The following is a 103,377-nucleotide window of genomic DNA, read 5'->3' as shown; positions in this document are numbered from 1 at the left end:
GAGCGAGCCTGCTAGCGAAAGCGGTAGGTCAGACACATGGATGCTGGATGTGCCGACGTCTTCGCGAGCAGGCTCGCTCCCACAGTGAGGCAGTGGGCGGGCTCGAAATCTGTGAACGCCTCAATTCCCTGTAGGAGCAAGGCTTGCCCGCGATGGCGTCCATGAGATCGCTATCGCGGGCGCCATGCTCCTAAGGGTCCTCCAGCGCCTTGAGGTATTCCGGGCTGTCGCTGATGGAATTGTGCCCCGTGCCCGCAATCACCCGCAGCGTCGCCACCCCCTCAGGAAAATGGCTGAACAACCGCCGGGTACTGGCAGCGGGAATCACTTCATCCTGCTCGGCAGCGATCAACCGTGTCGGGATGGCGATGTGTTCGGCATAGCGCCAGGATTCAAACTTGTCCTGCAACAACCACTGCACCGGAAACCAGCGGAACTGGCGGGCGGCAAGCTCTTCAAGGCTGTTGTAAGGGGTGATCAGCAACAGCTTCTGCGCCGGGCGCACGCTGGCCAGGCGCACGGCGACGCCGGATCCCAGGCTGCGACCCACCAGGGTAATCTGCGGATGGTCGGTGTAGGCCTTGTCGAACAGGGCCATGGCGTCGCGGGCAATGGCTTCTTCGGAGGGCGAGCCGCCGCTGCCGCCGTAACCCCGGTAATGCATGAAATACAGGGCATGTTCAGGGAAGGCCCGGGCAAAGTCCGGCAGGCTGCGCGACACGTCCTCGGCATTGCCGCCGAAATAAATCAGCGCTTTGGGCCCAACGTGCGGTCGGATCGAGACCAGCACCTGCACATCGTCGACGGGCAGTGTCAGCAGTGTTTCGGGAGAGCCGGCGGCGCGGGGTTGCGGGTAGTAGATGAGCGCGCGCTGAAACACGAACAGCGCGGCACAGAGCGCCAGGTACAGCGCAGCGAGAATGACGACGACTAACACCAGGGTTCGGGACATTCGGCTAACGTTAGTGGGCATTGACGGCTCCGGGGTGCTGTCCAAGTGTAGCTGGCGGTAAAGGAGGGCATCGATGCCCCAAATTCCTCAATGGCTCGATGTGCGGCCCACAGAAAGGGCGGCACTGGTGCTGGGCTTCGCCTTCCATTTCTGCGTGCTGGCCAGCTATTACCTGGTGCGGCCGTTGCGCGATGCCCTGGGCCTTGAGGGCGGTGCCGACAAATTGCAGTGGCTGTTCACCGCCACCTTTGTGGTCATGCTGCTGATGGTGCCCGTGTTCGGTGCGCTGGCGTCGCGGCTGCCGGCCACGCGTTTCGTGCCGCTGATCTACCGGGTGATCTCCGTGTCGATGCTGGTGTTTGGCCTGTTGATCGCCAACCGCGTCGCACCGGTGACGGTCGGGCGGGTGTTCTTTGTCTGGATCAGCATTTACAACCTGTTCATCGTCTCGATTTTCTGGAGTGTGCTGGTCGACCGCTTTTCCAGCGAGCAGGGCCGACGGCTGTTCGGTTGCGTTGCCGCGGGCGGCACCCTGGGCACCTTTATCGGTCCGTTGCTGGCGGCGACCATGGCCACCCGGCTGGGGCCGATGGCATTGACTGTCGCGGCGGCGTTGCTGCTGGAAATCGCCGTGCGCTGCTATCGGGGGCTGCTGTCGCGCACCCGGTCGCAGTCTGGCAATCCATTACTCGACGAACGGCGCATGGGCGGCAGCATGCTCGGCGGCATCACCCTGATCCTGCGCTCCCCGTACCTGTTGGGGCTGGTGCTGTTCATGCTGTTGCACACCAGTGCCGCGACCTTGTTGTATTTCGAGCAGGGACGGATTGTCGCTGGCAGCTACGCTGATACTGGCAGCCGGACGCAATTTTTCGCCATCGTCGATTTGCTCGTGTCGACCCTCACTTTGACGTTCCAGTTGTTGCTGACGGCGCCGTTGATTCGACGAGTGGGCATTGGCGGGGCGTTGGTCGCCTTGCCGCTGGCGACGATCGTGGCCTTTGCCGCCATGGCGCTGGCACCGATGCCGAGCACCGTAGCCCTGGCCCAGGGGCTGCGCCGCGCGGTGGAGTTCGCCATTGTGCGACCGGCACGGGAAGTGTTGTGGACGGTGGTGAGCCGCGAGGAGAAGTACAAGGCCAAGAATGTGGTCGAAACCCTGGTCTATCGTGGTGGAGACGCGGCCAGTGGCTGGTTGTCCGCCGGTTTGACGGCGCTGGGCGCGGGGTTCGGGCTGGTGGCGGTGGTGATCGTGCCATTTGCCGGGTTGTGGGGCGGGTTGTGCCTGTGGCTGGCCAGGCAGCAGGCGCAACGCGCCGCCCCTGAACGACGGGTGAGGGACAGTTGATGAGTCATCCGGACGGTTTCACCCGCAGGAAATTACTCACGCTGGCTGCCGGTGTTTCGGCGGTCTTCACGTTCGGTCCGACTGCCGCGCAGTCCACGCCGCCGACCGAAACAGGAGGCAAGACCATGCAGACCCGCGCCATTCCTTCCAGCAACGAGCCACTGCCCATCGTCGGCCTGGGCACCTATCGCGGTTTCGATGTCGCGCCCGAGGAGCCCGCCTACAAGCAACTGCCTGGCGTGCTGCGTGCGTTGTTCGAGAAGGGCGGGACGGTGATCGACAGCTCGCCGATGTACGGTCGCGCCGAAGAGAACACCGGCGAATTGCTGTCGATCCACGAACCGCGTTCGCCAGCGTTTCTGGCGACCAAGGTCTGGACCCGGGGCCGCGAAGAAGGCATCGCGCAGATGGAACAGTCGTTCAAATTGCTGCAGACCGACCGCATCGACCTGATGCAGATCCACAACCTGCTGGACTGGCAGATTCATTTGCCGACCTTGCGCCACTGGAAGGAACAGGGGCGCATCCGCTACATCGGCATCACCCATTACACCGCGTCGGCCTATGAGGAAGTGGAAGCGGTGCTCAGGGCCGAGCCGCTGGATTTCCTGCAGATCAACTATGCCCTGGACGACCGCGGGGTCGAGAAACGTATCCTGCCGCTGTGTCGTGAGCGGGGCGTGGCGGTGATCTGCAACCGGCCGTTCGGCGGTGGCGGCCTGCTCGCCCGGCTCAAAGGCAAGCCGCTGCCCGGTTGGGCCGCGCAAGTCGGGGTCAAGAGCTGGCCGCAACTGGCCCTCAAGTTCCTGTTGTCGCATTCGGCGGTGACCTGCGTCATCCCCGGCACCGGCAACCCGCGCTACATGGCGGAAAACGCCGGGGCGGGCTTTGGCCCGATGCTGACCGATGCCCAGCGTCATCAGTTGATTGCGTTGGTGGAGTAGGCCATGCGTACAAGGCTTTCATGTCGACTTCGCCGCTCACCGGCATGTCATGGAAGCTCTCCTATACTGTTCGCGTTGACCGGCTCAACGTAGCCAGCGAATGCCGTCGAGCACGCTGACGGCGCCCCACGACCATTACTGCAAGGAGATCGAACATGGCAATCCGTATTGGCGACGAAGCACCGGATTTCACCGCCGACACCACTGAAGGCAAGCTCAACTTTCACGAATGGATTGGCGACAAGTGGGCCATCCTGTTTTCCCACCCCAAGGATTTCACACCGGTCTGCACCACAGAGCTGGGCTACCTGGCGAAACTGAAACCGGAGTTCGACAAGCGCAACACGAAAATCCTCGGCCTGAGCATCGACCCGGTCAGCGACCACGAGAAGTGGGTGGGGGACATCGCGGAGACCCAGGGCAATGCGGTTAACTATCCCCTGATCGGCGATGAAAACCTGGTGGTGGCCAAGCTCTACGACATGATCCACCCCAATGCCAGCGGCGGTTCGCGCACCGCCGTGGACAACGCCACGGTGCGCTCGGTGTTCATTGTCGGCCCGGACAAGAAGATCAAGGCGATGCTCATCTACCCAATGAGCGCCGGGCGCAATTTCGATGAAGTGCTGCGGTTGCTCGATTCGCTCCAGCTCAATGCCAAACACACGGTCGCAACACCGGTGAACTGGCGTCCGGGGGAAGATGTGATCATCCCCACTTCGGTGTCCGATGAAGATGCGAAGAAGAAATACCCGGATGGGTTCAAGACCTTGAAACCTTATCTGCGGACCGTGGCGCAACCGAAGTAATCATCAGCCGTGATATCGCCTTCGCGGGCAAGCCCGCTTCCACAGGGTTATGAGACGTTCCCAAATGTAGGTTTCAACTCAGCACCTGTGGGAGCGGGCTTGCCCGCGAAGAGGCCGGTACTGCTGGCCAATTCCCTCCAGATCACACCAGATACTTGCGAAACCACCCCAACGTCCGGTCCCAGGCCAGCTTCGCCGCCGCCTCGTCATAACGCGGGGTGGAGTCATTGTGAAAGCCATGATTGGCGCCGGGATAGATATGGGCTTCATACGTCTTGCCCCCGGCCTTCAACGCCTGCTCATAGGCGGGCCAGCCCTCGTTGATCCGCGTGTCCAGCTCACCGTAGTGCAACATCACCGGCGCCTTGATCCGGGGGACATCCTTGGCGTCCGCCTGGCGGCCGTAAAACGACACGGCGGCACCCAGTTCCGGATAGGCCACTGCTGCCGCATTGGTGACCCCGCCGCCGTAGCAGAAACCGGTGATCCCGACCTTGCCGCTGCTGGCGTCGTGTTTCATAAGCCATTCGATGGCGGCGAAAAAGTCGTTCATGAGTTTTTCCGGATCGATTTTTGCCTGCAACTCCTTGCCCTTTTCGTCGTTGCCGGGATAACCGCCGACCGAGCTTAATCCGTCGGGGGCCAGGGCGATGAATCCGGCCTTGGCCACACGCCGGGCGACGTCCTCGATGTAGGGGTTGAGCCCACGGTTTTCATGCACGACCACCACCGACGCGACCTTGCCGCTGGCTTTGGCCGGGCGCACCAGATAGCCGCGAACCTGACCGTGACCCTTGGGGGAGGGGTAGGTGATGTATTCGGCGAGGATATCCGGATCGGTGAACTCGACCTGCTCGGCGAGGGCGTAATTGGGGCTCAGGGAAGCCAGCAGAGCACTGGCCGTCAAGCCGCCAAACGTAAACAACGCCGCCCGGTCGAGAAACTCGCGCCGGTTGATCAGGCCATGGGCGTAGTAGTCGTAGAGTTCCAGCAATTCGGGGGCAAAGTCTTTCGCAGTGAGACGGGTCATCTGTGCGGTTCCTCTTTGACGGATGGGTGGTCTGAATGTGAAATACGACCCTTGTGGGAGCGAGCCTGCTCGCGAAGGCAGTGTGTCAGAAGCACAATTGCCGGATGTGCCGGCGTCTTCGCGAGCAGGCTCGCTCCCACAGTGGACATGCGCTTACTTCAAACACTGCGCCCCGGCCTTGGCCACCTGCGCATCCTGCTCCGCCTTGACACCGGACACCCCGACCGCGCCGATCACCTGGCCGTCGACGATGATCGGCACGCCACCTTCGAGCGACGTCAGCAACGGTGCCGACAGGAAAGCGGTGCGGCCGCCATTGACCATCTCTTCATAACCCTTGGATTCACGGCGGCCCAAGGCAGCGGTGCGCGCCTTTTCCGTGGCGATGTAGGCGGTGATGGGCGCGGCGCCGTCGAGGCGTTCGAGGGCCAGCGGGTGGCCGCCGTCATCGACGACCACGATGGTCACCGGCCATTGGTGGGTTTGCGCTTCGCTGCGCGCCGCCGCGAGGATTTGGCCGACTTCGGTCTGGCCCAGCATGGCTTTGCTTTTCATGGGGCATCTCCAGGGTTCGGTTACGGCAAGGCGGCCTCGACCACTTCGATCCAGTGCCTCACCGGCGTGCGGCCCGCGCCGTCCAGGTGCGACTGGCAGCCAATGTTGGCCGTGACAATGACTTCAGGGTAGCCGCTTTCCAGTGCATTCATTTTGTTGTCACGCAGCTGCCGTGACAGTTCGGGCTGGGTGAGTGAGTAGGTGCCCGCCGAACCGCAGCACAAATGGCCATCAGGTACGAAGGTCAGGTTGAAGCCCAGGCGTTCCAGCAGTGCTTCGACCGCGCCACCGAGCTTTTGCGCGTGCTGCAGGGTGCAGGGGCAATGGAAGGCCAGGCGTTGGGCGCTGTGTAGGCCGAGTGTCTCCAGCGGCTCATCACGCAAGACCTCGACCAGGTCCCTGGCCAGTGCACTGACCTGCTTGGCTTTGTCGGCATAGGCCGGGTCATGGGCGAGCAAATGGCCATAGTCCTTGATGAAGGCGCCGCAACCGCTGGCCGTTTGCACAATGGCCTCGGCACCGTTTTCAATGCTCGGCCACCAGGCGTCGATGTTGTGGCGGGCGCGGTCAAGGCCCGCCGCCTGGGCGTCCAGGTGGTAATCCACGGCACCGCAGCACCCGGCCTCGCGGCTGGGAGTAACGCTGATCCCGAGTCGATCCAGCACCCTGGCGGCGGCCACGTTGGTATTGGGCGACAGGCCCGGTTGCACGCAGCCTTCCAGCATCAGCACCTGCCGCGCATGGCGGGTGGTGGGGCGCTGCTTGCCTGGCGTTGCGCTGCGCGGCAGCTTGCTTTGTAGCGCGTCGGGCAGCAGTGCCCGGAACACCTGGCCGCTGTTGACCAGGCCTCTGAACAGGTCCGGGTGGGGCACGAGCGTGCGCAAGCCTTCGCGCAGCAGGCGCTGGCCAATGGGGCGCGGCACGGCGGCATCGACCACCGCGCGGCCGATGTCCAGCAGGTTGTGGTAGTCGACACCCGACGGGCAGGTGGTTTCGCAGTTACGGCACGACAGGCAGCGATCCAGGTGTTGCTGGGTCTTTTGCGTGACCTCGTTGCCTTCCAGCACCTGCTTGATCAGGTAGATGCGCCCGCGCGGGCCATCCAGTTCATCGCCGAGCAGTTGATAGGTCGGGCAGGTGGCATTGCAGAAACCGCAGTGCACACAGGTGCGCAGGATACTGTCGGCCTCTTCGGCGCGGGGCAGGCGGCGGGCTTTTTCGCTCAAGGTGGTTTGCATGGTTCAAAGCTCCGCGTACAGGCGACCGGGGTTGAAAATGCCCTGGGGATCCAACTGGCGTTTCAGGCTCTGGTGCAGGCGCAGCAGGGCGCTTGGCAGCGGCTGGAACGGGCTGTCGATCAGGCCGTGGCTGTAGCAGGTCACGTGCCCGCCGACTTCATCGACCACTTTACGAATGAACCGGCCTTCGGCGTCGGACTTGAGCCAGCGCTGGGCACCGCCCCAGTCGATCAGTTGCCGGCCGGGCAGGGACAGTTTGGGCGTGTTGTTCGGCAATGACAGGCGCCAAAGTGGCTGGTCCTCATCGAAGAACGGCAAGCGCTGTTCGTTGAGGTCGGCCCAGTAAGTGCCGTCCAGCAACTCGCCGCCCAAACGTTCATGGGCCGCCGCTACCGAACCTTCGCCGCCCTCGAGCCGCAGGTGCAGGCGCTCGCCGTCATGGCACGCGGCACTGATCGGCAGGGGTTGCTGACCCCATTTCGCCAACTGCTGCAAGGCGCGCTCGCTGTTCATTTCCAGGCTGATGCTCAAGGCTTGCCGGGGTTTGGGCAGGACCTTGAGCGAGACTTCCGTGATCAGGCCCAGGGTGCCGTAGCTGCCGGCCATGAGGCGCGACAGATCGTATCCGGCGACGTTCTTCATCACTTCGCCGCCAAAGCGCAGATGCTTGCCCAGACCGGTGATCACCCGAGTGCCGAGGACAAAGTCCCGGACCGAACCCGACCAGGGCCGCCGTGGCCCCGACAGCCCGCAAGCAATCATGCCGCCAACGGTGGCGCCGTCGCCGAAGGCGGGCGGCTCGCAGGGCAGCATTTGTTGCGCGGCATCCAGTACCCCGGTCAGTTCAGCCAGCGGCGTACCGCACCTCACGGTGATCACCAGTTCGGTCGGGTCATAGCTGACGATGCCTCGATGGGCGCGGGTGTCGAGTATTTCACCGGCCACGATGCGCCCGAGGAACGCCTTGCTGTTGGAGCCCTGGATGCGCAATGGCGTGGCGCTCTCCAGCGCCCGATTGACCTGCTCCAGCAGCAGGTTGCTGTCGTCCATATCGCCTGTACCGTGCATCAGAAACGCTCCAGGTCAGGGAAGGGCAATTGTCCGCCATGCACGTGCATCGCTCCGAATTCGGCGCAGCGGTGCAGGGTCGGGATGTTTTTGCCGGGGTTGAGCAGGCCGCTCGGATCGAACGCTGCCTTGACCGCATGGAACAGAGTCAGCTCGTCGCTGTTGAACTGCGCGCACATCTGATTGATCTTTTCGCGGCCCACGCCGTGTTCGCCGGTGATGCTGCCGCCGACCTTCACGCACAGCTCCAGAATCTTGCCGCCCAGGGTTTCGGCGCGCTCCAGTTCACCCGGCGTATTGGCATCGAACAGAATCAGTGGATGCATGTTGCCGTCGCCAGCGTGGAACACGTTGGCCACCCGCAGGCCGTATTCGGCCGACAGTTCGGCGATGGCCGTCAGCACGCCGGGCAGCTCGCGCCGGGGGATGGTGCCGTCCATGCAGTAATAGTCCGGCGACAAGCGGCCCACCGCCGGAAAGGCGTTCTTGCGCCCGGCCCAGAACCGCACGCGCTCGGCTTCGTCCCTGGCCAGGCGCACCTCGGTGGCACCGGCCTGTTCCAGCACCTGGCGCACACGCTCGCAATCGTCGTGAACGTCGGCTTCGACGCCATCGAGTTCGCACAACAGAATGGCCTCGGCCTCCACCGGGTAACCGGCGTGGATAAAGTCTTCGGCGGCGCGGATGGCCAGGTTGTCCATCATCTCGAGGCCTCCCGGGATGATACCGGCGGCAATGATCTCGCCGACGGCCCGGCCGGCCTTTTCCACGGAGTCGAACGCCGCCAGCAGCACCTTGGCGGACTGGGGTTTGGGCAGCAGTTTGACCGTGACTTCGGTGATCACCCCGAGCATGCCTTCGGAGCCGTTGAACAAGGCCAGCAGGTCGAGACCCGGTGAATCCAGGGCGTTGGAGCCCAGGCTAAGGTATTCGCCATCGACCGTGAGGATGTCGACCTTGAGCACGTTGTGCACGGTCAATCCATATTTCAGGCAATGCACGCCCCCGGCATTTTCGGCGACGTTACCGCCGATGGAGCAGGCGATTTGCGACGACGGGTCGGGCGCGTAGTACAGGCCGTACGGCGCGGCGGCCTGGGAAATCGCCAGGTTGCGCACCCCGGGCTGGACCCGGGCGGTGCGGGCTTCGGGGTCGATGTGCAGAATCTGATTGAAGCGCGCCATCACCAGCAGCACGCCTTTTTCCAGGGGTAGGGCGCCACCGGACAGTCCGGTGCCGGCCCCTCGGGCGACCACCGGCACCTGCCGCTCATGGCACAGGCGCAGCACGCCCTGGACCTGCGCGACAGTGCGGGGCAACACCACCAGCATCGGCGTGGTGCGGTACGCCGAGAGGCCGTCGCATTCGTACGGCTTGAGTTCTTCCTGCTGATGCAGGATTTCCAGCTCTGGCAATCGGGATTGCAGGGCGTGCAGCAGCGCGTTCTTGTCGACGTCCGGCAGGGCGCCGTCAACGCGTTCATCGTAAAGAATGTTCATCGGCGTACGACACTCGATTTGTTGTTATATGAGGTCTGTTTCCGTAAACCAATGCCCATCATTGGCCTTTGTTTGTCAGCGCGAAGAGGCTACTTATTCAATAAGTCTTGCTTGGAAACGCGGATGTGCAAGGTCGCAGCGAAATCACTGTGAGAGCGAGCCTGCTCGCGAACGCGGCAGTCCGGCAGACATCTCAGTGCCTGACACACCGCCTTCGCGAGCAGGCTCGCTCCCACAGTTGAACAGTGTGGCGTACCTATCGTTTCAATGGCCCCCCACCACCATATGGCTGAACGGCGCGACGTAAGCCTGCAACGTCACCAGGCCGCCGACCAGGATCGCCAGGATGATCGAGTGGAAGAACACGTAGCGCAGGATTTCCCCTTCATGGCCGTACCAGCGGGTGGCGGTGGAGGCGACCACGATGGATTGGGCATCGACCATCTTGCCCATGACCCCGCCGGAACTGTTGGCGGCGGCCATCAACACCGGGCTGAGCCCCAGTTGCTCGGCGGTGACTTTTTGCAGCCCGCCGAACAGCACGTTGGAGGCGGTGTCGGAACCCGTCAGGGCCACCCCGAGCCAGCCGAGCAGGGTGCCGAACATCGGGTAGAAAATCCCCGTCGCGGCGAACGCCAGGCCCATGGTCGCGTCCAGTCCGGAGTAGCGCGTGAGAAACCCCAGGGCGAGCATGGCGACAATGGTGATCAACGAATAGCGCACGATCCAGAGTGTTCGCAGGTATTGATGGATCAATTGCGGGATGGAGTAACCCATCAGCAAGCCGCCGACAATCGCCGCCAACAGGATGCCGCTGCCGGTGGCGGTGAACCAGGTGAATTTGTACATCGCTTCTTCGACTTTCGGCGCAGGCACCACCGGCGGCACTTTCTCGATCTGCTGGTGAATGGTGGTGAACGTCAGGACCGGGGCGAAAACCGGATTGGCTTCACGCAGCGGTTTGCCCTGGGGATCGAGCTTGGCCGAACTGGTGGCCGGATCGATCGCCGGGCGCGTGTCGAACATGTTCTTGAAGCTCTGGGTGCCCCAGGCGAACACGAAGACGGTGAGGATGATCCACGGCATCCACGCGCGCATGACCGCTGGCTTGGCTTCGTTGGCAAAAGCCGCGCTGGCGACGGGTTTTTCGTCGTGTTCTTCGGCGATCTTCGAGTCGTCGACCCGCCCGGACAGCGCCGCGGAGGTGTGCACGGTGGCCGGTTTCCAGACCTTGAGGAAACCGGTCAGGCAGGCCATGGAAATCAGCGCGGCGATCACGTCCACCAGCATCGGTCCGTGATAGTTGGAAACGATGAACTGCGGGATGGCGAAACTGACCCCGGTGACGATGATTGCCGGCCAGATTTCCAGCATCTTGCGCCAACCGGCAAACGCCCAGATCAGCCAGAACGGCACGATCACCGAGAAGAACGGCAGTTGCCGGCCGACCATCATCGACAGCTCCATTTCATCCAGCCCGGTTACTTTGGCCAGGGTGATGATGGGCGTGCCCAGCGCGCCGAATGCCACCGGCGCGGTATTGGCGATCAGCGCCAGGCCGGAAGCCGCCAGCGGTGAAAAGCCCAGGCCGATCAGAATCGCCCCGGTCACCGCCACCGGCGTACCGAAGCCGGCGGCCCCTTCGAAAAAGGCGCCGAAGCAGAAGGCAATCAGCAGCAGTTGCAGGCGGCGGTCGTCGGTGATCCGCGCCAGGGAGTCTTGCAGCACCTTGAACGAGCCGTTTTCGGTGGTCAGCCGGTGCAGGAAAATGATGTTCAACACGATCCAGCCGATCGGCAACAGACCGTTGGCCGCACCGTACAACGCCGCCGAACCTGCCATGCTGGCGGGCATGCCAAAGGCGAAGATCGCGATCACCAGCGCCGAGGCCAGGGCGAGCAAGGCCGCCAGGTGTGCCTTGACATGAAAGAACGCCAGCGCCGCCAGCATCACCACCACGGGCACCGCGGCTAACAGCGTTGAAACCACCGGGTTATTGAACGGATCGTAGACTTGCTGCCAGACCATGTTCCACCTCTGCTTCTTATTGTTGGAAATGCAGACCCCTTGGGGGCAGGTGGCTTGTAGTATAGGTGGCATTACGCCGCTGTCAGGGCGTGCCTTTTGTCTCATGGTTCAGGGCTATTTCCATGGCCTGAGCTAGCATGGCCAATAGGGTCGACAACCAGCTATGGGAGGAATGCCGCGATGACAGAGCGTCATGAGGAACACAAGGAGACGCTGTCGAACGGATGCAGTATCAGAGTCAAGGCCGAGATTTTGAAAGACGGTTCATTGGGGATGTTCATCGGGGTCTACCGGCCGGATGGCTCGGTGATCGATGAAAACCACGACCCCAAGCCCCACATGCTGGACATGGAGGCGGCGATGGATTGGGGGATCGATATTGCCAAGGGGATCGGCAATAGCCAGCGGACGTTGTAAGCCAGATTTCAATGTGGGAGCGAGCCTGCTCGCGAAAGCGGTGTGTCAGCCAACATCAATGTTGAATGTTAAACCGTATTCGCGAGCAAGCCCGCTCCCACAATGGGTCTCTGTTGTCAGCTAGTTGATCTGCTGGCCGACACACCGGAAAGCTCAACCGGCCTGGCCACAGGCTTCGAAAACTTCCACGCATCCCCCGCCGGTGCCGTGCCCTTGTCGTAAGGCTTGCCCAGCAGCATGTAGACCAGGCCTGCGCCCATCACCACCAGGGTAGTCAGGATCATCGAATAGTTGATGTACCACGGCGCATCCGGCGAACGCGGCCAGACCATGTTGACGATGGCGCACACGCCATAGATCAGCGCGGCCAGGTTGACCCACAGGCCCCAGGCACCGAGGGTGAACTGGCCGTTCGGGCGCCAGCCCTTGGCCCGGGCGATCAGCGCGGCGACCACGATCAACTGGAACGCCACATAGATACCGATCGCCGCGAAGCCGACGATGGTGGCCACGGCGTCAGCCATGAACATGCCCAGGCAGACAATCGCCGCCGGCACCAGGCCACTCACCAGCAGCGCGAACGACGGCACATGGTTGGCCGACAGGCGCTTGAACAGCGAGCTGCCGACGATCATTTCGTCACGGGCATAGGCGAACAGCAGGCGGCTGGCCGCTGCCTGCAGGCTCAACACGCAGGAAATGAACGAGACCATCACCACGGCCATCACCAGGCGCGAACCCACCGGACCGAACGCGTTGGCCAGAATGGTGGCGACCGGGTCGGTGTCTTCGCCGGCCAGGACTTTGGCCATGTCCGGCACCGAGAGGATCAACGCCAGGCACGCGAACATGGCCGCCGCGCCGCCGATGTAAATGGTCATGCGCATGGCCTTGGGAATGCGCTTGCCCGGGTTCGGGGTTTCTTCGGCGACATCGCCGCAGGCCTCGAAACCGTAGTACTGGAACAGGCCGGCCAGGGACGCGGCGAGGAACGCTGGCAGGTACGAGCCGTTGACCTCTAGGTTGAAGGTGTCGAACAGCACGCTGATCGGCTGATGACGCTCAAAGATCAGCAGGTAGCCGCCGACCAGAATCGCCCCGACCAGTTCGCAGAGAAAGCCGAACATCGCCACCCGCGCCAGCAGTTTGGTGCCCACCAGGTTCAACGCGGTGGACAGCAGGATGATCGCCAGGGCGATGTAGATATTGGCTTCGGGACCGGGTTTGAAGCCCATCATGATGGCCAGGTACGGCCCGGCACCCACCGCGACGCCGGCGATGGTGGCGCACAGGGCCCAGGCATACACCCAGCCGACCATCCACGCCCAGCGCTTGCCCACCAGTCGGCGGGCCCAGGGGTAGACCCCTCCGGAAATCGGGAACTGCGATACCACTTCACCGAAAATCAGGCACACCAGCATCTGCCCGGCGCCGATCAGCAGGTAAGACCAGAACATCGGCGGGCCGCCGGCGGCCAGGCACAGACCGAACAGGGTGTAGACGCCGACGACCGGCGACAGGTAAGTGAAGCCCAGGGAGAAGTTCTCCCACAGGCTCATGCTGCGATTGAAATCCGAGCTGTAGCCCAGGGCGCGGAGTTGTTCCGCATCCTGATCGGCGCTGGCGCTTGCACGCGGGTTGGATGAGCCACTCATGTTATTTCCTCATTATCAATGGCAGTGGTTTGGTGCTGGCGGGTTGGCCCGCCGATTGTTCGTTTTGAACTTGTTGTTTTGTTTAGGCACTTTCAGGAACGATATTTTGTGGGAGCGAGCCTGCTCGCGAAGACGTCGGCCCATTCAGCAAAAATGTCTGCTGATCCACCGCTTTCGCGAGCAGGCTCGCTCCCACAGGTGGAGCAGGTTCAAGCCTGTTTCTTGCTGTCGCTTTCGCCCCCATCGTCGTACTGCGACAGCCATTCCACCGCCGCATCGCGATAGCGGCTGAACCCCTTGTAATCCACCAGTTGCTGGTTCAGGTCGCGCAGCACGCGGTGCATGCGTCGCGCCCAGGCCGGGTTGGTGGCGATGTCTTCGAGGCTCAGCAGGTAGGTGCGGATCGGAAAGACAATGGCGTTGCTGCGCGGCAAACGGTGCAGCGGCTGCAACTCGATGCGCAGGTACACCCGCTTGCCGGCGTTTTCGGCGGTGACGATGGTGCGGTCCGGCGCCCATTCCGGCAGGCTCTCGGCGGAGACTTCGAGTCGTGGGTTGACCGTCAGCGACCAGTTCAGGCGACGCACCGGGTGCCCGGTGCGCAGGCGCAGCAGGAACTTCAGTGCGCGGTCGAGCATGCCGATTTCCTTCACCAGCGGCACCGGGCCGTGGAACTCTTCCCAGCTCATGCCCAGGTTGAAACGCAGCGAGTAATCAGCGCGTTGGGTGGCAATGCCGGCACCCCAGTACAACGTGCCGTCGCGTTCTTCCTGCAACACCCAATCGCCCTGGGCCTGACGCGTGATGTATTCCATCGGCTCATAGGGCAGGGTGGCCGGGTCGCCGAAGGTGAACCGGTCATTGATGTCCAGCAGGTGGTTGGTCCAGTGCCACTGGCGACCGTCACGTTCCAGGCTGAAGTACTGCGGATAGTCCCGGGCATAGGACTCCATGATCAACTCCAGCAGGTCCCACTGTGCCTCCATCATGTGCGGCGCCGAGACGTAGTGCATGCCCGGGTCCTTCTCCAGGGTGATGGCGCGGTCGCGGCACTCGCTGATGTAGTGCTCGTCGATGTCGAACGCCGCGCGGAAAGCACCGTCACCCACCGGGACATGGGGCTCGAGGTTCATCGAGTACATGTACTCGTCATCGGGAAACGGGAAGGGCGCGCGGGCGATGGTTTCCGGGCTGTTGGCGAAGGTGTAGTCGTCGCGGTAGGTTTCGTCGGGGTTGAATTTGATATTCATGGTTTTTGTTTTCCGTCGATCAGAGGTCGATGACCAGGCGATTGCACTTGGCGCGGGATACGCAGGGCATGATTTTCTTGCGGGCGGCTTTGTCTTCGTCGGACAGCCAGTCATCGCTGTGCAGCAGTTCGCCGTCGAGTTCCAGCACTTCGGTTTCGCAGTGACCACAGGCGCCGCCGCGACACAGGTAAGGCATGCTGTAACCGGCCGCTTCCACCGCTTCGAGCATGGTCTGGTCGGGCGAAACCTCGATCGTCGCGCCGCTGCGGCCGAGGGTGAAACTGAAGGCTTCGCCGCCGCTGCTTTGCTCAAGGAAGCGCTCGAAGTGCACGTGGCTGTCGGTCCAGCCCAGGTCGCGGGCGCAGGCGAGAGTGGCGTCGATCATGCTGTCCGGGCCGCAGGCGTAGACGTGGCTGCCCAGTGGGCGATCAGCGAGGATCCGGCCGATGTCCATCCGCGCTTCGACACCCTTGCGGTACAGGTGAACCTGCTCGCCATAGGTGGCCTGCAATTCTTTGCCCAGCTGCGCATGTTCTTCGCCGCGCACCGCGTAATGCAGCTCGAACGGCACTTTGCTCAGGCGCAATTCTTCCAGTTGCGAAATCACCGGGGTGATGCCGACACCGCCAGCGATAAACAGGTGCAGGCGCGCCTGTTTGATCAGGGGGAACAGGTTGACCGGTGGGGTGACTTCGATCAGGTCGCCTTCGTTGACGCTGTCGTGCAAGGCCACCGAACCGCCGCGACCGCTTTCCACACGACGCACGGCGATCTGATAACGGCTGGTGTCGTAGGGCGAACTCAGCAGCGAGTAAGGGTTGCGCAAGGTGTTGCTGCCGTTGGCGATCAGCACCACGACGTGGCTGCCACCGGAGAAGGCCGGCAGGTGCGCCCCGGTCGGCGAGACGAGGGTGAAGCGCTTGATTTCCGGGGTGACCGATTCGATGCGGGCCACCCGCAGATTCAACGTCCCATTGTTCTGGCTCATGTGTCGAGCTCCTCGGCAGGGGGCAATTCGCCCGGTACTTCGGCGTCGGCCTTGACCGCCTGAAACGCCGCCAGGCGCCGGGAATAGTGGTCGCGCACCACCAGCGTCAGGCCGCAGCCCGGGCAGTCATAGACGCGTTGGGTAACGTTTTCGGTGTAGGTGTCGCAGTGCACGCACCACACGCGGCGCACCAGGGTGCCGGAGTGTTCGCGCAGCACTTCGTCGCGATTGAGATCGAACTGCGTGGCCACTTGCATGGCGGTGCCGAGGAAGCTTTCCGAGCCTGCGAGGTAGAGGCGGGTTCCCATGCGGGCATCGACCAGCAGCGTCTTGAGTGCATCGATCAATGCCTGATGGGACTGGAATACCTGCAATGGCAGGCCCGGGTGTTCCTGTCGCAGTTGCGCGAGGAAGTCCTGGCCGGAAAAGGATTCCTGGGAGTACAGCAAGGTGATGGGCCGATCCAGTCCCGCCAGTTCACTCAACAGGCGCAACATGGCGCGACCGCCGCTGCCTTGCCCGGCAACGATGTGTCGCCTGCCGCCCGGCAGCGGTTGCAATCGGTCATAGACCGGCCGGCTTTTGATCCCGGTGATCAACATTTTTATTATTTCTCCTGGCTAGCGAGTCCCACGGTGGTGGGTTGCCGATAGCAGGAGCACAGGGCGTGCCAAGTTGTTAAGATGTTGAATATAAAGGATTTATTTATATTTATGACGTGAAGGACAGGCGAAAGTAACTAGATGTGTATGCGTTTTCGCAGCGGTTCAAGCCACAGTTACCCCCTGTGGGAGCGAGCCTGCTCGCGAAAGCGGTGGGTCAATCAGCATGGATGTTGTATGTGATGGACGCTTCGCGAGCAGGCTCGCTCCCACAGGAAACATGCCAGGTGAAAGGGAGGAGTCAGTCCCTCTGCAGCTTTCGAATCAACGTCCCGATATCAATGCCCAGGTGCTGCGCCGCCTTGCGCTTGCTGCCGCACAGCGCCACGGCCTGGAGGATGACCTGGCGTTCGAACTGTTGAACTTGAAGCTTGAGGTTCTGTTGCGGATCGTCTTCATCCGCAACCACCCCATTCACTGATTCCCGGGGACGCGTCGGTGCCAGCAGTTCGGCCGGTAAATGGTGTTCCTGCGCCTCATCGTCGGCGAGAACCGCCAGGCGTTCGAAGATGTTTACCAGTTCGCGAATGTTGCCCGGGAAGTCGTAGCTCATCAGGCGCTTGCGGCAACCGGCGGACAGGCTCAGCGAAGGCTCGCGGTCGCTGTTGATACGGCTCAGCAGGATGTCGATGAGAAACGGCAAGTCATCCCGGTGCTGGCGCAGCGGTGGGATTTCGACCGGCAGCACGGCGAGGCGATAGTAAAGATCGGCACGAAACCCGCCGGTGTCCACCAGTTGGCGCAGGTCTTTGTTGGTGGCGGCAATCACCTGCACCTGCACGGTTTTGCTCAAGGGCGAGCCGACCGACTGAATGGTGCTGTCCTCGAGAAACTTCAAAAGCTTGGCCTGGACATGCAGGGGGATCTCGCCGATCTCGTCAAGGAACAGGGTCCCGCCCGAGGCTGCCTCGATATAGCCTTGCTTGCCGCCCTGCAAGGCACCGGTAAACGCGCCGCGCTCGTAGCCAAACATCTCGGATTCGAACAGGCTCTCCGGAATGCTCCCGCAGTTGACATGAATGAAGGGTCTGTCGCCCCAGCCGGCCGCCCGGTGAATGTGCCGGGCGATGGCGGTCTTGCCGACGCCGGGCTCACCCAGCAATAACAGGCGTGCCCGGCGGCGAAAGGCGCGCACGCCGGTGTCGGCGATGCTCGACAGTTGCGGTGACAGGTGCAGGGCATTGTCCTGGGGATCGCGCAGGCCTTGTGGCTCCACCGGTCGATTGCCGAGGGACGTTCGACGCTGAGGCTGGCTGCCGTCGAAATCCTTCTGGGTCAACATGCGAAACGGCTTTTCGTAGGCGCCCGTGGGGATGGCGTGGGTGCTGCTGAGCAAGACCCGGCCTTCCCGCGAGCGGGTCAGCGCGCTGTTGCCGCCACGGTTCAAGGCGACCTGCAAGTCGTCATAGTTCAAGGCCGAGCGCTGGAAAAAATCACTCTCGGACAAGCCCACGGCTTGCTGCTTCGACATCCGGTTGACGCGCTCGGCGGCCAGATTGAGAAAGCGCACCCGGCCTTCGCCGTCAGTGACGATCAACGCTTCACTGAAACTGTCGAGCAGCGCATGCAAGGCGGGCGTTTCCAGCAAGGCGCCCAGCCCTTCGCTGCTGACATTGACCGACGAGCGCATGCCCATCTGCAGCGTGGGTGGCAGGTTACTGTCCTTCATGGGTGCAGCTCTTCGACGCGGCGCACGCCCTGGCTTTGTCGGAACACCGCCACCCGCCAGGCCACGCCTTCACGAATCAGAATCCGCGAGCAGTGCACATTGAAGTGCCGTTCGCGTCCTCCGAGGTCCGGCAGCGGCAGGCTGTGCCAGGTGCGTTCGGGCAGGGCATTGTCCAGCAGCAGGCGGGCAATGCCGGCACCGCGGGTGATGCCGAAGGTCTCTTCGAACGCGGCGTTGCGCCACTGCGGTTGCAGTTGTTCATCGATCACCAGCACGGCGTCCGGTACCGCGTCGAACACCCGGCGCAGGGCATCGATGCGCTGCTCGGCGTCGTGCTGCATGCGCAACTCCTGGCTGACGTCGCGAATGCTGCCCCACATCCGCAGCAACTGGCCGTTGACGATGGTCGCCCGTACATCGTTTTCCACGTAGGCCGGTGAACCGTCATGACGGCGATCCACCGAGAGGGCGCAATCGACGCTGAACCCGGCCTCGATCAGACGCCGCACGAACTCTTCGTTGGCCGGGCTGCGCGGCCAGTACAGGCGCACCGGTTGCTGGTTGAAGTCGACATCCGAGGGCATCTCGTAGACCTCGGCCATGGCGCGGTTGCACAGGCGCCAGTGGGAGTCGTTTTCGAACACCTGGCGCACGATTTCATCGGGGGAATTGTTTATGTCCACCGCCTCGGCGAACTCGATGCACCAGTAGGCGACCTTGGCGCTCTGCAACATCTGGCTCATGACTTCATTGGCGTTGTGCATTTCCCGCAGTCGGTGGCCGAGCGCGCCGAGGGGGATCTTCAGCAGATGCAGACGAGCGGGTTGCACCGTGCGCCATTCCAGCAATCCGCTGGCGATCACCTGTAACAGCCCTCCGTTGTGGCGAAGCAGGGTCAACTCCAGGCTGTGGACCTGTTCGTCGGCAGGCGGGTTGGCGAACAGCGCCCGCAGGGTACGTACCGAGTCGACGCTGAAGAACCGTTCAACCGGCTGATTCAACAGTTCCTCGGGCGCATAGCCCAATTGATCGCTCAAAGTGGCGGAGAGATCGAGCAAGTGCCCGTCAGCGCTCAGGGTACTGGCCAGTGGTTGGGCTTTCCTGGCCAGCAGATTCAGGATATCCATCGATGTGTCGGCTCGATTTTATGTGTGGGTCTCTGGACAGGGCATATCGCATGCCAACTCAAACCCCTGTAAACAGAGGCAATGCCTAAGGATGAATATCGACGGGTGCTGCGATATTTCAGCGAAATGTGCATTTATGCAGCACTTTGGCCGAGCTTAGTTCGATTGTGAGGGGCAGGGGGATCTATCCGATGAGCGACTTGATACGCATAGCATTTTTCCGTCCTGTGGCGTTTGTCACAAAATCAAAACGGTCTAAAAATGCCGTTGCTCACTGCGGGGGCTTTGCTAATCTTGAACTTGTAGGTGAAAACGCAGACTGATGCGCAAGCGGATAGCGAGGACGCGTGGGGCGCGCTCCGAAGGGTACACGGTTAGAAAGATCTCCGCGCTGAGATCCAGCCCTTATGCCGTGTGAAGCAGGACAGCGCATATTGCTGTTTCTGTGGGAGTCCTGAGAAACCTCGTAAGCCAGAGACCAGCACTGGCCACCTACTAAACCCACTAGAGCCCGCCTTGTGCGGGCTTTCTAATGCCTGTCAAAAAGTGGCTGCGGTTTTTTTGTGGGAGCGAGCCTGCTCGCGAAAGCGGTGCATCAGTCAACATGCATGTCGACTGACAGACCCTCTTCGCGAGCAGGCTCGCTCCCACAGAATGCGGGGTGGGTTACACCAGGTTGATCGTGACGTCGATGTTGCCACGGGTCGCCTTGGAGTAAGGGCAAGTCTGGTGGGCGGCATCCACGAGGGTACGGGCCAACACCGGGTCAACGCCTGGCAGGCTGACGTTCAGGCGCGCCTGGAGGAAAAACGCGTTGTCGGTCTTGCCCAGGTCGATTTCGGTGGCGACGCTGACGTCAGCCGGCAAGCTCACTTTCAACGCCGTTGCGGCCTTGCCCATGGCGCCGATGAAACAGGCCGACCAGCCGGCGCCGAGCAGTTGTTCGGGGTTGGTGCCGCTGCCGGAAGAACCTATAGGGGAAAGCTTGACGTCCAGGCGTCCATCGTCGCTACGCGACTCGCCTTGGCGGCCGCCGGTGGTGACGGTCTTGCCGGTGTACAGTACGGTTTCGATTTGATTGATCATGGGGGCTCCTGAAGGTTTTCGGTGCTTGGGCCTTGATGTCGTTCGATTGATCGAAGACCACCGAAAGGCGACCGGTGCACTTTTTCACCTTCATGTACGCCGTGTGTGTCTTGAAGCGGCGGTTGTGTATCGACGTGTACCTGCGCGGGGTCAACATACACAGTGATACAAACCGCCTGCCGCCGTAACGTCACACAACAGGCGCGTGGCTTTTGCTAGCCTGCACGCTCCGTCATCCAGCAGGCGCCACCCAATGTTCAATATCCGTGTCATGACCCTGGACGATTACGATGCAGTCATGGACCTCATGCGCAAGACGCCGGGCATCTCCCTTCGCGATGCCGACTCCCGCGAGTCGACGTCGCGTTACCTGCAACGCAATCCTGACATGAGCTTCGTGGTTGAAATCGACGGCACACTGGGCGGCTGCGTGATGTGCGGGCATGACGGCCGACGGGGCTATCTGCAGCATCTGCTGGTGTTGCCCGACTATCGTGGTCAAGGCATTGCCCACGCGTTGGTGGATCGGTGCCTTTCAAGTCTTGAAGGGCAGGGCATCGTCAAATGTCACCTTGATGTGTTCAAGACCAACGAGGCCGCCGCCCGCTTTTGGCAGCGTCAGGGATGGCAGCTGCGGGAGGATATCGACCGGTATTCGTTTATCCGGTCGGGCAATGGCAATGCATGAAAATCCCTTTGTGGGAGCGAGCCGGTTCCGGGCGGCGTCCGACGAATGCGGTGAGTCAAACAACATCAATGTTGAATGTGATGGCCTCTTCGCGAGCAGGCTCGCTCCCACAGGTTCATCGCTGCTGTTTCAAAGGGGGATCTGCGGCGTCGACAGCACCTGGCGCAGCCCCATGAACGAGCGGATCTGCCGCACACCCGGCAAATACAGCAATTGTTCGGCATGCAGCCGGTTGAAGCTCTGGCTGTCCCGGGTCCGTATCAACATGAAGTAGTCGAATTCCCCGGTCACGACATGGCATTCCATGCAACCGGAGACTTTTTGCGCGGCGGCCTCGAACGCGGCAAACGATTCCGGCGTGGAGCGGTCCAGCACCACGCCGATCAACACCACCATGCCCGCATCCAGTGCTTCGCAGTTGAGCAAGGCCACAATGCCTTTGATCAGGCCAGCCTGCTTGAGCCGCTCGACACGCCGCAGGCAGGCTGGCGGACTGAGTTTCACTTTCTCTGCCAGCGCCACATTGGAGATGGATGCGTCGCGTTGCAGGGCCTTGAGGATGGCGCGGTCGGTGCGGTCAAGCGGCGCAGGCTCTACGGCTTTGTCACGGGATTTACTGTGGTTGTTTATTGTGTTCATTGTAATTTGCACGCAACAAAGAGTTTTTTCGAATTTAAATAACAGAATAATAGTTCGCATTGATGGCGATGTTTGCAACACATATTTTCAGGTTTTTTCCTAAGATTGATTCATCGAAGCCCTCGTCACAGAGCTTGGATATCCCCATCTTCAAGGAATAGCGCCATGAACCTGAATCGTTTCAAACGTTATCCGTTGACCTTCGGTCCATCTCCCATCACACCCTTGAAGCGCCTCAGCGAACACCTGGGCGGCAAGGTGCATCTGTATGCCAAGCGTGAAGATTGCAACAGTGGCCTGGCCTTTGGCGGCAATAAAACGCGCAAGCTCGAATACCTGATTCCCGAGGCCATCGAGCAAGGCTGCGACACCCTGGTGTCCATCGGTGGCATTCAGTCGAACCAGACCCGCCAGGTCGCCGCCGTCGCGGCCCACCTGGGCATGAAGTGCGTGCTGGTGCAGGAAAACTGGGTGAACTACTCCGATGCCGTGTACGACCGCGTCGGCAACATCGAGATGTCACGGATCATGGGCGCGGAGGTGCGGTTGGATGCAGCAGGCTTCGACATCGGCATTCGGCCCAGTTGGGAGCAGGCCATGAGCGATGTGCGGGAGCGGGGCGGCAAACCGTTTCCGATTCCGGCGGGCTGTTCCGAACACCCCTATGGTGGCCTCGGGTTCGTCGGCTTCGCCGAGGAAGTGCGGCAACAGGAGGAGGAACTGGGCTTCAAGTTTGACTACATCGTGGTCTGCTCGGTGACCGGCAGTACCCAGGCCGGGATGATCGTCGGTTTTGCGGCGGACGGTCGCTCCCGGAACGTGATCGGCATCGATGCTTCGGCCAAGCCCGAGAAAACCAAGGCACAAATTTTGCGCATCGCCCGGCATACCGCCGAACTGGTGGAACTGGGGCGTGAGATCACCGAAGAGGACGTGGTGCTCGATACACGATTTGCCTATCCGGAATATGGCTTGCCCAATGAGGGCACGCTTGAGGCGATCCGTCTGTGCGGTCGCCTTGAAGGGGTGCTGACGGATCCGGTGTACGAGGGCAAATCGATGCACGGGATGATTGAACGAGTACGTCGTGGCGAATTCCCGGAAGGGTCCAGGGTGCTTTACGCGCACCTGGGGGGCGTGCCGGCGTTGAACGCCTACAGCTTTCTGTTTCGTAATGGTTGAGCGTAAGGGCGGTTAGAGGGTGAAAAGCAGTGGGAGCGAGCCTGCTCGCAAAAGCGGTGGGTCAGACAATATCAATGTTCAAAGTGATGGCCTCTTCGCGAGCAGGCTCGCTCCCACAGGGATTGCGCCATTACCAGGAGCACCACCATGCACGCTATTTCGCAGTCCGCAGTCTGGCTCAAGGAACCTTCGGTGAACGCCGGCGTGGTCATCGTGACCAGCGCCGCGTTGCCTCAATACATGATCGACAAGTTGCACCAGTCGATCGACGACTGGGACGAGGTGGCGTATCTGGTGGTCAAGCAATCGAGAGCCTTCATGCGCGACTGGTTGCGAGCCGGGTCCGACCCTGATGACTCGAAGCTGGCCGCCACTTGCCATGCTCGCCAGCTGCTGCGTTGCGTGGCCAAAGGTTGCTTTCTACTGGATGTCGAAGCCAGCCCGATACCCAGCCTGACCTGGCTGGGCTCGGTCTGCGGCCATCCGCTGCGGGTCGTTAGAATGGGTAAAGCCGCTGCCTCCGACGCCGCAATGGATCAGCAGGTTGAAGAGATCCTGTCGGTAACCCGCACGCTGGCCAAAAGTGTGCTGCAAGAGCGCTGTGTCATTTAGAAAAAGTCGACCATATTGAGTGTGCATCATGGTTTCCGAGCGTCACCCGACACTGGCAGGAGTTGCCCATGAACCCGTTCGATACGCAGGCCCGTTTGCCGGGGCAGACAGCAGAAGATCTTGAGGAAATCGCTGAGTGGCGTGATGCACTGTTATCCATCATCGCCCATGGCGGTACGGCACGGGCCAAACAGATCCTCGACATGCTGGTGACGGTCGCCAGCGCCTCGGACATCGGTTGGCGACCCAGCCTCGGTACGCCCTACATCAACACCATCAGCGTCGAGCATCAGCCGATATTTCCCGGGGATCTGGCCATCGAAGAACGCCTGGCCTCGATCATGCGCTGGAACGCGTTGGCCATGGTTGCCCGGGCGAATTTCGCCTATGGCGAGTTGGGCGGGCACATCGCCAGTTACGCCAGCGCCGCGGATCTGTTCGAAGTGGGCTTCAATCATTTCTTCAAGGCCCGCACCACCAGCAGCGGTGGTGACCTGGTGTTCTACCAGCCGCACTCGGCGCCCGGCGTCTATGCCCGGGCCTTTCTCGAAGGGCGCCTCGACGAGCAGGACCTGCAGCACTATCGGCAGGAAATCGGCGCCCGCAGTCATGGCGCGCGAGGTCTGTCGAGTTATCCGCATCCGTGGCTGATGCCGGACTTCTGGCAGTTTCCGACCGGGTCGATGGGCATCGGTCCGATCAGCTCGATCTACCAGGCGCGATTCATGCGTTACCTGCACCATCGAGGCCTGCAAGACACCACGGGCAGGACCGTATGGGGCGTGTTCGGCGATGGGGAAATGGATGAACCGGAAAGCATGTCAGCCCTGACCCTGGCGGCGCGGGAAGGACTCGATAATCTGGTCTGGGTGGTCAACTGCAACCTGCAACGGCTGGACGGGCCGGTGCGAGGCAACGGCCGGATCATCGATGAGCTGGAGGCGCTGTTCGGCGGGGCTGGCTGGAACGTGATCAAACTGGTCTGGGGTTCCGATTGGGACGGCCTGTTCGCGCAGGATACGGAGGGCGCGCTGGTCCGGGCGTTGTCCAGTACGGTCGATGGTCAGTTCCAGACCTTCGCAACCAAGGACGGGCGCTTCAACCGCGAGCAATTCTTCGGGCAGAACGAAGCCTTGGCGCGCCTGGCCCAGGGCCTGACCGACGAGCAGATCGACCGCCTCAAGCGCGGCGGGCACGACATGGTGAAGATCTTCGCCGCCTATCGGAGCGCGTTGCTCGAAGGCCGCAAACCCACGGTCATTCTGGCGCAGACCAAGAAAGGCTTCGGCATGGGGGACGCGGGGCAGGGCAAGATGACCGTGCACCAGCAGAAGAAGCTCGACAAGGACGCCTTGATTGCGTTCCGCAACCGTTTCAACCTGCCGTTGACCGATGAACAGGCTGCCGGGTTGAGCTTCTTCAAGCCCGATGAAGACAGTGCCGAAATGCGCTACCTGCATGAGCGCCGCCAGGCATTGGGCGGGTACATGCCTGGGCGATCATCGGTTTGCGAGCCGCTGGCGGTTCCGGGTGTGAACAGTTACGGCACCTTTGCCATCGCCGCCGATGGCAAGGAAATGTCCACCACCATGGCCTTCGTGCGGATGCTCGGCGGCTTGCTGCGGGACAAACAACTTGGGCCGCGCATCGTGCCGATCGTGGCGGATGAAGCCCGCACCTTCGGCATGGCCAGCCTGTTCAAGCAGATCGGTATCTATTCCAGCGTCGGCCAGCGCTATGAGCCGGAAGACATCGGCTCGATCCTCAGCTATCGGGAAGCCCTGGACGGGCAGATTCTGGAGGAGGGCATCAGCGAGGCCGGGGCGATCAGTTCCTGGGTGGCCGCCGCGACCAGTTACTCGGTGCATGGTTTGCCCATGCTGCCGTTCTACATCTACTACTCGATGTTCGGCTTCCAGCGTATCGGCGACCTGATCTGGGCGGCGGCGGATCAACGGGCTCGCGGCTTCCTGCTCGGCGCTACCGCAGGGCGTACCACACTGGGTGGCGAAGGCCTGCAGCACCAGGACGGCAACAGCCATTTGATGGCGGCGATGGTCCCCAACTGCCGCGCCTACGACCCCGCATTTGCCGGCGAATTCGCGTTGATTCTGGATCACGGCATGCGCCAGATGCTGGAGCGTCAGGTCGACGAGTTTTACTACGTCACCCTGATGAACGAGAGCTACCCGCAGCCCAACCTGCCTGACGGTGTCGAAGCAGCAATCATCAAGGGCATGTACCAGTTTGCCCGACATGAGGTAAACGATGCCCGTGGCCGCGTGCAGTTGCTGGGTTCTGGCGCCATCCTGCGCGAAGTCATCGCCGCTGCCGAGTTGCTGGCCAGCGACTGGAACGTGGACAGCCAGGTGTGGAGCGTCACCAGTTTCACTGAACTGGCCCGCGACGCCCGGGAGGTCGAGCGCTGGAATCGCCTTCACCCAGGACAACCGGCGCGCCGCAGTCACCTTCAGGAATCGCTTGAGGACCCAGCGCCGATCATTGCTTGCACCGATTACGTTCGCGCCGTGCCCCAGTTGATCGCCAGCTATCTGGATGCCCGTTACACGGTGCTCGGCACGGACGGTTTCGGTCGCAGCGATACCCGCAGCAGGCTGCGCGCGTTCTTCGAAGTGGATCGGTATCAGATCGTCCTGAGTGCGTTGACGGCACTCGTTCAAGAGCGACAGCTCGATGCGGGTGTTTGTGTCGAGGCGATTGCCAGGTACGCCATCGACGCTGACAACATGGCGCCCTGGAGCGCGTGAGACGTGCGAAGGTGCTTAAAAAAATCATTGATAAGGATCAAAAGTACCTTCGTTCCATCTTCATAAGATGGTTGTTGCACATCTAACGAAGAGCAAACTTATGATCCAGGAATCCGAGATCACCTCCCTTTCTGAAAATGCCAATGCAACTTCAACCGTCACCCGGAAAAAAGCGCCGCCGAAACCGCCTACGGTGCGTCGATCACGCAGCACCAGTAAAGTCGCTCCGGTAAAAGCTGCCGAAGCCGAGATCAGGGCGGTTAGCCAACAGCCGTTCGCACTGCAAGTGGCCACCGCGCCCCATGGCACCAGCGAAGACAGTTCCACCGCCAAACTGCCTTCCAACTATCCCTATCGGAGCCGAATGCGGCGGGCAGAGTACGAAAAGGCCAAGCATGAGTTGCAGATCGAGTTGCTCAAAGTACAGAACTGGGTCAAGGAGACGGGGCAGCGGGTGGTTGTCCTGTTCGAAGGGCGTGACGCCGCCGGCAAAGGCGGTACGATCAAGCGATTCATGGAGCACTTGAACCCGCGGGGTGCAAGGATCGTCGCGCTGGAAAAGCCCAGCGATCAGGAAAGGGGACAGTGGTACTTCCAACGCTACATTCAGCATTTGCCCACGACCGGTGAAATGGTGTTCTTTGACCGCTCCTGGTACAACCGCGCCGGTGTCGAGCGAGTCATGGATTTTTGCTCGCCGTCGCAATACCTTGAATTCATGCGCCAGACGCCCGAGTTGGAGCGCATGCTTTGCAACAGTGGCATTCTGTTGTTCAAGTACTGGTTTTCGGTCAACCGTGACGAGCAGCTGCGCCGCTTTATCTCGCGCCGCGACGACCCGCTCAAGCACTGGAAGCTCTCTCCGATCGACATCAAATCGTTGGACAAGTGGGACGAGTACACGGCTGCCAAACAAGCGATGTTTTTCCATACCGATACCGCCGATGCGCCTTGGACGGTGATCAAGTCGGATGATAAAAAACGCGCACGGATCAACTGTATCCGCCATTTTCTCCACGCCTTGGACTACCCGGGCAAGGACACCAAAGTGGCCTTCCAGGGCGATCCATTGCTAGTGGGTCGGGCGGCACGGCTCGTCGAGGAAGATGAGCAGTTGTACAACCAGGTTGCCGCTGACCCCGTCAGCAAGGCCAAGACGACGCAACTGGTTTAACGCTAAATGGCGAGCATGCCCTGCAGGAACATGCTGCCGGGCTGAGTCAGCCAGCGGCTCTTTCGCAGGCTGCGCCCGCCGCTTCGTATTCAATGAAACCATTCTCGAACTGCAGGGCGTCATTGAACATCAGGCCTTGCCAGGATGAAGCCGCACTCACCGCGGCTTCATTGCACTTATGGAACGGGGTGAACAGAACACCGAACTTTTTGCCTTCGGCCTCAAGCGAGGACAGATCGATCGCCAGTTCGCGTATTTGGACCGGATCCGCCTGTTTGTTGTCGAGCTGAGTCAATCCGCGCTTGACCGTGGCGTCCAGGCGCTTGATGAACTCCCGAGCTTCGGAGGCTGGAATTCTTGAAGCAGCGTTCTGGGCATCTATCAAGGCCTGGCCTGCTTTGAGGTCTTCCATTGTCGTATGCCGATTGCTCAAGTCAACATCCTTCAGCGTTTCCTGGGCGCCTGCCGAGAAGGCAGTGATGCAAAGCAGCGTGGCTAACAAAGTCTGTTTCATACCGGTTTCTTCGGGGGGTGATAATGACCGCGCACTCTACGATGCGCTAACGGCCAGTCCAATCAGGCAATTCTGATCGCTCGGGTCAGTGGTCGGGTTACCCGTCATTCAAGCTTTGCCCGCACAATTCGTTCGGTCTTCACTTCGTCCGCATACGCCGTCAGCCGATCTTCGGTCTCCTGAAAGCCCAGCGCGATCTTCATCAACTCGTTGGCGCCATCCTCATCTCCAAACGCCAGAAGGCGTTGGGCAATCGTGAACAAATCCACTCCCGACCACTTAAGCAGGGCAGCAGCCTGCTTGAGGTCACGTCGTAATTGTTGATTGGGCTTGTTCAGGTTCATGGAACTCCTACAGGTGTATCGCCGTTCAATCGGATACGTGTAGAAATCACGATTCAGGGCCATAGGCCATCAGGCATTACTGAACTTCGGGTTTTGCAGCGTTGAACAAACGCTTCGCTGCGAGCTTTAGGGTTTGGCTGATGTTCCTTTCTATCCCGGCTGATTAAGGTATATGCGCTGGTTACTTTGCCCGGCTCGACTGCTGGCGTCAGGGGACTAAAAAATTGATGCATTGAGAGTGGGACTGTAAGAAATGATGATGAGACGCATCAGACTAAACGCGCGCGCAACTCTTTGCTTCGGCATCATTAGCCTTTTACTGATGTGTATGGGTGGGTTGTCTGTCTGGAAAATGTCGCAAATTGGCGCTCAGGCGAAAAGGCTGGAAGTCGATTGGCTGCCGAGCATACAGGGCTCTGCCGCAATAAAATCGACCGCTTATACTCTGCGCCTTTCGCTGCTTTACTACATTATGCAAGAGCCGGCGGAAAGGGGCACGGCGCGCGCCAAAGCAGTCGACCTGGACAGTAAACTCGACGAGGTCTCCCGCAACTATGCGCCCAACGTTTCCTCTGAGGCTGAACGGATCAAGTATGAGAAAGTTCTGGAGTTGGTAAAGAATTACCATAATAAAATACAAGTTGTTCTGGAACAGACTGACAAACTGTCCCAAGCCGAGTCCTTTTCCTATATCCGCACGGTAACCGCACCCGCAGCCGAAGAGCTGATGACCAGTATTGATCAGTTGGCCGCCGTGAATACCGACGGTGCTGCAAAGTCGGGAGTGGGCGCGCGTGAAGCGTTTGATAGCGGTCTTGAATGGGTTATCGCGATCATTGTTCTGGGCTTGATGTTGACGGTAACCATCGCGATTTTCTTTACACGAAGCATCGTATTGCCGATGCAATCGTTGTTGCATGTCAACCAGAGGATTGCCGAGGGCGATTTGAGGAGCAGCGTCGATGTGTCGGGCGCCGATGAGTTGACCGAGCTGCAAAAGTCCGCCGCGACGATGCTGACGAACCTCAAGGGCACGATCAATCATATTTCCGAGTCTTCTTCCTTGCTGGCATCGGCGGCTGAAGAAATGAGCGCGATTACCCATGAGTCGAAAGCGGGTATACAACGGCAGAATCTCGAAACCGAGCAGGCCGCGACGGCCGTTAACGAGATGACGGCGGCGGTCGAAGATGTCGCCCGCAATGCGATCTCCGCTTCTCAGTCAACCCAGCAGTCCAGTACAGCCGCCCATACAGGCCTGGATCGGGTCACCCGGACCATTTCGTCGATCGAGAACCTGGCGGGCTCCGTTGGAGAGACGAGCAACGACCTTGAACTGTTGGCGCAGCAGACCCAAGGGATCAGAAAAGTCCTTGACGTTATTCGGGCCATTGCCGAGCAGACCAATCTGCTTGCCTTGAACGCCGCCATTGAAGCCGCTCGCGCGGGTGAGCAGGGGCGTGGCTTTGCAGTGGTGGCCGATGAGGTCCGCGCCCTGGCTCATCGGACCCAGGAATCGACCCAGGAAATCGAGCAAATGATGGGCGGCATCATGTCGGGATCAGACAAGTCCGTTCTTTCGATGCAGCAAAGCAGTGCTGAAGCCATTAAAACGCTTGAGATCGCGCGCGAAGCAGGGGAAGCGATCAGGGAAATATCCAGGGCGGTGACTGATATCAACGAAAGGAACCTGCTGATCGCTACGGCTTCCGAGCAACAAGCAGAGGTTGCCCGGTCCGTGGACCAGAACCTGATGAGTATCAAGGATTTGTCCATTCAAAGTACGTCGGCAGTCGATCAGACGTCCGTTGCCAGCAATGAGTTGTCGAAGCTGGCCATTAATTTGAGCAGGATAGTGGCTCAGTTTACGGTTTAACCGAGCCGCGAATGAATGACCGGCGTTTCTGAGGAATAGTTAAAAAATAGCCGACTGCTTCAATTCCCACATCAAGGCCACTTGATGTGGGTCAGGTCGTTTTGACCGTTTGTTTCTTGGGTTACCCGCTTCACTGAACTGGCCCGCGACGCCCGGGAAGATCAGCGCCGGAATCACAGGGCCGGATCCAGAGCCCTGACATGCACTTAGGCGTAAACTGAAGACGGTGCGGCATGCATTGAAAAGCGCTGCACCTGGAGCTGATGCCATGCGTCCAATAACCACTTGTGCCTCGGTCGCAGTGCTGGCGCTTTTTATGGTGCCGCTTGCCACCGCAGCGTCTTCGGTCGAAGTCGTCTTCAAGAACCCTGAAAAATTCAGCGATGCCAGCCTGGACAGTCCGGGCTACGAACGGGGTGCCGATCCTTATGTCATGAAGGAGCTGAGCAGCTACATCCAGAAGCTTGGCGACCGGTACCTGCCCCCCGACCAGCAACTGCAGATTGAAATCCGCAACATCGATCTGGCCGGTCGCTACGAACCCTGGAGGCCAAATGCCTATGAGGTGCGCTTCATGCGCGATATCACCTGGCCGAGCATTGATCTGCACTATGTGCTCAAACAAAACGATCAGATCGTGAGCGAAGCCGACGCCAGGGTGCTGGATCAGCTTTACCTCCAACGTCCGGGGCGCGCCAGCAGAAGTGACAGACTCTACTCCGAGAAGGCCATGCTCTCGGACTGGTTCCGCAGGCAATTCGCCGGAAAACATCAGATCGGGTCGAATTGAACGATCCTGCAGTCTGAATCATTTGTCCGGTAGGGGGAGCATGGGCCAGAACGAAGCCTCTCGAGGGGGCGCGCACCGCGAAACGCCTAAGCGAGGCGGCCTGACAGCCGAACTGGCTTTTGCAGATGCCCCCCAATCCTTTGTGGGAGCGAGCCTGCTCGCGAAGGCGGTGTGTCATTCAGCACAAATGTTGACTGACCTGGCCTCTTCGCGAGCAGGCTCGCTCCCACTGATATGTAGTGTCCCGAACAATGCATCCACACCGCATAACGCGGATTCGGATCTTCAATGAAGAACCTTGCGACTCTCTCCAATCCTGATCCGGTCAAGTGCCCGGTTCAATGCATCCAGGGCATCGAGGAGGGCTTTAGCCTCGGCTTCCCGGCCATCTCCCCATAATCGTTCAGCCATTTTGTTCAGGGCCTGGATGGATCTCTCAATGTCTGCAGCGGTTGCTGTTTCCGGCTTTATTCTACTTTCCAATGCAGGCCTCAATGGAGGGTGAGTGCTGGCAGGATCCTACAAAGCGAAAACTGCCGGAGCAAATCAATTCTGCCTTTCACATTTTATTCCTGAAGTTCATCTCTATCGCCCCATAAGCCCAGGCTGGATGAGTGGCGGCCTTTACCAGTGGCGTCGAGGTGCCTCGACGATAGGCCGGTAGCACGGCGGCGACAGTGTTCAGGCTGCCTGCAATAGGCTGCGCAATTGGAGAGTCGCCTGCGCAATCGGGGAGGTTGGCAGGCCGTGCAGTCGCTAGTTTAGGGTCCATCCAACAACAAGACCTTGCTACAGGAAGGCTTGGGCAACACGGGCTTGCCATCGGCGAGTTTGAGTCAACTAAGGGAAATCTTTAGCCGGCTTGAAGTTTTCCCCCCCTACGGATGCGGTTCCTCTCGATACCGGTGCGGCGTCTTCTGACTTACCTTGGGCAGGCAAGAGGCGTGTCGTCTGTTCCGAGCCCGCCCGACGTTTTACCCCATAACAAAAATAGGCCTGACAATGCTCGAATCCACCGTCCTTTATGTCCCTCATGCAATCCGCTTTCCTTCGCAAGAGGGCTCGGTGTTCGGCTGCCGGCATTTTTAGTTTTTAGTTTGAACCTGCTCCTATAAATACAGTGCCCAGGCACATACAGATGTGGAGAAGTTAGATGCATGAGGTAAAACAATCTTGCCGCGGGCTCGGTATTGCCGGTGTATTGGGAATTGTCTGTTCGCCATTGGCCGCACAGGCCGATGTTATTGATGACAGTCACTTCAAAATAGATACACGCAACTTCTACTTGCACCGTAACTACACCAATACCAATGCAGTGGACTCTGAAGTGCACAGTTGGTCTCAGGGGTTCGATGCGCAGTTTACTTCCGGCTACACCGACACGGCCCTGGCCATCGGCCTTGATGTGGATGCGCAGTACGCCGTGCGCCTGGATTCGTCGGGCAACGACGGCTCGCTGCCATATAGCGTCCGCGACCAGCAGACGGCCGATGACTACAGTCGCGCCGGTGCAACCTTCAAGATGCGCTACAGCAAGACCGAGTTGAAGGTGGGTGACCTTCGCCCGCAACTGCCGGTGGCGTTCGATGACACCAGTCGGCAACTGGATACGATCTATCAAGGCGCCGTGGTCGAATCCAGGGAAGTCGATGGGTTGACGATGACCGGTGGCCGGTTCTGGTCGGCCGTGACGCGAGAGTCTTCCAACCACGAGAAACTGTATAAGTTTGGCTCCACCGACAATCTCGACAGTGACGGCCTGGACTTTGGCGGCGCCACTTACGACATCACCAAAAACCTGCAAGCCAGTTATTTCTATGGGGTGCTGCACGATATTTATCAGCAGCACTATTTCGGCCTGATGCATATGGCTGACTTGGGTAATGGCTACAAGCTGAAAACCGACTTGCGCTACTTCAATAACAATGAAGATGGCAACGCTTTAAACGGTGAGATCGACAACCGTTCCTACGGCGCCTTGTTCTCCTTGCTCAAAGGCGCCCACATGTTTGGCCTCAGTTACCAGCGCATGCTCGGTGACAGCGTGTTCCCGACGATGAACGGTTACATACCGCAACCTTACCTGGTGCACTGGTCGTCACTCGGTTTTGTCCGTCCGGATGAAAAGTCCTGGGGCGCGCGCTACAGCTACGACTTTGCCGGGATGGGCGTGCCGGGGCTGAAGCTCTACACCCGCTACATCAAGGGTACCAACTGGGACCGTGGCGCCAACCTGAGCGACAACCAGGAAAGCGAACGCTTTCTGGGGCTCAGCTACGTGGTGCAGAGCGGGGCGCTGCAAGGCCTTGGGCTGGACCTGCGCAACATCGACGTGAAACAGAAGTACGGCTACGACTACAACGAATTCCGCTTCGCCACCACCTACACCTGGAAGTTCTGGTAAGCCCAGTGCACCCGGCGTTTGACCCCATAACAATAAGAGGCCTGACCATGCGTGAACCCTTTGTCCTTTGCATCTGCCCCACAACTTTCCATTCGTTGTTCTGCGCACCGCTACGCGCATGAGCGGATTCCAAGAGGAGCAAACCCTAGTGAATATCCAGGTCGATAACGCGGTCCTGCAGCAGCAGAAAAAAACCTACATTTACGAGTGGTACGTGGTCGGCCTGTGCATGATCGCCTACATCTTTTCATTCGTGGATCGGCAGATCCTGGCGCTGATGATCGAGCCGATCAAAGCCGACCTGCAGATCAGTGACACCCAGTTCAGCCTGCTGCACGGATTGGCCTTTTCGTTGTTCTACGCCTTCATGGGCATGCCCATCGCCTATCTGGCCGATCGCTTCTCCCGACCGAAGATCATCGCCGTCGGCGTCGTGTTCTGGAGCCTGGCGACGGCTGCCTGCGGCCTGAGCAAGAACTTCCTGCACATGTTCCTCGCCCGCATTGGTGTCGGCGTCGGTGAAGCGGCCCTGTCGCCCTCGGCCTACTCGATGTTCAGCGACATGTTCCCCAAGGAAAAACTCGGCCGCGCCGTGGGCATCTACTCGATCGGCTCGTTCGTCGGGGGTGGCCTGGCTTTCCTGGTCGGCGGTTATGTGATCGCGATGCTCAAGGACATGAACACCATTGAGGTCGCCTTCCTCGGCGCGATGAAGGCCTGGCAACTGGCGTTCTTCATTGTCGGCCTGCCCGGTATCGTGGTCGGCCTGTTGATCTGGCTCACCGTGCGCGACCCGGCGCGCAAAGGCCTGCAGGTCGATGCCCAGGGTCGGGCGAAGAAGGTTGCGATGAGCGATGGCTTGCGCTTCCTGGGTCGCCACCGTGCCACCTTCACCTGCCATTACCTGGGCTTTTCGTTCTACGCCATGGTCCTGTTCTGCATGATGAGCTGGAGCCCGGCGCTGTACATCCGCAAGTTCGGTCTGTCGCCGATGGAGGCGGGCTACATGCTGGGCACCGTGCTGTTGCTGGCCAACACCGCCGGGGTGCTGTTCGGTGGATGGCTCACCGACTACCTGGCCAAGAAAGGTCATCAGGACGCCGCCATGCGCACCGGTGTCATCGGTGCCCTGGGCATGGTGGTGCCCGCCGTGCTGTTCCCGCAAGTGGATCAACTGTGGCTGTCGGTGACGCTGTTGGTGCCGGCGATGTTCTTCGCCTCGTTCCCGATGCCGGCGTCCACGGCGGCGATGCAGATCCTCGCGCCGAACCAGGTGCGCGCACAGGTCTCGGCGGTTTTCCTGCTGATCAGCAATCTGCTGGGCCTGGGTCTGGGGACCACACTGGTAGCGCTGTTGACCGACCGCTACTTCGGATCGCCCGCGGCGGTAGGTTCGTCGATGTCGCTGGTGATCGCCGGCGCGTCGGCATTGACCGTGCTGCTGCTCTGGCGCGGTTGCCGTCGTTTCCGCGAAAGCTATGCCCGGGAGTACCCGACCCGGGCCTGATTGGTCATAGTCCACGATCGGCACCTGGGCCTCGCTCCTTTTGAAGGGAGCGGGGCCTGTGTGCTCCCGATCAGGAGAACCTCTGATGTTGAATGACGTACACCTGCTCGAGCGGCACAGTCTGCTCAGCTCGGCCGATTACCGCGAGATCAAGGACAAGGTCAGCCAGTACCTGTGCGAGCACAGTTTCAATGTGCTGCGTGACGAGCCGATCCATACCCGGCTCAACGGCGTGTTCTTCGGCGATTCGGCGCTGCTCGACCTGCGCTATGGCGCGCCGGTGGAGATCACCATCGGCGACATTGCCGATCAGTATCTGTTTCGCATTACCTTGCAGGGTCATTGCGAGGTGGCCCACGGCCGACGCAGCGCGGCCATGCAGTCGGGCTACCTGAGCGTTTCCTCGCCGTTCGCGCAAAGCCGCATCGTCACCGACGGGCAGTGCCGCAACCTGATCCTGCGCGTCGACCGTGATGCCCTGGAGACGCAACTGCAACACCTGCTGGGCCGTAGCCTGCGGCAGTCGGTGATCTTTGATGTCAGCGTCGACCACCTGGGCGCCGGCGTCGTCAGCCTTTATCACACCCTGGACTACATCTGTCGGCTTTACGGCAGCGGGGTGGACGGTTCGCGCCTGGCCAGCGGCCTGTCCGAATACCTGATGCAACTGCTGCTCACTCAATTGCCGCACAACTACTCGGCGGATCTTTTGATCGATTCGCGCGCGCCGCTGCCGCACCACGTGAAAAAGGCCCGCGACTACATCGAGGAACACCTCGACGAACCCATCAGCCTGACGACCTTGAGCGAGCTGTGCGGTGTCTCGGTGCGCACCTTGCAGAATGGCTTCAACCAGTTCCTCCAGCAGGCACCGGTCGAATACATCCGTGACCGCCGTCTGGCGGTGATTCATGAGTCACTGAAGCAGGGCAGGGCCGGTGAAACCGTCACCGATATCCTGTTGCGCCACGGCATCAACAGTTTCGGGCATTTCTCCAGTGCGTATCGGCAACGCTATGGCTGTCTGCCGTCAGACACCCTGCGACGACGCAAGCATTGAGACGGCTGCGCAATCCGTCAGTCGGCTGCGCAATCGGAAGAGTTCGTGGCGGTGCGGCTCGATAGCATCGAGTCTCTTACAAGAGGAGCATCTCCATGAAGATTACCGTGCTGGGTGGTGGACACGGCTGTTACGCCGCTGCTGTCGAAATGGCTGAAAAGGGGCATCAGACCCGCCTGTGGCGTCGCGACTCGGCAGCGCTCAAGGAACTGCTGGCCATCGGCAGCCTGACCATCAGGGACTATCGGGGCACACGCCAATTGTCCGTCGGCCAGCAGGGCGACAATCTGTCGTTCACCGACGATCTCGCCGAAGCCCTGGGCGACGCGCAACTGGTGATCATCCCGTTGCCGTCGACCTCCCACGAAGACCTGGCCAGGCACGTGGCGCCACTCCTTCGCGACGGTCAGGTGGTGTTCCTGCCGCCGGGCACCTTCGGCAGCTACGTATTCGCCAAGGCCATGGCCGATGCGGGCAACCAGAGCAAGGTCGCCTTCGCTGAAACCGGTACGCTGCCGTACCTGGTGCGCAAGCATGGCGCCAGCGAGCTGGTGATCAGTTGCTACGCGACCCGCCTGCCGACCGGCGTATTCCCCAGCAACCTGTCCGAGCATGCCTTTGCGGTGCTGCGTGAAGCCTACCCGAGCGTCGAACCGATTGAAGACGCCCTGAGCGGTGCGTTGATGAACGCAGGCCCCATCATCCACCCGCCGTTGATCATGATGAACGCAGGTCCCCTGGAGCATTTCGAGGCCTGGGACATTCACAACGAAGGCACTCAACCGTCGATTCGTCGCGTGACCAACCAACTGGACGCCGAACGCATGGCGGTGCGCGAAGCACTGACCTACGGTGCGCCGCACTTTCCCCTGGCCGACCACTACAACACCACCGAAGGCGATGAGTGGATGTACGGTCGCGGTGCCCATGGCAAGCTGACCGACAGCGGTGACTGGCGCGAAGACATCGACCTGCAAAAACATCGCTACATGCTCGAAGACACCCGCCTGGGCCTGTCCTTCCTGGTGTCCGTCGGTCGCTGGGCCGGTGTGCCGACCCCGGTGGCGCAGGGCCTGCTGAGCATCGCCTCGGTTGTCGCGGATCGTGATCTCTACGCCGAAGGCCGCACGCTGGAGAACCTGGGGCTGGCCAAGCTGAGTCGGGCGCAGATGACCGAACTGCTGACAAAGGGCTTCAACTGATGAACGCCGCGCTGCCCAATGTCAGCGTGGTCGGTGCCGGCCGGATGGGCGAGGGCATTGCCCTGGCGTTCATCCATGCGGGCCTGCCAGTCACCCTCATCGACATCAAGGATCGCGCCGAGGATGAGCGGCACGGCTATTTCGAGCGTGTGCGAAACAACATCCGCAGCGAACTTCAGATGCTGGTACGCCTTGGTGTGCTCCAGCCGGAACAGGCGGACATCGCGATAGCCCGGCTGACGCTGCAAACCAAGTCCCAGGCCGCAGAGGCATTGCGCCTGTGCGACCTGGTGTTCGAAGCGGTGCCGGAGATCATCGCGGTCAAGCAGCAGACCTTCGCCTGGGTCAGCGAGCATGTCCCGGCATCGACCATCATCGCGTCGACCACCTCGACGTTTCTGGTCACCGAGTTGAGCGAAATGGTCAGCACGCCTGCGCGCTTCGTCAATGCGCACTGGCTCAATCCCGCGTACCTGATGCCGCTGGTGGAAGTCAGCCGCAGCGAAGCCACCTGCCCGCAGGTGGTCGAGCGACTGCTGCAACTGCTCAAGCGGATCGGCAAGGTGCCAGTGGTGTGCAACCCGGTGGCGGGCTACATCGTGCCGCGCATCCAGGCATTGGTCATGAACGAAGCCGCGCGGATGGTGGAAGAGGGCGTGGCCAGCGCCGAAGATATCGATACCGCGGTGCGTGTCGGCTTCGGGTTGCGCTTCTCGGTGCTGGGCCTGCTTGAGTTCATCGACTGGGGCGGCGGCGACATTTTGTACTACGCCTCGCGCTACCTCAGTGGCGCGCTGTCACCGCGCTTCGAATCGCCACAGGTGATCGCCGACAACATGCAAAACGGCCGCAATGGTTTGCGAGACGGCCAGGGTTTCTACGACTACCGCGACCTGGACGTGGACGCCTACAAGCAGCGGCGTCTTGGCGACTTTGTTCGCAAACTGGAGTTGTCGGGATTGACGCCGGCCTTCGATGGCGCGTTGAGGCAGGTGTAAGCGGGTACCGGCAGGACCTACGCAAACCTGTGGGAGCGTGGCTTGCCCGCGATGGACGTGAACGATGACACGGGCTGTCTGAATGAACGCGTTGTCTGGGCGTTCTTTTCGCGGGCAAGCCACGCTCCCACAGGTTTTGCGTTGGTCCCTGTGGGAGCGAGCCTGCTCGCGAAAAGCGCTCAGACAGTACGATCATTCAGACAACCCACCTCATCACGGCGCACTGGCATCGCTTTCATGCTCGTCCGCAAAGGCCATGAACACGTCGAGATCGAGCACATCCAGATTGATGTGGGCGATAAAGGCGGAGAAGGCCAGGTTGGCGGCGAGCAGGCGCAAGTCAGAAGCCCAAGGGGGAACATAGGCGGGCCCCTTTAGCCAGCCGCACTCAAACAGCGGCGCCAGGCGCACGGTATCCCCTAAGCTGAGTCGACCGGCGAACAAATGGCCCACCAGGTCCGGCCGGTTATCACGAATCGCAATGCGCAGCAGGGTGTGGACGCCGAGCATTCCGGTCAGGTAGGCGGCGTCTTTGGTAAACGCGGAACCGCCACGCAAGTCGGCACCACGGAAAACCCGTTGAGTCGAGCGGAAGGACTCCTCCTGTGACTGCCCGCCTGCCAAAAAGCCTTCAAATACCTGAATGAAGTCGGCGCCATCCAGCGCCTGTTGCACCGCGAGCACGCGCAGCGCCAGGCGCCGCAGACGGTTGATGTCCATGCTGCCCGTGAATAGCTCGGCCAGTGTGGCGATTCCCTCCTGAGTCTGGGTAGTGCGCGGCGCCCCCAGGCCCAGGCTTTTGAGGTTGGGTTGCAATGCGCCGTTTTGTGCCGTGGCCACATGCACGAACGCCTCGTGCTGCAACAACTGATTCTTGTCCAGTTCCGAAAACAGCGCGCTGGCCCGCAGGCGAATACGACTCGCACCGGCGATGGCCTTGGCGGCGAGGGTGGCATCGAGGATGACCTTGATCCGCCCCTCACCGAAGAAACGGTCCAGCTCCGGTTGAATCCAGGCGGCGAAGGCCTCGGCCGGTATGTCGGCCTGGGTCGGCGGAATCCGCGCACCGCCCAGCAGGGCGTCGGTGGTCTTGAGAAAGAAACGGGCCGCGTCCAGCATGCTCAGCTTCTGGTTCGTGTAGTAGAAGTCCGGGCGGCGGTAGAGCGCTGACGAGTATCGAGTAAAGTCCGGCGTACCCAAGGCACCGAGCATGCGTGCGGCGGTGGCATAGCTGCGGGCGGTCATGGCGAGTAAGTTGCCGGCCGGATGGCCTGTGTCGCAACGACCCATAAAGTCTTCCAGTGCGGCGATCTCGGCAGTGTGATCGCGGGGGTGGAGTTCGACTTTGGGTAACTGCGCGCGTCCGGAGCGCCAATTTTTCAGGAAGGCTTCCTCGATACCGTCGGGCCAGCTCAAGGCATCCAATACGCGGATTTTTCGAGTCAGGTCGGGTAGGGTGGCGTCGAGGTCGGACAGGGAGGTGGGCATGGAAGGGGTCCTTGGTTGACAAGGGTTGATCGTGGAAGCTTAGACGCCAGCAGGAGCGTGCGTTAACCGGCGCAATTCGTGGTTTTTGACCGGCAGAGAAGGTCCGAAGCTGTCTGACCGTACAGGCAGAAACCGGCCTGGCGCGTCGATTCAGTGACTTCGAAGAAAGTGAGGGGCAGGATAATTACCTGCCCCCCAATTTTCCTAACCTCGCAGGAAAGCGAGCAAGTCGGCGTTGATGGTATCGGCGTTCGTTGTGGGCATTCCGTGTGGGTAGCCCGAGTAGGTTTTCAGCGTGCTGTTCTGCAAGAGTTTGGCTGACAAGAGTCCGGAATTTTCATAAGGCACGATCTGATCATCATCCCCATGCATCACCAGCACGGGGATCTTGATGCTCTTTAGATCGTCGGTAAAGTCGGTCTGGGAAAAGGCTACGATCCCGTCGTAATGTGCCTTGGCGCAGCCCATCATGCCTTGGCGCCACCAGTTCAGAATGATGCCTTCGGACGGTTTTGCACCAGGGCGGTTATAACCGTAGAAAGGCCCTGCCGGAACGTCATGGTAGAACTGTGCACGGTTAGCCTTCAGCTGCGCCTGCAAGTCATCGAAAACCGACTTCGGCAGACCGCCTGGATTGCCCGGGGTCTGGACCATCAGGGGCGGCACGGCACTGATGATCGCCGCCTTCGACACTCGGTCTTCGCCGTGGCGAGCAATGTAATGGATGACTTCACCCCCACCGGTGGAGTGACCCACATGGACGGCACCCTGCACGCCAAGATGGTCGACCACGGCCGCGACGTCATCCGCATAGTGATCCATGTCGTGCCCGTCCCAAACCTGACTGGATCGCCCGTGGCCGCGTCGATCGTGGGCAACCACCCGGTAGCCGTTCGCCAGGAAAAACAGCATTTGCGCATCCCAGTCGTCCGCGCTGAGCGGCCAACCATGATGAAAGAAAATCACGGGGGCATCGCGTGGACCCCAGTCTTTGTAAAAAATCTCAACACCGTCCTGCGTCGTGACATAACCCATGTTCGCATCTCCCGAATGAAATGGAGGGTATGACCAATCGTGTTCTGATCGTGACCCTTGTTGAGCCTTGCCCTTGTTGAATAACACGCTGCCCATCCAATAGGCGGTTCAGAGGGACTGGTCCTGGTTTGGTTCTCGCCCACGCTTGGCCGCCAAATCACTTTAGGTTTAAAGTCAACTTTAAGGTCAATGGTTTTGCGGAGCGGAATATGAGAATAGGCGAACTGGCGAAAATCACTGGACTGGCGCCTTCGCGCATCCGTTTCTACGAAGCGAGCGGCCTGATCAAGTCTGTCGCCCGAAAAGCCAATGGGTATCGGGACTATGCGCCTGATACGGAGTGGGTTCTGGAGATCATCACGGGTGCCCAGGCGGCGGGTTTTTCATTGGAAGAAATCCGACAATTACTGCCGATGAATGCGAACGGTTGGAAACATGAAGAGCTGCTCAGCGGGCTCAAGCGCAAGGTTGAGGAAATCGAAATCCTCCAGCAACGGCTGGCCCAGAACAAAGCGCAACTGCTGCTGGTGATCGAAGGTGTTGAAAGCAAGCCTGAGGGCATGAGTTGCGTGGACAACACGCAGTTGCTGTTGCATCGTCTGCGCGAGGAAGGTGTGGCGGCAGCACCACGCGGCCGCGATATCGCGTCGTCCAAGTAGCTTCACCTGTCAGGCTTGTGAGACCTGACAGGCTTTTACCGGATCGTCGAATCAGTGCCCGTCAGCCAGCGCCGCTAACGGCTTCGGCGCGTAGAGCGCACTTTGGAACGCTGGCACGTATTCGTACTTCATCATTTTCCCCAGCTTCAAGGAGCGGATGTAGTTCGACAGGCTACCGTCGCCCAGCGTAAGGGTTGCCGAGTCCGCGCTCCGGCTGGAACCATGGCTGAGTTGGCGGGAAACCGCATATCCATAGGCCAGTTGGCCTTGGTGATCGAGATTGGTGAAGCTGCTGGTGTTGGGCATTTCAGGCGCCTGCGCCAACGCATGGTTGGCCAAAGTGTTGAACAGCAATCCTGTTAAAACGGCGCTTGCGAGTTTCAATCTGTCTCTCCAGGTGGATGCATCTGCTTGATGGCGTCGGCCGGGCAGGCTTCAGAGGACTGCCTGAAATCACCTTAACGTTAAACTGAACTTTAAGGTCAAGCACCGGAAAGACAGATTTTCAGTTTGTTTGCAGGAGCGTTTTTCAGGGGGCCATCGACCAGGACTCAGCGATCTGTCTTGTCGGTGGAGAGCAAGGCCATGACGACTTCAACTACAGCCGGGGAGATTTCGGGGTCTGACTGGGGATTGGCGATCACGGGTAAGGAGCGGAAAGGGTGATCGGGGGGCGGAATTCATAGATGCCAGAAACGACAAAGCCCTGAATAATCAGGGCTTTGTCGTATAAAGATGGCGGAGGCGATGGGATTCGAACTCATGGACCTGTTACAGTCGACGGTTTTCAAGACCGTTGCCTTAAACCACTCGGCCACACCTCCGTTTGCGTTGCGGGCGCCATAATACCTGAATGAAACACACTGTCAAACTCTCTGCATAGCTTGTTACAGAGCGTCTGTTATGATCTTTGCGACTGAACGTTACAAACCAACAGGAGTGTCGCCATGCGCGAACAGGATTACGCAGTTAATAACAGCTTGCAGGCTGAGCAGCTAGAGGTTAGCCGCGTCCTGCGAAACACATACGGCTTGCTCGCTCTAACCCTCGCATTCAGCGGTTTGACCGCCTATGTTGCCCAGCAGATGCGCGTCGGCTACCCGAACATCTTCGTAGTGCTGATCGGGTTCTATGGCCTGTTTTTCCTCACCAACAAACTCCGCGATTCCGCCTGGGGCCTGGTGTCGGCATTTGCCCTGACCGGTTTCATGGGTTTCCTGCTCGGCCCGATCCTCAACCGTTACCTGGGCATGCAGGGTGGCGCTGAAGTGGTCAGCTCGGCCTTTGCGATGACGGCATTGGTGTTCGGTGGTCTGTCGGCCTATGTACTGATCACCCGCAAGGACATGAGCTTCCTCGGTGGTTTCATTACAGCGGGCTTCTTTGTCCTGCTCGGCGCGACGCTGGCCAGCTTCTTCTTCCAGATCAGCGGCCTGCAACTGGCGATCAGCGCAGGTTTTGTGCTGTTTTCCTCAGTCTGCATTCTGTTCCAGACCAGCGCCATCATTCACGGTGGCGAGCGCAACTACATCATGGCGACCATCAGCCTGTATGTATCGATCTACAACCTGTTCGTCAGCCTGTTGCAGCTGTTCGGTATCATGAGCCGCGATGACTGATCGTCAGCCTTGAATGAAAAAACCCGCTTCGGCGGGTTTTTTCATGTCTGGAATACGGGGTTACTCGGTAATGATGATGCTTCCGTCGGCTTGCTGCCGGTAGACGGTGTAGGGCAGCAGCAAGGTGTCGAGCGTGCCGGAAAGGACCACGTCGACCAGCACAATGGCCGGTGCGGGGCCATGGATCTGTGCGTCCCGTCCTTTTTCCAAAGGCGCATTCAGATAGCAGAAGTCGTACATCACGCCACTGTAGATTCGGGGAACTGCACCGCAGTAACTGTTTTGCTCCTTGAGGCTTTTGGCGGCCACTTCATCTGCGCGCATCACCGTCTGGACCGTGCCGCATCCCCCTAGCATCAGCATCGCCAACAATACAAATCGGGTTTTCATACCGCCAATCCTTAGCTGGAAAAAAAGGCCAGTTTACAGCTTTCGAGGGACCCATTCACGCCATTGGCGGCAACCGACGCTTGACCGGGGTTTTCTTGACGATCGCAGTGTTGGTTTCGGCGTGGGTGTTGAGTCGGTCGAGCAAGGTATCCAGTTGTTCCATCGAACGTACGTGCAGACGTGCGATGAAGCAGTCGTCGCCGGTCACCTTGTCGCATTCGGTGAACTCGGGAATGGCCATGATTTGCCGTTCCACTTCCTGCAACTGGCCTGGCAGCGGGCGAACGCGCACGATGGCCTGGAGCTGATAACCGAAGCATTTCGGGTCGATTTCAACGGTGTAGCCCTTGAGGACCCCACGCTCCTCAAGGCGACGCAGGCGCTCGGCAACGCTGGGCGAAGATAGACCGCTGAGGTGCGCCAGCGCCTTGAGTGAACGTCGCGAATCTTCCATCAATGCGGTGATCAGCACTTGGTCGATGTCATCGGTCATGACGAAAACCTCTATTAGGCAATTATTCAAAAGTACCTTGATAAAAAAGGCAGATCTCGAGTTTAGCCTGATTTTTGCGCTGGAGAATCCATTGGGTCGATTGGCATACTTTGCCCACTCACAGAGGAGTCTGAAGATGGACAACACAATACGCCGCGGCTCGTTCGAAATGACCGCCGCCATGCTGATCTCCGGGACCATTGGCTGGTTTGTGCTGGTGTCCGGGCAACCGGTGCTGGACGTGGTGTTCTGGCGCTGCCTGTTCGGTGCCGGTACGTTGTTGCTGATTTGTGCAGCCTTCGGTTTCCTGCGTCCCGGTATTCTGACCCGTACCACGTTCCTGTTGGCCGTACTCAGCGGCGTAGCGATTGTTGGCAACTGGGTGCTGCTGTTCGCGTCTTACTCCCGCGCCTCGATTGCCATCGGTACGGCGGTGTACAACGTGCAACCTTTCATGCTGGTGGGGCTGGCCGCGATGTTTCTCAACGAAAAAATCACGTTGCAGAAACTGGCGTGGCTGGGTGTTTCGTTTCTCGGGATGCTGGCGATTGTCAGTGCCCATGGCGGGCAGGGCGAAAGCGGTAATCAGTACCTGATTGGCATTGTACTGGCGCTGGGGGCTGCGTTCCTCTACGCGATTGCCGCGTTGATCATCAAGCGCCTGACCGGCACGCCGCCGCACCTGATTGCGTTGATTCAGGTCAGTACCGGCGTGCTGTTGCTGGCGCCATTCGCCCATTTTTCAGCGCTGCCGCAGGCCCCGAGCGCCTGGGCGAGCCTGATCACCCTGGGGATCGTGCACACCGGCGTGATGTACGTGCTGTTGTATGGTGCAATCCAGAAACTGCCAACGGCATTGACGGGGGCGTTGTCCTTCATCTATCCGATCGCGGCGATTTTCGTCGACTGGTTCGCGTTTGGCCATCGGCTGGAGCTGCTGCAATGGATCGGGGTCGCCGCCATTCTGCTGGCTGCTGCCGGTATGCAACAGGGCTGGAGCCTGAAGTTCCGGCAGACCGCTGCACAGGAGTGATAAAGGTAGTTGGATGCATCAGCGCTCGACACGGTTTTGAATGAGCGCTGTTGCATCTCGTCAATTGTGCCTATTGGGATATTTCCCCTTGGTGGAGTCAATAAGACCCACGGCGTAGTCTTGTTAAGCCCGCCACGAAAGCCCTTAAAAGCCTAAGACGGATGTTAACAATAGGCTTGCTGGATTGAGTGTTTTTAGTTTGATACTGCTGTGATAACGAAAGTGAAAGCGGTTACTCAAGTGAATTAACTTAAGCGCGGAATGTTATTAAGGAAATTCCGTCCCGCGTCAGTATCTCTGCTAAATATCGTTGTTAGGGTTTCCTATCCGCGAAAGGGCTCGGGGCAGGGACACTGCCACGGAGGTGTGTCGTGTCTAATCTTGTTATCTGCTGCGATGGTACCTGGAATACCCCAGATCAAAGGGAGCACGGTATCCCGGCGCCCACCAATGTTGTCCGAATATACAATGCAATTGACGATATAGACGAGCAGGGAGGCAAACAGAATAAATATTACCATCCCGGTGTAGGGACGGATGGTAACTGGTGGGAGAAGTTGCTGGGTGGTGGTGCGGGTGAAGGGCTTGATAAGAACATCATGAGTGCCTACCAACGGCTGTGTTATAACTTTGATCTGAAGAACGATGATCAGATATTTTTATTCGGATTCAGTCGAGGCGCCTATACCGTTCGCAGCTTGTCCGGTTTTATAACTCGGTGTGGACTGCTGGAAATCAAAGACTTGCCCCCCGCCGTCGTCTGGGAACGGATCGAATATCTACTTCAATGTTACAGGGGCAAAAAAGACCCTCGTAAGGATCGGAAGTCCAAGGGGTGGAAATATCACAATGCTCTTGGGCAGGACATAAAAATACGATTTATAGGCGTTTGGGACACGGTGGGTGCCTTGGGTATTCCTGATGATATGGCGCTCCTCAATTTGTTGGATAGTCGCAAGGACTATACCTTTCACGATACGACCCTTAACAAGTCCGTGCTCACTGCGCGACATGCCATTGCGATGGACGAATTGCGCGCGACCTTTCAACCGACGTTGTGGACCGATTACGACGTCGCACAGGATGTGAAGCAGGTGTGGTTTCCAGGCGTGCATGCGGACGTTGGAGGGGGGTATCGTGAGTGCGGGCTAGCCGACGGTGCGCTTAAATGGATGATTGAAGAAGCTGCAAGGTGCGGCCTTCGATTCGATGATGAAATGCTCAAGCAGATCAAGCCTAACTATAACGATACGATGCATGATTCATGCAATGGTGTTTTCGCGATGTTGCCAACACAACCTCGCAGCATTCCAATCCTTTCCGATAGAGTTCAATTGCATAGCTCTGCGATAAGCAGGCACAAAACACCGCCCATTAGTCAATGCCCTTACAGGCGCACGCTGGATGTTCAACCGGCTTCGTTCGCAACGCTGGATATTTCCGCACGCAACCCTTGGAACGAAACCGGGTTATGGCTGGAGCAGGGCGTGACTTACAGGTTCAGCGCTTCTGGTGAGTGGATGGACGCTTCCATTGCCTGTGGCCCGGGCGGTACGGATGATGGAAAATTCCATCCAGGCGAAACCGTCCAGCTCCTGGCCAGTGCGCTGGGTAAAATCGAGACGGCGTTCAAGTCGCTGTCCGGCAATAACTCGGCTGAGTTTCAGTTCACCAAGCGCCATGAAGCGTTTCAGTGGTTCAGTTTGATTGGTTGTATCGCCAACAGTAAGGGTGTCGATGATAAAGCGCAGTTAATCCCACCCGAGACATTTTTGATTGGCGAAGGGTGCCAATACACGCCGAAGCGCTCCGGTTATTTCTATGCCTATGCCAACGATGCGTGGAATTGCTATGGCAATAACCGGGGGAATGTTGCGCTGACAATCGAACGGACCTGATTCGGTTGATAGATAGAGCGTGAAAAACAACATGCTGGTTGAACAACCGTGGGAAAAGGCGAAACCGCATGAGGTCTGCAAACTCATGCGGTGATTCATCCTGCAATAGACTGCCTGATCAGCCGTAATGCCTTTACAGGTTTTTCAGCCCTGCTCAGAAGATGTAATCAGTGGTCAAAAAGCTCGAACTGCGCCCACTGATGATCTCGCTGATCAGGTCCTTGTTGGTTTCCTGGAATTTGGTCGCTACCAGTGTCCGTATCGAAAACACCCGCAAGGCGTCATGCACCGACAAGGTGCCCTCGGCGGAGTTCTTGCGGCCATTGAACGGGTAGGTGTCCGGGCCGCGCTGGCACTGGGCGTTGAGATTGATGCGTCCCACCTGGTTGGCGAACGTGTCCACCAGTCGTCCGACCGCTACCGGGTTGGTGCCGAAGATGCTCAATTGCTGGCCGAAGTCCGACTCCAGGACGTAATCGATCACCGTGTCCAGGTGGCGGTACGGCACGATCGGCACCACCGGGCCGAACTGTTCTTCCTGGTAGACCCGCATCTGCGGGGTGACCGGGTACAGCACCGCCGGGTAGTAGAACGACGCGCGGGCGTCACCGCCATTGGGATTGACCACTTTCGCGCCTTTGCTGACGGCATCGGCCACCAGCGAATGCAGGTAATCGACCTTGCCTGATTCCGGCAGCGGCGTCAGCGCCACGCCGCTTTCCCACGGCATGCCGGGTTTGAGTGATGCCAGTTTGGCGTTGAATTTCTCGATGAAGGCGTCGACCACGTCTTCGTGGACAAACAGGATCTTCAATGCGGTACAGCGCTGGCCGTTGAATGACAGGGAGCCGGTGAGCGCTTCAGTCACCGCATTGTCCAGATCCACCTCCGGCAGGACGATGCCAGGGTTCTTTGCATCCAGCCCCAGCGCCGCGCGCAGGCGGTGAGGGCGCGGATGCAGTTTCTTCAGGTCACTGGCCGCCTTGTTGGTGCCAATGAACGCAAAGATATCGATCTTGCCGCTGGCCATCAGTGCGCTGACGGTCTCGCGGCCGCTGCCGTAGATCACGTTGATCACCCCGGCCGGGAAGCTGTCGCGGAAGGCCTCCAGCAGCGGACGGATCAGCAGCACGCCTAGCTTGGCCGGTTTGAATACCACGGTATTGCCCATGATCAGCGCCGGAATCAACGTGGTGAAGGTTTCGTTCAACGGGTAGTTGTACGGACCCATGCACAACGCCACGCCCATCGGCACTCGACGGATCTGGCCCAGGGTGTCCTGCTCCAGTTCGAAGCGGCTGGAGCGGCGGTCGAGTTCTTTCAGGGCGTTGATGGTGTCGACGATGTAATCGCAGGTGCGATCGAACTCTTTTTCCGAGTCCTTGAGGTTTTTGCCGATTTCCCACATCAGCAGCTTGACCACCGACTCGCGCTGCTCGCGCATGTGCTTCAGGAAGGTTTCGACATGATGAATGCGCTCGGCCACGCGCATGGTCGGCCACAAGCCCTGGCCTCGGTCGTAAGCGCGGACGGCGGCGTCGAGGGCGGTCAATGCTGTGTCGGCATCCAGCAGCGGCGTGCTGCCGAGGATCACTTGCTCGTCACCCGCAGCGGTGCTCAGGTACACCGGGCTGCGCACTGTGGCGAGGGCGCCAGGCCAGGTTTTCAGGACACCATCGACCAGGTATTCACGCTGCTCGATCTGGCCGTCCAGGCGGTATTTTTCCGGGATGCTGCCGGCCTCGGGAAACAGGTTGCCAAGGAGATCTGTGCTCATGTCGCTACCCCGTGTGAGTTGACGAGCCAAGCCCCCTGTGGGAGCGAGCCTGCTCGCGAAGGTCGTGAACGATAACGCGTAAAAATCAGATGCCCCGCAGTGTCATTGGATTTTTCGCGAGCGAGCTCGCTCCTACAGTTAATTTCCATAACGGAAGATCGATTTTTCAGTCAATCGTGCGGCGATAGGCAGAATAGAGGGGTTGAGGGTCTGGATCTTGTGTCTCAAGCGTAGACCGCTTTGCGCGGTTGTTGAAACGTAACTTAGGCCCTCGGCGCACACAACGGCCGGTGCTGCGGTTAAACTTGGCGCTCTTTCTAAAGGAGTTCACATGAGTCACTACCAGCCAGGCATTCTCGCCACTCCAGTTCCGCCTCAAGCCCGTCATATGTTTTTCGCCCTCGAATCCGTTGCCGAACTGCCGGCCGCGCTCGACAGACTGACGCAACTGGTGGACGGCAAGTCGGCGGTGGTCGGTTTCGGTGAATCCCTGGTCAAGGCACTCGATGGCAGCATCGAAGGGCTGCGGACGTTCCCGGCGCTGACCGGCGTGGGCGTGGACAACCCGTCGACGCAACAGGCGTTGTGGTGCTGGCTGCACGGTACCGACCGTGGCGAACTGCTCAATCGCAGCCACGCGTTTGCCGCCGCATTGGCCCCGGCCCTGCGCCTGGTGCAAGTGACCGAAGGCTTCCGCCATCGCGACGGTCATGACCTGACCGGCTATGAAGACGGCACCGAGAACCCTCGCGACGAAGCCGCTGCGGCTGCGGCGCTGGTAGGCGAGGGCGTTGAGGGCATGGTCGGCGGCAGCTTTGCCGCGATCCAGCAATGGCAGCATGACCTCAAGCGCTTCCACGCCATGCCTTCCCACGAAACCGACGACATCATGGGCCGTCGCCTGAGCGACAACGAAGAACTCGATGACGCGCCGATCTCCGCTCACGTCAAACGCACCGCCCAGGAAAGCTTCGCGCCTGAAGCCTTCATCGTCCGCCGTTCGATGCCGTGGATCGAAGACGACCGTGCCGGCCTGATGTTCCTCGCCTTCGGTTTCTCCCTCGATGCCTTCGAAGTGCAGTTGCGGCGCATGAGCGGTCTGGAAGACGGTGTCACCGATGGCCTGTACCGTATCAGCCGGCCGATCACTGGCGGCTACTACTGGTGTCCGCCGCTGAAAGACGGCCGCCTCGATCTGCGCGCCTTGAACATCGCCTGACCATGACGATGAGCATGGTGCGGTGGGGCATGATCGGTTGCGGCAGCGTTGCCGAGCGCAAGAGCGGGCCGGCCTTCTACAAGGCGTCAGGCTCGGCGCTGGTGGCGGTGATGGGGCGACGCCAGGAAGCGGCCAGGGATTATGCCGCGCGCCATGGCATCGCCCGGGTTCATGCCGATGTCGACGCCTTGATCAACGATCCTGAAATCGACGCGGTGTACATCGCCACGCCCCCCGACAGTCACCACGCTTACGCCCTGAAGGTGGCCGCCGCCGGCAAGCATTGCTGTGTCGAAAAACCGATGTCGCTGAACGCCGGGCAAAGTCGCGAGATGCAAAAGGCCTTCGCCGATGCGGGGCTGCACCTGTTCGTTTCCTATTACCGGCGTTCGCTGCCGCGTTTCCAGCAGGTGCGGCAGTGGCTGGAGCAGGGGCGGATCGGCGAGGTCCGGCACCTGAACTGGACGTTGACCAAAGCCCCGTCCGCGACCGACCTCGGCGGTACGGCTAACTGGCGAACCGATCCAGCGATTGCCGGCGGCGGTTACTTCGCCGATCTCGCCAGCCATGGCTTTGACCTGTTCCAGTATTTGCTCGGGGATATCGTCGAAGTTGCCGGATTCACTGCGCGGCAGGCCGGCTTGTATGCCGCCGAAGATGCCGTCAGTGCCAGTTGGCGGTTTGCCAGTGGGGCGTTGGGCATGGGCTGCTGGAACTTTGTCTCCGACCGTCGCGAAGATCGGGTCGAGGTGATTGGCAGCAAGGGGCGGATCAGTTTTTCGGTGTTCGACGAGCATCCGGTCGAGCTGCATGCAGATGAACATCTCAGCCTGACCATCGAGCATCATGAGCACATCCAGTGGCATCACGTGCTGGGCATGAACGCCCATATTCGTGGTGAGGCGCGGCATCCGGCGGTGGCCGAAGAAGCACTGAAAACCGATTGGGTGATGGATCAAATCCTCAAACGACACTGAACCGTTGTGGGAGCGAGCCTGCTCGCGAAGGCGTAGTGTCAGCCAGCATCGATGTCGGCTGTACTGACGCTTTCGCGAGCAGGCTCGCTCCCACAGGGAAAAGCACTGCGCATCTAACCTTATGCTCAAACAGTATTTCTCAAGCCAGTCATTAGAACTTTAAGATCACGTCATAACTCGTTATGACAAGTGATTCTCTGATGACCGATAACGTTCTCTCTCTCAGTAGCGTTCCGCTACACACTCAGCTTCGCGACGTGCTGCGCGCCCGCATCCTCGACGGCGAATACCCGCAAGACAGCCAGATGCCTTCCGAAAGCGAGCTTGGCGCGCTGTTCAAGGTCAGCCGCATCACCGTGCGCCAGGCCCTCGGCGATCTGCAAAAGGAAGGGCTGATCTTCAAGATCCACGGCAAGGGCACCTTTGTCGCCAAACCCAAGACCTTTCAGAACGTCAGCACCCTGCAAGGCCTGGCCGAGTCCATGACCGGTCGCGGCTACGAGGTGATCAACCGCCTGCGCAGCTTCAAGTTCATCCCCGCCGACAAGCTGGTCGCTGAGCGTTTGCAGGTGGCTGAAGGCGAGACGGTGGCGCAGATCAAGCGAGTGCGCTTGATCAACCGCGAGCCGATCTCGCTCGAAATCACCTACCTGCCCAAAGCCATTGGCGAGCGTCTGGAGAAAGCAGACCTGGTGACCCGCGACATCTTCTTGATCCTGGAAAACGACTGCGGCCTGGCGCTTGGTCATGCCGACCTGGCCATCGACGCGGTGCTGGCCGACAGCGATCTGACCCAGGCGCTGAACGTCGAAGCCGGCTCGCCGATCATGCGCATCGAGCGTCTGACCCACGATGCCGCCGGCCAACCGCTGGACTTCGAACACCTTTACTACCGTGGCGATGCCTTTCAGTACCGCCTGCGGATCGACCGGCAAAAAGGGGATCAGGCATGACGCGCGCTACGCTCGAGCAGGAATACGACATCGTTGTGATCGGCGGCGGCACCGCCGGGCCCATGGCGGCGATCAAGGCCAAAGAACGCAACCGCGATCTGCGGGTGCTGTTGATCGACAAGGCCAACGTCAAGCGCAGCGGCGCGATCAGCATGGGCATGGATGGCCTGAACAACGCGATTATTCCGGGCCATTCGACGCCCGAGCAATACACCAAGGAAATCACCATCGCCAACGACGGCATCGTCAATCAGGCTGCGGTGTACGCCTATGCCACCCACAGCTTCGAGACGATCGAGCAACTGGACCGCTGGGGCGTGAAGTTCGAGAAGGACGAGACCGGCGACTACGCGGTGAAGAAAGTCCACCACATGGGCGCCTATGTGTTGCCGATGCCGGAAGGGCACGACATCAAGAAGGTCCTGTACCGCCAGTTGAAGCGGGCGCGGGTCAGCATCACCAATCGCCTGGTCTGCACCCGTTTGCTCAAGGACGAGGAGGGCGCGGTCAACGGTGTGATGGGCTTCGATTGCCGCACTGCCGACTTTCACGTGATCAAGGCCAAGGCCGTGATCCTCGCCTGCGGCGCCGCCGGGCGTCTGGGCCTGCCGTCCTCGGGTTACCTGATGGGCACTTATGAAAACCCGACCAATGCCGGCGACGGTTACGCCATGGCCTATCACGCCGGGGCCGAGCTGGCGAACCTGGAGTGTTTCCAGATCAACCCGCTGATCAAGGATTACAACGGCCCGGCCTGCGCCTATGTCACCGGTCCGTTGGGCGGCTACACCGCCAACAACAAGGGCGAGCGCTTCATCGAGTGCGACTACTGGAGCGGCCAGATGATGTGGGAGTTCCACCAGGAACTGGAAAGCGGCAACGGCCCGGTGTTCCTCAAGCTCGATCACCTGGCCGAGGAAACCATCCAGAACATCGAGGAGATCCTGCACAGCAACGAACGCCCGAGTCGCGGCCAGTTTCATGCCAATCGCGGCACTGACTACCGCACGCAGATGGTCGAGATGCACATCTCGGAAATCGGTTTTTGCAGCGGGCATTCGGCGTCCGGAGTGTGGGTCAACGAGAAGGCCGAAACCTCGGTCAAGGGTTTGTACTCGGCCGGTGATATGGCCGCAGTGCCACACAACTACATGCTCGGCGCGTTCACCTATGGCTGGTTTGCCGGCACCAACGCGGCGGACTTTGTCGCCGGGCGCGAGTTTTCCGCGCTGGATGCCGGGCAGATCGAAACCGAAAAACAACGGGTCTACGCTCCGCTGGACCGTGAACACGGCCTGCCACCGGCCCAGGTCGAGTACAAGCTACGCCGCTTCGTCAACGACTACCTGCAACCGCCGAAAGTGACGAAGAAGATGCAAATCGGCCTGCAACGCTTCAGCGACATCCAGCGCGACCTCGACCAGATCAAGGCCCACAACGCCCACGAACTGATGCGCGCCATGGAAGTGAGCATGATCCGCGACTGCGCGGAAATGGCCGCCCGCGCCTCGTTGTTCCGCGCCGAAAGCCGTTGGGGGCTTTACCACTATCGCGTCGATCACCCGCAGCGCAACGACAGTGACTGGTTCTGCCATTGCCACCTGAAGAAGGACGAAAACGGTTCGATGACCAGCTTCAAGAAAGCCGTCGAGCCTTACATCATCCCGCTGGATGCCGAAGAAATGCAGGCCTACGACCGGCTGCGTGTCGGCGCCTTTGCGGCCTGAGCCTTACCCACGGAGAGACCGCGAAATGGCCTATCAACCCCAGGAAATCTTTTTCCGCTCCAACGCGCCGGTCACGGTCGACGAGGACCTGTGCATCGCCCACAAAGGCTGCACCGTGTGCGTCGACGTTTGCCCGATGGACCTGCTGGCGATCAACCCGGCCACGCAAAAGGCCTACATGGCGTTTGATGAATGCTGGTACTGCATGCCCTGTGAAAAGGACTGCCCGACGGGGGCGGTGAAAGTGGATATCCCGTACCTCCTGCGCTGAAACACCGTCCCTGTGGGAGCGAGCCTGCTCGCGAAGAGGCCAGCACAGGCGACATCTCCATTGACTGACCGGACGCCTTCGCGAGCAGGCTCGCTCCCACAGTGAATCGAGGACAGACAACCGAAAAAGCCATCCGGCCACCCCCGGACGCCCGCTTCAAAACACCCCTCGTTTCCCACCACGCCCTGATCGTGGCGGAGACGAACATCCTATAAATGATTCGAGGGGAAACACCCATGTTCTTGCGTACAGCTGTCGCCGGTCTGGTACTGGCCTCCTTCACCTTGTCGGCCTCGGCCGAAACCATCCGCATCGCCATCGGCACCCAGGACACCACCATCAACTGCGCCGCTGGCGGCCTGTTGATTCGCGAGCTGGGCCTGCTGGACAGATATCTGCCCCACGACGGCCCCTACAAGGACGCCAAGTACGAGGTGGAGTGGAAGAACTTCACCAGCGGCGCGCCGCTGACCAACGAAATGGTCGCCGGAAAACTCGATTTTGGCGCCATGGCCGATTTCCCCGGCTCGTTCAACGGCGTGGCGTTCGAAGCTGCGGGCAAGCACAGCCTGTTCATCAGCGTGCTGTCGGGCAGCACCAAGGGCAGCGGCAACGGCATCGTGGTACCGAGCGCTTCGGGCGTGCAGTCGCTGGCCGAGCTCAAGGGCAAGACCATTTCCGTGCCGTTCGCCTCCACCGCCCATGGCATGTTGTTGCGGGCGGTCGCGGCCCAGGGCTGGGATCCGCAGAAGGACGTGAATATCATCGCCCAGCCGCCGGAAGTAGCCGGTTCCGCGTTGCAGGCCGGCAAGATCGACGCCCACGCCGACTTCGTGCCGTTCGCCGAACTGTTCCCGAGCCGCGGTTTCGCCCGCAAGATCTACGACGGCTCCCAGGCCGGGGCGCCGACCTTCCACGGGGCGCTTGTGGATCAGGGCTACGCGAAAAAGTACCCGGAAATCGTCGTCGCCTACCTGCGCGCCAGCATCGAAGCCAACCAGTTGCTCGCCGCCGAGCCTGAGAAGTACAGCGAACTGATCGCCAAGGTCACCGGGGTCGATGCCGAGGTCAACTACCTGTTCCACGGCCCGCTGGGCGTGCAGACCCGCGACCTGAGCTGGAAACCGGAATACCGCCAGGCCGTCGGCACCGCCATCGACACCCTGAAGTTGCTGAAGAAAGCCGATCGCGGTCTCGACCTGAACACCTTCATCGACGACCAGTACATCCGCGCCGCGTTCAAGGCCTCGAACCTGGACTACACGGCGCAGCTGGCGAACTACGCGCAAACGCCGCTCAAGGCGGTGGATGCCTCGACGGGCAAGGCCATCACCGATTTCAGTCATGTGGCGGAAATCTGGGTGCGCGGCGAGCCGAAGGTCCGCCAATACGCGTCGGCGGAAGCGGCGTTCACGGCATTGGCCAGCCTCAAGCAGGAAGGCAAGAACATCCGTGCGGTGTATGCCCAGGCGAGCGACAGCGGGATCAAGTTGCTGGCCGATCAGGCGTGGTTCGCCAGTGATGCGAAAGGGCGACTCAGTGCGTTTCTGCTCAAAGGCCAGGCCCAGCAGTTCGCCACGGCTCAGGGCGGCAAGGTGTTCGACTTTACCGATGCCACCACGCAGGCGGTGGCCGCTCGCTAACCCCCAAAACACCATAACCCACTGTGGGAGCGAGCCTGCTCGCGAATGCGGTTCGACATTCAACATCGATGTCGACTGACCCACCGCTTTCGCGAGCAGGCTCGCTCCCACAGGGGCCCAGGTTGAGAGGAAGAATTGTGTACCGATCATTAAACCGCTGGCTCCCCCGAGCCGCCTCACTGCTGCTCTGCCTGCTGTTCTGGCAACTCGCCGCCAGTCACCACTGGAACCTCGGCCTTGTGACCTTCGCCAACGTGCCGACGCCGCTGGCCGTCATCGAAGCGGCATTGGGCCTGGGCGACTCCGGCAAACTCGCCCAGCACCTGAGCAGCAGCCTCGGCCGTGTCTTCGCCGGGTATCTGGCGGCCCTGATCATCGGCATCGCGTTGGGCCTGGCCATCGGCCGCTCGAAATGGGCGGAAGACCTGCTGCTGCCACCGCTGGAAGTGCTGCGCCCGATCCCGGCCGTGGCCTGGATTCCGCTGGCGATCCTGATGTTCCCGTCGTCGGAACTGTCGATGGTGTTCATTACCTTCACTGGCGCCTTGTTCCCGATCCTGCTCAATACCGTGCACGGCGTCGAAGGCGTCGATCCACGGCTGATCGCCTCGGCGAAAAGCCTTGGGGCAGGGCGCCGGGCGATGCTGCTGGAGGTGATTCTGCCGGGCGCCGCGCCGAGCATCATCACCGGCCTGGCCATCGGCATGGGCACCTCCTGGTTCTGCCTGGTCACGGCGGAAATGATCTCCGGCCAGTTCGGCATCGGCTATTACACCTGGGAGTCCTACACCATCCAGAACTATCCGGACATCGTGGTCGGCATGTTGCTGATCGGCGTCCTGGGGATGGGCAGCAGCCTGCTGATCAAGCGCCTGGGCGGGTTGTTCACGCCCTGGCACCGACCGCGAGGAAAAGCCTGATGAGCGTATTTCAACAGCCTGAAGGGCGTATCGATATTCGCGACCTGTCGATCAGCCTGGGCGAGGGCAGTGCTGCCTTCGAAGCCGTGCAGGGGCTCGACTGCCAGATCGAACCGGGCCAGTTCGTGTGCATTCTCGGACCGTCCGGGTGCGGCAAATCCACCTTGCTCGGCGCGCTGGCCGGCCACCTGCAACCGCGCACCGGCAGCCTCAAGGTCGATGGCGCAGTAGTCGCAGGGCCGTCGCCGCAACGGGGCATGGTGTTCCAGCAACACACGCTGTTTCCCTGGCGCACGGTGCGCGACAACGTCGCCTTCGGCCTGAAAATGCGTGGCATCGGCAAGGTCGAGCGGCACCGGGCCGCCGATGAAATCCTCGCTCTGGTCGGTCTTGAGGGCTTTGCCGATCGCTGGCCGAATCAACTGTCCGGCGGCATGCAGCAGCGGGTGGAAATTGCGCGGGTGCTGGTCAATCGACCACGCCTGTTGCTGATGGACGAGCCGTTCGGCGCCCTCGATGCCTTGACCCGCCTGAACATGCAGGAACTGCTGCTCGACATCTGGACGCGGATTCGCACCACCGTGGTGTTCGTCACCCATGACATCGACGAAGCCTTGTTCCTCGCCGATCGCCTGCTGGTCATGAGCCCGCGCCCCGGGCGGATCATCGAAGACCTGCGCCTGGATTTCCCCCGGCCACGCACCACCGAACTGGTGACGAGCCACGAGTTCTCCCGCTTGAAGCGTCACTGCCTCGAATTACTGCGTCACGAAGACGGTCGGCAGTTGCCACGCCTGAACCCTCTCGGACTTCCCCCAGAAAACCAACTGCCGCGATTTGCCCTATGACCTCTCTATTCGATGTAACCGATAACGATGACATTCTTGCCCTGCAACCGCGCCTGACCGATGAGGATGCCGGCGTGCGCCGCATTGCGCTGATCGAACTGGCCGATCTGGAGGAGCCGGACGGCCTGCTGTGGTTGGTGGATCGTCTGTCTGAAGATCCGGTCGCCGAGGTCCGCGCCGAAGCCGCGCGATTGCTGGAGGCCTGGGAAGATGAGCCCGTGGTCGAAGCGTTGTGCCAGGCCCTGACCGATCCCGCCGAAGCGGTGCGAGCCGCCGCCGCGCAAAGCCTCAGTCTGCTCAAGAGTGAAGCAGCGGGGAGGGTGATTCTGCCGTGGACCGGGCATGCCGACATCGGCGTGCGCATTGCCGCGTACAGGGCGTTGCGTGAGTTGCGCTATACCGAGGCCGCCCCGGCAGCCGTGTTGGCGCTGAGCGACGAGGACGCCAATGTCCGGCGTGAAGCGGTCGGTGTGCTGGGTTGGCTCAAGCAGCTCGATGCGCTGCCGGCTCTGGCGCGCCTGGCCAGCGATGATCCGGACACCGAAGTCCGCCGCGCTGCGACCGGGGCCTTGGGCCTGGCTTGCGATGCACAGGTGCTGCCGGCGTTGCGCCAGGCCTTGCAGGACCAAGCCTGGCAAGTGCGCGAAGAGGCCGCGACCACCTTGGGCAAGGTCGGCCATTGCGACGCAGGCCCCGCACTGATCGCTGCCTTGGCTGACGATTACTGGCAAGTCCGCCTGCGCGCCACCCGCAGCCTCGGTCGCTTGCGCTACGCCCCGGCCCTTGATGAGCTGATCGAAACCCTCGGCCACCGCATCAGCAACCTGCGCAAGGAAGCCGCGCTGGCGCTCGGAGAATTGAACGATAAAGGCGCCATCGCAGCGTTGCAGGCTGCGCAAGACGACGGCGACCCGGAAGTGCGCAAGGCCGTGCGCATTGCCTTGAGCCAACTGCAATGAACCCGCTGGCGGTGGGCAATTCGCGCAGCCAGCAGCAACTGCGCCTGCAATGGCCGGATGGCCGCGAGCAGGTGCTGGGGCATGCCGAGTTGCGCCGGCAGTGTCCGTGTTCGCAGTGCCGGGCGTTTCGGCTGCGGGGGATGACGCCGTTGGTCGATGACCGGGTTTGCGTGATCGAATTGAACGCACAGGGTTATGGCGTGCAACTGGTGTTCAGTGACGGGCATGAACGGGGGATCTATCCGTGGGCCTATCTGGCACAACTCGGACTCGAAACGGCGTAAAACTAATGTGGGAGCGAGCCTGCTCGCGAAGGCGGCAGGTCAGACAAATTAATGTCGAATGTGCTGCCGCTTTCGCGAGCAGGCTCGCTCCCACAGGGGGGCAGTGGTGGTTAGAAGGACTTGCTGACACTCGCCACCACGGTGGCGCTGCACACATCATCAAACCCCCAGTTGCCCAGGCACTGGCTCTTCGACAGATCGGTGTCGATGTAGCTCAGCCCCAGCATCACGCCGGCCAGTTCATGGGTCAGCTTGACCTCCCATTCGCGGTACGAATCCTCGGCCTGGCCCGAGCTTGAATACAGGTGCGGGTCCTTGAAGTCCATCAAGCCGTAGCGCAGTTTCAGGCCGATGTCGTAGGGCAGCTCGGTCTCGTACCCGACGTAGCTGTAGAGCGAGTTTTGCTGGCTGTCGACGCCCGGCGCATCGTCGGAATAATAGGCCGCGAGCTTCACGCCATAGAGGCTGAGAATGCCGTAGACCTCGCTCTGATTGAACTGGCTCTCTCTTGGGTAACTGTATTTGAGATAACCGACATCAAGGCTGACCTCATCGGTGGCCTGCCACAGCCAACCGGCGTAGTAGTCGATTTCCTGGCGGGTTTTCAGGCCGCCGCCGAAGTCGACGTTGGAGCTCCACGCGCCCAGGTACAGGCCGCTGCTGTGGGCAAGGGTCATGGCGCCTTGCACCGCAGGGTCGTTCTGGGTCTGCGAGATGCCGCGGGTGCGGTAGTCGCTGGCCAGGGTCACGTCCAGCAGCAGGGCGAAATCATCGTTCAAGGGCACGGCCTGGCTGCTCAAGGGCAGCAGACTCAAGGAACCGAGGGCGAGCAGGGTCAAGGCTTTCATGTGAAGTCCCGTTATTGTGATTGTTTTGGGGCGCAAGGAAACCTGTGGGAGCTGGCTTGCCAGCGATAGCGGTACATAAACGTTGAATGTCAGACCGCAATCGCCAGCAGGCTGGCTCCCACAGGGAAAACAGTGCTGCTAGAGGGTTGGTGCGTAAACCTGGCGACCGGCGAACCAGGTCTGCAGCACCTGGGTGTCGTGCAGGGCTTTGTTGTCGACGCTGAACACATCGCGGTCGAGCACGATGAAGTCGGCCTGTTTGCCAGCGCTCAGCGAACCGATTTGTTGGTCCAGGCCGATGGTGCGGGCGGCGTTGAGGGTGTAGGCGTAGAACATGGTTTCGCGGTCCAGGCGTTCGTCGGCGTTGAGCACGCCCAGCGGACCGTCACGGGTGATCGCCTGGGCCATGGCGTTCCACGGGTTGGGTGAAGACACCGGCCAGTCGCTGGCCCCGGCGAGGGTGGCGCCCTGTTTGAGCAGCGAGTGCGCCGGGTACTGGTAGCGGAACGCCAGGGCGCTCACGTAAGGCTTGATCATGTCCGTGGTGTAGTCGTCGGCGCTGGCCCAGAGCAGTTGCATCGAGGCGATCACGTCGAGCGGTTTGAAGCGGGCGAATTCCTTCGGGTTGACCATTTGCAGGTGGGTGATGGAGTGGGTCACGCCGCTCTGACGATCCTTGCGCGCCTGTTCGATGCCGTTCAGGGACTCGCGCACGGCACGATCACCGATGGCATGAATGTGCACCAGCCAGCCCCTTTGATCGATGGCGCTGACCAGCTCTCCGAAGTGCTTCGGATCGATCAACAGTTCGCCCTGTTTGTGCGAGTTGCTGTAAGGGTCGATCATCGCAGCGCTCTGCGCCGGGTATTCGATCACGCCATCGGCGAAGATCTTGACGCCCGGCAGGGTCAGGTTGGGGACGCCCTGAAACTGCTGTCGGACTTTGTCGAGCGTATCGAGATCGGCCGGCACACTTTTCGGGTTGGCCACCAGCAGCGCGGCGACGTGGGCGGTCATGCCGCCGTTTTCGGAGAGCGCCTTGTACACGGGCAACACGCCGACGGTTTTTTCCGTGGGCTTGAGGGCGAACACCGGTTCACCGGGGGCGGCATTGGCGGCGGGGTCCATCCACGCGGTGATGCCAAGGCTGTTGTTGTAACGCACGGCGGTTTGCGCGGCCTTGAGCATGTCGGCGGCACTCGGTGCCGGCATTTTCGAGGCGACCCGGTCCCAGCCGGCGTCGACCAGAAAGCCATTGGGCCTGCCGTCCTTCAGCTTGCCAATGGTGCCGTCTTCAGCCGCCGGCAACGATTTGATCAGCGCGGCATCGACACCGGCGCGCTTGAGCATCACGTCGTTGGCCCAGGCCGTGTGGTGGTCGCTGCCAGTAAAGACGACGGGCACGCTGGCCCACTCGCTGCTGTTAAACTTTTTGCCCAAGGCTTCTGACTGCGCCCAGTAGGCCGAGCTCATGCCGGCCACGCTCAACACATCGCCGTGCCGGGCCTTGCCGTCGTCACGCCAGGCGCGCAGGCGTTTTTCCAGTTCGTCGAGGTCGACCACCTCGTCTTCCATGTTGGCCGAGACCATTTCCAGTCCACCGAAAATGGCGTGGGAGTGGCTGTCGACCAGGCCGGGCATCAAGGTCTTGCCGCCCAGGTCGATGACGCGGGTGTCCGCCTCGATCAAGGCCTTGATCTGCGCATCGCTACCGACTTGCAGCACTTTACCGTCCTGTATCGCCAAGGCCTGAACCTTGGGCTGACTACGGTCAGCGGTGAAAATCTTGCCGTTGAACAACACCAGATCCGTGGCTGCCATGGCTTCCAACGAGGCAAAACTTATGGCGGCCATCAATAGATTCGGGATGAATCTTTTCATTGAATGTTTCCTTGTTATTGCGTCTGATGGCCAGAGTAGTGGCTTGTCGCGGGCCGCAGAACGCCTCGCTCGCGAAAAACGTTTTTGCCTGAATGGAAAAAATATGGACAAGTTGGGTGCACTGAAAATGTTCGTGGTCACGGCGCAACTGGGCAGTTTCAGTCGCGCCGCCGAGCAATTGGGCAAGACCCCGTCGGCCCTGACCAAAGCGGTCAATCACCTGGAGGCGGAACTCGGCGCGCGCCTGTTCGAGCGCAGCACCCGGCGGATTGCGCTGACGGAATCAGGAAGGCTCTATCTGGAAACCGCACGCCAGGTGCTGCAGCGACTGGACGAGGCCGGCGAGGAAATCGAGCAATTGCAGCACGGTCTGCGCGGCAGCCTGAAAATCACTGCGCCACTGGCCTACGGGCAGGCTTTTCTCGATCAGGTGTGTGGCGGCTTTCTTGAGCTATACCCGCAGATCAACCTGCAAGTGGATCTGTGCGACGACTTCGTCAATCTGCTGGAAAGCGGCTACGACCTGGCCTTGCGCGAAGGCCATGACAATTTGCCGGGACTGATCGCTCGTGTCGTCGGCAGCAATCGCCTGGCGCTGTGCGGCAGCCCCGAGTATCTGGCGCGTAAAGGGCTGCCGGTCACCCCGCAGACCCTCGATGAGCACGAATGGTTGCTGTATCGCCATCCGTTGCTCAGCCGCGAGTTCTGGTGGGCCGAGCGCGACGGCCAGCGCTTGAGCCTGCCGCAGCCCCGGTCGCCACGTTTGCGCAGCGACAATTACGATCTGTTGCTGGCCAACGCCCTGGCCGGACGCGGGCTGCTGCACACGCCATTGTGGAGTGCCGCGCCGTATCTGGCCGACGGACGACTGGTACGGGTGATGGCCGACTACGACATCGACCCGGACACCTTCGGTCCGCACATTCTGGCGGTGTACCCCAGCCATCGGCGGGCCACGGCCAAGGTGTTGGCGTTTATCGATTACATCGCAGGGTTTCTGGCTTCACGCGGATTAATTGATGATTGCTTACCCCTGTAGGAGCGAGCCTGCTCGCGATGGACGTCAACGATAACGCGGGTTGCCTGAAAAAACGCGTCGTCTGGTAGCCCATCGCGAGCAGGCTCGCTCCTACAGGTCGTCCACAAGTTCTTGTAAGAAAAATCGCAAAAGAGTACAAATGTACTCCATGACGACTCTCACTCCCCGCCGTACCGCCATCCTGACCTTCATCCGCGAGCGAATCGCGGAGCACGGCCAGTCCCCGAGCCTCGCTGAAATCAGCGAGGCCTTCGGTTTTGCCTCCCGCAGCGTGGCGCGCAAGCATGTGCTGGCGCTGACCGAAGCCGGTTTCATCGAGGTCAACCCGCATCAGGCCCGGGGCATTCGATTGCTCGGCCAGCCGGCGCGCCCCGAACTGCTGGATATTCCCGTCCTCGGTCGGGTAGCGGCAGGTGCGCCGATCGGGGCCGATGCCGAGGTCCACAGCCGCTTGCTGCTCGACCCGGCGATGTTCTCCAGAACGCCGGACTACATGCTGCGGGTTCGCGGCGACTCGATGATCGAGGACGGCATTCTCGATGGCGATCTGGTGGGCGTGCACCGCAGCCCCGAGGCGCTCAACGGCCAGATCGTCGTCGCGCGTCTCGACGGTGAAGTGACCATCAAGCGTTTCGAACGCTCAGGCGACACCGTGCGCCTGTTGCCGCGCAACCCGGCCTATCAGCCGATCATCGTCGAAGCCGACCGGGACCTGGCCATCGAAGGGGTGTTCTGCGGCCTGGTGAGGCAAGGCTGATGGGTGCCGTCGTTGCGCTGGATACGCTGTTCAATGGCGGCCAGGTCTGGAAGGGCCGGCCTGCGCCGCCGACTGCCAGCCCGCAACCCACCGGGCATGCCGCGCTGGATGCGGCGCTGCCCACGGGGGGCTGGCCGGAAGCGGCGCTGAGCGAAATTCTCCTGGCCGGGCAGGGCGTGGGCGAGTTGCAGCTGGTGTGGCCGGCGCTGGCGCGGTTGTCGGCGGCGGGCGAGCGCATTGTGTTGGTGGCGCCGCCGTTCTTGCCGTACCCCCAGGCCTGGCAGAACGCCGGGGTCGATCTGCGCCAGTTGTCGATCATCCAGGCCAGCGAGCGCGACGCCCTGTGGGCGGCGGAGCAATGCCTGCGTTCGGGCAGTTGCGGCGCCGTGCTGTGCTGGCCGCACAAGGCCGATGACCGGGCGTTGCGGCGTTTGCAGGTGGCGGCGGAAACCGGCTCGACCCTGGCCTTCGCCTACCGCTCGATCCATGAAGCGCTCAACCCGTCACCCGCGGCCCTGCGCATCGCCATCGATGCCAGGCCTGCGCAATTGCGCGTGCTCAAGTGCCGGGGCGGGCTGGCCCGTTCGGCGCCGATTGCCTTCACTGTGGGGCATTGAGGTTGCCATGCGCTGGGTCTGCATTTTGTTCCCGCAATTGGCGCTGGACGCGGTACTGCGTCAGCGCACCGACCCCGATGAGCCGCTGGCGCTGCTGACCGGCCCGGCCCAGCGCCGGGTCTTGCAGGCGGTCAACGGTCCGGCACGCGCTTTGGGCCTGCGCCCCGGCCAGTCCATGAGCGCGGCCCAGGCCTTGAGCAAAGGCTTCGCCACGGCCGAGTACGACGTCGTCGAAATCGAACGCTGGCAGCAGTTCCTGGCGGCCTGGGCCTATGGTTTCAGCGCTCAGGTCAGCGTGCATTACCCGCGTGCGCTGGTGTTTGAAATCGAGTCCAGCCTCGGGCTGTTCGGCTCCTGGGCGCAGTTCGAGGCACGATTACGCGCGGAACTGACCGGGTTGGGTTTCCGTCACCGTATCGTGGCCGCGCCCAACCCGGTGGCGGCGCGGATGCTGGCCAATGCCTATGACGGTCTGGTGGTGCCCGACGATCAAGCCTTGCAGTATCACCTCGGGCAATTGCCCATCGACCGGATCGGGCTGGAGGCCAGCGTCGCCACGGCGTTGTCGCGCATGGGACTGCGCACCTTGAGCCAGCTGCAGGCGCTACCCCGGCAGAGCCTGGCCCGACGTTTCGAAGCCCAGGTGCTCAAGCACCTGGACACGCTGCTCGGGTTGCGACGGCTGGCGCTGGCCTTCTATCTACCACCGGATCGTTTTGACGTGCGCATCGAGCTCAATTTCGATGTGCAATCCCATCAAGCCCTGCTGTTTCCATTGCGTCGGTTGACCGGCGATCTGTCGGCGTTCCTGTGTGGCCGGGACAGCGGTGTACAGCGTTTCGATCTGCATCTGGAACATGCCGGACTGCCGGACACCCTGATCAAGGTCGGCCTGCTCAGCGCCGAGCGTGATCCGGCGATGCTTTTCGAGCTGGCCCGAGGGCGGCTGGAGCAGGTACAGGTCGAGGCGCCGGTGCGCGGGTTTCGCCTGCGCGCCGAAGATTTGCCGAGCTTCGTGCCCCAGTTTCAGGAACTGTTCGACGACCGTCCACAGCAATCCTTGCCCTGGGAGCAACTGCGCGAACGCCTGCGCGCACGGCTGGGGGATGAGGCCGTGCATGGCTTGCGCTTTCAGGCCGACCACCGCCCCGAGTGTGCGTGGCAGGCCCGCGCCGACAGTCAGCCCTGTGCGCCATTGCCGGGCGTCAAGCGACCGGGCTGGCTGCTGACCGAACCGCTGGCGGTGCATGAGCATTCGACGCGTATCCTCATGGGGCCGGAGCGCATCGAATCCGGGTGGTGGGACGGCGATGACGTGCGTCGCGATTACTATCTGATCGAAACCCGTACCGGCCAACAGGGGTGGGCCTGGCGTGCGGTTGGCGAAGACGGCCCGTTGTGGTTGCAGGGCTGGTTTGCATGAACGCGGGATACGCCGAATTGCACTGCCTGTCGAACTTCAGTTTCCAGCGCGGTGCCTCCAGTGCCCTTGAACTGTTTCAACGGGCCAAAAAACAGGGTTATCAGGCGCTGGCGATCACCGATGAATGCACCCTGGCCGGCATTGTCCGGGCCTGGCAAGCGGCGAAGTCGGTGGAGCTGCCGCTGATCATCGGCAGCGAGGTCCGTATCGAAAACGGCCCGAAAGTGGTGCTGCTGGTGGAAAACCTCGAGGGCTACCAGACCCTGTGTCGCCTGATCACCCAGGCCCGTCGCCGCACGCAGAAGGGCCAGTATCAAATCCTGCGGGAGGATTTCAGCGAACCCCTGCCGGGGCTTCTGGCGTTGTGGGTGCCGGACGCGGTCGATGACTTCGAGCAGGGCCGCTGGCTGAAGCAGGTGTTCGCCGAACGCCTGTGGCTGGCGGTGCAGTTGCATCGCAGTCAGGACGACACCCGGCGCCTGAACGATCTGCTGGCCCTGGCCAGGGAGCTGCGAATGCCCGCCGTGGCCAGCGGCGATGTGCACATGCACGCCCGTGGGCGCCGTGCCTTGCAGGACACCATGACCGCGATCCGTCATCACCTGCCGGTGGCCGATGCCGGGCTGCGCCTGCACCCCAACGGCGAAAGGCACCTGCGCGGCCTCGACGTCCTGCGCGAGCTTTATCCGCCAGCCTTGCTCGACGAAACGCGGGTCATTGCCCGGCGTTGCACGTTCGACCTTGGGCAGTTGCGTTATCAGTATCCCAAGGAGCTGGTGCCCCAGGGGCACAGCGCCAGTTCGTGGCTGCGGCACTTGACCGAAGAGGGCATCCACTGGCGCTGGCCGAAGGGGCCACAGCCGAAGGTGCTCACGCAGATCGACGAGGAGCTGAAGCTGATCGCCGAGCTCGGCTATGAAAGCTACTTCCTGACGGTGCACGACGTGGTGCGCTTTGCCCGTGAGCAAAGCATCCTCTGTCAGGGGCGTGGTTCGGCTGCCAACTCGGCGGTCTGCTATGCCCTGGGAATCACCGAAATCGACCCGGATCGCACCACGCTGCTGTTCGAGCGCTTCATGTCGAAGGAGCGCAACGAACCGCCGGATATCGATGTGGATTTCGAGCACGAACGCCGTGAAGAAGTCCTGCAATACATATTCCGTCGTTATGGCCGGGGCCGTGCCGCCTTGACGGCGGTTGTCAGCACCTACCACGCCGCCGGTGCGGTGCGCGATGTGGCCAAGGCGCTGGGTCTGCCTCCTGACCAGATCAACGCACTGGCAGACTGCTGTGGCCACTGGAGCGATGAAACCCCGCCGCTGGAGCGTCTGCGCGAAGGCGGGTTCGACCCGGACAGTCCGGTGCTGCGACGGGTATTGAGCCTGACCGGGCAACTGATCGGGTTCCCTCGACACCTGTCGCAGCATCCCGGTGGCTTCGTGATTTCCGAGCAGCCACTGGACACCCTGGTGCCGGTGGAAAACGCCGCCATGGCCGACCGCACCATCATCCAGTGGGACAAGGACGACCTCGACGCCGTTGGATTGCTGAAGGTGGACATCCTCGCCCTTGGCATGCTCAGCGCGATACGCCGCTGTTTCGACCTGCTGCGCCGTCACCGCAACCTGAATCTGACGCTGGCCACGATCCCGCCCGAGGATCGGCCGACCTACGACATGATCAGTCGCGCCGACACCATTGGCGTATTCCAGATCGAGTCCAGAGCGCAGATGTCGATGCTGCCGCGATTGCGCCCCAAAGAGTTCTACGATCTGGTTATCGAGGTGGCCATCGTCCGACCGGGGCCGATCCAGGGCGGGATGGTGCATCCCTACCTGCGTCGACGAAACAAGGAAGAGCCTGAGAGCTATCCGTCGCCAGAGCTCGAGGTGGTGTTGAAAAGAACCCTCGGCGTGCCCCTGTTCCAGGAACAGGTGATGCAGATCGCCATCGTCGCCGCCGACTACAGCCCCGGCGAGGCCGATCAGCTGCGCCGCTCCATGGCTGCCTGGAAACGCCACGGCGGGCTCGAACCGCACAAGGAACGCTTGGCCGCCGGGATGAAAAAGAACGGCTACACCCCGGAGTTTGCGGCGCAGATCTTCGAACAGATCAAGGGCTTCGGCAGCTATGGTTTTCCCGAGTCCCATGCCGCCAGTTTTGCCCTGCTGACCTACGCCAGTTGCTGGCTGAAATGCCACGAACCGGCTGCCTTTGCCTGTGCGCTGATCAACAGTTGGCCCATGGGTTTCTACAGCCCGGACCAGATCCTGCAGGACGCGCGCCGTCATCATTTGCAGATCCGCCCGGTGGACGTGCGCGCCAGCGACTGGGATTGCAGCCTGGAACCGATGGCCGGCGCACAACCGGCCATTCGCATGGGGCTGCGGATGGTCAAGGGCTTTCGCGAGGAGGATGCCCGGCGCATTGAAGCGGCGCGCGCGCGCGGTGCATTTGCCGATGTCGCCGACCTGGGCGAGCGGGCGGGGCTCGATGGCCGTGCCCAGGCGTTGCTGGCCGATTCCGGGGCTTTGCGTGGATTGGCCGGTCATCGCCACCGGGCGCGCTGGGAAGTGGCCGGGGTGCAGAAACAGTTCGGATTGTTTGCCGGCCTGCCCAGTCCGGAAGAGAGCGAGGTGACGCTACCCAAACCCACCGTGGGCGAGGACTTGCGCGCCGATTACGCCTGCGTGGGCACCACCCTCGGCCCCCATCCGCTGGCCTTGCTGCGCGCTGAATTGAAAGCCCGGCGTTGCCGCAGTTCCAGGGAGCTGCTGGAGGTCGAGCACGGGCGGCCAGTCAGCGTCGCCGGGCTGGTGACCGGTCGACAACGGCCGGGCACCGCCAGCGGTGTAACCTTCGTCACCCTCGAAGACGAGTTCGGCAACGTCAACGTGGTGGTCTGGCGCGACCTGGCCGACCGGCAGCGCAAGGTACTGGTCGGCTCGCAATTGCTCAAGGTCGACGGGCGCTGGGAGCGCGAAGGTGAGGTTCGACATTTGATTGCCGGACGATTGAGTGATCTGAGTCCGCTATTGGACGGCATCACTGTGCGCAGCCGGGATTTTCACTGATCTGTGGCAAAAGGGTTCTTGTGGCGAGGGGATTTATCCCCGTTGGGCTGCGAAGCAGCCCCAAATCCAGTAACTCAGTCAATTCAGGCAAATCGAATTTACTGGTTTTACGACGGCTTCGCCGCCGAACGGGGATAAATCCCCTCGCCACCAAAGCCCGCTCCCACAGGTTATGTGTGAAGGCTGATTACTTGGCCACCGGCCAAAACCGCTCTCCACCTCCCGGCGCATCCGTCCAGGCCTGGAGCGACCGCGTCGGCAAATCGAAGTAATCCCGCGTGCGCGCATAACCATGGCCACCCATCCGCCCAATCGCATCGAGCCCCAGTTGATCGATGTACAGGGTTTTCGGGTCGATCAGTTCATCGCGCACATGGGCCATCAGCACTTCGCCAAAGATGATCTCCCGCGACTGACCGATGTTCAGCGCCATCATCCGCCGGCACTCCAGCGCCACCGGGGCTTCGCCGATGCGCGGGCATTTGACCGTGGTGCCGGGGATGGCGGTGAGGCCGGCGGCGGTCAGTTCGTCGAAGCCGGGAGCGAAGGGCACGGCGCAGACGTTCATGGCTTCCACCAGGGCATCGCTGACGATGTTGACGGTGAATTCCTGGTTGAGCTGGATGTTGCGCGTGGTGTCCTTGGGACTCTGGTCACCGTAGTTTTCCACGCCCAACGCGAGGATCGGCGGATCGGCCGAGAGCGCGTTGAAAAAGCTGAACGGCGCGGCGTTGACGCGGCCTTCACCGTCGACGGTGGTGACCAGGGCAATCGGCCGTGGCACCACGCTGCCGATCAGAATCTTGTATTTGTCCCGCGCACTCAGGGTGCTGAAATCGAAGCTTTGCATGGGCAGTGTTCTCTAAAGGAGTGGATCAATGGCGCTCAGTGGCGCCTGTGCGCTGTAGTCGTCGGCGAACGGAATGGCCGGCTGGAACAGGGTTTTCCAGTCCGGTTGGCCAAAGGCCCGGTCGCTGTGGCTGCGCATCAGTTTTTCGAATTGCCGTTGGGCCTGGCGTTGAAGGGCGGAGTAGTCGATACCCTTGACCTGACCGTCTGCCATCACGCAGCGGCCGTCGATCCAGCTCGCGATGCAGTCGTCGCCGCGTCCGGCCAGCACCAGGTTCTTCAAAGGATCGAACAGCGGTCCCAGGTGCATACCGCGCAGGTTGAACACGGTGATGTCGGCTTTGCACCCCGGCGCCAGTCGGCCAAGGTCATCGCGCCCCAGCGCCTTGGCGCCGCCGAGGGTGGCGGCGTTGTAAAGGTCGAGTGTGCTGGTCAGCGTGTTGCCACCCTCCATCAGGCGGGCGATGTTCAAACCCTGGCGCATGTTGTCCAGTAAATCCGCCGGCCAGGTGTCGGTGCCCAAGGCAAAATTAATGCCCTTGGCCCGATAGCGGCCGAAGGAGTTCAACGCCTCGCCGTCCCGGGCAAATACCACCGGGCAATGCACCAGGCTGGCGCCGCCGTCCACCACCCGTTGCAGGTCATCATCGCCACGGGTGTAGATACCGTGGGGCAGCAGGCTGCGCGGGGTCAGCAGGTCGAGTTGCTGCAACCAGCCCAGCGGTGAAGCACCGCGCAATTGTTCGACCATCGCCACTTCGCTTAAGCCTTGGCAGCAATGCAAACGGATCGGTGCGTTCAACTCGCGACTCAGCGCGGCGGTGCGTTGCAACAGCGCCGGGGTGCAGGTCTGGATACGGTCCGGCAGCAGCGCACCGCGAATCAGGCCGCCATTCGCACCGTCGACATCCCGAAAAAACCGTTCAGCCGCGTCGAGTCCGGCCATGCCACGGGCTTCATCCCAGTGATGGGCCAGCGTGCCGTCCGCCTGCCAGTAACTCATGCCGCTCATGTAGCAGGGGCCCAGGTAGGTGCGCAGCCCCAGCTCGGCCGCGACGCCAGCCACGGCGGCAAACTCGTCACAGGTTTCCGCCCACTCGCGGTAGTACATCGAAGTGATCGGCATGGCCGTGGTAATGCCGTTGCGGATCAACTGAGTGAAGGCGTAGCGGTATTTGAAGACTTCTTCTTCCGGGCTGTAACTCTCCCGGGGCCCCCGCGCCAGATACTCGGCGGACCACATGCGCCCCATGTCGCGTTCGTCGCCGTTGTCCAAGGTCAATACCGTGGAGTCGAGGTCGCCCAACGCATCCAGGTCAATGAAACCGGGGCCGATCAGCGCGTTGCCATAATCGATCCACTGATCCACCGGCCCCGGATAATCGCGCCCGACGAAGACAATGCGCGAGCCCTCGAAGACCACTTCGCCGTTGCGCCAGAGCACATGTCGGGTGCCGTCGAAGCCGACCACGCAGCTCGCTTTCAGGCCAATACGATTCACAGGCGACTGTCCAGCAATCGGCCACCCGAAGCGATCAACTGCCCCCCGCGATAAACATGACGCAGCGGCCGCGACACCACGGCTTCACCCAGGGTCTGCACCGGCATCAGCAAAAAGTCCGCTGGCTGACCAATCTCGACGCTATAGCCTTCACGGCCCAGCGCCCGGGCGCCGTTGACGGTTGCCGCGTCGAACGCCGCTGCCAGTTCCTCGTCCTTGTTCAAGTCGAAACGAAACGCCAGCAACATCGCCCGCTCCAGCATGTCGCCGTTGCCCATGGGCGACCAGGCATCGCGAATGCCGTCCGAACCCAGGCACACATTTACCCCGGTTTCGCGCAGGGCGAGGAACGGCGGCACCGCACAATCGGCCGGCGCAGAACTCATCAACGAAATCTCCAGCGCCGCCAGGCGTTCGGCCACCGGTTTGACCTGGCTCCACGGCAGCATGCCCAGGCAATAGGCGTGACTGATCATTACCCGTCCCTGAAGCCCGAAGCGCTCGGTGTAATCGGCGATCAGTCTGATCTGCCACAGGCCCAGTTCGCCCTTGTCGTGCAGGTGGATGTCGACGCCACGCTCGAATTCGCTGGCCAGGTTGAATACGAAGTCCAGTTGCGCGATGGGGTCGTTGTCGATGCCGCAGGGGTCGAGGCCGCCGACGTTCTCCACGCCCAGTGCCATGGCTTCACGCATCAGCTCGGCGGTGCCGGGGCGACTGATCAGCCCGGTTTGCGGGAAGACCACCAGTTGCAGGTCGATCAGGTCGCGGTATTTTTCACGCAGTTGCTGCATGGCTTCGACGTGACGCAGGCCGAATTCCGGGTCGATGTCGACGTGGCAACGCATGGTCAGCGAGCCACGGGCGATGCAGTTTTCCAGCAGGGCGCCGGCGCGTTGTGCAATGGGGGTTTCAACTTCTCGCAGTACACGACGCTCGTTGGCGATGTAGTCCTTGAGGGTCGGGCCGGCGCTGTTCGGGCGCCAGGGTTGGCCCCAGAGGGTTTTGTCCAGATGGACGTGGCTTTCGACCAAGGCTGCGGTGAGCAATTGGTTCTGGCCGTCGATGTCGGTGGCGAGCAGCTCGCTGGTCGAGGCCGGGCGGCGCTGGGTGAAGCGGCCGTTTTCGATCAGCAGGTCTCCGGCGGGGGCGCCGTAGGGGCGCACGTTGCGTAGCCAGCGGGGGTGGGTCATTGCATACCTCAAATTCTGTGTTGTGTGGGAGGGCCTCTTCGCGAGCAGGCTCGCTCCCACAGGTTTATGAGTTGTTCCCAATATTTGTGATCAACACAAAACCCTGTGTTGTGTGGAAGGGCCTCATCGCGGGCAAGCCCGCTCCCATAGGTTTATGAGTTGTTCCCAATATTTGTGATCAACACAAAATCACTGTGGGAGCGAGCCTGCTCGCGAAGACCGCGCCTCGGTTTCAAGCCAGGCAATCAGCCCTTGAGCTTCGCCCAGATCCGGTCCTGCAGTTCCCGCGCCTTGTTGCTGCATTCCTTTTCAGGGCGCAGGCGCGAGGCGAATTCGTCGGGCATGTTGATGGCGTCCATCACTCGCCATTTGGCGTCGATCAGCTTGTCGCTCTGAATGCCGTTGGCATAGGCGATGGCGTTGGACACGGCGGCGGCGTTTTCCGGTTTCATCATCCAGTCGATGAAGATCTTGGCGTTACCCGGGTGCGGCGCGCTTTTCGGGACGGCAAAGTTGTCCTGGAACATCGCCAGGCCTTCTTTCGGATACACGTATTTGATGCTGCTCTTCTGCAAAGTGGCCCGCGCTGTAGAACCGTTCCAGTTCTGCATCATGATCACTTCACCGGAGGCCATGCGGTCGACGGTGTTGTCCGAGCTGTACATCTTCAGGAAGGGTTTCTGTTTTTGCAGCAGTTCGAGAATGCGCTTGGCGTCCTGCGGGTTTTCCGTGCACTCATCGACATTCAGGTAATGGCTGGCGGCGTTGATCACGCTGCTCGACGTATCGAGCGCGGCCAATTGGCCTTGCAGTTCCTTGCGCGGTTCGAAGAACTCTTTCCACGAGTCATCCAGCTTGCCGCCAGGCACCCGTGCGCTGTCATAGGAGAACCCGGTGGTTCCCCACAGGTACGGCGCCGAGAACTTGCGGCCAGGGTCGAAGCTCGGGTCGCGGAACGCCGGTTTGACGTACTGGAAGTTGGGCAGGGTCGGCGTGTCGATTTCCAGCAGCAGGTTCTGGTTGATCAGGGTGCGCATGATCGACTGCGACGGCACGATCACGTCATAGGCCGCGCCACCGGCCTGCAACTTGGCCAGGAGGGTTTCGTTGCTGTCGTAGCCGTCCATGGTGACTTTGATGCCGGTCTCCTTTTCGAACTTGGCCAGCAGGTCGACCGGGTAGTAATCGGTCCAGTTGTAGAAGAACAGTTCCTTGGGCTCGGCGGCCTGGGCGCTGAAGGCGGTGAGTGCGGTGAAGCAACTCAAGGCCAGACTGGCAACGGCAAAACGCATGCTTTTCACTTTCTTGCTCATTAAGGAAGTCTCCGGGCTCATTGTTGTTTGCCGCGCTGTCCCAGCCAGAAGGCCAGCACCACCAGCACGATGGAAATCACCAGCATCAGGGTCGAGATCGCGTTGATCTCTGGCGTCACGCCGGCCTTGATCGCCGAGAAGATGTACACCGGCAGGGTCGTGGAACCGGGGCCGGCAACGAAGAAGGTCATGATGAAATCGTCGAGGCTGACCACGAACGCCAGCACCGAACCGGACAGAACCGCCGGCCACAACAGCGGCAGCGTCACCCGGCGGAACACCTGCCACGGGTTGGCGTACAGGTCGTTTGCCGCTTCCAGCAGGCTCTTGTCCAGGTCATTGAGCCGCGCGCGGATCGGCAGGTAGGCGAAGGGAATGCAGAAGCCGATGTGCGCGACGATCACTGTCAGCAATCCCAGCTTGATCCCCAGCGCCATGAACAGCAGCAGGGTGGCCACGGCCGTGACGATCTCCGGCAGGATCAGCGGCAGGTTGATCCCGCCTTCAACCATCTTCTGTCCGTAGAACGGCCGGTAAGTCGCCAGTGCCGCGAGCAGGGCAATGGCCGTGGCACAGACCGTGGCGATGCCGGCGACGATGATCGAGTTCAGCGCGGCGGTCTGGATCGACGGGTTGGCCAGAATGCGCCCGTACCAGTCCAGGGAGAACTCGGTCCACACCGTCGCCGAGCGGTTGGCGTTGAAGCTGTAGGCGATCAGCACGAAGATCGGCAGGTACAGGTAGGCCAGGATCAGCAGGCTGACTTCCCGGGTCATCGGCAGTTTTTTCAGGTGCAGGGCGATCATGCGGTGGCTCCCCGACGAAGGGTTTTGGCGGCGCTGCGGCTATAGAGGGCGTAGAGCACCAGGGACAGCAGCAGAATCCCCAGCAGCAGGAACGACAGCGAACTGCCCAGCGGCCAGTTGCGCGCGGTGCCGAACTGTTGCTGGATCAGGTTGCCGATCATCAGCGTCTTGCCACCGCCGAGAATCGCCGGGGTGATGAAGGCGCCGAGGCTCGGCACGAACACCAGCAGGGAACCGGCAATCACCCCCGGCATCGACAGCGGCAAAATGATCCGCCGCAATGCGTGCCAGCGATTGGCGCCCAGGTCGTAGGCTGCCTCCACCAGGCGCCAGTCGAGTTTTTCCAGGGTCGAGTAAATCGGCAGGATCATGAACGGCAGGAAGCTGTAGACCAGCCCGACGCTGACCGCAAAGTCGTTGTAGAGCAGGGTGATGCCACCGGCACTGGGGAACAGCGCGTTGAGGCTCTGGGCGACCCAGCCCTGTTCGCGCAGGATGATCAGCCAGGCGTAGTTGCGGATCAGCAGGTTGGTCCAGAACGGGATGGTGATCAGCAAGACCATCAGGTTGCGCCGGCGCGGTGTCAGGCTCGACATCCACAGCGCCACCGGAAAGCCGAACAGGAAGCACAACACCGTGGTGCCGCCGGCCTGGAACACCGAGCGCAGCAGCGCCTGGGCGTAGACCCAATTGAGTTCAAGCTCACCGTCGAAACCTTCCTGGAAAAACAGCTGCACGTAACTTTGCAATTGCCAGTCGGCCTGCCAGTCGACGCCACCGTAGACGTTGCGCGGCAACAGGCTGATGTAGCCCATGATGCCCAGCGGAATGGCGATCAGGGCCAGCAGGGTCAGAACCACCGGGCTGAGCAACAGCGCACGGTTAAGGGCGGGAGAAGTGCTGCTGACGCTCATCTCAAGCCTCCATCAGCAGACAGGCGTGGGGCGGCAGGTTGACCGCCACGCGATCACCGACGCCACGGCTGCGATTCAGGCCTTCGTTGTTTTCCCGCAGCATGACCTTGATGTCGTTGTTCAGGCGGCACTGGTACAGGGTCGCGGTGCCGACGTACAGCACGGCTTCGATCACGCCGCGCAGGTGGTGGGGTTGCGCCGGGTCCACCAGTTGCGAACGTTCCGGGCGGAAGGCCAGTTGCACCTTGCCGTCGATGCCCTGGGGCGGGCAGGGGATCTCCACCGGCATGCCATTGGGCACGAACAGGTGTTCGTTATGCTGGCCGCGCTTGAGGTGGCCCGGCAGGAAGTTGATGTCGCCGATGAACTGCGCGACGAACTGATGCTGCGGCCGTTCGTAGATGTCGTTGGGTGTGCCGATCTGCAGGATCTTGCCGGCGGACATCACCGCAATGCGATCGGACAGGGTCAGGGCTTCTTCCTGGTCGTGGGTGACGAAAATGAAGGTGATCCCGGCTTCCTTCTGCACGCGCTTGAGTTCGACCTGCATTTCCTTGCGCAACTTGAGGTCCAGCGCCGACAGCGGTTCGTCCAGCAACAGCACTTTCGGTTTCGGCGCCAGGGCCCGGGCCAGAGCCACCCGTTGCTGCTGGCCGCCGGACAGCTCGGCGGGTTTGCGCCGGGCCAGGTGCTGCATTTGCACCAGCGCCAGCATTTCATCGACCCGCTGCGGGATCAGCTTGCGATCAAGACCCTGCATCTCGAGCCCGAAGGCGATATTCTGCGCAACACTCATGTGCGGAAACAGTGCGTAACTCTGGAACACTGTGTTGACCCGGCGCTTGAACGGCGGCAGGTCGTTGACCGGCTCGCCCGCGAGGCGGATTTCACCCTCGCTGACATGCTCGAAGCCGGCGATGGTGCGCAGCAGGGTGGTTTTGCCACAGCCGGAGGGGCCGAGCAGGGTGAAGAACTCGTTGTCGGCTATGTCGACCGAGACGTTGTCCAGGGCGGGTGCCAGGCCTGGATCGTCTGAATAGCGTTTTGAGACGTTTCGCACTTCAATTGCAACTGGATGACCCATAATGGTGCATTCCTCTAATTATTGTATGCAAAATCTGGATGCAATTTAGAAATACCCGGATTAACCTGCTCGTGCAACCCCCTTTTTCAAGGCTGTTCATTCGCCTGGGGCCGGTTGCACAGCGCTGAAGGAGTCTTCGAATGGCGGAAAAAAAACTGGAAACCACGGTAGACCGCGTCTACCAAGGGGTTTACGAGGCGATCAGCAAGCGCTCCCTGCGCCCGGGCATGAAGCTCGGCGAGGCTTCGCTGGCTGAACTTTTCAACGTCAGCCGCACGTCGGTTCGTGCCGCGCTCAAGCAATTGGAGGCTGACGGCCTGGTCACCACCGAGCCCAATAAAGGTGCGTCGGTATCGCTACCCAGCGACGAAGAGATCCGCTCGCTGTTCGAAACCCGGCGCCTGATCGAGATCGGCATCGTCAGCGAGCTGTGCCGTCGGCGCGATACCGCCGTGACCCAGGATCTGCGCGATCACCTGTTGCTGGAGGACGAAGCGCACCAAAGCGGCGACCACGAGCGGCTGATTCATTTGCTCGGTGAGTTCCACATCAAGCTCGCCCGGAGCCTGAACAACCCGGTGTTGCTCGACTGGTTCCAGAAGCTGATTTCCCGCGCTTCGCTGTACGCCGCGGCCCTGGATGACGACAGCCATGAAGCCTGCCGCGACGATGAGCATTTACGCCTGATCGAATACATCGAGGCGGGCAACCAGAGCGCCGCAATCGAGCTGACCTGCATGCACCTCAATGGCATCGAAAAAGCGATCCTCGACGTCGCTGCCACGCTGAAAACCAGCTACAACCCGCTCAAGCATTTGATTGAGGTCTAGCCCCGACTTCCAGGCCGATGGAAATCAAACTGTGGGAGCGAGCCTGCTCGCGAAAGGGCCAGAACATTCAACATGGAGGGTGACTGACACGGCCTCTTCGCGAGCAGGCTCGCTCCCACAGGAGGCTTTAGTTGCCATAGATGTCACTGAAATCAGCTATACCTCTATGAAACCATTGGCATCCGCCATGCTCGAAACAAACGGGTGCAAATCACCGGATTCAGAGCCAGCCAATGCAGTTTTTAGACGATAGCCACGGGTGTGCCGGGTGGAACGGCGAAATGGCCGAGCGTATTCGCGCGTTCGACTGGAGCCGTACCGAGCTTGGCTCCATCGATACCTGGCCCAGGAGCTTGAGCAGCGCGGTGCAACTGATGCTGGCGTCACCGTTGCCAATGGTGATGCTCTGGGGCCGACCTGGCTACATGATCTATAACGATGCCTATTCGAAATTCGCCGGCGGGCGCCATCCCTATCTATTGGGATCGCCGGTGGAACTGGGCTGGCCGGAAGTCGCCGATTTCAACCGGCATGTGGTCGATACCTGCCTGGCGGGCGGCACCTTGTCCTATCGCAATAAAGTGCTGGTGCTGTTGCGCGACGGGGTGCCGGAAGACGTCTGGCTGGACCTGTATTACAGCCCGGTCGCCAACGATGACGGCTACCCGGCCGGGGTCATGGCGATGGTGGTCGAAACCACCGAATTCGTAATATCCGAACGGCTGCGCCAGGCCGCCGAAAACGCCTATCGCGCCGACAACGAACGGGTGCGCCTGGCACTCAATGCCGGGGCTTTGCTCGGTTCGTTCGTCTGGGACATCAAGGCCAATGTGCTGAGCGGCGACGAGCGCTTTGCCCGCACGCTGTCCTATCCCCCCGGCCAGCCCCTGGACAATCTGCCCCAGGACATCGCCGTCGCGCACATCCATCCCGATGACCGCAGCTGGGTTCAGGAACAAGTCAAACAGTCCATGGAGACCGCTGCGCCGTACAACGCCGAGTACCGGGTATTGCGCCCTGATGGCAGTTACCTGTGGGTGCTCGCCAGCGGTTGTTGCGAGTTTGATGAGCAGGGTGAGCCGTTTCGGTTTCCGGGGGTGTTGATCGATATCCATGAACGCAAGACCGCCGAAGAATCGTTGCTCAGGTTCACCCGCAATCTGGAGCAACGGGTAGCCGATGAAGTGGAAGCACGGCTGGCGGCGGAAGAGCAACTGCGCCAGTCGCAGAAGCTTGAAGCCATCGGTGGCCTGACCGGTGGCGTGGCCCATGACTTCAACAATCTGTTGCAAGTGATCGCCGGCAACCTGCATTTGCTGGCCCGGCATGAAGCGCAAAACGCCAACGTACAACGGCGGGTGGCGGCGTCGATTGCCGCAGTTGAGCGCGGGGCCAAACTGTCCTCGCAGTTGCTCGCCTTCGCCCGTCGGCAGCCGCTGTCCCCGGCCATTTACACCCCGCAGCAGATTTTCGACGGCCTGGGCGAACTGTTGCAGCGTGCGCTCGGGGAAACCATCCAGATCCAGATGTCCGCCGCCGCTGATCCCTGGCCGGTGTTTGTCGATCGCAATCAACTGGAAAACACCCTCCTGAATCTGGCGATCAATGCCCGTGACGCGATGAAGGGCGAGGGCACCATCGACCTGAGCGCGCAGAACATCACCCTCGATCAGGCGTTCTGCGCCGGCAAGGGCATCGTCGCTGGCGATTACGTGTGTGTGACCGTGGCCGACACCGGTGCCGGGATGCCGCCGCAGGTGCTGGCCCAAGCGTTCGAACCGTTTTTCACCACCAAGCCCGATGGTCAGGGCACCGGGTTGGGTTTGAGCATGGTGTTCGGTTTCGTCAAACAGAGCGGCGGGCATGTCGAGATGTCCAGCGTCGTTGGGGAGGGCACGCGGGCGCAGCTGTATTTCCCCCGCAGCTTGCGATCGGCGGCCAGTGAAACAACGGTCCTTGACGTGCCGCAACGGGGCGGGCACGAACGGATTCTGGTGGTCGAGGACAATGAAGCGGTGCGCACCTCCACCGTGGAGTTGCTGCGCGAAGAGGGCTACCAGGTGTTGACGGCCGCCAACGCCGACATTGCCATGCAGATGTTGCTGGAAGGCGTGGCGGTGGACCTGATTTTCACCGATGTGGTCATGCCCGGCCTGATCAAGAGTTCGGACCTCGCGGCATGGGCGAAAGTGCAGGAGCCGCCCCTGGCGGTGCTGTTCACCTCGGGCCACACCCGTGACATTATCTCGCGCAATCACCAGCTCAGCCCGGATACGCATTTGCTGAGCAAACCCTATAGCCCGCAAGCGTTGACGCAAATGATCCGCAGCGTCCTCAACGGCTAAGCAAAATCACTGTGGGAGCGAGCCTGTGTGGCGAGGGGATTTATCCCCGTTCGAGTGCGAAGCAGTCGTAAAACCATTGTATGCGGAGCACCTGATACACCGTGGTTTTAGGTTTTGGGGCCGCTTCGCAGCCCAACGGGGATAAATCCCCTCGCCACACAGGCTCGCTCCCACAGTAGTTCGGTGTTTTTTCAGTTATTTATATAAGGCGATCCGATGACGTCAACGCGCTCCTCAACACCTCCCTCAGGCATGGTCAGGGTGCGCGGCGCCCGGGAACACAACCTCAAGAACATTGATGTCGACATCCCCCGCGATGCGCTGGTGGTGTTCACCGGAGTGTCCGGTTCGGGGAAGTCGTCGCTGGCGTTTTCCACGCTGTACGCCGAAGCCCAGCGCCGTTATTTCGAATCGGTGGCGCCCTATGCCCGGCGCCTGATCGATCAGGTCGGGGTGCCGGACGTGGATTCCATCGAGGGCTTGCCGCCGGCGGTGGCCTTGCAGCAGCAACGGGGCACGCCGAGCACCCGTTCCTCGGTGGGCAGCGTGACGACATTGTCGAGCCTGATCCGCATGTTGTATTCCCGCGCCGGCAGTTACCCGGCGGGGCAACCGATGCTGTACGCCGAAGATTTTTCACCGAACACCCCCCAGGGTGCATGCGCCGAATGCCACGGCCTGGGGCGGGTGTATGAAGTCACTGAAGCGTTGATGGTCCCGGACCCGAGCCTGACCATCCGCCAGCGCGCCGTCGCCTCCTGGCCCATGGCCTGGCAGGGCCAGAACCTGCGGGACATCCTCGTGACCATGGGCTACGACGTTGACATCCCCTGGCGCGATCTGCCGAAAAAGCAGCGCGACTGGATTCTCTTCACCGAAGAAACCCCGACGGTGCCGGTGTACGCCGGGCTCACGCCGGAAGAAACCCGGGTCGCCCTCAAGCGCAAGATGGAGCCGAGTTACCAGGGCACCTTCACCGGCGCGCGCCGCTACATTCTGCATACGTTTACCCACTCGCAAAGTGCGCTGATGAAGAAGCGCGTTTCACAATTCATGCTCGGCAGCCCGTGCCCGCTGTGTGAAGGCAAGCGCCTCAAGCGCGAGGCGTTGTCGGTGACGTTCGCCGGCTATGACATCGGCGAGTTGTCGCAGATGCCGTTGCTGCAAGTGGCCGAAGTACTCAAGCCTGTCGCGGCCGAGCGTTACCTCCAGGAGGGTGAAGCGCCGGGCGAAGTGCTGACCCACGAGCAAACCCGCGAGGCCCGGGAACAGCGGGTGGCCCATGGCGCCAGTGGCCACGCCAGTGCGCCGGATGTGCGCCACACGCCGAACCTGTCGGTGGAGAAACGCCTGGCCGCGCAACGGATTGCCCAGGATCTGCTGGAACGGGTCAGCACCCTGACCGACCTGGGCCTCGGTTACCTGGCGCTGGAGCGCAGCACGCCGACGCTGTCGTCCGGTGAGTTGCAACGCTTGCGCCTGGCGACGCAGTTGGGCTCGCAGTTGTTCGGGGTGATCTATGTGCTGGACGAGCCTTCGGCGGGCTTGCACCCGGCGGACGGCGAGGCGTTGTTCGAAGCGTTGCAGCGCTTGAAAGCCGCTGGCAACACGCTGTTTGTGGTGGAGCACGATCTGGAGACCATGCGCCGCGCCGACTGGTTGATCGATGTCGGCCCGGCGGCGGGCGAGCATGGCGGCCGGGTGCTGTACAGCGGCGCGCCGGCGGGACTGGCCGATGTGGCGGATTCACAGACCCGCGCCTATCTGTTTGCCGCGCAGGCCAGTCAATCGCGAACCACCCGCCAGCCGAGCGATTGGCTGCGACTGGAAGGCATCACCCGCAATAACCTGAACAACCTCGGCGTCGAGTTTCCGCTGGGCTGTTTCACGGCGGTTACCGGCGTTTCAGGGTCGGGTAAATCGAGCCTGGTCAGCCAGGCCTTGCTGGAGCTGGTCGGCGCCCATCTCGGACGCCCGGCAAACGACAGCGAGCTGGAAGAGCCGAGCCTGGAAGACGATGCGCCGCAAACCAGCGGCGGCCAGGTCACGGCGGGGTTGGGGTCGATCAAGCGTCTGGTGCAAGTGGACCAAAAACCCATCGGCCGCACCCCGCGCTCCAACCTGGCGACCTACACCGGGCTGTTCGACAACGTGCGCAAACTCTATGCCGCGACACCCGAGGCCCAGGCCGCGGGGTACGACGCCGGGCAGTTTTCCTTCAACGTCGCCAAAGGCCGTTGCCCGACCTGCGAAGGCGAGGGTTTCGTCAGTGTCGAGTTGCTGTTCATGCCCAGTGTCTATGCGCCGTGCCCGACCTGCCACGGCGCTCGCTACAACCCGCAAACGCTGGCGATCACCTGGCAGGGCCGCAACATCGCCCAGGTGCTGCAACTGACGGTGGATCAAGCCGTGGAGGTGTTCGCCGAACAAGCGGCCGTGCGCCGCTCGCTGGAGGTCCTGCGCGATATCGGCCTGGGTTATCTGCGTCTGGGGCAGCCGGCGACAGAGTTGTCCGGTGGCGAGGCCCAGCGCATCAAACTGGCCACCGAACTGCAGCGCAACCAGCGCGGGGCGACGCTGTATGTGCTCGATGAGCCCACCACCGGGCTGCATCCACGGGACGTTGATCGCTTGCTTGAGCAGTTGAACAACCTGGTGGCGGCCGGGCACACGGTGATCGTGGTCGAACATGAAATGCGCGTGGTGGCGCAGAGTGACTGGGTCATCGACATCGGACCGGGTGCGGGGGATCAGGGCGGCAAGATTGTCGTGGCGGGTACGCCGCAGAAAGTCGCCAAGAGCAAAAAGAGCCGGACGGCGCCGTTTTTGGCCAGGGTTTTGGGGATGCCTTGAGCCGAGGGTGAGTTTATGGGCCTCTTCGCGAGCAGGCTCGCTCCCACAAGGGATTTTTGAACACAGAAGATCCAGTGTGGGAGCGAGCCTGCTCGCGAATCGAACTACCAGCCGCCGTCGAGCCGGTGCCGCAACGTGTCCAGCCATTCATTGAGCTGCAACAGCGACTATTTGCTCGGGTGCGCGGCTTGCAGTTTCTTCGCCATATCCAGGTGTTTTTCCAACCCCGGCAACATTTTCTGCGCAAAGCCCTTGAGCTCCGTTGCCCCTTTGGTTCTGTCGTCCGTCACGGTATTGGCTTGTTTCTCGAACAATTCGAGGGCTTCTTCGTGGGCCTTGACCTGATTATTGGCATAAGCCGCATCGAAGGATTCGTCACGCATATCCAGGATTTTTTCCTTGGCCTGTTTGACCAACGTCGTGTCATCGGGCACTTCGATGTCGTTCTTTTTCGCAATGGCAGCCAGTTCATCGTTGGCCTTGCCATGATCGGTAATCATCATGTTGGCGAACGCTTTGATGTCCGCCGACTGGCTTTTTTCAAGGGCCAGGCGACTGGCCTCTATCTCGGCGATGCCGCCGGCGGCGGCCTTGTCGACAAAGTCATTGGAGGTCGCCGCAAAGGCCGAGCCCATGCTGGTACTCAAGGCAATGGCCAGGGTGAGGTGACGCCAGGTGAATGCGTCCATGGGTGCTTCTCCATGCAGGGGATCGAGGTGATCGTTAACCTGTGGAGGCAGGTGGCCGGGCAAAGGTTTTATTGCATTGGCGACAGGGCGACGAACGGGCACCGCTGGTCAGACAGATGGTCGACAGAACCGCCCAACCGAGGCCATTCTGATAGTTGGCGAACGCAATCAGTCGCGTTTGCTACCGATTAACAAACGGAGGTGTTCCATGCCGGTGCCCCACGACCTTTTTCAGGATCTGAGTTGCACAAAGGAAGAAATCCAGCAGAAACGCACCAAGGATCCGTTACTGGATTCACTGATCAATAAATACTCGCTGGCCGATGCCGAAGTGGTGAAGGCAGAGCAAGCCAAATCCAGTGATGATGCGGTGCTCAAGCTCAAGGCGAAGCGCTTGGAGGTCAAGGACAAGATCGTCAGACAACTCCAGTCGTCGTCCTGATTCGGGAGAATGAGTCACCGACGACCGGTGACTGCACAATTGGAACGGCGATTAAAACCGGCACCTCGAATGTCCAGAGTCCGACAATACGGCTCCGTGCGAGGTGCCACATCAAGCAAAACTATCCCACGAAAAAAACACCAGTCCACTGTGGGAGCGAGCCTGCTCGCGAAAACGGTGTGTCGGCTACCTCCATGTCGACTGGCGCCTTCGCGAGCAGGCTCGCTCCCACAGGTTCAACCCGTGTTATTTCTCCAATGCGGCGCTGAGGGGCAAACGCACCATGTTTTTCGCCTTCAGCGATCCGAAATACAACCACTCTCCATACTCACGCACCGTGGTGATGGGCGAGTAATTGCCGCTGCTGGCATCCTGCAGGTTGGCGATCACCTTGCCCTCGAGGTCCAGACCCAGGGCGAAGGCGCGTTTTTCCACCGGTTTGGGCAGGACGGTCATGGCCCGCACAATCATCTTGCGAACGAAGGGATGCGCTGCCGTGGCATCGAGCAAGGCGTTGCGCGGAGCGTACAGGGCCACCCAGAAACGATCGCGGCCATTGAACGACAGGTTGTCCGGCAGCCCTGGCAGGTTATCGATGAACAGGTCGTGAGTACCCGCTTTCGGTCCGCTCAGCCAGTAACGGCTGATGCGATAGGCGCCGGTTTCGTTGACCAATACAAAGGCATCATCCGGCCCCAGCGCGACGCCGTTGGCGAACTCCAGCTTATCGAGCAGCACCGCGGTCTTTCCGGTCTGGAAGTCGTACCGCAGCAACCGACCGTCGCCGCCGTGCTCAATGATCGCGTCGCCGTCCTTGCCGTAGCCGAAGCGGCTGGAGGCGTCGCTGAAATAGGCGTAGTGCCCGGACTTGTCGATGACCACGTCATCGGTGAAGCCGAAGGGCACGCCACCGGCTGTCGTGGTCATTGCCACCAGGCGACCCTGGGCGTCCAGCGACAGCAACCCCTTGACCGCATCGGCGATCACCAGCAAACCGTTAGGGTGGCGGGCCAGCCCCAAGGGCCGGCCTCCGGTATCGGCCAGGACTTTGGTGACCTTGCCGTCAAGGCTGGTGCGGATCACTCGACCATCATGCAAACCGGTGATCAGCGCATCCTCCTCCAGCAGCAACGCTTCCGGACCGTCGATGTCGGCGGCTCCGATCCGTTCCACGCTTTTGAGACGTTGATTCCCGGCATAGATGCCGCTGGTGAGGGAGGGCGCGGGCGGCGGCGTCCAGGCTACCGGCTGTACCCGGGTGGGCATCAGCAGCAGGAAGCCACCAATGGCCACGATCACCAGCAACAGCCAATGGTAAAACCTGATCGATCGCCTCACGCATTGACTCCCGAGTGTGCCAGGTGTTTTTGCGCCATTTCACGCAGGGCCAGCATCGACTCGGCAGACTCGCGATCAATCCGGCGCCTGAGCAACAAGGTGTTGGCGATGCGCATCCCGAGTCCGCTGAACTGATACTCCAGGGTGCGGACAAACCGCGTGCCGTTGCCCTCGGCCTCGCATTCGTAAGTCAGCAACAGTGACAGTCCATGATCGCCTTCGGCCCATGCGCGCCAGCGACGCCCCGGCAAATACTCCTCGACCCTCCAGCTCAAGTGACCGTCGCGCCCACCGGCGCGGATGTCTTCTTCGAATCGGGCGCCGGCATGCAATGGACCTTTCTGCCCATTGATCCTGAGCGATGAGGGGTGCCACTCGGGCCAACGGGTCACGGTACTGGCGTAAGTGAGCACGTCTATCGGGTTTCCGGCTATTTCGATCTGATGCTGCAGGCGGGTCATGGGCGCTCTCGTCAGGTACGGGATGGCCTGTTCCGGTTCCCAGTAGAGGGTGCCGAACAGGTAATCCATCAACGGAAAAACGATGTTGAAATTTCGCTCCTGCATCATCTCGCGGCGATGATGCAGTTCATGCAGGCGCCGCATCTGGCGAATCCACGGCAGACGCGCCAGGGGATTGTGCGACGGCAGATGCTCGCAGGCGTGAAACACCTCATAGGCCAGGTAGCCGAGGACCAGGCAACCACCGACCAGCCCGGCGACGTTGGCATCGAACTGCTTGAGCAGCCACCAGATCGGCACGGTAATGAACAAGGTGTGCAAGACAATCAGCCAGGCCGGAAACAGAATCACCCGCCAGTCGCGGGGGCTGTCGTAGGTCATGTAGCCGGGCGCGAAAAAGCTGTGGTGATCGCCGGCATGGCGCGCATAGAACATCCGCGAAAAGGCTTTTTTGTGATGGCCCAGGTGCCGATGCACCATGTACACGCCGAAGTTGAAGAACAACAAGGCCAGTGGCACCGTCAGCCACTCCCAGGGTTGCACTTCATGGACGGTGTTCCAGAACGCGGTGATGGCCCCTATGCCGAACAACAGCACAAAGGTGCCATGAAGCCACGGGTTGTAAAGTGGATGGACGTTGGCGCGGTAACGGCTGCGGAATGCTTCGGTGGTCTGCCTCACTGCAATCACCTGTCGTTATTGTTATTCCCAGCAGACTAGTCGATTCCGGCGTTTTGGCTGGCCTAACCTTGAGGACACAACTGCCATGATCCGGTGCAAACCGGACTCAGGTCAGCGGGTCCCAGCGTTGCGACCAGTCGTCATCGGTCTTGATCACTTCGCGCAGCAGGTCGAAAGCGCGTTGCAGGGTTGGCGAGTCACGGTCCCGGGAGTAGACCAGGTAGGTCGGATAGCTGAATTCGGGGGCCTTGGGCACTTGCTCCAGCACGCCGCTTTCCAGATAACTCTGCACGACGCGGGTGCGGAAGTAGCCGCTGCCGCCATTTTCCAGGATGTACTGCAAGGCCAGCGGGCCAAGGTTGAAGCTCAGGGCCGCCTTGGCTTTCTGCGGCAGGGCGGCATCGTGCTGACGACGGAATTCCTGGCCCCAATCGATGTAGACGTAGGGATCGTCGCGACCGGGCAGGCGGACGAGGATCAGTTTTTCCTCCAGAACTTGCTCGACTTGCAGGCGCGGCCAGTATTCGGGCTGATAGACCAGCGCCGCATCCAGCACCCCCAGTTCCAGTTGACGCAGCAGGCTTTCACCGTCGCGAATCTCCATGCGCAGGGCATGGCCGGGGATCTGTTTGCGCAGTTCGCCGGCCCAACTGAGCATCAACGGGTTACACAGACTCACCTCGCCGCCGATGTGCAGGACGTCGTGATAGCCCTCCGGCAGCGGCAGATCCCGTCGCGCCGCTTCCCAGGTTTCCACCAGCTGATTGGCATACACCACGAAGGCTTCGCCGTTGGGTGTCAGACGGGCGCCGGCGCGATTGCGCACAAACAGGGTGCTGCCCAAGTGGCTTTCGAGTTTCTGTACCCGGGCGGTGATCGCGGTCTGGGTGACGTGGAGTTTTTCGGCGGCCGCGGCAAGGCTGCCGTGGCGGACAATTTCCAGAAAGGTGCGGGCGAGGTCGATGTCCATGGGATGGCCGGTTCGGGAAATGCTGGCATTGTAAGAGCACCCTCGACCTGTGACGAGCGGGACAGAGGGCCTGCACTGCATCTGAATGACAGAGATCCACTGTGGGAGCGAGCCTGCTCGCGAAAGCGGAGTACCAGTCGACATCAACTTTGACTGTTCCACCGCCTTTGCGAGCAGGCTCGCTCCCACAATGAATTAATTGGCCTGAAACGACGAAACCCGCCACATGGGCGGGTTTCGTTTGTAGCCAGAGAGGTTTCTCTTAGGCCGGGAACAGCTCGGACAGCTTCATTGCCAGCATCATGTCGCCTTCAGCGCGCAGCTTGCCGCCCATGAACGCTTGCATGCCGTCGGTTTCGCCGCTGACGATGCCTTGCAGGGTTTCGCCGTCCATCACCAGGGTCACCTGGGCGTCCGGGTTCTCGCCTTCTTGCAGCTCGCAGGTGCTGTCCTTGACGATCAGCGAGAAGTTCTTGGTGTCGTCGATGCGGAAACCGAAGACCAGGTCCAGACCGGCGGCAGCGGCTGGGTTGAACTTGGCTTTCATTGCTTGTACGGCATCAGCTACGGAGGTCATGGTTCGATCCTTTCTTGGGTAATAAGAGCTGGGTGATTACAGCCAGGGTCACAATAGTCCGGACTCAGCGAAACGTGATGAGTTCCGGGGCCTTCAGCAGTTGCAGGTGCGCATGACTGTTGAAGGAAGCCAGGGCCACCTCGCGACCACGAAACTTCAGGTGGTTGAGCGAGGTGTTGACGATTTGCCAGTTCAGTTCAAAGGCCTGTTTGGCAGGCATCTGAGTAATAAGGTGGAGCAGGGCGGTGATGGTGCCGCCGGAGGTGAACACCGCAATCTTCTGGGTGTTGTCGGCCTGCTCGAGGATCCGGTGCAGCCCGGCCCGCACCCGCTCGACAAAGCCCAGCCAGCTTTCCAGCTCCGGCGTGTCGTAGGTGCCCGCGAGCCAGCGCTCGATGATCAGGGCAAAGATGCGTTGGAACTCGGCGCGGTTTTGCGCGGCGTTGCGCAGGATATTCAGGGCTTCGGGTTCGTCCGGCAGCATCGCCGGCAACAGCGCGCGAATCACTGCGTCGGCGTCGAATTCGTTGAAGGCGGAGTCGGTTTCCAGAATCGGTACCGGAAGGCCTACGGCAGCGAACTGCTCCAGCGCGCTGGTGGCCGTATGCTGCTGGCGACGCAGGTCACCCGACAGGCAACGATCGAAACTGATGCCCAGTTCGGCCAGGTGTTGACCGAGAATTTCCGCCTGGCGAATGCCGATGGGCGACAGGACGTCATAGTCGTCTGCACCAAAGGAGGCCTGGCCATGTCGAATCAAGTAGATGCTGCCCACGTCCGCGTCGTCCCGGTACGTTGAAGGTTTGGCGAGGTTATGAGGATGGCGGTGAGCTGTCAATGAAAAAACATACGCTTGTTTGAAATGCCTGTTACAGCCCTGTTCCCGAAGGTTTCATGGCTGGCCGCAAGGGCGGCGCATGGGTATGCTGAAGGTATCCCGCGCGCTTTCATGCCGCGCATCGTCTAAGGAGTCCCTGTGGAGTTTTTGTCCGAGTACGCCGTTTTTCTGGCCAAGACCGTGACCCTGGTGATCGCCATCCTGGTGGTCCTGGCCAGTTTTGCCGCATTGCGCAGCAAAGGCCGACGCAAATCGGCCGGCCAGTTGCAGGTCAGCAAGCTCAATGATTTCTACAAAGGGCTGCGCGAGCGCCTGGAGCAAACCTTGCTCGACAAGGACCAGCTCAAGGCCTTGCGCAAGTCCCAGACCAAGTCCGACAAGAAGCAGAAGAAGCATCCCGAGTCCAAGCCCCGGGTGTTCGTGCTGGATTTCGACGGCGACATCAAGGCCTCGGCCACTGAAAGCCTGCGCCACGAAATCACCGCGCTGCTGACCCTCGCCACACCCAAGGATGAAGTGGTACTGCGCCTGGAAAGCGGCGGCGGCATGGTCCACAGCTACGGTCTGGCCTCTTCGCAACTGGCGCGTATCCGTCAGGCCGGCATACCGTTGACCGTGTGCATCGACAAGGTCGCGGCCAGCGGTGGTTACATGATGGCGTGCATCGGCGAGAAGATTATCAGTGCACCGTTCGCGATCCTTGGCTCGATCGGTGTGGTGGCGCAGTTGCCCAACGTCAATCGCCTGCTGAAGAAGCACGACATCGACTTCGAAGTGCTGACCGCCGGTGAGTACAAGCGCACCCTGACGGTGTTTGGTGAAAATACCGAGAAGGGCCGTGAGAAATTCCAGCAAGACCTGGACATCACCCACCAACTGTTCAAGAACTTCGTCTCCCGCTACCGCCCACAGTTGGCCATCGACGAAGTCGCCACCGGGGAAATCTGGCTCGGCGTCGCCGCGCTGGACAAGCAACTGGTGGATGAACTCAAGACCAGCGACGAATACCTGGCCGAACGCGCCAAGCAGTCCGAGCTTTATCACCTGCACTACGCCGAACGCAAAAGCCTGCAGGAACGCATCGGTATGGCGGCCAGCGGATCGGTCGATCGTGTATTGCTGAGCTGGTGGAGCCGGTTGACCCAGCAACGTTTCTGGTGACGTTCCAGGCCACATCCTCATGACACATCAAAAACCGTGGAGCGATTCCACGGTTTTTTTTGGTCTTCAGTACGGTCGATTTCTGTCTGGCAGCAGTGCACTTTCCATCGGTTGCTGTCGATCACTCCGACATTGAAACGAGGGCAGATTGGGTAGGGTGATGTTTTTGACGTGACTGCAAAGGAATGCACCATGAACACGTTTTTTCACGAACAGGATTCTTCCCCGCACCCGGCACCCTCTCTACGAATGCGCGACGAATTGAGAGCGACGATAGACGGCGCGCTTCCCCAGACCCCTGACCAGTATGGCGAGCACCTTATCCGCGAAAAGTGGGGGCCGGGCATCGATCCGCAGACCGCGCAACTGGTCACGCTGCATTACGATTATTGGCTACGTCCCGAGCTGGACGGCAGTCATCTGGGGCGAGTGGCGAGGTCGCAGTCCTTGGTTCAGGCGCTGCTATCCGATTATCAGACCATCGGCGACGGTCACTTTTATGAGACAGGTTTCGGCTTCTACGTCCCGCCCGATATCGGGCCTACCATACGCATCATGGAACAGGCCGAGCCGACTGACGATCATCGCACCTATGAAGGTATTTATCGCCGCACGGAGCCGCAATCCTATGGGCCGCAGACGCAGATCAACCTGACCCCCACCCGTTTCAAGAAATGGGTTTGGGAGCTGCAGTTCAAAGAGTTGTATCAGGCCTATGTCGATAAGGCCTGGCCGTCCGACATGGTGATCACGGCGCGCGAACCTTGCGCCCTGAGGACATCGACCAAAGCCGCTTTTGTCATGACGGCGTGGCTGCAGCACCAGGAAAACTGCCTGTCTGAAAAAGGCCTGGAACTGGCCATGCAGGCGGCGGGCCTGCCAGCCGGGCAAACATGGGAATCGCTGACGATCGAACAACTGCGCGCACGCACGCGCATCCCCGCAAGCGTCCAGGCAAGCCGCTTGAAGCTATACCGATACACGGCAAGGGATATCTGGTGCTACCGCGATCGATCCAGTGGTCGAATGCTGATGTTTGTCCCCGGCAACTCTTCACCGCTGCATGAGTTCGCCGACAGCGGCCAGTTGCGCCAATGGATAGTCCAACAGGGCGAGGCCAGCGAAACGAAGCAGGCCCTGGCTTGCCACTTCGCCGATGAAGATCGCGGCGATGGTACGTTCCATGCCGGAGTGCTCACGGCGCTCGAAGGCATGGCGATGTTCCCGCGAAAGCACCTGCTGTCCACGGACGCGGGCTTCTTCAATGACGAGGGATACTGGGATCCTGCCGATTACATCGATTTCCAACTGCCTTCCCCGCACGCTGATCCGTTTGCGCAGCTGGTCTTGACCATGAAACGGGCAGCCCAGGCCAGCGTCGCAACAATTCGTGATGATGCGCAGGTCAACCGCGACAACTTGAGTGCAGTCGTCGAACCGATAGCCCAATGGATCACCCGATTCGGTCCGCTGGCTTTATTTGTGCCTGGAGGAGAGGGATTGATGGTCCTCGCCGGACTGATCGACGCCGGCTACGGGTTGGATCAGGCCGTTAACGGCCAGACCGCCAGCCAGCGCTCCGAGGGTGTGGCGCGAACCGTGTTCGGTTTGCTCAACGCGCTGCCATTGGCAATGGGCGTTGCTTCGCTGGGCAAGGATGGGGCAGAGTTGGCTGTGGTGATCAATGCGGAGCGCGAAAGCGGAGGGGCAAGCGGGTCGATCGAGGAGCCAGCCGTTGCACCGACGCCCCGGCAACCGCAATTGCCATTGCCGACCCGTACGGAGCTTTTGCGAGGCGTAGGGGCGCCGGCCGGCACCTTCACGGATGAAGTACTGGCACAGATCGGCAAGGTCAGCGCAGTCGATGATGACATGCTTCGGCTGATGCAGTCAGGACGCGCGCCGACGCCTCTGCTGGCTGATACTGTCGATCGTTTCAGGATCGATCAGGACGTGACGGCGCTGGGTGATCCGGGGGCCGCGCAGGCTGAATTCAACCGTCGATATCAGGCGCTCCAGCAGTCGGAGCACCCATGGGTGCAGCTGTTTCAGCGCACATACCCCGACCTGCCCAAGGCCGCCGTGGAGCAAATGCTGGATCGCTATGGTGTCGATTTCACGGCGTCACCCGAACCGGTCCGGGCCAGGGAGCTGTTCAAGCAACTGGACGGCAAGGCGCGCCAATACCAGCAACATGTACGCCTCAATCGAGCCTATGAAGGTCTCTATCTTCGATCCATAACCAATGCCGAATCGGACACGCTGATGTTGCACTCCCTCAGGGGCCTGCCTGGATGGCCCAAAGGGTTGCGAATCGAAGTGCGCGACAGTTCGATCGGAGGCCGGATACTGGATCGCAGTGGTCCGTTCGATATGCCGGATTGCCGGATCCTGATCAAGTCGGGTAAGCACTATTTACCCCGGCATGCGTCAACCCACGCCGCTGGCGTCACCCATTTTTCCGAGGCTGTCGTCGCTGTTCTGTCCAATGAGGAGCGATCGGCGCTGGGGTTGGTATCGAGCGACCCCGGCACCGAGCTGAGGCTGAAAATCAGCGACCAGCCATTGTCCCGCTCAGAACTGATGCTTGGCCTGGGCAGGATGGAATCACGATTGCCGTTCGAGGCCGAGGGATTGAGAGGGGGTGTTTATCCGAATACACCTCAAGAGGCGGCACTGACCCAGCAAGCGATGAGGTTGCAACTCAAGGAGATCTATCCCGACTTATCCAATGGCGAAGCTGATGCGATCTTGCAGCCATTAGGGAGCGGGGCTCAGGCTTTTATCGACGGTACAAAACAGCAGTTGCAGCAACTGTATTCGGATCTGGAGACCTGGATTGATCAAGTCGCGGTCGACATCGACGATATGGATGTCGACCTGCTGCAAATGGGTGATCCCGGGACAGAAGGGCTGACGGCCGAGCAAATCGACGAGCACAACGTCGGACGGATCCAGGAAGTGATGCAGTATGAGGGCGAAACTCGCGGTGAGCTGGCGGATGAGCTCATTGCGATCTGGCAAAAAAAGCCTCCCCAGGGCAATAGCCACTACACGGGAAATCACGTTGATGGCTTCAGGATGGACATGAGTAATGAGGATTATCATCGGCTGCCGGTCCTGAATGTCCGGTTCAATGACGTGGTGGAGTTGAACATGAGTAACTTCCACTTGTTCGAACGGGAGACTCTGAATGGCTTTCTCGAACGCTTCCCACATTTGCGAACCTTGAACCTGGAAGGCACGGACTTGCGGTTACCCAACGCTGTCGGGGAATTGGAAAGTGTGTTGCCGCCGACAATCCCCCAGTTGCAGCATCTCACGTCGTTGAATCTACGTTCCACCTGGCTGACCTTCCAGAAGAACACGGTGCCGGAGCCAGCTTTGCTGGGTGATGAGCAAGTATTGGCTCTCCCGGAAAACACGGCGGGACAGTTAAGTCCATTGGTCAATTTGCAATCATTGGATCTGAGCGATAACCCGTTGGTTTTTCCCCCTGTCGTCATGGGGATGAGTCAATTGCGGTCATTGAAACTGAGTAATACGGACATTAAGACTTGCCCCGTCGGGATTATGGATCAGCCCTATCTCACCACCCTGGACTTACAGGATAACCAGATCCAACGAGTTCCACAGTCAGTGCTGAATCAGGCTATCGCCAGGGATCGAGTCCTGCTGTGGCGCAACCCGATCAACGACGAGGACACCCTGCAACGATTGGTTTCGCATCGGGAGCAGACGGGCATCAACTTGTGGTTGAACACGGCGGGCAATAACTATGGGGACCCGGCGGCCTGGTTGAACGGCATTGAACCCGCACTAGGGAATGCCCGGTTACAGATATGGCAGCGACTGGCGCTCAAGCAGCGTGGCGGACACTTTTTAGGGACCATCAATACACTGACGCTCACGCCGGATTTCCAGGTCAACTATCTGGATCTTCAAGCGCGGGTGTGGCGATTGTTGGCTGAAGCTGATGCGTCGCAGGAGTTGTGGGGGCGATTGATCCAGGATGTGCGGTTGCCAGGAGGGTCTTTCGACAACCCGTTTGCCGCGTTCACGGCATTGGAGGACCGGGCTCGACTTTACACCCACTGGGTGGCGTTGGGGCGGCCATTTCCGCCTGTAGGGGAGCCCTGATGACAACTCGTGAGCCTTGAGCCCGCAAGGGGCTCAAGGCATCACGATCAACGACGACGGAACAGCGGCAGCGGTTCGTCGGTGGCGGCCTGATAGGTCACCGAGAAGTCCTTGAGACCTTCAAGGGCTTCGTATGGGTCTTTATCGGGGCGAATCGCAAAGGCATCGAAGCCACAGCGGTGCATGTAGAACAGCTGGTCGCGCAGTACATCGCCAATCGCCCGCAGTTCGCCCTTGAAACCATAACGGTCACGCAACAGGCGGGCGTTGGAGTAGTTGCGGCCATCGGTGAAGGCCGGGAAGTTCAAGGCGATGACCTGGAAGCTTGCCACGTCTTCACCGATTTCCTCGGCTTCCTCATCGGCATCCAGCCATACACCCAGGCCGCCGTCGCGCGCCATCAGCATACGGCTGTGTTCGCGCCACAGCTGCAACGGGACGATGTAGTCGTCGCAGTTGGTGATCTCGTCGATGTTGAAGTCCTTGGGCAGCAGGTGCCAGGTTTCGTCGACGACTGCGTTGTTCTTAATGATTCGCTGCATAGACGCGTTCCTTGAAGAGGTCGATGCCAATACGCTGATAAGTGTCGATGAAACGCTCGTCTTCGGTACGCTGTTCGATGTACACGTTGATCAGCTTTTCGATCACGTCTGGCATATCGTCCTGTGCGAAGGACGGGCCGAGGATCTTGCCCAGGCTGGCGTCACGGCTGGCGCTGCCGCCGAGGGACACCTGGTAGAATTCTTCGCCTTTCTTGTCCACCCCGAGGATGCCGATGTGGCCGACGTGGTGGTGACCGCAGGCGTTCATGCAACCGGAGATGTTCAGGTCCAGCTCGCCGATGTCGAACAGGTAGTCCAGGTCGTCGAAACGGCGCTGGATCGATTCGGCGATCGGGATCGACTTGGCGTTGGCCAGGGAGCAGAAATCGCCACCCGGGCAGCAGATGATGTCGGTCAGCAGGCCGATGTTCGGCGTGGCGAAACCGTTCTCGCGCAATTCGCCCCACAGGGTGAACAGCTTGTCCTGCTCGACGTCGGCCAGGATGATGTTCTGCTCGTGGGAGGTGCGCAGTTCACCAAAGCTGTAGCGGTCGGCCAGATCGGCCACGGCGTCGAGCTGCTTGTCGGTGATGTCGCCTGGCGCAACGCCGGTCGGCTTGAGCGACAGGGTCACGGCCACATAGCCCGGCTTCTTGTGGGCCAGGGTATTGCGGGCACGCCAGCGGGCGAAGCCCGGATGCTCTTTATCGAGCTCGGCCAGCGCGGCGGCCTGGTTATCCAGGGCCTTGTAGTCCGGATCGACGAAGTGTTTGGCGACACGATGCACTTCGGCTTCGGTCAACGTAGTCTGGCCACCGCGCAGGTGCTCCATTTCCGCATCGACTTTTTGCGCAAAGACTTCAGGAGTCAGCGCTTTCACCAGGATCTTGATACGTGCCTTGTACTTGTTGTCACGACGGCCATAGCGGTTGTATACCCGCAGGATGGCGTCGAGGTAGCTCAACAGGTCTTGCCACGGCAGGAATTCATTGATGAATGCGCCCACCACCGGAGTACGGCCCAGGCCGCCGCCGACCAGCACACGGAAGCCCAGTTCGCCCGCGGCGTTGTGCACCGGCTCCAGGCCGATGTCGTGGACTTCGATGGCAGCGCGGTCGGAGGTCGAACCGTTGACGGCAATCTTGAACTTGCGCGGCAGGTAGGCGAATTCCGGGTGGAACGTGGTCCACTGACGCACGATCTCGCACCATGGGCGCGGGTCGATCAATTCGTCGGATGCAACACCGGCGAACTGGTCGGTGGTGACGTTGCGCAGGCAGTTGCCGCTGGTCTGGATCGCGTGCATCTGCACGGTGGCCAGTTCAGCCAGGATGTCCGGGATGTCTTCCACCGCCGGCCAGTTGAACTGCACGTTCTGTCGGGTGCTGATGTGGGCATAGCCCTTGTCGTAGTCACGGGCAATCCTGGCCATCATTCGCATCTGGCGCGAAGTCAGTTGGCCGTAGGGCACCGCCACCCGCAACATCGGGGCGAAACGCTGGATATAAAGCCCGTTCTGCAGGCGCAGGGGGCGGAATTCTTCTTCGCTCAGCTCGCCTGCCAGATAGCGTCGGGTCTGATCACGGAACTGCTTGACGCGGTCCTCGATGATCCGCTGATCGTACTCGTCATATACGTACATATAAGTCCTGTTCTCAGGCTAGGGTCGCTCGGATACAGCTGCGTTTTTGTGCTTGCCGGAGTCCGATAGAGCCTCTGCAATTCTGCGCGCACGGCCGCGCACTCCCTACGGAGCCGGGGCAAGATACCAGTTTGCAGTTATGCGCAAAAGTGATGTTTGAATATATGCAAATAACCAAATCGACTAACGAGAATAGTTGTTAACTAACCCACATTTGTCGTGCGGGCAATCATCGTCTTAACTCTGGTCGAGTCTTTATGCAATCACCGATAAAACCGACAAGAGGCGATGCAATGAGCAACCCAACCAAAGCAAGGAAAAGCGATAGCACGGTCGATGCCTGGGCGATTCTGTTCCTGATTATCCTGGTCGTCGGCACAGCGGTATTTTGGGTCAGTCATCAGTAAACGACTCGTCCGGGCCTCGTTCCGACGATTGTCGGACAAAAACCGGAATAAACGCCATTTTGCGGACATTCGCTGACTATAATGCGCGGCGAATTTCCGGGGGCTCGGGCGATCAATGTTGAAGTTTCTGTGTGGCGTATTGCTGGCGCTTGCAACGGTCATGGGACCCTGCGCTCACGCGGCGTCGGTGCTGTTCCTGAACCCGGGAACCACCAGGGAAGCTTTCTGGGTCAGTTACTCGCAATTCATGCAGGCCGCCGCCAAGGACCTGGGCATGGATTTGCGTATCGAGTATTCGGACCGCAACTCCGAAATCACCCTCAAGCAGGCGCGCGATGCCCTGCAAGGGATAAAGCGCCCGGACTATCTGGTGTTCGTCAACGAGCAAAACATCGCCCCCGAAATCCTGCGCCTGGCTCTGGGTAGCGGGGTGAAGCTGTTTATTGTCAATAATGGCCTGAGCCCCGACCAAATGCGGATGCTGGGGGCGCGCTCGGACAAATACCCGGACTGGGTGGGCAGCCTGGTGCCCAACGACGAGGAAGGCGGCTACCTGATGCTCAAGGAACTGATCCGCCTGCACCCGCCGGTTGCCCCCGGCCAGTACATTGACCTGCTGGCCTTTTCCGGGTTGAAACTCACCCCGTCCGCACAGTTGCGAGAAAAGGGCATGCGCCGGGCACTGGCCGAGCACCCCGAAGTGCGCCTGCGTCAGTTGGTGTCCGGCGGCTGGACCCGGGAGCGTGCCTACGAGCAAGCCAAGATGTTGTTCAAGCGCTATCCGCAGACATCGCTGGTCTGGTCGGCCAATGACGAAATGGGGTTTGGCGTGATGCAGGCCTTCGAAGAAACAGGCGGTAAGCCTGGCAAGGATGCGTTGTTTGGCACCATCAATAACTCGCCCGCAGCGTTGCGTGCGTTGCTGGACAACCGCTTGAGCGTGTTGTTGGGCGGGCATTTCAGCCTGGGTGGCTGGGCCCTGGTGCAGTTGCACGACTACGACGACGGGGTCGACGTCAGCCAGTACGGTGGTCGGGACCGACAGATACCGCTGTTACAGCTGATTGACCGGGCGCAAGCCAAACGCTTGCTGGCCATGGGCGCAGCGGCAGATTTCGGTGTGGATTTTCACAAGCTCTCGGCCAAGGGCCGGCCAACGTCCTATCGATATCCGTTCAGCCTGCAAACCCTGATGCATTAAACCTTCGCCAGATGCAACACCAACTGCACGATGCCGTAGAGCGTCAACGCGAACACCGCAGTAAACAAGATCCCCAGTATCACGAAATGACTGGGCTTGCCGTGGGTGAAGTCCCGCGCGCGATTTTTCCCGCTCTGCACCCCGAACGCCGCGGCCATGACGCTGTGCAGCATCTGCCAGAAGGTTGGCGGTTTGTTGTCGACTGGATCGTCCATAAACCCCTCGTCACCTGTGTGTGAAAAGTAAGCATAGACAAATTCAACCTGGGGAGACACCAATCCTGTGGGAGCGGGCTTGCCCGCGATGGCGTACTGGCAGTCACAAAAAATTTGACTGGAAAGGCCTCATCGCGGGCAAGCCCGCTCCCACAGGGATCTCTGTCAGCCACAGTGTTGCGGCCAGGAGCTGGGTTAGTCGTCGTAACCCAGGTTCGGCGCCAGCCAGCGCTCGGTCACGCTCAGTTCCTGGCCTTTACGCGATGTGTAGCTCTGCACCTGGTCCTTGTCGATCTTGCCCACGGCAAAGTACTGCGCCTGCGGGTGAGCGAAGTACCAGCCGCTAACCGCTGCCGCCGGGAACATCGCGTAGTGTTCGGTGAGGAACACGCCGCTGCGGCCGGCGCGCATCTCGGCCGCCTCGGGGTCGAGCAGGGCGAACAGGGTGGCTTTCTCGGTGTGATCCGGGCAGGCCGGGTAGCCCGGGGCAGGGCGAATGCCGGTGTATTGCTCTTTGATCAACGCCTCGTTGTCCAGGGTTTCGTCTTTGGCGTAACCCCAGTGCTCTTTACGCACCTGCTGGTGCAGCCACTCGGCGCAGGCCTCGGCCAGGCGGTCGGCCAGGGCCTTGACCATGATCGAGTTGTAGTCGTCGCCAGCGTCCTGATAGGCCTTGGCCACTTCTTCGGCGCCGATGCCGGCGGTGGTGATGAAACCACCCACGTAGTCGGTGACTTCGCTGTCCTTCGGTGCCACGAAGTCGGCCAGGGAGAAGTTCGGCTTGCCGTCGGTCTTGATGATCTGTTGACGCAGGTGATGCAGCTTGGCCAAGGGCTTGCCGTCATCGCCGTAGAGCTCGATGTCATCGTCGCGCACCTGATTGGCCGGCCAGAAACCGAACACCGCGCGGGCACTGATCAGCTTTTCGTCGATCAGTTTGGCAAGCATTTCCTGGGCGTCGGCGTACAGCGCGGTGGCGGCTTCACCGACCACTTCGTCCTGCAGGATGCGCGGGAATTTGCCGGCCAGGTCCCAGGAGATGAAGAACGGCGTCCAGTCGATGTATTCGGCCAGCACCTTCAGGTCGATGTTGTCCAGCACCCGGGTGCCGGTGAACGTTGGTTTGACCGGGGTGTAGGTGCTCCAGTCGAACTGCGGTTTCTTCGCAATCGAGGCGGCATAGCTCAGGCGTTCGGTACGGGCGCTGCGGTTGGCGGTGCGCTCGCGTACTTCAATGTATTCCTCGCGAGTCTTCTCGACGAAGCCAGCCTTGAGCTCCTTGGACAACAGTTGCGTGGCCACGCCCACGGCGCGAGAAGCGTCGGTGACATACACCACGGCATCGTTGCTGTATTTGGGCTCGATCTTCACCGCCGTGTGCGCCTTGGAGGTGGTGGCGCCACCGATCATCAACGGCAGGTGGAAATCCTGGCGCTGCATTTCGCGGGCGACGTGGACCATCTCATCCAGCGACGGTGTGATCAGGCCGGACAGACCGATGATGTCGCACTTCTGTTCCTTGGCCACCTGGAGGATCTTCTCCGCCGGCACCATCACGCCAAGGTCGACGATGTCGTAGCCGTTACAGCCCAGCACCACGCCGACGATGTTCTTGCCGATGTCGTGCACGTCACCCTTGACCGTGGCCATCAGGATCTTGCCCTTGGCTTCCGGTTTGTCGCCTTTTTCCAGTTCGATGAACGGGATCAGGTGGGCCACGGCCTGCTTCATCACGCGGGCGGATTTCACCACTTGCGGCAGGAACATTTTGCCGGCGCCGAACAGGTCGCCGACGATGTTCATGCCGGACATCAACGGGCCCTCGATCACTTCGATCGGCCGGGCAAACGACTGGCGGGATTCTTCGGTGTCCTCGACGATGTGCGTGGTGATGCCTTTGACCAGCGCGTGTTCCAGACGCTTGTTGACGTCCCAGTTGCGCCACTCTTCGGTCTCGGCTTCCTTGACGCTGCCATCGCCCTTGTACTTGTCAGCGATGGCGAGCAGGGCGTCGGTGCCTTCCGGGGTGCGGTTGAGGATCACGTCTTCAACAGCGTCGCGCAGTTCTTGCGGGATCTGGTCGTAGATTTCCAGCTGGCCGGCGTTGACGATGCCCATGGTCAGCCCGGAACGGATCGCGTACAGCAGGAACACCGAGTGGATCGCCTCGCGCACCGGGTTGTTGCCACGGAACGAGAACGACACGTTGGACACGCCGCCCGAGGTCAGAGCATACGGCAGTTCGTCGCGGATGTAGGCGCAGGCGTTGATGAAGTCCACGGCATAGTTGTTGTGTTCTTCGATACCGGTGGCCACAGCGAAGATGTTCGGGTCGAAGATGATGTCTTCCGGCGGGAAACCGACTTCGTTGACCAGAATGTCGTAGGAGCGTTTGCAGATCTCTTTCTTGCGCGCTTCGGTGTCGGCCTGGCCGGCTTCGTCGAACGCCATGACCACCACGGCAGCACCGTAGCGCTTGCACAGTTTGGCATGGTGGATAAACTGCTCGACGCCTTCTTTCATGCTGATCGAGTTGACGATGCCCTTGCCCTGGATGCACTTGAGGCCGGCTTCGATCACTTCCCATTTCGAGGAGTCGATCATGATCGGTACGCGGGAGATGTCCGGTTCACCGGCGATCAGATTGAGGAAGGTCACCATGGCCTTCTTCGAATCGAGCATCCCTTCGTCCATGTTGATGTCGATCACCTGGGCGCCAGCCTCGACCTGCTGCAGGGCGACTTCCAGGGCTTCGGTGTAGTTGTCTTCACGGATCAGGCGGGCGAACTTGGCGGAACCGGTGATGTTGGTGCGTTCACCGACGTTGACGAACAGCGAGTTGCGATCAATGGTGAACGGCTCCAGGCCCGAGAGACGGCAAGCCTTGGAGATTTCCGGAATCTGGCGCGGCGCATAACCGGCCACGGCCTTGGCGATGGCTTCGATGTGGCCCGGCGTGGTGCCGCAGCAGCCGCCGACGATGTTGAGGAAGCCGCTTTGGGCGAATTCTTCGATGACCTTGGCGGTTTGCGACGGCAATTCGTCGTACTCGCCGAATTCGTTCGGCAGGCCGGCGTTCGGGTGCGCCGAAACGTGGGTGCCGGCCTTGTTCGACAACTCTTCCAGGTACGGACGCAACTCGCTGGCGCCAAGGGCGCAGTTCAGACCGACCGAGATCGGTTTGGCGTGGGCCACGGAGTTCCAGAACGCTTCGGTGGTCTGGCCGGACAGGGTACGGCCGGAGGCGTCGGTGATGGTGCCGGAAATCATGATCGGCAATTCGATGCCCAGTTCTTCGAACACGCCCTGTACGGCAAAGATCGCGGCTTTGGCGTTGAGGGTGTCGAAGATGGTTTCGATCAGGATCAGGTCGGCGCCGCCTTCGATCAGGCCCTTGGTGGATTCGGTGTAGTTTTCCACCAGTTCATCGAAGGTCACGTTGCGGTAGCCGGGGTTGTTCACGTCCGGCGACAGCGAGCAGGTGCGGCTGGTCGGGCCCAGCACGCCGGCAACGAAACGTGGCTTATCCGGGGTTTCCAGGGTTTTCGCGTCAGCGACCTTGCGCGCCAGGCGAGCGCCTTCTACGTTCAGTTCGTAGGTCAGTTCTTCCATGCCGTAATCGGCCATGGAAATCCGGGTGGCGTTGAAGGTGTTGGTTTCCAGAATGTCGGCGCCGGCATCCAGGTAGGCTTTTTCGATGCCGCCGATCACGTCCGGGCGCGTCAGCACCAGCAGGTCGTTGTTACCCTTGACGTCGCTCGGCCAGTCGGCGAAACGCTTGCCGCGATAATCCTGTTCCTCGAGCTTGTAGCTCTGGATCATCGTACCCATGCCGCCATCGAGAATCAGAATGCGCTCTTTGAGGGCGTGCTTGAGAGCTTGAAGGCGAACACTGCGATCGGACATTGGGGCTACTCGAAAAGACCATAACGAAGGGCCGGGATCATAGCAAACCTGTGCGCTTTTAGAGCATGTCCGGGTTTTGCATGAATATCGCTCATGTTGGGGCGATCGTCAGATGGGTAGAATCGCAGCGTTTTTTCAAGGATCGGGACCAGGGACATGTCGTATCGCGTCGTCATCAGCAGTGTATTGCTGTTTCTAAGCTGGGGCGCGGTGGCGCAGGAACCGGCCATTTCTCCTTCTATTTCCTACAGCCGCGACATTCAACCGATCTTCACTGAAAAGTGCGTGGCTTGCCATGCGTGCTACGACTCTGCCTGTCAGCTCAACCTGGGCAGTGGCGAAGGGGCGGCCCGTGGCGCGAGCAAAACCCCGGTGTACGACGGCGACCGCAGCCAGGCCGCGGCACCGACCCGGTTGTTCTACGACGCTTTCGGCAAGCGAGCCTGGCAGCAAAAGGGCTTCTATTCGGTGCTCGACGCCCAAGGCAGCCAGGCCGCGCTGATGGCGCGGATGCTTGAGTTGGGTCATCAGGCGCCGCTGCAAGCCAATGCCAAACTGCCGGACGACATTGCCCTGGGCCTCAACCGCGACAATATGTGCGCCTTGCCGGCAGAGTTCGATGGCTACGCCAGCTCCCATCCGAAACAGGGCATGCCCCTGGCGGTTACCGGGCTGACCGATCAGCAATACCAGACCCTGCAACGCTGGCTGGCGTCCGGCGCGCCGATCGATGAACAAGGCCTGGTGCCCAGCGCCAAGGAAGCGCTGCAGGTGGTGCAGTGGGAAAACCTGCTCAATGCACCGGGCGCCCGGCAAAGTCTGGTGGGGCGGTGGTTGTTCGAACACTGGTTCCTGGCGCATATCTATTTCAAGGACGGCGAGCCAGGGCATTTCTTCCAATGGGTGCGTTCGCGCACGCCGACCGGCCAGCCCATCGACCTGATCAATACCCGCCGTCCGAACGACGATCCGGGCACGCAGTTTTATTACCGCCTGTGGCCTGTGCAGGGTGTGATCGTGCACAAGACCCACATCACTTATCCGTTAAGCGCGGCGAAAATGGCCCGGGTCAAAAGCCTGTTCTATAACGGCAACTGGCAGGTCAGCGCATTGCCGGGCTACGGGCCGGAGCGTCGGGCGAATCCGTTTGCCACCTTCGAGGCCATCCCGGCCCAGGCGCGTTACCAGTTCATGCTCGATAACGCCGAGTATTTCGTGCGCACCTTCATTCGCGGTCCGGTCTGCCGGGGGCAGATCGCCACGGACGTGATCCGCGACAACTTCTGGGCGTTGTTCCAGGCGCCGGAGCATGACCTCTACATCACGGACCCGAACTATCGCGGCCAGGCCACGCCGTTGTTGGCGATGCCGGGGCAGAACGACGACGTCGGCAGTGTCCTGAGCCTGTGGCACAACTACCGCGACAAGCGAAACGAGTACGAAGCCTTGCGTCGCGACAGTTACGCCGACCTGCCGGCGCCGAGCTGGTCGACCCTCTGGGCCGGCAACGACAATGCGCTGTTGAGTATCTTCCGCCATTTCGACAGTGCCGCCGTGACCAAGGGCCTGATCGGTGACGTGCCGCAAACCATGTGGCTGTTCGACTTCCCGTTGCTGGAGCGTACCTATTACCAACTGGCGGTGAATTTCGATGTGTTCGGCAACGTCTCCCATCAAGCCCAGACCCGCCTGTATTTCGATCTGATCCGCAACGGCGCCGAACAGAACTTCCTGCGCCTGATGCCGGCCGATTCCCGGGACGGTTACCTTGATGACTGGTATCAGAGCAGTGGCAAATTCAAGATGTGGCTGGACTATGAGTCCATTGATAACGACAAGCCGACGGCGCTGAAACTCGATCAACAGGACCCCAAGCGCGATTTCGCCATGCAGTTGCTGGCGCGCTACGGCGACCTCAATGCCAAGCCTGATCCGATCAACCGCTGTGACGGCGCCTATTGCTCGCGGCCGAACATCGACCTGGACTTGCAGAGCGCCGAACAGGCCTTGAGTCGCCTGGCGTCACGCCCGGCGGCTGGCCTCAAGGTCATCGACCAACTGCCGGAAGCGACGATGTTGCGAGTGGAAGCCGCGAGCGGCCAGCGTGTGGTCTACAGCCTGCTGCGCAACCGCGCGCACAGCAACGTTGCATTTCTGCTCGGGGAGTCGCTGCGTTATCAGCCAGGCCTGGACACCCTGACCATTTTCCCGGGAGTACTCAGCAGTTATCCGAACTTCATGTTCAATATCCCGGCCGGGGAAGTTCCGGCGTTTGTGGACGCCATGGAAAACGCCAAAGATGCCGATCGTTTCGAGAAAATCGTCGAACGCTGGGGGATTCGCCGCAGTCACCCGCAATTCTGGCAGTACTTTCATGACCTGAGCCGCTATATCCATGAGACAGACCCGGTGGAAGAGGGCGTGCTGGATATGAATCGCTACGAAAACCTGTAATCAACCGCTGGTCCCTTGTGGGAGCGAGCCTGCTCGCGAAGGCGGTGTGTCAGACAACGATGATGGTGACTGGCACAACCTATTCGCGAGCATGCTCGCTCCCACCGTGA

At 60.7% G+C, this 103,377-nt stretch carries 85 protein-coding genes, 1 tRNA gene and 1 pseudogene; 43 read left to right on the top strand and 44 right to left on the bottom strand.

Features of this window, described 5'->3' with window-relative positions; all coding sequences use genetic code 11:
• Window positions 1-190 precede the first annotated feature (190 nt).
• Complete coding sequence (locus HNQ83_RS13900) at window positions 191-973, bottom strand: alpha/beta hydrolase (protein WP_256668975.1); 783 nt, start codon at window positions 971-973, stop codon at window positions 191-193.
• 52 nt (window positions 974-1,025) lie between these two features.
• Between HNQ83_RS13900 and HNQ83_RS13895 the strand changes: the two genes are divergently transcribed.
• The 3 genes from HNQ83_RS13895 (at window position 1,026) to HNQ83_RS13885 (ending at window position 4,053) form a co-directional block, all read left to right on the top strand.
• A complete protein-coding gene (locus tag HNQ83_RS13895; protein ID WP_175389489.1) occupies window positions 1,026-2,300 on the top strand; it encodes an NTP/NDP exchange transporter in 1,275 nt (424 codons plus the stop codon).
• Complete coding sequence (locus HNQ83_RS13890; protein ID WP_175389488.1) at window positions 2,300-3,244, top strand: aldo/keto reductase; 945 nt, start codon at window positions 2,300-2,302, stop codon at window positions 3,242-3,244. Before HNQ83_RS13895 ends, HNQ83_RS13890 begins: the two co-directional genes overlap by 1 nt.
• A 155-nt stretch (window positions 3,245-3,399) precedes the next feature.
• Window positions 3,400-4,053 carry a peroxiredoxin gene (locus HNQ83_RS13885; RefSeq protein WP_175389487.1) on the top strand — a complete coding sequence of 218 codons (654 nt, stop codon included), beginning with the start codon at window positions 3,400-3,402 and terminating at the stop codon, window positions 4,051-4,053.
• 142 nt (window positions 4,054-4,195) lie between these two features.
• Here HNQ83_RS13885 and yghX read toward each other — a convergent pair whose 3' ends face one another.
• The 6 genes from yghX to HNQ83_RS13855 form a co-directional block, all read right to left on the bottom strand.
• Window positions 4,196-5,083: a YghX family hydrolase gene (gene yghX, locus HNQ83_RS13880; protein ID WP_175389486.1), complete on the bottom strand. Its 888-nt coding sequence runs from the start codon at window positions 5,081-5,083 to the stop codon at window positions 4,196-4,198.
• 153 nt (window positions 5,084-5,236) lie between these two features.
• Window positions 5,237-5,638, bottom strand: coding sequence for a heme-binding protein (locus HNQ83_RS13875; RefSeq protein ID WP_175389485.1), 402 nt, complete (start codon window positions 5,636-5,638; stop codon window positions 5,237-5,239).
• Between the two features lie 20 nt (window positions 5,639-5,658).
• A complete protein-coding gene (glcF, locus tag HNQ83_RS13870; protein WP_175389484.1) occupies window positions 5,659-6,876 on the bottom strand; it encodes a glycolate oxidase subunit GlcF in 1,218 nt (405 codons plus the stop codon).
• Window positions 6,877-6,879: 3 nt separating this feature from the next.
• On the bottom strand, window positions 6,880-7,944 hold the full coding sequence (glcE, locus tag HNQ83_RS13865; protein ID WP_175389483.1) for a glycolate oxidase subunit GlcE: 1,065 nt from the start codon (window positions 7,942-7,944) through the stop codon (window positions 6,880-6,882).
• Complete coding sequence (glcD, locus tag HNQ83_RS13860) at window positions 7,944-9,443, bottom strand: glycolate oxidase subunit GlcD (protein ID WP_175389482.1); 1,500 nt, start codon at window positions 9,441-9,443, stop codon at window positions 7,944-7,946. The genes glcE and glcD overlap by 1 nt, the downstream gene beginning before the upstream one ends.
• A 264-nt stretch (window positions 9,444-9,707) precedes the next feature.
• Window positions 9,708-11,471, bottom strand: a complete 1,764-nt coding sequence (locus HNQ83_RS13855; protein WP_175389481.1) for an L-lactate permease — start codon at window positions 11,469-11,471, stop codon at window positions 9,708-9,710.
• Window positions 11,472-11,651: 180 nt separating this feature from the next.
• On the opposite strand from HNQ83_RS13855, the gene HNQ83_RS13850 reads away from it, so the two are divergent.
• On the top strand, window positions 11,652-11,888 hold the full coding sequence (locus HNQ83_RS13850; RefSeq protein WP_096512092.1) for a hypothetical protein: 237 nt from the start codon (window positions 11,652-11,654) through the stop codon (window positions 11,886-11,888).
• Between the two features lie 116 nt (window positions 11,889-12,004).
• On the opposite strand, the gene HNQ83_RS13845 is transcribed toward HNQ83_RS13850, so the two are convergent.
• The 7 genes from HNQ83_RS13845 to HNQ83_RS13815 all read right to left on the bottom strand — a co-directional run bounded on the left by HNQ83_RS13845 (window position 12,005) and on the right by HNQ83_RS13815 (window position 20,325).
• Window positions 12,005-13,543 (bottom strand): APC family permease, encoded by a 1,539-nt coding sequence (locus tag HNQ83_RS13845; RefSeq protein WP_175389480.1) that lies wholly within the window; start codon window positions 13,541-13,543, stop codon window positions 12,005-12,007.
• A gap of 209 nt (window positions 13,544-13,752) precedes the next feature.
• The gene (locus tag HNQ83_RS13840; RefSeq protein WP_175389479.1) at window positions 13,753-14,793 is read right to left on the bottom strand and encodes a DUF3445 domain-containing protein; all 1,041 of its coding nucleotides are present in this window, start codon (window positions 14,791-14,793) and stop codon (window positions 13,753-13,755) included.
• A 19-nt stretch (window positions 14,794-14,812) separates the two neighbouring features.
• On the bottom strand, window positions 14,813-15,781 hold the full coding sequence (locus HNQ83_RS13835) for a PDR/VanB family oxidoreductase (RefSeq protein ID WP_175389478.1): 969 nt from the start codon (window positions 15,779-15,781) through the stop codon (window positions 14,813-14,815).
• Entirely contained in the window at window positions 15,778-16,383 is a 606-nt protein-coding gene (locus HNQ83_RS13830) for a dimethylamine monooxygenase subunit DmmA family protein (RefSeq protein ID WP_175389477.1), read from the bottom strand. The genes HNQ83_RS13835 and HNQ83_RS13830 overlap by 4 nt, the downstream gene beginning before the upstream one ends.
• 301 nt (window positions 16,384-16,684) lie before the next feature.
• Complete coding sequence (locus HNQ83_RS13825) at window positions 16,685-18,112, bottom strand: sigma-54-dependent Fis family transcriptional regulator (RefSeq protein WP_175389476.1); 1,428 nt, start codon at window positions 18,110-18,112, stop codon at window positions 16,685-16,687.
• Window positions 18,109-19,239: a PAS domain-containing protein gene (locus HNQ83_RS13820; RefSeq protein ID WP_175389475.1), complete on the bottom strand. Its 1,131-nt coding sequence runs from the start codon at window positions 19,237-19,239 to the stop codon at window positions 18,109-18,111. Before HNQ83_RS13820 ends, HNQ83_RS13825 begins: the two co-directional genes overlap by 4 nt.
• Before the next feature lie 666 nt (window positions 19,240-19,905).
• Window positions 19,906-20,325 carry an organic hydroperoxide resistance protein gene (locus HNQ83_RS13815; protein WP_175389474.1) on the bottom strand — a complete coding sequence of 140 codons (420 nt, stop codon included), beginning with the start codon at window positions 20,323-20,325 and terminating at the stop codon, window positions 19,906-19,908.
• Between the two features lie 253 nt (window positions 20,326-20,578).
• Here HNQ83_RS13815 and HNQ83_RS13810 point away from each other — a divergent pair, with 253 nt between their 5' ends.
• Complete coding sequence (locus HNQ83_RS13810) at window positions 20,579-21,013, top strand: GNAT family N-acetyltransferase (protein ID WP_175389473.1); 435 nt, start codon at window positions 20,579-20,581, stop codon at window positions 21,011-21,013.
• A gap of 129 nt (window positions 21,014-21,142) precedes the next feature.
• On the opposite strand, the gene HNQ83_RS13805 is transcribed toward HNQ83_RS13810, so the two are convergent.
• Window positions 21,143-21,652 (bottom strand): Lrp/AsnC family transcriptional regulator, encoded by a 510-nt coding sequence (locus HNQ83_RS13805; protein ID WP_175389472.1) that lies wholly within the window; start codon window positions 21,650-21,652, stop codon window positions 21,143-21,145.
• Window positions 21,653-21,817: 165 nt separating this feature from the next.
• Here HNQ83_RS13805 and HNQ83_RS13800 point away from each other — a divergent pair, with 165 nt between their 5' ends.
• The 4 genes from HNQ83_RS13800 (at window position 21,818) to ppk2 (ending at window position 27,388) form a co-directional block, all read left to right on the top strand.
• A complete protein-coding gene (locus HNQ83_RS13800; protein ID WP_175389471.1) occupies window positions 21,818-22,834 on the top strand; it encodes a 1-aminocyclopropane-1-carboxylate deaminase in 1,017 nt (338 codons plus the stop codon).
• 147 nt (window positions 22,835-22,981) lie between these two features.
• Window positions 22,982-23,446, top strand: a complete 465-nt coding sequence (locus HNQ83_RS13795; RefSeq protein ID WP_175389470.1) for a transketolase — start codon at window positions 22,982-22,984, stop codon at window positions 23,444-23,446.
• Between the two features lie 68 nt (window positions 23,447-23,514).
• Complete coding sequence (gene mdeB / locus HNQ83_RS13790; protein ID WP_175389469.1) at window positions 23,515-26,214, top strand: alpha-ketoglutarate dehydrogenase; 2,700 nt, start codon at window positions 23,515-23,517, stop codon at window positions 26,212-26,214.
• Between the two features lie 100 nt (window positions 26,215-26,314).
• The gene (gene ppk2, locus HNQ83_RS13785; protein WP_175389490.1) at window positions 26,315-27,388 is read left to right on the top strand and encodes a polyphosphate kinase 2; all 1,074 of its coding nucleotides are present in this window, start codon (window positions 26,315-26,317) and stop codon (window positions 27,386-27,388) included.
• A gap of 46 nt (window positions 27,389-27,434) precedes the next feature.
• Here the strand turns inward: ppk2 and HNQ83_RS13780 are convergent, their stop codons facing one another.
• Window positions 27,435-27,902 (bottom strand): hypothetical protein, encoded by a 468-nt coding sequence (locus tag HNQ83_RS13780; protein ID WP_175389468.1) that lies wholly within the window; start codon window positions 27,900-27,902, stop codon window positions 27,435-27,437.
• 104 nt (window positions 27,903-28,006) lie between these two features.
• The gene (locus HNQ83_RS13775; RefSeq protein WP_175389467.1) at window positions 28,007-28,246 is read right to left on the bottom strand and encodes a hypothetical protein; all 240 of its coding nucleotides are present in this window, start codon (window positions 28,244-28,246) and stop codon (window positions 28,007-28,009) included.
• A 253-nt stretch (window positions 28,247-28,499) separates the two neighbouring features.
• On the opposite strand from HNQ83_RS13775, the gene HNQ83_RS13770 reads away from it, so the two are divergent.
• Entirely contained in the window at window positions 28,500-30,122 is a 1,623-nt protein-coding gene (locus HNQ83_RS13770) for a methyl-accepting chemotaxis protein (protein WP_175389466.1), read from the top strand.
• A gap of 268 nt (window positions 30,123-30,390) precedes the next feature.
• The gene (locus HNQ83_RS13765; RefSeq protein WP_175389465.1) at window positions 30,391-30,912 is read left to right on the top strand and encodes a DUF3016 domain-containing protein; all 522 of its coding nucleotides are present in this window, start codon (window positions 30,391-30,393) and stop codon (window positions 30,910-30,912) included.
• A gap of 285 nt (window positions 30,913-31,197) precedes the next feature.
• On the opposite strand, the gene HNQ83_RS31190 is transcribed toward HNQ83_RS13765, so the two are convergent.
• Window positions 31,198-31,395, bottom strand: a complete 198-nt coding sequence (locus HNQ83_RS31190) for a hypothetical protein (protein WP_256668971.1) — start codon at window positions 31,393-31,395, stop codon at window positions 31,198-31,200.
• A gap of 670 nt (window positions 31,396-32,065) precedes the next feature.
• Between HNQ83_RS31190 and HNQ83_RS13760 the strand changes: the two genes are divergently transcribed.
• The 5 genes from HNQ83_RS13760 (at window position 32,066) to HNQ83_RS13740 (ending at window position 38,083) form a co-directional block, all read left to right on the top strand.
• Complete coding sequence (locus HNQ83_RS13760) at window positions 32,066-33,316, top strand: OprD family outer membrane porin (RefSeq protein ID WP_175389464.1); 1,251 nt, start codon at window positions 32,066-32,068, stop codon at window positions 33,314-33,316.
• 148 nt (window positions 33,317-33,464) lie between these two features.
• Window positions 33,465-34,823, top strand: a complete 1,359-nt coding sequence (locus tag HNQ83_RS13755; protein WP_175389463.1) for an MFS transporter — start codon at window positions 33,465-33,467, stop codon at window positions 34,821-34,823.
• A gap of 85 nt (window positions 34,824-34,908) precedes the next feature.
• The gene (locus HNQ83_RS13750; protein WP_175389462.1) at window positions 34,909-35,883 is read left to right on the top strand and encodes an AraC family transcriptional regulator; all 975 of its coding nucleotides are present in this window, start codon (window positions 34,909-34,911) and stop codon (window positions 35,881-35,883) included.
• Between the two features lie 95 nt (window positions 35,884-35,978).
• Window positions 35,979-37,085, top strand: coding sequence for an NAD/NADP-dependent octopine/nopaline dehydrogenase family protein (locus tag HNQ83_RS13745; RefSeq protein WP_175389461.1), 1,107 nt, complete (start codon window positions 35,979-35,981; stop codon window positions 37,083-37,085).
• Window positions 37,085-38,083, top strand: a complete 999-nt coding sequence (locus HNQ83_RS13740; RefSeq protein WP_175389460.1) for a 3-hydroxybutyryl-CoA dehydrogenase — start codon at window positions 37,085-37,087, stop codon at window positions 38,081-38,083. The genes HNQ83_RS13745 and HNQ83_RS13740 overlap by 1 nt, the downstream gene beginning before the upstream one ends.
• 213 nt (window positions 38,084-38,296) lie before the next feature.
• Here HNQ83_RS13740 and HNQ83_RS13735 read toward each other — a convergent pair whose 3' ends face one another.
• Window positions 38,297-39,571 (bottom strand): flavohemoglobin expression-modulating QEGLA motif protein, encoded by a 1,275-nt coding sequence (locus tag HNQ83_RS13735; RefSeq protein ID WP_175389459.1) that lies wholly within the window; start codon window positions 39,569-39,571, stop codon window positions 38,297-38,299.
• A gap of 204 nt (window positions 39,572-39,775) precedes the next feature.
• Entirely contained in the window at window positions 39,776-40,606 is an 831-nt protein-coding gene (locus HNQ83_RS13730; RefSeq protein WP_175389458.1) for an alpha/beta fold hydrolase, read from the bottom strand.
• Window positions 40,607-40,815: 209 nt separating this feature from the next.
• Here HNQ83_RS13730 and HNQ83_RS13725 point away from each other — a divergent pair, with 209 nt between their 5' ends.
• Window positions 40,816-41,265: a MerR family transcriptional regulator gene (locus tag HNQ83_RS13725; RefSeq protein WP_175389457.1), complete on the top strand. Its 450-nt coding sequence runs from the start codon at window positions 40,816-40,818 to the stop codon at window positions 41,263-41,265.
• A 51-nt stretch (window positions 41,266-41,316) separates the two neighbouring features.
• On the opposite strand, the pseudogene HNQ83_RS13720 reads toward HNQ83_RS13725, so the two are convergent.
• Together HNQ83_RS13720 and HNQ83_RS13715 are read right to left on the bottom strand one after the other, a co-directional pair.
• Window positions 41,317-41,562: pseudogene (locus HNQ83_RS13720) on the bottom strand (acetoacetate decarboxylase (ADC)); the annotation flags it as partial.
• A 439-nt stretch (window positions 41,563-42,001) separates the two neighbouring features.
• Window positions 42,002-42,089, bottom strand: a tRNA-Ser gene (locus HNQ83_RS13715).
• 123 nt (window positions 42,090-42,212) lie between these two features.
• On the opposite strand from HNQ83_RS13715, the gene HNQ83_RS13710 reads away from it, so the two are divergent.
• Window positions 42,213-42,884, top strand: coding sequence for a Bax inhibitor-1/YccA family protein (locus HNQ83_RS13710; RefSeq protein ID WP_175389456.1), 672 nt, complete (start codon window positions 42,213-42,215; stop codon window positions 42,882-42,884).
• A 60-nt stretch (window positions 42,885-42,944) separates the two neighbouring features.
• Here the strand turns inward: HNQ83_RS13710 and HNQ83_RS13705 are convergent, their stop codons facing one another.
• Together HNQ83_RS13705 and HNQ83_RS13700 are read right to left on the bottom strand one after the other, a co-directional pair.
• On the bottom strand, window positions 42,945-43,274 hold the full coding sequence (locus HNQ83_RS13705) for a YceK/YidQ family lipoprotein (RefSeq protein WP_175389455.1): 330 nt from the start codon (window positions 43,272-43,274) through the stop codon (window positions 42,945-42,947).
• A 55-nt stretch (window positions 43,275-43,329) separates the two neighbouring features.
• Window positions 43,330-43,767: an Lrp/AsnC family transcriptional regulator gene (locus HNQ83_RS13700; protein WP_095195338.1), complete on the bottom strand. Its 438-nt coding sequence runs from the start codon at window positions 43,765-43,767 to the stop codon at window positions 43,330-43,332.
• 136 nt (window positions 43,768-43,903) lie between these two features.
• On the opposite strand from HNQ83_RS13700, the gene HNQ83_RS13695 reads away from it, so the two are divergent.
• Together HNQ83_RS13695 and HNQ83_RS13690 are read left to right on the top strand one after the other, a co-directional pair.
• Complete coding sequence (locus tag HNQ83_RS13695) at window positions 43,904-44,800, top strand: DMT family transporter (RefSeq protein WP_175389454.1); 897 nt, start codon at window positions 43,904-43,906, stop codon at window positions 44,798-44,800.
• 371 nt (window positions 44,801-45,171) lie between these two features.
• Window positions 45,172-46,698: a phospholipase effector Tle1 domain-containing protein gene (locus HNQ83_RS13690; RefSeq protein ID WP_175389453.1), complete on the top strand. Its 1,527-nt coding sequence runs from the start codon at window positions 45,172-45,174 to the stop codon at window positions 46,696-46,698.
• 154 nt (window positions 46,699-46,852) lie between these two features.
• Here the strand turns inward: HNQ83_RS13690 and HNQ83_RS13685 are convergent, their stop codons facing one another.
• On the bottom strand, window positions 46,853-48,475 hold the full coding sequence (locus HNQ83_RS13685) for an NADP-dependent glyceraldehyde-3-phosphate dehydrogenase (protein ID WP_175389452.1): 1,623 nt from the start codon (window positions 48,473-48,475) through the stop codon (window positions 46,853-46,855).
• A 331-nt stretch (window positions 48,476-48,806) separates the two neighbouring features.
• Between HNQ83_RS13685 and HNQ83_RS13680 the strand changes: the two genes are divergently transcribed.
• From HNQ83_RS13680 to HNQ83_RS13635, 10 genes are all read left to right on the top strand, one after another.
• Window positions 48,807-49,694 carry a Dyp-type peroxidase gene (locus tag HNQ83_RS13680; RefSeq protein ID WP_175389451.1) on the top strand — a complete coding sequence of 296 codons (888 nt, stop codon included), beginning with the start codon at window positions 48,807-48,809 and terminating at the stop codon, window positions 49,692-49,694.
• An 8-nt stretch (window positions 49,695-49,702) separates the two neighbouring features.
• Window positions 49,703-50,671 (top strand): Gfo/Idh/MocA family protein, encoded by a 969-nt coding sequence (locus HNQ83_RS13675; RefSeq protein ID WP_175389450.1) that lies wholly within the window; start codon window positions 49,703-49,705, stop codon window positions 50,669-50,671.
• 200 nt (window positions 50,672-50,871) lie between these two features.
• The gene (locus HNQ83_RS13670; RefSeq protein ID WP_175389449.1) at window positions 50,872-51,624 is read left to right on the top strand and encodes a GntR family transcriptional regulator; all 753 of its coding nucleotides are present in this window, start codon (window positions 50,872-50,874) and stop codon (window positions 51,622-51,624) included.
• Complete coding sequence (locus HNQ83_RS13665; RefSeq protein WP_175389448.1) at window positions 51,621-53,351, top strand: fumarate reductase/succinate dehydrogenase flavoprotein subunit; 1,731 nt, start codon at window positions 51,621-51,623, stop codon at window positions 53,349-53,351. Before HNQ83_RS13670 ends, HNQ83_RS13665 begins: the two co-directional genes overlap by 4 nt.
• 25 nt (window positions 53,352-53,376) lie before the next feature.
• Entirely contained in the window at window positions 53,377-53,622 is a 246-nt protein-coding gene (locus tag HNQ83_RS13660; RefSeq protein WP_008060065.1) for a ferredoxin family protein, read from the top strand.
• 236 nt (window positions 53,623-53,858) lie between these two features.
• Complete coding sequence (locus HNQ83_RS13655) at window positions 53,859-55,265, top strand: ABC transporter substrate-binding protein (RefSeq protein ID WP_175389447.1); 1,407 nt, start codon at window positions 53,859-53,861, stop codon at window positions 55,263-55,265.
• Window positions 55,266-55,402: 137 nt separating this feature from the next.
• Window positions 55,403-56,185: an ABC transporter permease subunit gene (locus HNQ83_RS13650; protein ID WP_175389446.1), complete on the top strand. Its 783-nt coding sequence runs from the start codon at window positions 55,403-55,405 to the stop codon at window positions 56,183-56,185.
• On the top strand, window positions 56,185-57,033 hold the full coding sequence (locus HNQ83_RS13645) for an ABC transporter ATP-binding protein (protein WP_175389445.1): 849 nt from the start codon (window positions 56,185-56,187) through the stop codon (window positions 57,031-57,033). Before HNQ83_RS13650 ends, HNQ83_RS13645 begins: the two co-directional genes overlap by 1 nt.
• Window positions 57,030-57,992, top strand: a complete 963-nt coding sequence (locus HNQ83_RS13640; protein WP_175389444.1) for a HEAT repeat domain-containing protein — start codon at window positions 57,030-57,032, stop codon at window positions 57,990-57,992. The genes HNQ83_RS13645 and HNQ83_RS13640 overlap by 4 nt, the downstream gene beginning before the upstream one ends.
• On the top strand, window positions 57,989-58,276 hold the full coding sequence (locus tag HNQ83_RS13635; protein WP_175389443.1) for a gamma-butyrobetaine hydroxylase-like domain-containing protein: 288 nt from the start codon (window positions 57,989-57,991) through the stop codon (window positions 58,274-58,276). The genes HNQ83_RS13640 and HNQ83_RS13635 overlap by 4 nt, the downstream gene beginning before the upstream one ends.
• 110 nt (window positions 58,277-58,386) lie before the next feature.
• Here the strand turns inward: HNQ83_RS13635 and HNQ83_RS13630 are convergent, their stop codons facing one another.
• Both HNQ83_RS13630 and HNQ83_RS13625 read right to left on the bottom strand, forming a co-directional pair.
• On the bottom strand, window positions 58,387-59,124 hold the full coding sequence (locus HNQ83_RS13630; protein WP_175389442.1) for a TorF family putative porin: 738 nt from the start codon (window positions 59,122-59,124) through the stop codon (window positions 58,387-58,389).
• Between the two features lie 138 nt (window positions 59,125-59,262).
• Window positions 59,263-61,005 carry an amidohydrolase gene (locus HNQ83_RS13625; protein WP_175389441.1) on the bottom strand — a complete coding sequence of 581 codons (1,743 nt, stop codon included), beginning with the start codon at window positions 61,003-61,005 and terminating at the stop codon, window positions 59,263-59,265.
• A gap of 103 nt (window positions 61,006-61,108) precedes the next feature.
• On the opposite strand from HNQ83_RS13625, the gene HNQ83_RS13620 reads away from it, so the two are divergent.
• The 5 genes from HNQ83_RS13620 (at window position 61,109) to HNQ83_RS13600 (ending at window position 67,915) form a co-directional block, all read left to right on the top strand.
• Window positions 61,109-62,044, top strand: coding sequence for a LysR family transcriptional regulator (locus HNQ83_RS13620; protein WP_175389440.1), 936 nt, complete (start codon window positions 61,109-61,111; stop codon window positions 62,042-62,044).
• Window positions 62,045-62,183: 139 nt separating this feature from the next.
• Entirely contained in the window at window positions 62,184-62,801 is a 618-nt protein-coding gene (gene lexA / locus HNQ83_RS13615) for a transcriptional repressor LexA (RefSeq protein ID WP_175389439.1), read from the top strand.
• Entirely contained in the window at window positions 62,801-63,418 is a 618-nt protein-coding gene (gene imuA / locus HNQ83_RS13610; protein ID WP_175389438.1) for a translesion DNA synthesis-associated protein ImuA, read from the top strand. The genes lexA and imuA overlap by 1 nt, the downstream gene beginning before the upstream one ends.
• Window positions 63,419-63,425: 7 nt before the next feature.
• Window positions 63,426-64,841, top strand: a complete 1,416-nt coding sequence (locus HNQ83_RS13605) for a DNA polymerase Y family protein (RefSeq protein WP_175389437.1) — start codon at window positions 63,426-63,428, stop codon at window positions 64,839-64,841.
• Window positions 64,817-67,915, top strand: a complete 3,099-nt coding sequence (locus tag HNQ83_RS13600; protein WP_372241898.1) for an error-prone DNA polymerase — start codon at window positions 64,817-64,819, stop codon at window positions 67,913-67,915. The genes HNQ83_RS13605 and HNQ83_RS13600 overlap by 25 nt, the downstream gene beginning before the upstream one ends.
• Before the next feature lie 187 nt (window positions 67,916-68,102).
• Here the strand turns inward: HNQ83_RS13600 and HNQ83_RS13595 are convergent, their stop codons facing one another.
• From HNQ83_RS13595 to HNQ83_RS13565, 7 genes are all read right to left on the bottom strand, one after another.
• A complete protein-coding gene (locus HNQ83_RS13595) occupies window positions 68,103-68,765 on the bottom strand; it encodes a flavin reductase family protein (RefSeq protein WP_175389435.1) in 663 nt (220 codons plus the stop codon).
• A gap of 12 nt (window positions 68,766-68,777) precedes the next feature.
• On the bottom strand, window positions 68,778-70,265 hold the full coding sequence (locus tag HNQ83_RS13590; protein ID WP_175389434.1) for a chlorohydrolase family protein: 1,488 nt from the start codon (window positions 70,263-70,265) through the stop codon (window positions 68,778-68,780).
• Window positions 70,262-71,458, bottom strand: a complete 1,197-nt coding sequence (locus HNQ83_RS13585; protein WP_175389433.1) for an amidohydrolase family protein — start codon at window positions 71,456-71,458, stop codon at window positions 70,262-70,264. The genes HNQ83_RS13590 and HNQ83_RS13585 overlap by 4 nt, the downstream gene beginning before the upstream one ends.
• A 245-nt stretch (window positions 71,459-71,703) precedes the next feature.
• Window positions 71,704-72,771 (bottom strand): extracellular solute-binding protein, encoded by a 1,068-nt coding sequence (locus HNQ83_RS13580; protein WP_175389432.1) that lies wholly within the window; start codon window positions 72,769-72,771, stop codon window positions 71,704-71,706.
• 17 nt (window positions 72,772-72,788) lie between these two features.
• Complete coding sequence (locus tag HNQ83_RS13575) at window positions 72,789-73,577, bottom strand: ABC transporter permease (RefSeq protein WP_175389431.1); 789 nt, start codon at window positions 73,575-73,577, stop codon at window positions 72,789-72,791.
• A complete protein-coding gene (locus HNQ83_RS13570; protein WP_110753305.1) occupies window positions 73,574-74,491 on the bottom strand; it encodes an ABC transporter permease in 918 nt (305 codons plus the stop codon). Before HNQ83_RS13570 ends, HNQ83_RS13575 begins: the two co-directional genes overlap by 4 nt.
• Before the next feature lies 1 nt (window position 74,492).
• The gene (locus HNQ83_RS13565; RefSeq protein WP_175389430.1) at window positions 74,493-75,575 is read right to left on the bottom strand and encodes an ABC transporter ATP-binding protein; all 1,083 of its coding nucleotides are present in this window, start codon (window positions 75,573-75,575) and stop codon (window positions 74,493-74,495) included.
• Window positions 75,576-75,715: 140 nt separating this feature from the next.
• Here HNQ83_RS13565 and HNQ83_RS13560 point away from each other — a divergent pair, with 140 nt between their 5' ends.
• From HNQ83_RS13560 to HNQ83_RS13550, 3 genes are all read left to right on the top strand, one after another.
• Complete coding sequence (locus HNQ83_RS13560) at window positions 75,716-76,405, top strand: GntR family transcriptional regulator (protein ID WP_175389429.1); 690 nt, start codon at window positions 75,716-75,718, stop codon at window positions 76,403-76,405.
• Window positions 76,406-76,686: 281 nt separating this feature from the next.
• A complete protein-coding gene (locus HNQ83_RS13555) occupies window positions 76,687-78,750 on the top strand; it encodes a PAS domain-containing sensor histidine kinase (protein WP_175389428.1) in 2,064 nt (687 codons plus the stop codon).
• A gap of 216 nt (window positions 78,751-78,966) precedes the next feature.
• Window positions 78,967-81,603 carry an excinuclease ABC subunit UvrA gene (locus tag HNQ83_RS13550; protein ID WP_175389427.1) on the top strand — a complete coding sequence of 879 codons (2,637 nt, stop codon included), beginning with the start codon at window positions 78,967-78,969 and terminating at the stop codon, window positions 81,601-81,603.
• Window positions 81,604-81,770: 167 nt separating this feature from the next.
• On the opposite strand, the gene HNQ83_RS13545 is transcribed toward HNQ83_RS13550, so the two are convergent.
• A complete protein-coding gene (locus HNQ83_RS13545) occupies window positions 81,771-82,292 on the bottom strand; it encodes a DUF4142 domain-containing protein (protein WP_175389426.1) in 522 nt (173 codons plus the stop codon).
• Between the two features lie 208 nt (window positions 82,293-82,500).
• Between HNQ83_RS13545 and HNQ83_RS13540 the strand changes: the two genes are divergently transcribed.
• Window positions 82,501-82,734: a DUF465 domain-containing protein gene (locus tag HNQ83_RS13540; protein ID WP_175389425.1), complete on the top strand. Its 234-nt coding sequence runs from the start codon at window positions 82,501-82,503 to the stop codon at window positions 82,732-82,734.
• 246 nt (window positions 82,735-82,980) lie between these two features.
• Here HNQ83_RS13540 and HNQ83_RS13535 read toward each other — a convergent pair whose 3' ends face one another.
• The 5 genes from HNQ83_RS13535 to HNQ83_RS13515 all read right to left on the bottom strand — a co-directional run bounded on the left by HNQ83_RS13535 (window position 82,981) and on the right by HNQ83_RS13515 (window position 87,536).
• Window positions 82,981-84,072, bottom strand: a complete 1,092-nt coding sequence (locus HNQ83_RS13535; protein ID WP_175389424.1) for an SMP-30/gluconolactonase/LRE family protein — start codon at window positions 84,070-84,072, stop codon at window positions 82,981-82,983.
• Complete coding sequence (locus tag HNQ83_RS13530; RefSeq protein WP_175389423.1) at window positions 84,069-85,214, bottom strand: SRPBCC family protein; 1,146 nt, start codon at window positions 85,212-85,214, stop codon at window positions 84,069-84,071. Before HNQ83_RS13530 ends, HNQ83_RS13535 begins: the two co-directional genes overlap by 4 nt.
• Window positions 85,215-85,320: 106 nt before the next feature.
• The gene (locus HNQ83_RS13525) at window positions 85,321-86,184 is read right to left on the bottom strand and encodes a LysR family transcriptional regulator (RefSeq protein WP_175389422.1); all 864 of its coding nucleotides are present in this window, start codon (window positions 86,182-86,184) and stop codon (window positions 85,321-85,323) included.
• A gap of 262 nt (window positions 86,185-86,446) precedes the next feature.
• On the bottom strand, window positions 86,447-86,761 hold the full coding sequence (locus HNQ83_RS13520; RefSeq protein ID WP_020293838.1) for an SCP2 sterol-binding domain-containing protein: 315 nt from the start codon (window positions 86,759-86,761) through the stop codon (window positions 86,447-86,449).
• A 64-nt stretch (window positions 86,762-86,825) separates the two neighbouring features.
• Window positions 86,826-87,536 carry a histidine phosphatase family protein gene (locus tag HNQ83_RS13515; RefSeq protein ID WP_175389421.1) on the bottom strand — a complete coding sequence of 237 codons (711 nt, stop codon included), beginning with the start codon at window positions 87,534-87,536 and terminating at the stop codon, window positions 86,826-86,828.
• A gap of 201 nt (window positions 87,537-87,737) precedes the next feature.
• On the opposite strand from HNQ83_RS13515, the gene sohB reads away from it, so the two are divergent.
• Both sohB and HNQ83_RS13505 read left to right on the top strand, forming a co-directional pair.
• On the top strand, window positions 87,738-88,760 hold the full coding sequence (gene sohB / locus HNQ83_RS13510; RefSeq protein ID WP_175389420.1) for a protease SohB: 1,023 nt from the start codon (window positions 87,738-87,740) through the stop codon (window positions 88,758-88,760).
• Between the two features lie 192 nt (window positions 88,761-88,952).
• Window positions 88,953-92,900 (top strand): leucine-rich repeat domain-containing protein, encoded by a 3,948-nt coding sequence (locus HNQ83_RS13505; protein ID WP_175389419.1) that lies wholly within the window; start codon window positions 88,953-88,955, stop codon window positions 92,898-92,900.
• A gap of 47 nt (window positions 92,901-92,947) precedes the next feature.
• Here HNQ83_RS13505 and HNQ83_RS13500 read toward each other — a convergent pair whose 3' ends face one another.
• Together HNQ83_RS13500 and HNQ83_RS13495 are read right to left on the bottom strand one after the other, a co-directional pair.
• Complete coding sequence (locus HNQ83_RS13500) at window positions 92,948-93,442, bottom strand: DUF934 domain-containing protein (protein WP_175389418.1); 495 nt, start codon at window positions 93,440-93,442, stop codon at window positions 92,948-92,950.
• Window positions 93,426-95,084 carry a nitrite/sulfite reductase gene (locus tag HNQ83_RS13495; protein WP_175389417.1) on the bottom strand — a complete coding sequence of 553 codons (1,659 nt, stop codon included), beginning with the start codon at window positions 95,082-95,084 and terminating at the stop codon, window positions 93,426-93,428. Before HNQ83_RS13495 ends, HNQ83_RS13500 begins: the two co-directional genes overlap by 17 nt.
• 522 nt (window positions 95,085-95,606) lie before the next feature.
• Here HNQ83_RS13495 and HNQ83_RS13490 point away from each other — a divergent pair.
• Window positions 95,607-96,692, top strand: coding sequence for an ABC transporter substrate-binding protein (locus tag HNQ83_RS13490; RefSeq protein ID WP_175389416.1), 1,086 nt, complete (start codon window positions 95,607-95,609; stop codon window positions 96,690-96,692).
• On the opposite strand, the gene HNQ83_RS13485 is transcribed toward HNQ83_RS13490, so the two are convergent.
• Window positions 96,689-96,907: a DUF2970 domain-containing protein gene (locus HNQ83_RS13485; protein WP_175389415.1), complete on the bottom strand. Its 219-nt coding sequence runs from the start codon at window positions 96,905-96,907 to the stop codon at window positions 96,689-96,691. The genes HNQ83_RS13490 and HNQ83_RS13485 overlap by 4 nt on opposite strands.
• A 195-nt stretch (window positions 96,908-97,102) precedes the next feature.
• Window positions 97,103-100,813, bottom strand: a complete 3,711-nt coding sequence (metH, locus tag HNQ83_RS13480) for a methionine synthase (RefSeq protein ID WP_175389414.1) — start codon at window positions 100,811-100,813, stop codon at window positions 97,103-97,105.
• Window positions 100,814-100,969: 156 nt separating this feature from the next.
• Here metH and HNQ83_RS13475 point away from each other — a divergent pair, with 156 nt between their 5' ends.
• Complete coding sequence (locus HNQ83_RS13475) at window positions 100,970-103,267, top strand: fatty acid cis/trans isomerase (RefSeq protein WP_175389413.1); 2,298 nt, start codon at window positions 100,970-100,972, stop codon at window positions 103,265-103,267.
• The last annotated feature ends 110 nt before the right edge of the window (window positions 103,268-103,377 follow it).

Origin of the sequence: Pseudomonas sp. C2B4 (assembly GCF_013359695.1) — a bacterium.
In the GTDB taxonomy this organism is placed as follows: domain Bacteria; phylum Pseudomonadota; class Gammaproteobacteria; order Pseudomonadales; family Pseudomonadaceae; genus Aquipseudomonas.
This window is presented reverse-complemented; position numbering and strand designations above follow the sequence as displayed.

Coding starts and splice junctions, on each gene's coding strand:
- HNQ83_RS13835 (WP_175389478.1), bottom strand. CDS start 15,781: ATGAGCCAGAACAATGGGACGTTGAATCTGCGGGTGGCCCGCATCGAA.
- mdeB (WP_175389469.1), top strand. CDS start 23,515: ATGAACCCGTTCGATACGCAGGCCCGTTTGCCGGGGCAGACAGCAGAA.
- ppk2 (WP_175389490.1), top strand. CDS start 26,315: ATGATCCAGGAATCCGAGATCACCTCCCTTTCTGAAAATGCCAATGCA.
- HNQ83_RS13820 (WP_175389475.1), bottom strand. CDS start 19,239: ATGGATATCCTGAATCTGCTGGCCAGGAAAGCCCAACCACTGGCCAGT.
- HNQ83_RS13550 (WP_175389427.1), top strand. CDS start 78,967: ATGACGTCAACGCGCTCCTCAACACCTCCCTCAGGCATGGTCAGGGTG.
- HNQ83_RS13845 (WP_175389480.1), bottom strand. CDS start 13,543: ATGAGTGGCTCATCCAACCCGCGTGCAAGCGCCAGCGCCGATCAGGAT.
- HNQ83_RS13895 (WP_175389489.1), top strand. CDS start 1,026: ATGCCCCAAATTCCTCAATGGCTCGATGTGCGGCCCACAGAAAGGGCG.
- HNQ83_RS13735 (WP_175389459.1), bottom strand. CDS start 39,571: ATGCCCACCTCCCTGTCCGACCTCGACGCCACCCTACCCGACCTGACT.
- HNQ83_RS13830 (WP_175389477.1), bottom strand. CDS start 16,383: ATGTTGATCACCGGGATCAAAAGCCGGCCGGTCTATGACCGATTGCAA.
- HNQ83_RS13475 (WP_175389413.1), top strand. CDS start 100,970: ATGTCGTATCGCGTCGTCATCAGCAGTGTATTGCTGTTTCTAAGCTGG.
- HNQ83_RS13805 (WP_175389472.1), bottom strand. CDS start 21,652: ATGAACACAATAAACAACCACAGTAAATCCCGTGACAAAGCCGTAGAG.
- HNQ83_RS13560 (WP_175389429.1), top strand. CDS start 75,716: ATGGCGGAAAAAAAACTGGAAACCACGGTAGACCGCGTCTACCAAGGG.
- HNQ83_RS13750 (WP_175389462.1), top strand. CDS start 34,909: ATGTTGAATGACGTACACCTGCTCGAGCGGCACAGTCTGCTCAGCTCG.
- HNQ83_RS13890 (WP_175389488.1), top strand. CDS start 2,300: ATGAGTCATCCGGACGGTTTCACCCGCAGGAAATTACTCACGCTGGCT.
- HNQ83_RS13875 (WP_175389485.1), bottom strand. CDS start 5,638: ATGAAAAGCAAAGCCATGCTGGGCCAGACCGAAGTCGGCCAAATCCTC.
- HNQ83_RS13800 (WP_175389471.1), top strand. CDS start 21,818: ATGAACCTGAATCGTTTCAAACGTTATCCGTTGACCTTCGGTCCATCT.
- HNQ83_RS13640 (WP_175389444.1), top strand. CDS start 57,030: ATGACCTCTCTATTCGATGTAACCGATAACGATGACATTCTTGCCCTG.
- HNQ83_RS13675 (WP_175389450.1), top strand. CDS start 49,703: ATGAGCATGGTGCGGTGGGGCATGATCGGTTGCGGCAGCGTTGCCGAG.
- imuA (WP_175389438.1), top strand. CDS start 62,801: ATGGGTGCCGTCGTTGCGCTGGATACGCTGTTCAATGGCGGCCAGGTC.
- HNQ83_RS13700 (WP_095195338.1), bottom strand. CDS start 43,767: ATGACCGATGACATCGACCAAGTGCTGATCACCGCATTGATGGAAGAT.
- HNQ83_RS13495 (WP_175389417.1), bottom strand. CDS start 95,084: ATGTACGTATATGACGAGTACGATCAGCGGATCATCGAGGACCGCGTC.
- HNQ83_RS13795 (WP_175389470.1), top strand. CDS start 22,982: ATGCACGCTATTTCGCAGTCCGCAGTCTGGCTCAAGGAACCTTCGGTG.
- HNQ83_RS13630 (WP_175389442.1), bottom strand. CDS start 59,124: ATGAAAGCCTTGACCCTGCTCGCCCTCGGTTCCTTGAGTCTGCTGCCC.
- glcE (WP_175389483.1), bottom strand. CDS start 7,944: ATGCACGGTACAGGCGATATGGACGACAGCAACCTGCTGCTGGAGCAG.
- HNQ83_RS13490 (WP_175389416.1), top strand. CDS start 95,607: ATGTTGAAGTTTCTGTGTGGCGTATTGCTGGCGCTTGCAACGGTCATG.
- metH (WP_175389414.1), bottom strand. CDS start 100,813: ATGTCCGATCGCAGTGTTCGCCTTCAAGCTCTCAAGCACGCCCTCAAA.
- HNQ83_RS13725 (WP_175389457.1), top strand. CDS start 40,816: ATGAGAATAGGCGAACTGGCGAAAATCACTGGACTGGCGCCTTCGCGC.
- HNQ83_RS13505 (WP_175389419.1), top strand. CDS start 88,953: ATGAACACGTTTTTTCACGAACAGGATTCTTCCCCGCACCCGGCACCC.
- HNQ83_RS13520 (WP_020293838.1), bottom strand. CDS start 86,761: ATGACCTCCGTAGCTGATGCCGTACAAGCAATGAAAGCCAAGTTCAAC.
- HNQ83_RS13710 (WP_175389456.1), top strand. CDS start 42,213: ATGCGCGAACAGGATTACGCAGTTAATAACAGCTTGCAGGCTGAGCAG.
- glcF (WP_175389484.1), bottom strand. CDS start 6,876: ATGCAAACCACCTTGAGCGAAAAAGCCCGCCGCCTGCCCCGCGCCGAA.
- HNQ83_RS13730 (WP_175389458.1), bottom strand. CDS start 40,606: ATGGGTTATGTCACGACGCAGGACGGTGTTGAGATTTTTTACAAAGAC.
- HNQ83_RS13900 (WP_256668975.1), bottom strand. CDS start 973: ATGCCCACTAACGTTAGCCGAATGTCCCGAACCCTGGTGTTAGTCGTC.
- HNQ83_RS13695 (WP_175389454.1), top strand. CDS start 43,904: ATGGACAACACAATACGCCGCGGCTCGTTCGAAATGACCGCCGCCATG.
- HNQ83_RS13500 (WP_175389418.1), bottom strand. CDS start 93,442: ATGCAGCGAATCATTAAGAACAACGCAGTCGTCGACGAAACCTGGCAC.
- HNQ83_RS13575 (WP_175389431.1), bottom strand. CDS start 73,577: ATGATCGCCCTGCACCTGAAAAAACTGCCGATGACCCGGGAAGTCAGC.
- HNQ83_RS13705 (WP_175389455.1), bottom strand. CDS start 43,274: ATGAAAACCCGATTTGTATTGTTGGCGATGCTGATGCTAGGGGGATGC.
- HNQ83_RS13775 (WP_175389467.1), bottom strand. CDS start 28,246: ATGAACCTGAACAAGCCCAATCAACAATTACGACGTGACCTCAAGCAG.
- HNQ83_RS13545 (WP_175389426.1), bottom strand. CDS start 82,292: ATGGACGCATTCACCTGGCGTCACCTCACCCTGGCCATTGCCTTGAGT.
- HNQ83_RS13585 (WP_175389433.1), bottom strand. CDS start 71,458: ATGACCCACCCCCGCTGGCTACGCAACGTGCGCCCCTACGGCGCCCCC.
- HNQ83_RS13855 (WP_175389481.1), bottom strand. CDS start 11,471: ATGGTCTGGCAGCAAGTCTACGATCCGTTCAATAACCCGGTGGTTTCA.
- HNQ83_RS13540 (WP_175389425.1), top strand. CDS start 82,501: ATGCCGGTGCCCCACGACCTTTTTCAGGATCTGAGTTGCACAAAGGAA.
- HNQ83_RS13655 (WP_175389447.1), top strand. CDS start 53,859: ATGTTCTTGCGTACAGCTGTCGCCGGTCTGGTACTGGCCTCCTTCACC.
- HNQ83_RS13740 (WP_175389460.1), top strand. CDS start 37,085: ATGAACGCCGCGCTGCCCAATGTCAGCGTGGTCGGTGCCGGCCGGATG.
- HNQ83_RS13660 (WP_008060065.1), top strand. CDS start 53,377: ATGGCCTATCAACCCCAGGAAATCTTTTTCCGCTCCAACGCGCCGGTC.
- HNQ83_RS13850 (WP_096512092.1), top strand. CDS start 11,652: ATGACAGAGCGTCATGAGGAACACAAGGAGACGCTGTCGAACGGATGC.
- HNQ83_RS13565 (WP_175389430.1), bottom strand. CDS start 75,575: ATGGGTCATCCAGTTGCAATTGAAGTGCGAAACGTCTCAAAACGCTAT.
- yghX (WP_175389486.1), bottom strand. CDS start 5,083: ATGACCCGTCTCACTGCGAAAGACTTTGCCCCCGAATTGCTGGAACTC.
- HNQ83_RS13745 (WP_175389461.1), top strand. CDS start 35,979: ATGAAGATTACCGTGCTGGGTGGTGGACACGGCTGTTACGCCGCTGCT.
- HNQ83_RS13620 (WP_175389440.1), top strand. CDS start 61,109: ATGGACAAGTTGGGTGCACTGAAAATGTTCGTGGTCACGGCGCAACTG.
- HNQ83_RS13765 (WP_175389465.1), top strand. CDS start 30,391: ATGCGTCCAATAACCACTTGTGCCTCGGTCGCAGTGCTGGCGCTTTTT.
- HNQ83_RS13825 (WP_175389476.1), bottom strand. CDS start 18,112: ATGAAGGACAGTAACCTGCCACCCACGCTGCAGATGGGCATGCGCTCG.
- HNQ83_RS13770 (WP_175389466.1), top strand. CDS start 28,500: ATGATGATGAGACGCATCAGACTAAACGCGCGCGCAACTCTTTGCTTC.
- HNQ83_RS13555 (WP_175389428.1), top strand. CDS start 76,687: ATGGCCGAGCGTATTCGCGCGTTCGACTGGAGCCGTACCGAGCTTGGC.
- HNQ83_RS13810 (WP_175389473.1), top strand. CDS start 20,579: ATGTTCAATATCCGTGTCATGACCCTGGACGATTACGATGCAGTCATG.
- HNQ83_RS13645 (WP_175389445.1), top strand. CDS start 56,185: ATGAGCGTATTTCAACAGCCTGAAGGGCGTATCGATATTCGCGACCTG.
- HNQ83_RS13580 (WP_175389432.1), bottom strand. CDS start 72,771: ATGAGCAAGAAAGTGAAAAGCATGCGTTTTGCCGTTGCCAGTCTGGCC.
- HNQ83_RS13605 (WP_175389437.1), top strand. CDS start 63,426: ATGCGCTGGGTCTGCATTTTGTTCCCGCAATTGGCGCTGGACGCGGTA.
- HNQ83_RS13840 (WP_175389479.1), bottom strand. CDS start 14,793: ATGAATATCAAATTCAACCCCGACGAAACCTACCGCGACGACTACACC.
- HNQ83_RS13885 (WP_175389487.1), top strand. CDS start 3,400: ATGGCAATCCGTATTGGCGACGAAGCACCGGATTTCACCGCCGACACC.
- HNQ83_RS13760 (WP_175389464.1), top strand. CDS start 32,066: ATGCATGAGGTAAAACAATCTTGCCGCGGGCTCGGTATTGCCGGTGTA.
- HNQ83_RS13595 (WP_175389435.1), bottom strand. CDS start 68,765: ATGCAAAGCTTCGATTTCAGCACCCTGAGTGCGCGGGACAAATACAAG.
- HNQ83_RS13815 (WP_175389474.1), bottom strand. CDS start 20,325: ATGATCAATCAAATCGAAACCGTACTGTACACCGGCAAGACCGTCACC.
- glcD (WP_175389482.1), bottom strand. CDS start 9,443: ATGAACATTCTTTACGATGAACGCGTTGACGGCGCCCTGCCGGACGTC.
- HNQ83_RS13670 (WP_175389449.1), top strand. CDS start 50,872: ATGACCGATAACGTTCTCTCTCTCAGTAGCGTTCCGCTACACACTCAG.
- HNQ83_RS13625 (WP_175389441.1), bottom strand. CDS start 61,005: ATGAAAAGATTCATCCCGAATCTATTGATGGCCGCCATAAGTTTTGCC.
- HNQ83_RS13680 (WP_175389451.1), top strand. CDS start 48,807: ATGAGTCACTACCAGCCAGGCATTCTCGCCACTCCAGTTCCGCCTCAA.
- HNQ83_RS13485 (WP_175389415.1), bottom strand. CDS start 96,907: ATGGACGATCCAGTCGACAACAAACCGCCAACCTTCTGGCAGATGCTG.
- HNQ83_RS13685 (WP_175389452.1), bottom strand. CDS start 48,475: ATGAGCACAGATCTCCTTGGCAACCTGTTTCCCGAGGCCGGCAGCATC.
- HNQ83_RS13570 (WP_110753305.1), bottom strand. CDS start 74,491: ATGAGCGTCAGCAGCACTTCTCCCGCCCTTAACCGTGCGCTGTTGCTC.
- HNQ83_RS13525 (WP_175389422.1), bottom strand. CDS start 86,184: ATGGACATCGACCTCGCCCGCACCTTTCTGGAAATTGTCCGCCACGGC.
- HNQ83_RS13635 (WP_175389443.1), top strand. CDS start 57,989: ATGAACCCGCTGGCGGTGGGCAATTCGCGCAGCCAGCAGCAACTGCGC.
- lexA (WP_175389439.1), top strand. CDS start 62,184: ATGTACTCCATGACGACTCTCACTCCCCGCCGTACCGCCATCCTGACC.
- HNQ83_RS13665 (WP_175389448.1), top strand. CDS start 51,621: ATGACGCGCGCTACGCTCGAGCAGGAATACGACATCGTTGTGATCGGC.
- HNQ83_RS13780 (WP_175389468.1), bottom strand. CDS start 27,902: ATGAAACAGACTTTGTTAGCCACGCTGCTTTGCATCACTGCCTTCTCG.